General features: G+C 68.7%; 91 protein-coding genes and 2 tRNA genes (2 of these 93 only partly in view). 41 read left to right on the forward strand and 52 right to left on the reverse strand.

Features of this window, described 5'->3' with window-relative positions; translation table 11 throughout:
* Window positions 1–279: the final stretch of an AmpG family muropeptide MFS transporter gene (locus ACSVDD_RS21220; RefSeq protein WP_448191387.1), read on the forward strand. It extends 1,086 nt beyond the left edge of the window; only the last 279 of its 1,365 coding nucleotides appear in the window; the start codon falls outside the window, past its left edge; its stop codon occupies window positions 277–279.
* 3 nt (window positions 280–282) lie between these two features.
* On the opposite strand, the gene ACSVDD_RS21225 is transcribed toward ACSVDD_RS21220, so the two are convergent.
* The 10 genes from ACSVDD_RS21225 to ACSVDD_RS21270 all read right to left on the reverse strand — a co-directional run bounded on the left by ACSVDD_RS21225 (window position 283) and on the right by ACSVDD_RS21270 (window position 8,776).
* On the reverse strand, window positions 283–1,176 hold the full coding sequence (locus ACSVDD_RS21225; protein ID WP_448191388.1) for a manganese catalase family protein: 894 nt from the start codon (window positions 1,174–1,176) through the stop codon (window positions 283–285).
* Window positions 1,177–1,300: 124 nt separating this feature from the next.
* Window positions 1,301–2,668 (reverse strand): glutathione-disulfide reductase, encoded by a 1,368-nt coding sequence (gor, locus tag ACSVDD_RS21230; protein ID WP_448191389.1) that lies wholly within the window; start codon window positions 2,666–2,668, stop codon window positions 1,301–1,303.
* Between the two features lie 89 nt (window positions 2,669–2,757).
* Complete coding sequence (locus ACSVDD_RS21235) at window positions 2,758–3,222, reverse strand: flagellar basal body-associated FliL family protein (RefSeq protein WP_448191390.1); 465 nt, start codon at window positions 3,220–3,222, stop codon at window positions 2,758–2,760.
* A 221-nt stretch (window positions 3,223–3,443) separates the two neighbouring features.
* Window positions 3,444–3,908 (reverse strand): flagellar basal body-associated FliL family protein, encoded by a 465-nt coding sequence (locus ACSVDD_RS21240; protein ID WP_448191391.1) that lies wholly within the window; start codon window positions 3,906–3,908, stop codon window positions 3,444–3,446.
* Between the two features lie 111 nt (window positions 3,909–4,019).
* Window positions 4,020–5,516: an NADP-dependent succinate-semialdehyde dehydrogenase gene (gene gabD, locus ACSVDD_RS21245; RefSeq protein ID WP_448191392.1), complete on the reverse strand. Its 1,497-nt coding sequence runs from the start codon at window positions 5,514–5,516 to the stop codon at window positions 4,020–4,022.
* A gap of 75 nt (window positions 5,517–5,591) precedes the next feature.
* Window positions 5,592–6,446 (reverse strand): pantoate--beta-alanine ligase, encoded by an 855-nt coding sequence (panC, locus tag ACSVDD_RS21250; RefSeq protein ID WP_448191393.1) that lies wholly within the window; start codon window positions 6,444–6,446, stop codon window positions 5,592–5,594.
* 134 nt (window positions 6,447–6,580) lie between these two features.
* Complete coding sequence (locus tag ACSVDD_RS21255) at window positions 6,581–6,745, reverse strand: hypothetical protein (RefSeq protein ID WP_448191394.1); 165 nt, start codon at window positions 6,743–6,745, stop codon at window positions 6,581–6,583.
* Between the two features lie 168 nt (window positions 6,746–6,913).
* Window positions 6,914–6,988: transfer RNA gene (locus ACSVDD_RS21260), tRNA-Val, on the reverse strand.
* A 466-nt stretch (window positions 6,989–7,454) separates the two neighbouring features.
* The gene (locus ACSVDD_RS21265) at window positions 7,455–8,072 is read right to left on the reverse strand and encodes a hypothetical protein (RefSeq protein ID WP_448191395.1); all 618 of its coding nucleotides are present in this window, start codon (window positions 8,070–8,072) and stop codon (window positions 7,455–7,457) included.
* 26 nt (window positions 8,073–8,098) lie between these two features.
* Window positions 8,099–8,776 carry an HAD-IA family hydrolase gene (locus tag ACSVDD_RS21270; RefSeq protein WP_448191396.1) on the reverse strand — a complete coding sequence of 226 codons (678 nt, stop codon included), beginning with the start codon at window positions 8,774–8,776 and terminating at the stop codon, window positions 8,099–8,101.
* A gap of 248 nt (window positions 8,777–9,024) precedes the next feature.
* Between ACSVDD_RS21270 and glmU the strand changes: the two genes are divergently transcribed.
* From glmU to ACSVDD_RS21325, 11 genes are all read left to right on the forward strand, one after another.
* Window positions 9,025–10,377, forward strand: coding sequence for a bifunctional UDP-N-acetylglucosamine diphosphorylase/glucosamine-1-phosphate N-acetyltransferase GlmU (gene glmU / locus ACSVDD_RS21275; RefSeq protein WP_448191397.1), 1,353 nt, complete (start codon window positions 9,025–9,027; stop codon window positions 10,375–10,377).
* A 34-nt stretch (window positions 10,378–10,411) separates the two neighbouring features.
* On the forward strand, window positions 10,412–12,235 hold the full coding sequence (gene glmS / locus ACSVDD_RS21280) for a glutamine--fructose-6-phosphate transaminase (isomerizing) (protein WP_448191398.1): 1,824 nt from the start codon (window positions 10,412–10,414) through the stop codon (window positions 12,233–12,235).
* A 156-nt stretch (window positions 12,236–12,391) separates the two neighbouring features.
* Window positions 12,392–13,231: a TnsA endonuclease N-terminal domain-containing protein gene (locus ACSVDD_RS21285; protein WP_448191399.1), complete on the forward strand. Its 840-nt coding sequence runs from the start codon at window positions 12,392–12,394 to the stop codon at window positions 13,229–13,231.
* Window positions 13,228–14,013, forward strand: coding sequence for a hypothetical protein (locus ACSVDD_RS21290; protein ID WP_448191400.1), 786 nt, complete (start codon window positions 13,228–13,230; stop codon window positions 14,011–14,013). The genes ACSVDD_RS21285 and ACSVDD_RS21290 overlap by 4 nt, the downstream gene beginning before the upstream one ends.
* Window positions 14,014–14,208: 195 nt before the next feature.
* Window positions 14,209–14,901, forward strand: coding sequence for a response regulator (locus ACSVDD_RS21295; protein WP_448191401.1), 693 nt, complete (start codon window positions 14,209–14,211; stop codon window positions 14,899–14,901).
* A gap of 21 nt (window positions 14,902–14,922) precedes the next feature.
* The gene (locus ACSVDD_RS21300; RefSeq protein ID WP_448191402.1) at window positions 14,923–16,803 is read left to right on the forward strand and encodes a sensor histidine kinase; all 1,881 of its coding nucleotides are present in this window, start codon (window positions 14,923–14,925) and stop codon (window positions 16,801–16,803) included.
* Between the two features lie 158 nt (window positions 16,804–16,961).
* Window positions 16,962–23,267 (forward strand): beta strand repeat-containing protein, encoded by a 6,306-nt coding sequence (locus ACSVDD_RS21305; RefSeq protein ID WP_448191403.1) that lies wholly within the window; start codon window positions 16,962–16,964, stop codon window positions 23,265–23,267.
* An 86-nt stretch (window positions 23,268–23,353) separates the two neighbouring features.
* Complete coding sequence (locus ACSVDD_RS21310) at window positions 23,354–25,273, forward strand: SPOR domain-containing protein (RefSeq protein WP_448191404.1); 1,920 nt, start codon at window positions 23,354–23,356, stop codon at window positions 25,271–25,273.
* A complete protein-coding gene (locus tag ACSVDD_RS21315) occupies window positions 25,270–26,052 on the forward strand; it encodes an efflux RND transporter periplasmic adaptor subunit (protein WP_448191405.1) in 783 nt (260 codons plus the stop codon). Before ACSVDD_RS21310 ends, ACSVDD_RS21315 begins: the two co-directional genes overlap by 4 nt.
* Window positions 26,049–27,419, forward strand: coding sequence for an efflux RND transporter periplasmic adaptor subunit (locus tag ACSVDD_RS21320; protein ID WP_448191406.1), 1,371 nt, complete (start codon window positions 26,049–26,051; stop codon window positions 27,417–27,419). Before ACSVDD_RS21315 ends, ACSVDD_RS21320 begins: the two co-directional genes overlap by 4 nt.
* A gap of 29 nt (window positions 27,420–27,448) precedes the next feature.
* Window positions 27,449–29,629, forward strand: a complete 2,181-nt coding sequence (locus tag ACSVDD_RS21325) for a site-2 protease family protein (protein ID WP_448191407.1) — start codon at window positions 27,449–27,451, stop codon at window positions 29,627–29,629.
* 550 nt (window positions 29,630–30,179) lie between these two features.
* Here the strand turns inward: ACSVDD_RS21325 and ACSVDD_RS21330 are convergent.
* On the reverse strand, window positions 30,180–31,070 hold the full coding sequence (locus ACSVDD_RS21330; RefSeq protein ID WP_448191408.1) for a LysR family transcriptional regulator: 891 nt from the start codon (window positions 31,068–31,070) through the stop codon (window positions 30,180–30,182).
* A 236-nt stretch (window positions 31,071–31,306) separates the two neighbouring features.
* Here ACSVDD_RS21330 and ACSVDD_RS21335 point away from each other — a divergent pair, with 236 nt between their 5' ends.
* Genes ACSVDD_RS21335 through amaB form a run of 3 tightly spaced genes read left to right on the forward strand, consistent with a single transcriptional unit; the run spans window position 31,307 to window position 35,740 of the window.
* On the forward strand, window positions 31,307–32,503 hold the full coding sequence (locus ACSVDD_RS21335) for an NAD(P)/FAD-dependent oxidoreductase (RefSeq protein ID WP_448191409.1): 1,197 nt from the start codon (window positions 31,307–31,309) through the stop codon (window positions 32,501–32,503).
* 49 nt (window positions 32,504–32,552) lie between these two features.
* The gene (locus ACSVDD_RS21340) at window positions 32,553–34,214 is read left to right on the forward strand and encodes a thiamine pyrophosphate-binding protein (RefSeq protein ID WP_448191410.1); all 1,662 of its coding nucleotides are present in this window, start codon (window positions 32,553–32,555) and stop codon (window positions 34,212–34,214) included.
* Between the two features lie 29 nt (window positions 34,215–34,243).
* Window positions 34,244–35,740, forward strand: a complete 1,497-nt coding sequence (gene amaB / locus ACSVDD_RS21345; RefSeq protein WP_448191411.1) for an L-piperidine-6-carboxylate dehydrogenase — start codon at window positions 34,244–34,246, stop codon at window positions 35,738–35,740.
* A gap of 69 nt (window positions 35,741–35,809) precedes the next feature.
* Here the strand turns inward: amaB and ACSVDD_RS21350 are convergent, their stop codons facing one another.
* From ACSVDD_RS21350 to ACSVDD_RS21360, 3 genes are read right to left on the reverse strand one after another with little or no spacing between them, the layout of a single operon-like run.
* Window positions 35,810–35,998 carry a hypothetical protein gene (locus ACSVDD_RS21350; RefSeq protein WP_448191412.1) on the reverse strand — a complete coding sequence of 63 codons (189 nt, stop codon included), beginning with the start codon at window positions 35,996–35,998 and terminating at the stop codon, window positions 35,810–35,812.
* Window positions 35,995–36,597 carry an NAD(P)/FAD-dependent oxidoreductase gene (locus ACSVDD_RS21355; protein WP_448191413.1) on the reverse strand — a complete coding sequence of 201 codons (603 nt, stop codon included), beginning with the start codon at window positions 36,595–36,597 and terminating at the stop codon, window positions 35,995–35,997. Before ACSVDD_RS21355 ends, ACSVDD_RS21350 begins: the two co-directional genes overlap by 4 nt.
* Window positions 36,594–36,719: a hypothetical protein gene (locus ACSVDD_RS21360; RefSeq protein ID WP_448191414.1), complete on the reverse strand. Its 126-nt coding sequence runs from the start codon at window positions 36,717–36,719 to the stop codon at window positions 36,594–36,596. The genes ACSVDD_RS21355 and ACSVDD_RS21360 overlap by 4 nt, the downstream gene beginning before the upstream one ends.
* Before the next feature lie 218 nt (window positions 36,720–36,937).
* Between ACSVDD_RS21360 and ACSVDD_RS21365 the strand changes: the two genes are divergently transcribed.
* On the forward strand, window positions 36,938–39,607 hold the full coding sequence (locus tag ACSVDD_RS21365; RefSeq protein WP_448191415.1) for an ATP-binding protein: 2,670 nt from the start codon (window positions 36,938–36,940) through the stop codon (window positions 39,605–39,607).
* Complete coding sequence (locus ACSVDD_RS21370; protein WP_448191416.1) at window positions 39,585–39,953, forward strand: response regulator transcription factor; 369 nt, start codon at window positions 39,585–39,587, stop codon at window positions 39,951–39,953. The genes ACSVDD_RS21365 and ACSVDD_RS21370 overlap by 23 nt, the downstream gene beginning before the upstream one ends.
* A gap of 473 nt (window positions 39,954–40,426) precedes the next feature.
* Here ACSVDD_RS21370 and ppk2 read toward each other — a convergent pair whose 3' ends face one another.
* The 3 genes from ppk2 to ACSVDD_RS21390 all read right to left on the reverse strand — a co-directional run bounded on the left by ppk2 (window position 40,427) and on the right by ACSVDD_RS21390 (window position 42,686).
* Window positions 40,427–41,398 carry a polyphosphate kinase 2 gene (ppk2, locus tag ACSVDD_RS21380; protein WP_448191418.1) on the reverse strand — a complete coding sequence of 324 codons (972 nt, stop codon included), beginning with the start codon at window positions 41,396–41,398 and terminating at the stop codon, window positions 40,427–40,429.
* 133 nt (window positions 41,399–41,531) lie between these two features.
* Window positions 41,532–41,987 carry a hemerythrin domain-containing protein gene (locus ACSVDD_RS21385; RefSeq protein ID WP_448191419.1) on the reverse strand — a complete coding sequence of 152 codons (456 nt, stop codon included), beginning with the start codon at window positions 41,985–41,987 and terminating at the stop codon, window positions 41,532–41,534.
* A gap of 78 nt (window positions 41,988–42,065) precedes the next feature.
* The gene (locus ACSVDD_RS21390; protein WP_448191420.1) at window positions 42,066–42,686 is read right to left on the reverse strand and encodes a hypothetical protein; all 621 of its coding nucleotides are present in this window, start codon (window positions 42,684–42,686) and stop codon (window positions 42,066–42,068) included.
* Window positions 42,687–42,852: 166 nt separating this feature from the next.
* Here ACSVDD_RS21390 and ACSVDD_RS21395 point away from each other — a divergent pair, with 166 nt between their 5' ends.
* A complete protein-coding gene (locus ACSVDD_RS21395; protein WP_448191421.1) occupies window positions 42,853–44,982 on the forward strand; it encodes a hybrid sensor histidine kinase/response regulator in 2,130 nt (709 codons plus the stop codon).
* Window positions 44,983–44,991: 9 nt separating this feature from the next.
* On the opposite strand, the gene ACSVDD_RS21400 is transcribed toward ACSVDD_RS21395, so the two are convergent.
* Window positions 44,992–45,747 (reverse strand): class I SAM-dependent methyltransferase, encoded by a 756-nt coding sequence (locus ACSVDD_RS21400; protein ID WP_448191422.1) that lies wholly within the window; start codon window positions 45,745–45,747, stop codon window positions 44,992–44,994.
* 45 nt (window positions 45,748–45,792) lie between these two features.
* On the opposite strand from ACSVDD_RS21400, the gene gloB reads away from it, so the two are divergent.
* The 3 genes from gloB (at window position 45,793) to ACSVDD_RS21415 (ending at window position 47,657) form a co-directional block, all read left to right on the forward strand.
* Complete coding sequence (gene gloB / locus ACSVDD_RS21405) at window positions 45,793–46,548, forward strand: hydroxyacylglutathione hydrolase (protein WP_448191423.1); 756 nt, start codon at window positions 45,793–45,795, stop codon at window positions 46,546–46,548.
* Between the two features lie 64 nt (window positions 46,549–46,612).
* Window positions 46,613–47,221: a glutathione S-transferase N-terminal domain-containing protein gene (locus ACSVDD_RS21410; RefSeq protein ID WP_448191424.1), complete on the forward strand. Its 609-nt coding sequence runs from the start codon at window positions 46,613–46,615 to the stop codon at window positions 47,219–47,221.
* A gap of 4 nt (window positions 47,222–47,225) precedes the next feature.
* Window positions 47,226–47,657, forward strand: coding sequence for a cupin domain-containing protein (locus ACSVDD_RS21415; protein ID WP_448191425.1), 432 nt, complete (start codon window positions 47,226–47,228; stop codon window positions 47,655–47,657).
* Between the two features lie 190 nt (window positions 47,658–47,847).
* Here ACSVDD_RS21415 and yddG read toward each other — a convergent pair whose 3' ends face one another.
* The 5 genes from yddG to petA form a co-directional block, all read right to left on the reverse strand.
* A complete protein-coding gene (yddG, locus tag ACSVDD_RS21420; RefSeq protein ID WP_448191426.1) occupies window positions 47,848–48,759 on the reverse strand; it encodes an aromatic amino acid exporter YddG in 912 nt (303 codons plus the stop codon).
* On the reverse strand, window positions 48,759–49,313 hold the full coding sequence (locus ACSVDD_RS21425; protein WP_448191427.1) for a DUF924 family protein: 555 nt from the start codon (window positions 49,311–49,313) through the stop codon (window positions 48,759–48,761). Before ACSVDD_RS21425 ends, yddG begins: the two co-directional genes overlap by 1 nt.
* A gap of 85 nt (window positions 49,314–49,398) precedes the next feature.
* Window positions 49,399–50,160, reverse strand: coding sequence for a cytochrome c1 (locus tag ACSVDD_RS21430; RefSeq protein ID WP_448191428.1), 762 nt, complete (start codon window positions 50,158–50,160; stop codon window positions 49,399–49,401).
* Window positions 50,160–51,428: a cytochrome b gene (locus ACSVDD_RS21435; RefSeq protein ID WP_448191429.1), complete on the reverse strand. Its 1,269-nt coding sequence runs from the start codon at window positions 51,426–51,428 to the stop codon at window positions 50,160–50,162. The genes ACSVDD_RS21430 and ACSVDD_RS21435 overlap by 1 nt, the downstream gene beginning before the upstream one ends.
* A gap of 29 nt (window positions 51,429–51,457) precedes the next feature.
* On the reverse strand, window positions 51,458–52,027 hold the full coding sequence (gene petA, locus ACSVDD_RS21440) for a ubiquinol-cytochrome c reductase iron-sulfur subunit (RefSeq protein ID WP_448191430.1): 570 nt from the start codon (window positions 52,025–52,027) through the stop codon (window positions 51,458–51,460).
* Window positions 52,028–52,279: 252 nt separating this feature from the next.
* Here petA and ACSVDD_RS21445 point away from each other — a divergent pair, with 252 nt between their 5' ends.
* Complete coding sequence (locus ACSVDD_RS21445; protein ID WP_448191431.1) at window positions 52,280–52,738, forward strand: tRNA (cytidine(34)-2'-O)-methyltransferase; 459 nt, start codon at window positions 52,280–52,282, stop codon at window positions 52,736–52,738.
* Complete coding sequence (gene hemF, locus ACSVDD_RS21450) at window positions 52,735–53,625, forward strand: oxygen-dependent coproporphyrinogen oxidase (RefSeq protein WP_448191432.1); 891 nt, start codon at window positions 52,735–52,737, stop codon at window positions 53,623–53,625. The genes ACSVDD_RS21445 and hemF overlap by 4 nt, the downstream gene beginning before the upstream one ends.
* Before the next feature lie 34 nt (window positions 53,626–53,659).
* Here hemF and ACSVDD_RS21455 read toward each other — a convergent pair whose 3' ends face one another.
* The 3 genes from ACSVDD_RS21455 to ACSVDD_RS21465 all read right to left on the reverse strand — a co-directional run bounded on the left by ACSVDD_RS21455 (window position 53,660) and on the right by ACSVDD_RS21465 (window position 56,117).
* Window positions 53,660–54,871, reverse strand: coding sequence for a CCA tRNA nucleotidyltransferase (locus ACSVDD_RS21455; RefSeq protein WP_448191433.1), 1,212 nt, complete (start codon window positions 54,869–54,871; stop codon window positions 53,660–53,662).
* Window positions 54,872–54,954: 83 nt separating this feature from the next.
* A complete protein-coding gene (locus ACSVDD_RS21460; RefSeq protein ID WP_448191434.1) occupies window positions 54,955–55,569 on the reverse strand; it encodes a CoA pyrophosphatase in 615 nt (204 codons plus the stop codon).
* Entirely contained in the window at window positions 55,566–56,117 is a 552-nt protein-coding gene (locus tag ACSVDD_RS21465; protein WP_448191435.1) for a DUF1285 domain-containing protein, read from the reverse strand. The genes ACSVDD_RS21460 and ACSVDD_RS21465 overlap by 4 nt, the downstream gene beginning before the upstream one ends.
* A 132-nt stretch (window positions 56,118–56,249) precedes the next feature.
* On the opposite strand from ACSVDD_RS21465, the gene ACSVDD_RS21470 reads away from it, so the two are divergent.
* The 5 genes from ACSVDD_RS21470 to ACSVDD_RS21490 all read left to right on the forward strand — a co-directional run bounded on the left by ACSVDD_RS21470 (window position 56,250) and on the right by ACSVDD_RS21490 (window position 63,296).
* A complete protein-coding gene (locus ACSVDD_RS21470) occupies window positions 56,250–57,272 on the forward strand; it encodes an AAA family ATPase (RefSeq protein ID WP_448191436.1) in 1,023 nt (340 codons plus the stop codon).
* Complete coding sequence (locus tag ACSVDD_RS21475; RefSeq protein ID WP_448191437.1) at window positions 57,272–58,174, forward strand: DUF58 domain-containing protein; 903 nt, start codon at window positions 57,272–57,274, stop codon at window positions 58,172–58,174. Before ACSVDD_RS21470 ends, ACSVDD_RS21475 begins: the two co-directional genes overlap by 1 nt.
* Window positions 58,175–58,343: 169 nt before the next feature.
* On the forward strand, window positions 58,344–61,061 hold the full coding sequence (locus ACSVDD_RS21480) for a DUF4159 domain-containing protein (protein ID WP_448191438.1): 2,718 nt from the start codon (window positions 58,344–58,346) through the stop codon (window positions 61,059–61,061).
* Between the two features lie 13 nt (window positions 61,062–61,074).
* The gene (locus ACSVDD_RS21485) at window positions 61,075–63,162 is read left to right on the forward strand and encodes a hypothetical protein (protein WP_448191439.1); all 2,088 of its coding nucleotides are present in this window, start codon (window positions 61,075–61,077) and stop codon (window positions 63,160–63,162) included.
* Between the two features lie 59 nt (window positions 63,163–63,221).
* A tRNA-Gln gene (locus ACSVDD_RS21490) sits at window positions 63,222–63,296 on the forward strand.
* Window positions 63,297–63,475: 179 nt separating this feature from the next.
* On the opposite strand, the gene ACSVDD_RS21495 is transcribed toward ACSVDD_RS21490, so the two are convergent.
* From ACSVDD_RS21495 to ACSVDD_RS21510, 4 genes are read right to left on the reverse strand one after another with little or no spacing between them, the layout of a single operon-like run.
* Window positions 63,476–64,681 carry a LamG-like jellyroll fold domain-containing protein gene (locus ACSVDD_RS21495; protein ID WP_448191440.1) on the reverse strand — a complete coding sequence of 402 codons (1,206 nt, stop codon included), beginning with the start codon at window positions 64,679–64,681 and terminating at the stop codon, window positions 63,476–63,478.
* Between the two features lie 2 nt (window positions 64,682–64,683).
* Window positions 64,684–65,958, reverse strand: a complete 1,275-nt coding sequence (locus ACSVDD_RS21500; protein WP_448191441.1) for a phage head spike fiber domain-containing protein — start codon at window positions 65,956–65,958, stop codon at window positions 64,684–64,686.
* Window positions 65,959–65,960: 2 nt separating this feature from the next.
* Window positions 65,961–66,737: a LamG-like jellyroll fold domain-containing protein gene (locus ACSVDD_RS21505; protein WP_448191442.1), complete on the reverse strand. Its 777-nt coding sequence runs from the start codon at window positions 66,735–66,737 to the stop codon at window positions 65,961–65,963.
* A 1-nt stretch (window position 66,738) separates the two neighbouring features.
* The gene (locus ACSVDD_RS21510) at window positions 66,739–69,021 is read right to left on the reverse strand and encodes a hypothetical protein (RefSeq protein ID WP_448191443.1); all 2,283 of its coding nucleotides are present in this window, start codon (window positions 69,019–69,021) and stop codon (window positions 66,739–66,741) included.
* A 489-nt stretch (window positions 69,022–69,510) separates the two neighbouring features.
* Here ACSVDD_RS21510 and ACSVDD_RS21515 point away from each other — a divergent pair, with 489 nt between their 5' ends.
* Window positions 69,511–71,103, forward strand: coding sequence for an NAD(P)/FAD-dependent oxidoreductase (locus ACSVDD_RS21515; RefSeq protein WP_448191444.1), 1,593 nt, complete (start codon window positions 69,511–69,513; stop codon window positions 71,101–71,103).
* A gap of 1 nt (window position 71,104) precedes the next feature.
* On the opposite strand, the gene ACSVDD_RS21520 is transcribed toward ACSVDD_RS21515, so the two are convergent.
* The gene (locus tag ACSVDD_RS21520; protein WP_448191445.1) at window positions 71,105–72,919 is read right to left on the reverse strand and encodes a hypothetical protein; all 1,815 of its coding nucleotides are present in this window, start codon (window positions 72,917–72,919) and stop codon (window positions 71,105–71,107) included.
* A 208-nt stretch (window positions 72,920–73,127) separates the two neighbouring features.
* Here ACSVDD_RS21520 and ACSVDD_RS21525 point away from each other — a divergent pair, with 208 nt between their 5' ends.
* Window positions 73,128–74,942 carry a hypothetical protein gene (locus tag ACSVDD_RS21525; RefSeq protein ID WP_448191446.1) on the forward strand — a complete coding sequence of 605 codons (1,815 nt, stop codon included), beginning with the start codon at window positions 73,128–73,130 and terminating at the stop codon, window positions 74,940–74,942.
* Here the strand turns inward: ACSVDD_RS21525 and ACSVDD_RS21530 are convergent.
* The 3 genes from ACSVDD_RS21530 to ACSVDD_RS21540 all read right to left on the reverse strand — a co-directional run bounded on the left by ACSVDD_RS21530 (window position 74,917) and on the right by ACSVDD_RS21540 (window position 82,156).
* Entirely contained in the window at window positions 74,917–78,660 is a 3,744-nt protein-coding gene (locus ACSVDD_RS21530) for a PAS domain S-box protein (RefSeq protein WP_448191447.1), read from the reverse strand. The two genes, ACSVDD_RS21525 and ACSVDD_RS21530, sit on opposite strands and share 26 nt — an antisense overlap.
* 2 nt (window positions 78,661–78,662) lie before the next feature.
* The gene (locus ACSVDD_RS21535) at window positions 78,663–79,916 is read right to left on the reverse strand and encodes an ABC transporter substrate-binding protein (protein WP_448191448.1); all 1,254 of its coding nucleotides are present in this window, start codon (window positions 79,914–79,916) and stop codon (window positions 78,663–78,665) included.
* Window positions 79,917–80,044: 128 nt separating this feature from the next.
* Window positions 80,045–82,156: a sensor histidine kinase gene (locus tag ACSVDD_RS21540; RefSeq protein ID WP_448191449.1), complete on the reverse strand. Its 2,112-nt coding sequence runs from the start codon at window positions 82,154–82,156 to the stop codon at window positions 80,045–80,047.
* 182 nt (window positions 82,157–82,338) lie between these two features.
* Here ACSVDD_RS21540 and ACSVDD_RS21545 point away from each other — a divergent pair, with 182 nt between their 5' ends.
* A complete protein-coding gene (locus ACSVDD_RS21545; protein WP_448191450.1) occupies window positions 82,339–83,055 on the forward strand; it encodes a substrate-binding periplasmic protein in 717 nt (238 codons plus the stop codon).
* A gap of 47 nt (window positions 83,056–83,102) precedes the next feature.
* On the opposite strand, the gene ACSVDD_RS21550 is transcribed toward ACSVDD_RS21545, so the two are convergent.
* A complete protein-coding gene (locus ACSVDD_RS21550) occupies window positions 83,103–83,549 on the reverse strand; it encodes a response regulator (RefSeq protein WP_448191451.1) in 447 nt (148 codons plus the stop codon).
* On the opposite strand from ACSVDD_RS21550, the gene ACSVDD_RS21555 reads away from it, so the two are divergent.
* The 3 genes from ACSVDD_RS21555 (at window position 83,442) to ACSVDD_RS21565 (ending at window position 87,057) form a co-directional block, all read left to right on the forward strand.
* Window positions 83,442–83,825 (forward strand): hypothetical protein, encoded by a 384-nt coding sequence (locus tag ACSVDD_RS21555; RefSeq protein WP_448191501.1) that lies wholly within the window; start codon window positions 83,442–83,444, stop codon window positions 83,823–83,825. The two genes, ACSVDD_RS21550 and ACSVDD_RS21555, sit on opposite strands and share 108 nt — an antisense overlap.
* A gap of 108 nt (window positions 83,826–83,933) precedes the next feature.
* The gene (locus tag ACSVDD_RS21560; RefSeq protein ID WP_448191452.1) at window positions 83,934–85,511 is read left to right on the forward strand and encodes an ABC transporter substrate-binding protein; all 1,578 of its coding nucleotides are present in this window, start codon (window positions 83,934–83,936) and stop codon (window positions 85,509–85,511) included.
* Between the two features lie 4 nt (window positions 85,512–85,515).
* The gene (locus ACSVDD_RS21565; RefSeq protein WP_448191453.1) at window positions 85,516–87,057 is read left to right on the forward strand and encodes a sensor histidine kinase; all 1,542 of its coding nucleotides are present in this window, start codon (window positions 85,516–85,518) and stop codon (window positions 87,055–87,057) included.
* A 24-nt stretch (window positions 87,058–87,081) separates the two neighbouring features.
* Here the strand turns inward: ACSVDD_RS21565 and ccoG are convergent, their stop codons facing one another.
* Both ccoG and ACSVDD_RS21575 read right to left on the reverse strand, forming a co-directional pair.
* Window positions 87,082–88,572, reverse strand: a complete 1,491-nt coding sequence (ccoG, locus tag ACSVDD_RS21570; RefSeq protein ID WP_448191454.1) for a cytochrome c oxidase accessory protein CcoG — start codon at window positions 88,570–88,572, stop codon at window positions 87,082–87,084.
* Window positions 88,573–88,892: 320 nt separating this feature from the next.
* Window positions 88,893–90,299, reverse strand: a complete 1,407-nt coding sequence (locus tag ACSVDD_RS21575) for an aminotransferase-like domain-containing protein (RefSeq protein ID WP_448191455.1) — start codon at window positions 90,297–90,299, stop codon at window positions 88,893–88,895.
* A 192-nt stretch (window positions 90,300–90,491) separates the two neighbouring features.
* Between ACSVDD_RS21575 and ACSVDD_RS21580 the strand changes: the two genes are divergently transcribed.
* Window positions 90,492–91,052, forward strand: a complete 561-nt coding sequence (locus ACSVDD_RS21580; RefSeq protein ID WP_448191456.1) for an NADPH-dependent FMN reductase — start codon at window positions 90,492–90,494, stop codon at window positions 91,050–91,052.
* 28 nt (window positions 91,053–91,080) lie between these two features.
* Here the strand turns inward: ACSVDD_RS21580 and ACSVDD_RS21585 are convergent, their stop codons facing one another.
* The 7 genes from ACSVDD_RS21585 to ACSVDD_RS21615 are packed head-to-tail and all read right to left on the reverse strand — an operon-like array spanning window position 91,081 to window position 99,829.
* Window positions 91,081–92,055: an FAD:protein FMN transferase gene (locus ACSVDD_RS21585; protein ID WP_448191457.1), complete on the reverse strand. Its 975-nt coding sequence runs from the start codon at window positions 92,053–92,055 to the stop codon at window positions 91,081–91,083.
* A 3-nt stretch (window positions 92,056–92,058) separates the two neighbouring features.
* A complete protein-coding gene (locus tag ACSVDD_RS21590) occupies window positions 92,059–92,580 on the reverse strand; it encodes a nitrous oxide reductase accessory protein NosL (protein ID WP_448191458.1) in 522 nt (173 codons plus the stop codon).
* Complete coding sequence (locus ACSVDD_RS21595; protein ID WP_448191459.1) at window positions 92,580–93,413, reverse strand: ABC transporter permease; 834 nt, start codon at window positions 93,411–93,413, stop codon at window positions 92,580–92,582. Before ACSVDD_RS21595 ends, ACSVDD_RS21590 begins: the two co-directional genes overlap by 1 nt.
* Window positions 93,410–94,354 (reverse strand): ABC transporter ATP-binding protein, encoded by a 945-nt coding sequence (locus ACSVDD_RS21600; RefSeq protein WP_448191460.1) that lies wholly within the window; start codon window positions 94,352–94,354, stop codon window positions 93,410–93,412. Before ACSVDD_RS21600 ends, ACSVDD_RS21595 begins: the two co-directional genes overlap by 4 nt.
* Window positions 94,341–95,621: a nitrous oxide reductase family maturation protein NosD gene (locus ACSVDD_RS21605; RefSeq protein ID WP_448191461.1), complete on the reverse strand. Its 1,281-nt coding sequence runs from the start codon at window positions 95,619–95,621 to the stop codon at window positions 94,341–94,343. The genes ACSVDD_RS21600 and ACSVDD_RS21605 overlap by 14 nt, the downstream gene beginning before the upstream one ends.
* Before the next feature lie 3 nt (window positions 95,622–95,624).
* Entirely contained in the window at window positions 95,625–97,577 is a 1,953-nt protein-coding gene (gene nosZ, locus ACSVDD_RS21610; protein ID WP_448191462.1) for a TAT-dependent nitrous-oxide reductase, read from the reverse strand.
* Window positions 97,578–97,579: 2 nt separating this feature from the next.
* The gene (locus ACSVDD_RS21615; protein WP_448191463.1) at window positions 97,580–99,829 is read right to left on the reverse strand and encodes a 4Fe-4S binding protein; all 2,250 of its coding nucleotides are present in this window, start codon (window positions 99,827–99,829) and stop codon (window positions 97,580–97,582) included.
* A gap of 184 nt (window positions 99,830–100,013) precedes the next feature.
* Here ACSVDD_RS21615 and ACSVDD_RS21620 point away from each other — a divergent pair, with 184 nt between their 5' ends.
* Window positions 100,014–100,967, forward strand: coding sequence for a ferritin family protein (locus tag ACSVDD_RS21620; RefSeq protein ID WP_448191464.1), 954 nt, complete (start codon window positions 100,014–100,016; stop codon window positions 100,965–100,967).
* A gap of 93 nt (window positions 100,968–101,060) precedes the next feature.
* On the opposite strand, the gene oxlT is transcribed toward ACSVDD_RS21620, so the two are convergent.
* Complete coding sequence (gene oxlT, locus ACSVDD_RS21625) at window positions 101,061–102,362, reverse strand: oxalate/formate MFS antiporter (RefSeq protein ID WP_448191465.1); 1,302 nt, start codon at window positions 102,360–102,362, stop codon at window positions 101,061–101,063.
* A 466-nt stretch (window positions 102,363–102,828) separates the two neighbouring features.
* Here oxlT and ACSVDD_RS21630 point away from each other — a divergent pair, with 466 nt between their 5' ends.
* Entirely contained in the window at window positions 102,829–103,269 is a 441-nt protein-coding gene (locus ACSVDD_RS21630; RefSeq protein ID WP_448191466.1) for a GNAT family N-acetyltransferase, read from the forward strand.
* A gap of 80 nt (window positions 103,270–103,349) precedes the next feature.
* Here ACSVDD_RS21630 and ACSVDD_RS21635 read toward each other — a convergent pair whose 3' ends face one another.
* Entirely contained in the window at window positions 103,350–103,556 is a 207-nt protein-coding gene (locus ACSVDD_RS21635) for a hypothetical protein (protein WP_448191467.1), read from the reverse strand.
* A 360-nt stretch (window positions 103,557–103,916) separates the two neighbouring features.
* On the opposite strand from ACSVDD_RS21635, the gene ACSVDD_RS21640 reads away from it, so the two are divergent.
* Window positions 103,917–104,366, forward strand: coding sequence for a CBS domain-containing protein (locus tag ACSVDD_RS21640; protein WP_448191468.1), 450 nt, complete (start codon window positions 103,917–103,919; stop codon window positions 104,364–104,366).
* An 86-nt stretch (window positions 104,367–104,452) separates the two neighbouring features.
* A complete protein-coding gene (locus ACSVDD_RS21645) occupies window positions 104,453–105,382 on the forward strand; it encodes a histone deacetylase family protein (RefSeq protein ID WP_448191469.1) in 930 nt (309 codons plus the stop codon).
* Window positions 105,383–105,415: 33 nt separating this feature from the next.
* Here ACSVDD_RS21645 and glxR read toward each other — a convergent pair whose 3' ends face one another.
* The 3 genes from glxR to ACSVDD_RS21660 form a co-directional block, all read right to left on the reverse strand.
* A complete protein-coding gene (gene glxR, locus ACSVDD_RS21650; protein WP_448191470.1) occupies window positions 105,416–106,423 on the reverse strand; it encodes a 2-hydroxy-3-oxopropionate reductase in 1,008 nt (335 codons plus the stop codon).
* Window positions 106,424–106,542: 119 nt separating this feature from the next.
* Window positions 106,543–107,292 carry an NUDIX hydrolase gene (locus ACSVDD_RS21655; RefSeq protein WP_448191471.1) on the reverse strand — a complete coding sequence of 250 codons (750 nt, stop codon included), beginning with the start codon at window positions 107,290–107,292 and terminating at the stop codon, window positions 106,543–106,545.
* 167 nt (window positions 107,293–107,459) lie between these two features.
* Window positions 107,460–108,149, reverse strand: a complete 690-nt coding sequence (locus tag ACSVDD_RS21660; protein ID WP_448191472.1) for a GntR family transcriptional regulator — start codon at window positions 108,147–108,149, stop codon at window positions 107,460–107,462.
* A gap of 317 nt (window positions 108,150–108,466) precedes the next feature.
* Here ACSVDD_RS21660 and gcl point away from each other — a divergent pair, with 317 nt between their 5' ends.
* Complete coding sequence (gcl, locus tag ACSVDD_RS21665) at window positions 108,467–110,236, forward strand: glyoxylate carboligase (protein ID WP_448191473.1); 1,770 nt, start codon at window positions 108,467–108,469, stop codon at window positions 110,234–110,236.
* A gap of 29 nt (window positions 110,237–110,265) precedes the next feature.
* The gene (gene hyi / locus ACSVDD_RS21670) at window positions 110,266–111,063 is read left to right on the forward strand and encodes a hydroxypyruvate isomerase (RefSeq protein WP_448191474.1); all 798 of its coding nucleotides are present in this window, start codon (window positions 110,266–110,268) and stop codon (window positions 111,061–111,063) included.
* Between the two features lie 76 nt (window positions 111,064–111,139).
* Here the strand turns inward: hyi and ACSVDD_RS21675 are convergent, their stop codons facing one another.
* The 3 genes in view from ACSVDD_RS21675 to ACSVDD_RS21685 are tightly spaced (at most 22 nt apart) and all read right to left on the reverse strand, a layout consistent with a single transcriptional unit that may run on beyond the window.
* Window positions 111,140–111,955 carry an IclR family transcriptional regulator gene (locus ACSVDD_RS21675; protein WP_448191475.1) on the reverse strand — a complete coding sequence of 272 codons (816 nt, stop codon included), beginning with the start codon at window positions 111,953–111,955 and terminating at the stop codon, window positions 111,140–111,142.
* A gap of 22 nt (window positions 111,956–111,977) precedes the next feature.
* Complete coding sequence (gene fdhF, locus ACSVDD_RS21680; protein WP_448191476.1) at window positions 111,978–114,728, reverse strand: formate dehydrogenase subunit alpha; 2,751 nt, start codon at window positions 114,726–114,728, stop codon at window positions 111,978–111,980.
* Window positions 114,728–115,343, reverse strand: the end of a protein-coding gene (locus ACSVDD_RS21685) for an NAD(P)H-dependent oxidoreductase subunit E (protein ID WP_448191477.1). Its footprint extends 1,115 nt past the window's final position; the window shows 616 of its 1,731 coding nt (coding positions 1,116–1,731); its start codon lies beyond the right edge, outside the window; the stop codon is at window positions 114,728–114,730. The genes fdhF and ACSVDD_RS21685 overlap by 1 nt, the downstream gene beginning before the upstream one ends.

A 115,343-nucleotide genomic window follows, 5' to 3' on the forward strand; every position in this document is an offset into this window, starting at 1 on the left:
GGCATCGCCACCGCGGCCTTCGTCGCCTACCTGTCCAGCCTGTGCAACGTCGCCTACACGGCGACGCAATACGCGCTGCTCACCAGCTTCACCAAGGTGGGCGGCGACCTGTTCGGAGCGAGCAGCGGCTATTTCGCCGCGCACATGGGCTGGATCGGCTTCTTCCTAGTGGCGACGGCGGCGTGTGCGCCGGCACTGATCGTACTGGTGCTGTACCAAACGCGCGCCGGAGGTTCCGATCCGGTGGCGGAGCCGGCGGCGGCCGGCTCCGCGGAGTAAGGCTCAGACCTTCTTGGTCTTGCCGGCACCCGGCCCGGCGCCCAGATCGGCGCCCGTGACCGGGTCGAGGTCGGTGCGCGATTTGGTGCGCGCCGCCACCTTCTCGATGGCTTTCATCTCCTCGGCGGCGAGGCGGACCGTCGGGTTGCCGTCGCCGCCGTTGACCGGCTTCTGGTCGGCGCGCATCTCGACGAATTCCCACTGGTCGCCCTGGTTCCAGGGGCCGCGCATGTCGCCGGTGCCCGTGCTCATGTTGTAGTACTTGTCGGTGTACTCCGGTTTGCCCGGCAGCTTGCCCGGCGGGAAGTTGTTCTCGATGGAGTACAGCGCCTTCTCGAACATCTTCTGGTGCGCGACCTCGCGCGTCATCAGGAAGCCCAGGGCGTCCTTGACGCCGGGGTCGTCGGTGACGTTGATCAGGCGTTCGTAGATGATCTTGGCACGCGATTCGGCGGCGATGTTCGAGCGCAGATCGGCGGTCGGCTCGCCGATGGAGTCGATGTAGCCGGCGTTCCACAGCTGCCCGGCCGAGTTGGTCAGCGCCGGCCCGCCGCCGTAGAGGATCGACAGCGTGTGACTGCCATTGCCCTGGGTGATGTTGGCGTAGAGGTCGGCGGTCGCCTCCGATCCTTCAGCCAGCTTGCCCTTGGTGCCCTTGGTCAGCATCGCGACGATGGAGCCGATCACCTCCAGGTGGCTCAGCTCCTCGGTGGCGATGTCGATGAGCATGTCCTTGCGGCCCGGATCCTCGTCGGCGATGCCTTGCGTAAAATAGCGCATGGCCGCCGCCAGCTCGCCCTGCGGACCGCCGAACTGCTCCAGCATCAGGCTGGCGAGCTTCGGGTTGGGCTCGGAAACGCGCACCGTGTACATCAGGTTCTTGTTGTGCATGAACATGAGGGGGAAGTCCTTCCGCCGTGCGGTGAGGGGGTTCCCCGACAACAGAACCCTGTTTAGAAGCGTTCCAATTATACCATTCGGACAGGGCCGGGAGGGGAATAATCCTCCCGGCCCTGTTGGTTCATAGCTTTTGCGGCTCCTGCACCTTCTCGCGCATCAGCACGAACTCTTCCGCGGTGGAGGGGTGCAGCGCGATGGTGCGGTCGAAGTCGGCCTTGGTGGCGCCCATGTTCAGCGCGATGGCCAGCCCCTGGACGATCTCCGGCGCGTCCATGCCCATCATGTGGCAGCCCAGCACCCGCTGCGTCTCGCCGTCCACCACCAGCTTCATCATCACCCGCTCGTCGCGCCCCGACAGCGTGTGCTTCATCGGCCGGAAGCCGGTGCGGTAGATGTCCACCTTGGCGTGCTTCGCCCGCGCCTCGGCCTCGGTCAGGCCGACCGTGCCCAGCGGCGGCAGCGAGAAGACGCCGGTCGCCACGTTGTCGTAGCCGATGCGCATGGGGTTGTCATTGTACAGCGTCTCGGCCAGCGCGCGGCCCTCGGCGATGGCGATGGGGGTCAGCGCCATGCGGTCGGTGACGTCGCCAACGGCGTAGATGTTGTCCACGCTGGTCCGCGACCACTCGTCCACCTTGACCGCCCCGCCCTCGTCCAGCGCGACGCCGACCTCCTCCAGGCCGAGGCCGGCGGTGTTCGGCTTGCGCCCGGTCGCCGCCATGACGAGACCGGCGGAATGCTCGCGGCCCAGGTGGTCGGTGATGGTGAAGCCGCCCGGCCCCTGCTCCACCTTGACGGGCTTGGTGCGGGCGATGATCTCGATGCCGCGCTTGCGCATCTCCTGCGCCAGCGCCACGCGGATGTCGTCGTCGAAGCCGTTCAGCAGCTCCTCGCCGCGGATCATCAGCGTCACCTCGGCGCCCAGGCCGCGAAAGATGCTGGCGAACTCCACCGCGATGTAGCCGCCGCCGAGGATGATCACCTTGTGCGGCAGGCACTCCAGGTGCAGCGCCTCGTTCGAGGTGGCGGCGTGCTCGATGCCGGGGATGTTGGGAAGCGACGGCCAGCCGCCGGTGGCGATCAGGATGGTCTTGGCGGTGTAGCGCGCGCCGCCGACCTCGACGGTGTGGCGGTCGACCAGCCGGCCGAAGTTCTCGAACAGTTTGACGCCCGAGGACTCCAGCATCTTGATGTAGACGCCGTTGAGCCGGTCGATCTCCTTGTCCTTGTTGGCGATCAGCGTCGGCCAGTCGAAGGCCGGCACGTGGCTGTCCCAACCAAAGCCGCAGGAATCGGTGAAGGCGTCGCGGAACTGGCTGGCGTAGACCAGCAGCTTCTTGGGCACGCAGCCGCGGATGACGCAGGTGCCGCCGACCCGGCTGCCCTCGCAGATCGCCACGCGCGCGCCAAAGCTTGCGGCCCGCCGGCTGGCGGCCACGCCGCCCGATCCGGCACCGATCACGAACAGGTCAAAATCGAAATCCGCCACGGCGGTCTCCTTGCCTTCCTTGCTTGGCAGGGATGGTGGGGGTTTCCGAGGCGGCTGTCGAGTGGGCAACGTGAGGAACAGCGCTGGGGTCAGCGCATGACCAGCTTCTGGAGCAGCACCTGCTGCACGCGCATGGGCCGCAGCTCGCGGTTGGCGGCGGCGCTGACCACGTCCTTGACCCGCTGCGTACCGGACGGCCCGCGCAGCTCGTCGGCCTCCACCTCGACCATGCGGGCGTTCAGCGCGTTGGCGATGTGCAGGACGTGCGCGTCCAACTCCTTCTTTTCCATGGCGCGCGGCAGTTCCAGCACGATGTTGAGGTCCACCTGGCGGACGAACCGGCCGTCGGTCAGCGCGAACTCCAACGGCGGCAAGGGGGCGTAGACCGGCCCCGCCATCTTGCCGGCGTGCGCCGTCTTGACGCCCACCAGCATGAAACCGCCGAACCCGGTAACCGCCAGCCCGGCCATGATCACCGCGAGGATCAGGAGACCACGGGGAAACGAACGCTCGGAAGAAGGCGCTTCCAACCTCAGGTTCGCGGTCCGGGCCATGGTCTCTGTCCCCTTCTCATCCCTCGTCCGCAGCGGATCGCCGGGCGGGGTTGACAGTGACTTTATTGAGACCTGATGGAACCGTCAAATAAAGGTATTTTATACTGTTGGATGCTAAGAATTCTTGCTTTGTAAAGACGTATCACTTCATTTTGTCTTTGCACCGGAACTGGTTCGATTTTCGTAGCTGATTTGAATAAAATGCCGAAGCATCGCAGAGGTCAGCGAATGACCATGCGCTCCAGCAGCACGTCGCGCACTTTGATCGTGCGGATCTCGCGATCGACGACCGAGGTGATGGTGTTCTTCATCAACTGGGCGCCATCGGCGCCGGTGAGGCGTTCCGGTTCGACCTCGCGCATGCGGTCGCTCAGCCGGTCGGCGATGCGCGCGGTGTAGGGGGCGGTGACCTTGGGGTCCACCGTGGGGTCCAGCTCGATGCGGACCCGCAGATCCATGGTGCGACCGCCACCGCCCAGCGCCACCGACATCTCCGGCAGGACCGCGTAATTCTTCTTCGCCCCCATGCGCGCCGTCACGTCGCGCTCGTCGGAGTGCTGCGACGCCCTGACCACGACGACGCTGACGCCGCCCAGGCTCGCCAGCAGGAGCAGAAGGAGCGTGATGATGACCGGGAAGCTGAGGGCGATGGCCTCACCGTTCCCTCGCCGAAAAACGATCCGCACAGCGCCTCGCCCGCCCCGCATGGGGTCCGATATCCCAACATGGTCACTATGGGACGAATCGGGGGGCGGGTCAAACGCCGAGGTTGCGAATGGTCCGCCCCGCGTTCAGGGTCATGCGCGGCCGAGGCCGCCCATGCACAGGTACTTGATCTCCAGATACTCCTCGATCCCGTATTTGGAGCCTTCGCGGCCGATGCCGCTCTCCTTCATGCCACCGAAGGGGGCGACCTCGGTGGAGATGATGCCTTCGTTGATGCCGACGATGCCGTACTCCAGCGCCTCGGCCACCCGCCAGACGCGGCCGATGTCGCGGCTGAAGAAGTACGCGGCCAGCCCGAACTCGGTGTTGTTGGCCATGCGCACCGCCTCATCCTCGGTCTTGAAGCGGAACAGCGGCGCCACCGGGCCGAACGTCTCCTCGCGGGCCACCTTCATGGCCGGCGTCACGTCGGCGAGGATGGTCGGCTCGAAGAAGCTGCCGCCCAACTGATGCCGCTTGCCGCCCAGCACGATCCGCGCCCCCTTGGACAGCGCGTCGTCGATGTGGTCCTCCACCTTCTCCACCGCCGCCATGTCGATGAGCGGCCCCTGCTGCGCCCCCTCGGTGGTCAGGCCGGGGCCGACCTTCAGGGCCTGCACCGCCTCGGCCAGCTTGGCGGCGAAGGCGTCGTAGACGCCGTCCTGCACCAGCAGCCGGTTGGCGCAGACGCAGGTCTGCCCGGTGTTGCGGTACTTCGACGCGATGGCGCCGGCCACCGCCTGATCGAGGTCAGCGTCGTCGAAGACGATGAACGGCGCGTTGCCGCCCAGCTCCAGAGACACCTTCTTCACCGAGCCGGCGCACTGCGCCATCAACTGCTTGCCGATGTCCGTGGAGCCGGTGAAGGACAGTTTGCGGACCGTCGGGTTGGCGGTCATCTCGCCGCCGATCTCGCGGGCCGAGCCGGTGACCACACCCAGAATGCCGGCCGGGATGCCGGCGCGCTCCGCCAGCACGCACATGGCCAGCGCCGAGAGGGGAGTCGCGGTGGCCGGCTTGATCACCATCGGGCAGCCGGCGGCCAGCGCCGGCCCGGCCTTGCGGGTGATCATGGCGGCCGGGAAGTTCCACGGCGTGATGGCGACGGTGACGCCCACCGGCTCCTTGATCACCACCAGCCGGCGGTCCGGCAGATGGTTGGGGATGGTATCGCCGTAGACGCGCTTGCCCTCCTCGGCGAACCACTCGATGAAGGAGGCGGCGTAGACCACCTCGCCGCGCGCCTCGGCCAGCGGCTTGCCCTGCTCCGCCGTCATGATGCGGGCGAGGTCTTCCTTGTTCGCGATCATCAGATCGTGCCAGGCGCGCAGCACCCCGGCGCGTTCCTTGGCGGTCTTCGCCCGCCATGCCGGCCAGGCGCGCTCGGCCGCCTCGATGGCGCGGCGCGTCTCGGCCGCGCCCATCAGCGGCACGGTGGCGAGCGGCGTGTTGTCGGCGGGGTTGCGCACCTCGACGGTGCGGCCGCTGTCGGCGTCCACCCAGCGGCCGTCGATCCAGCATTGAAAGCGCAGCAGCTCCGGGTCCTTGAGCCCGAGGCGGGCGGCGGTGTCGGCAGCGTCGTAGGGCATGGCGTCCCTCCCATGGGTGCGGTTCCTGGGAAGGACATGGGGCCGCCGGCCGGCTTGGAAACCAGGCGGGGGAAACTAGGCCGGCAACACCGGCACGTTGTCGATGAGGCGCGCCTTGCCCATCCAGGCGGCGGCGATGAGGCGCGCCGGGCGCTCGACACGGTCCACCGGCACCAGCGTGTCGGCGTCACGCAGTTCCACATAGTCGATCTTGCCGAAGCCGGCTTCGGCGATGCCGGCGGCGACGGCCTCCAGCGCCAGACCGGCCGGCGCGCCGCCGGCCAGCGCTTCGGCCGCCGCGGTCAGCGCGCGGTAAAGCGCCGGGGCGCGGGCGCGCTCGTCGGCGCTGAGGTAGGCGTTGCGCGACGACAGGGCCAGCCCGTCGGCCTCGCGCACGGTCGGCGCCCCCTCGACCCGCACGGGGATGTCGAGGTCGCGGGTAAAGCGGCGGATCACCTGAAGCTGCTGGTAATCCTTCTCGCCGAACACGGCGACGTCCGGCAGCGCCTGCAGGAACAGCTTGGTCACCACCAGCGCCACGCCGCCGAACATCTGCGGGCGGAAGGTGCCGCACAGCCCTTCGGCTGGGCCGCCCACGGTGACCGTGGTGCAGGCGCCCCCGGCGTACATCTCCGCCACCGATGGCGCGTACAGCAGATGGCAGCCGGCCGCTGCCAGCTTGGCCGCGTCACCAGCCTCGTCGCGCGGGTAGCGGTCGAAGTCCTCGTGCGGGGCGAATTGCGTGGGGTTCACGAAGACGCTGGCGACCACATGGTCGGCAAAGCCGCGGGCACGCTCGACCAAGGCCATGTGGCCGGCGTGCAGCGCTCCCATGGTCGGCACCAGCGCCACGGTTTGGCCCCGGCTGCGCCATGCGGCGACCTGGGCACGCAGGTCGGCCACCGTGCGCACGATGGGAAGGGTGTCCATGGCGGCCTCCTGTCGATCCGGAAAAACGGGTGCGCTCCAATAGTCCGCCGCACCCCCTGTTGTCCAGCTCAAGGCAGGACCGGCCAGTCCGCGAGACGGGAACGCCTGCCCCGCCCGCGCGGACGAAACGGGGATCAGCCCCGAACGGTCATGATCACCATGCCGGCGATGTAGCTCAGCGCCGCGACGGTGGCCACCAGCACGAGGATGTGCGGCGCGAACACCACGGCGGCGCCGATGAGGCCGAGCGCGATCACCAGGGCGACAACGGCGAGCAGGGAGGTGCTGAGGTTTTCCATCCGACGAATCCAGGCATGGGGAAAGATGGGCGCCCTTGTAAAGCAAGCGCGCCAAATTGTCGCGCATCTTTTTGCCGCGATGCAGCAAAATGGCGCAAAGGTTTCAGGGCCCGCCGGGGATGAAAAAAGGGCCGGAAGATCGCTCTTCCGGCCCTTTTCGAATTGGGATGGTGGGCGCAGTAGGGATTGAACCTACGACCCCACCCGTGTGAAGGGTGTGCTCTCCCGCTGAGCTATGCGCCCATCCCGCCGAGCGTGCCTTGGCACCCCCGGAAACCGCATCCCGCCTTGGAGCGAAGCGCCCCGCCGCGGTGGACGCCTATCTAAAGGGCCGCCCCGAGGATGTCAAACCGATTTTCGCGAGCTCCGCCATCGCCCTGCCCCGAAAAGAAAACGGGCCGCCCGATGGGCGGCCCGAGGTGCAGGGAGGAAACAAACGGAACCAAGATGGAGGTCAGTCATTCCGTACTCCCGTTATGCCTCCATCATGGTTAACAACAGGTTAATTTATCGCCTGTACCGGCGGTATACCCCTTGCGGATCATGGGTGCGCCACCACAAGCCCGATACACTCCGTCACGCAGCAGCCACAGTTGCAGGTTCATTAAGCCAAAAGCGGCGGATTCGCTTAATGGATCATTAACCACGTCTTCAGGGAAATTTAACCTTCCGCCCCCATCCGCTGCGTGACGCACCGTATCGCCCTGCCCTACTCCGTGTGCCACGGGCCACCCGGTTGGACAAAGCCCTCCACTTGATCGCGCAGCTTCTGCACCTGCGGCGGCGTCAACGTCAGGCCGAAATGCCCGCGCAACGCCTCGGCCAGCGCGCCGCGTGTCGGCCGCGCTCCGCTGGCGGACAGCAGACGGTAGATCGTGAAGCCGGCGACGTAGCGCTGAACCAGATCCGGCCGGCCGCGCAACTGACGAGTCTGCGGCGTGTCGGTGTCGCGGAGATGCGCGGCCAAACGGCGCGCCGCCTCGCGCGGGGTGATCTCCGGCAGCGCTGCCGCCGGTTCCGGTGGGGCGGCAGGCGCACCGGCGCGCCGGCGCCGCTGGCGGTCGCGCTCGCCGGTGCGCAGGTGATCGGCATAGGCCGCGTCGGCGTGGCGGCGGGCGGTGCGCTGCGCGTTGCTGCGGGCGTTGCGCTCGGTGCGCAGCCAGCGCTCGCGCTGGTCCTCGGAGGGCTCCGGCGCCCTGCCGAGCAGGAACGCGATCTCCTCCGGCGACAGCCGGGCGAGGTCGGTCAGATCCGGCGATTCCTCGTCGAACGGAGGGGGATCGGCCGGGCCGGTGTTGGGCGGGTCGGCGCGGTGCTGCTTGGCCATGCCAGCGTCAACACCGCGGACGGGGGTCAGGTTGCCAGACGCTCCAGCGCCGCCGGCAGTTCGGCGAAGCGGTCGATGACCAGATCGGCCCCCAGCCCGTGCACGTCGCCGCGCGGGTAGCCGAAACTGACCAGCACCACTGGAATGCCGGCGGCGCGTGCCGACAGCACGTCGTTGATGCCGTCGCCGACCATGGCGGCACGGTCGGAGCCCAGCGCCTCCATGACGAAGCTGACCGGGCGGCCATTCGGCTTGCGCTCCGGCAGCGTATCGCCGCCGGCCACTGCGCCGAACAGCGGCGCCAGCCCGACCAGTTCCAGCACCTTGCGGGTGATGCGTTCGGGCTTGTTGGTGCACAGGCCCAGCTTGACGCCGGCCCCGGCCAGCGCGTGCAGCGTCTCCGCCACGCCGGGATAGAGGCAGGACGGGTCGGCGGAGCGCTCGAAATAGATGTCGCCGTAGCGCTTCAGCGCCTCCGGCAGCGCCGCCTCGTCAACGCCGCCGGTGGCCTGGAAGGCGAAGCGCAGCAGGCTGGCCGCGCCGTCGCCGACCATGCCGCGCACCTGCTCCACGCTCAGCCGGTCGCGCCCGTAGATGGCGAGCGTGTCGTTCAACGCCTCGGTGATCTCGGGGGCGCTGTCGATCAACGTGCCGTCGAAATCGAAGACCAGCGCGGGAAACGGGGGCGTGGAAGAAACGGACATCGGCTGACGTTCCTTTGAACGGAAAGAAGAGGATTCGATAACACCGCACGGCCGGCAAGCTCAAGGCCGCGTCCATCGCCTTGTGGGCATCACTGGTCGTTGATGGACGCCCACCGATGCTCTAGACAGTCAGGCTCCCGGACGGGTCCGCGCCTATTGCAGCTTGACACAAAAGTTGACTTGGGCGCCGCGCGCCGTTTGTGGCAGTGAAGGAACGCGCGCACGCGCCAAGACCAACAGGGAAAAGCATGAGCCGACGTCCGCTCGCCTGTGTGATCCTCGCCGCCGGCAAGGGCACGCGCATGAAGTCCGACCTGCCGAAGGTGCTGCACCGCGTCGCCGGGCGCTCGATGATCGGCCACGTCCTGGCGGCGGTCGGCGCGCTCGATCCCGACCGCGTCGTCGTCGTCGTCGGGCCGGGCATGGAGGATGTCGCGGCGGCCGTCGCCCCCGCCCCCACCGCCGTGCAGGAGAGCCAACTCGGCACCGCCGACGCGGTGCGCGCGGCGTTCGGCCTGCTGGAGGGCTTTTCCGGCGACGTGCTGGTGCTGTACGGCGACACGCCGCTGGTCACCCCGGCCACGCTGCGCGCCATGGTGGACGCGCGCGCCCAGGCCAGCGACCCGGCGGTGGTGGTTCTGGGCATGCGCCCCGACGACCCCGGCGCCTATGGGCGCCTGATCCTCGACGCCGCGGGCGGGCTGGAGAAGATCGTCGAATACCTGGACGCCAGCGCCGAGGAACGCGCGGTCACCCTGTGCAACGCCGGCCTGATGGCCTTCGACGGCGCCCGCATGGCCGATCTGATCGGCCGCATCGGCAACGACAACAAGAAGGGCGAGTTCTACCTGACCGACGTGGTGCAGATCGCCCGCGCCGAGGGCCTCGCCTGCGCCGTGGTCGAGGGCAGCGCGCAGGAGGTCATCGGCGTCAACTCCCGCGTCGAACTGGCCGAGGTCGAGGCCATCATGCAGCGCCGCCTGCGCCGGACCGCCATGGAGAACGGCGCCACGCTGGCCGACCCGGACACCGTCTACTTCAGCTTCGACACGCACCTCGGGCGCGACGTGGTGGTGGGCCAGAACGTGGTGTTCGCCCCCGGCGTCCGCGTCGGCGACGGCGTCGAGATCAAGCCGTTCTGCCATCTGGAGCAGGTGACGGTGGACCAGGGCGCCATCCTCGGCCCCTACGCCCGCCTGCGCCCCGGCGCGGTGATCGGCGCCGACGCGCACATCGGCAACTTCGTCGAGATCAAGAACGCCACGGTCGAGCCCGGCGCCAAGGTCAACCACCTGACCTACATCGGCGACGCGCGGGTGGGTGCGAAGGCCAACATCGGCGCCGGCACCATCACCTGCAACTACGACGGCTTCGGCAAGTACCACACGGACATCGGCGAGGGCGCCTTCATCGGGTCGAACTCGTCGCTGGTCGCCCCGGTCAGCATCGGGGCGGGCGCCATCGTCGGCGCCGGCAGCGTCGTCACCCAGGACGTGGCGGCGGAGTCTTTGGCGGTGGCGCGCGGGCGTCAGCAGACCTACCCCGGCTGGGCCGCCGACTTCCGCGACCGGAAGCGTCGCGAGAAGGCGAAAAAGAGCTAAGGTAAAGCGTTTTTTCTGTCAGGAGACGGGTTTCATGTGCGGCATCATCGGCATCCTCGGCACCCACGAAGCGGCCCCGCGTCTGGTCGAAGGCCTGCGGCGGCTGGAATACCGCGGCTATGACAGCGCCGGCGTCGCCACCCTGGTCAACGGCCACATCCAGCGCCGCCGCGCCGAGGGCAAGCTCGTCAACCTCGACATGAAGCTGCGCGACGACCCGCTGTCCGGCATCGTCGGCATCGGCCACACGCGCTGGGCCACCCACGGCGGCCCGACCGAGAACAACGCCCACCCGCACGCCACCAAGCGCGTCGCCGTCGTCCACAACGGCATCATCGAGAACTACGCCGAGCTGAAGGCCGAGTTGCAGGGCCACGGCCACGTGTTCGAGAGCGCCACCGACACCGAGATCATCGTCCATCTGGTGACACACTACCTGGACCAGGGCATGACGCCGGTGGACGCGTCCTCGGCGGCGCTGAAGCGATTCGAGGGGGCGTTCTCGCTGGCGCTGATCTTCGCGGGCGAGCACGAGCTGATGATCGGCGCCCGCCGCGGCACGCCGCTGGCCGTCGGCTACGGCGAGGGCGAGATGTACCTGGCCTCCGACGCCTTCGCGCTGGCGCCGCTGACCAACCGGCTGACCTATCTGGAGGACGGCGACTGGGTGGTGCTGAGCCGCTCCGGCGCCGTCATTCGCGACGCCACCGACGCGGTGGTCGAGCGCCCCGTCAAGACCTCGTCGGTGTCCGGCGCGCTGATCGGCAAGGACGGCTACCGCCATTACATGCTCAAGGAGATCTATGAGCAGCCGCAGGTCATCGGCGACACGCTGAACGCCTACATCAACCCCGAGACTCACTACATCAGCCTGCCCGAGTTCCCGTTCGACATTTCCAAGGCGACGCGGCTGACCATCGTCGCCTGCGGCACGGCCTACTATGCCGGTCTGGTGGCGAAGTACTGGTTCGAGACGCTGGCGCGCATCCCGGTCGAGATCGACATCGCCTCGGAGTTCCGCTACCGCGAGGCGCCGATGCCCGAGGGTGGTGTCGCGCTGTTCATCTCGCAGTCCGGCGAGACCTTGGACACGCTGGAGGCGCTGCGCTACTGCAAGCGCCAGGGCCAGCACATCCTGTCCATCGTCAACGTGCCGGAGAGCACCATCGCCCGCGAGAGCCACGCGGTGCTGATGACCATGGCCGGCCCGGAGATCGGCGTCGCCTCCACCAAGGCCTTCACCACGCAGCTCACCACGCTGGCCTGTCTGGCCGCGGTGGTCGGCCGTGCGCGCGGCACCATCGCGCCGGAACGCATGAGGGAGATCGCCAAGGCGCTGCGCGAGGTCCCCGCCCGCGCCGCCGAGGTGCTGGCCCACAACGAGCGCCTGAACGAGCTGGCGCAGGAGGTCTCCGAGGCGCGCGACGTGCTGTACCTCGGCCGCGGCGCCATGTTCCCGCTGGCGATGGAAGGCGCGCTGAAGCTGAAGGAAATCAGCTACATCCACGCCGAAGGCTACGCCGCGGGCGAACTGAAGCACGGCCCGATCGCGCTGATCGACGAGGCGGTTCCGGTGATCGTGCTGGTGCCCTCGGACGGGTTGTTCGACAAGGTGGTGTCGAACGTGCAGGAGGTCTGCGCGCGGTCCGGCAAGGTGCTGCTGATCGCCGACAAGCGCGGCATCGACCGCCTGGGCGACCGCGTGCGCTGGTCGGTCGAACTACCGGCCTGCGACCCGCTGGTGGCACCGATCCTCTACGCCATTCCGGTGCAGTTGCTGGCCTACCACACCGCCGTGCTGAAGGGCACGGACGTCGACCAGCCGCGCAACTTGGCGAAGAGCGTTACGGTGGAGTAAGGATGGAGAGGGTCAGGGGCACGCTGTCTGCGGACGCCAATGTTTCATCCTGGACCCGAATGTGTCATCGTGACGCATAAAGTTTCATCCTGAACCAGCTTGTGCTCTGCCGGGAGCGACGTACCCTCGAAAGAGGTAGCCGCCCCCGGAGGCACCATGGCTCGCAAGCGCTACGCGTTCGACGAGGACAAGATCGCCCGCTTCCAGAAGGAAGGGCGCGGCGAAGGCTCCGGTGCATCCTACAAACCATGGCTCACCATCCAGGACGTCCCGTCGACAGGACGCTCTCACCGGCTGCGGGGATGGAAGACGGGACGCATCCATCATCTCCTGTCGGACATCGAGTGCGGCCTGTTCTACCTGTTCGACTGGTCGGAGGCCGTGCGTGACATTCGGGAGCAGTTCCCGATCGACCGGCAGACTACCCAGCGGATCGCCACTCAGCTTGGGATCAAACACCCGGCGGACACCGCGACCAAGACACCGTTGGTGATGACGACCGACATCGTGGTCGATGTCGTCCGTGACGGGCGGTTCGTCACGCTGGCGCGCGCCGTCAAGCCCGCCGATCAACTGGACACGCCGCGGATCATCGAGAAACTGGAGATCGAGCGCCGCTACTGGTCAGAACGGGGCGTGGATTGGGGCATCGTCACGGAGCGGGACATTCCAACGACCGTCGTCCGCAACATCGCCTGGGTTCACAGCTTCATCTCGCTGGACGACCTCAGCCAACCCTACCCCGGCTATCTCGCCGAAAAGGCGGCACTGGTCCAGCAGGAGATCGGTGGTTGGATTACAGACCAACCGTTGCGACACTTTTGCGGTGCCATGGACGCCCACTTGGCCATGCCTGCCGGAACGTGCCTGATGTTGGTCCGGCACCTGCTGGCCACAAAGGTGATTACCTGCGACATGTCGGATCCCTTGGACGACACCGCGTCGGTGCGGCGCTTCCGGGCAGTTTCGGCTGGAGTGGGGAGGGCCGCCGGATGACATCGCTCCTGGTCAACCAGTTGCTCACCTTCACCGCCGACCAGCGAACCGAACGTGTTCTGTGGATCGCCCCCATGGGCCGCGGCCTGTTCGCCATCGAGATCAAATCCGCGACCGCTTTGCCGACCTTCCATGAGATGAGCGACGTTCAGGCGCTCATCGACGAGAATGCGCTTCTGATCCGCGAGGACGATCCCTGGCTCGCTCCCGTGTCGGAGGTGGGCATTCCGGCCGACCACAAGGCGAAACGCGATGCCGCCTGGGCGCTGATCGAGCCATTGGTGAAAGACCAGCCCGCCATTTTCGTCACACAGTCGCGCGGCCGCGCGATTCGCCGCGTCATGGCGGCCAACAGGGTGACCAATCAAACCCTGTATCGCCTTCTCCGGCGGTACTGGCAGCGCGGGATGACACCGAACGCCCTGCTTCCCGACTACGCGAAGTGCGGAGCACCTGGAAAAGACAGAGCGATCACCGAACAAACAAAGCTCAATCTGGTCTCCAACGGATACGGCAACATCGTTATCGACGCCAATGTGCGAAGCCTCTTCCGGGCGGTCATCACCCGCCGTTTTGTCACCAACAAGGAACTCGACCTCAGCGGCGCTTACGAAGACCTCATCCGGCTTCATTACTCGGATTCGGCGATCAACGAGGAAACCGGCCGGAAGATGCTTGTTCCGCGAAGCCGCGTTCCCAGCCCCCGTCAGTTCCGCTACTGGTACGACAAGGACAACGACGAGGTGGACCCGATCGGCGAGAGAGCCGAGGTGGCAGGTTAAGCGAGAGTCTCGCAGGGTCGTGGCGCCGGGCCGACGTACGACATCGACAAGAGCGCGGGCTTCGCCTACGTGGCCTTGCGCCAACGCCACACTCCCGCACATCCCATATTCTGGGTATTGCGCCACGTCCCCGGCGATTTAATCTGGCCGGCACCTGACCGGAATCAGTCCCGGTCCGGAGAAGGGACGCCGAACGTGACGACCGACAAGCGGGCGGAAGCCAGAGCCGCCGATCACCGCATCCGCGTGATGCTGGTGGAAGATGACGCCCCGATCCGCGAACGCATGGCCGCCATTCTCGGGAACGCGGAGCCTCTCGAACTGGTCGCCGTGGCAGGCAATTGCGCGGACGCACGGACCCTGCGCGCCGCCCAGCTTCCGGCCGTGCTCGTCACCGACATCAAGCTGCCCGACGGCAGCGGCCTCGACCTCATCCGCGAAACCCGCCGGCTGTTCCCGGCCATGGAAATCATGGTCGTCTCCGTGCTGGGAGACGAGCGCAGCGTGCTGGCCGCAATCGAGGCCGGCGCCGCCGGCTATATCCTCAAGGATTCGGCGTCCGTCGATCTCGTGGGCGCCGTTCTCGATCTCGTGGCCGGGCGTTCGCCGATTTCGACCTCCATCGCCCGGACGATCATCCGGCGGGTCCAGGCGGCTCCCGCCGCCCAGGACGAAACCCCGCTGCCGGCCCTGACCGAGCGGGAGATCGACATCCTCTGGGGCATTGCCAAGGGCTTCACCTACGGCGACATCGCCGAGCGGTTGGGCATCTCGCGCAACACCGTCATGACCCACATCAAGAACATCTATCGGAAGCTGGAGGTGAATTCCCGCGGCGAGGCCGTCTTCACCGCCATCCATCGCCGGATCATCAGCATGGGGCCGTAACCGGTGGGCGATCGTTCGTTCATGACGGAGCCCCCTCCCGTCCTCCCTCCCCGCCCCCTGCGACGATGGCTGGTCGTCGTCCTTCTCACCCTGGGCATCCCGCTGGCGGTCACCCTGATCGCCCTGCGCATTCATGCGTGGCCACCCGAGGTCGAGGCGCTGTTCATCCGGGAGGCCGCGGTTGCGGTCGCCGGGCCGGACGGGACGGACTGGCAGGCGGTGTCGCTGCCCTATCGCTGCCCGACCACCTGGAACCCGGATGCCGAGCCGGACGGCTGCACCCGGACGTTCCGCGTGGGCCTGCGCCACGAACCGGCCGGCGACGGGCTGTGGTCGCTCTATATCCCGGGGTTCCAGGGAAGCGTCGAGGTGTCGCTGAACGGCACGTTCCTGGAGTCGAGCGTCTGGCAGCAATCGGCCTCCGAGGTGTCCGCCGTCATTCCGATGCTGGTCGTCCTGCCATCGGCGCTGCTGCGCCCCGGCGGCAACGAGGTTGAGATCACCCTCACCAAAAAGGGGATCATCAGCGGCTTTCTGGACAAGATCGCGATCGGTCCCGACGCGCGGCTGCGCCCCGACCACGACCGGCGCGTCTTCCTGTTCTCGACGCTGCCGCGGATGATCGACGGCTGGCAGATCGCCATGGGGCTGGCGATGTTCATCATGTGGCTGTCGCGGCCGGGGGAGCAGATCTTCCTCGTGTTCAGCATCCTGCTCCTGTCGCATGCGACGCAATCCCTGCCGGGCATCGTCGGCGACGCCCTGGACGAGCGGATTCTCCGGCTGTCCAGCCAGGCCCGCTTCCTGTCGGGAAGCCTCGTCCTGCCGCTGGCGTACCTGTTCGTCGGCCGCCGGCCGCCGGCCCCCGTCTGGGTCTTCCTGCTGCCGCCGGCAGCGGTTGCGCTCAGCCATTTCGCGCTGCCCATGCAGGCGCACGCCTGGGTGGTCGGCAAGATCGCCTCCCCGGTCGTGCTGGCGATCATGGTGTGGGCGACCGTGGTCGTCGCCCGGGAGGCGGTCGTCAACCGGAACAGCGCAGCGGCGCTCCTGACCGGAACCTTCCTGGTCACCGTCGCGCTGGCGTTCCACGACTGGCTCATCCTGCGGGGCGCCCTGGGGGAACGCAGCGTGATGCTGGGCCGGTTCGGGGCGCCCATTTTCATGGCGGCGATCGGCGGCGTGCTGATCTGGCGCTTCGGGCAGGCGATGAGCCGGCTGGACCGGCTCAGCGCCCGCCTTCAGGACGAGGTGGCGGCGGCCGAGGACGCCCTGCGCCACAGCTTCACCCGCGAGAAGGCGCAGGAACGCAAGGCCGTCCTGGAGCAGGAGCGCGTCCGCCTGATGAGCGATCTGCACGACGGCATCGCCGGACAGCTCGTGTCGATCCTGGCGCTGTGCGAGCTGCGGGGGACGGGGTCGGACGAGGTGGCCGAGGCGGTTCGCAGCGCGCTCGCCGACCTGCGGCTGGTCGTTGCCTCGCTGGAGGAGGCCGGCGACGACCTGGGCGTCATGCTGGCCCTGTTCCGCGAACGGATCGAGCCGCAACTGGCGGCTCACGGCCTGGCCCTCGAATGGCGGACGGCGGAGCTGCCGGAGGTGGCCGGCCTGCACCCCGGTGCGACGCTGGCGATTTTCCGCATCCTCCAGGAGGCCACCATCAACGCCGCCCGCCATAGCGGCTCCCCGATCCTGAAGGTGGAGGCGGGGCCGTCGCCGCTGCCGGATCACGGGGCGCGCCTGTCGGTGAGCGACCGGGGCCGCGGCGGCGTCGCGGAACGCCAGGGCGGCCGCGGGCTGGGCAACCTGCGCCGCCGCGCCGAGGCGCTGGGGGCCGAGCTGACGATCGCGTCCGGCCCCGACGGCACGACGGTGACGCTGGATCTGCTCCGGCACCTGCCCTGACGGGGGCGGCGGCTCCCGGACTCCATGCATCACATATTCATGGGATGGGCAGCCGGACCGGCCACGCTTAGGCTTCGAACCGCCCCCGATCGCGGGCTCTGTCGCGGAATCGCCGAAGCGACGGAGATGCTCGGCACCCAACCGAAAGCACGTGAAGAATGAGCCTTCTCAGCCGTGTGTTCGGCCGCCGCGAGTCTCCCGTTCCGCCCCCCCGCAAGACCGGGGGGCATCCGGTCGCGATCATGGCGCTGGAGCCGCGCATGATGTTCGATGGCGCCGCTGCCGCCACCATCGCCTCGGCCGCTTACGACGCCTCGACCAACGTCCTGACGGTGACCGGAACCGATCTGGCTGCCGGCGGGGCGGTCGACGCCACCAAGCTGACGATGACCGGACAGGGCGGCAACAGCTACACGCTGACCGGAACCGGAGCCGTCAGCGCCTCCAGCGCCACCCAGTTCAGCGTGACCCTCAACGACACCGACGCGATCAACGTCGAAGGGCTGCTGAACAAGAACGGGAGCAGCGCGGCAGGCGGGACGGCCTACACCATCGCCGCCGCCGCGGGGTGGCACGACTCCGCCGCCGCCGACACCACCGGCAACGCGGTCACCGTCTCCAACACCCAGAAGCCGACCATCAGCTCGACGACCTACGACGCCTCCACCGGCGTGCTGACGGTGACCGGCACCAACATGGTCAAGCAGCCGGGCGCGGACAACGACATCAATATCGGCAAGTTCTCCGTCCTGGGCGAAGACGGGAGCTATTGGCTGGCGCTGAGCGGCACGGCCGAGATCACCAGTTCCACCGGCTTTTCCGCCACCCTCGACAGCACCACGAAGTCCAACCTCGGGTACGTTCTGAACGCCAACGGCACCCACTCCTCGGCTGACAGCGGCGGCGCGACGTACGAACTCAAGGCGGCGGACGATTGGAACGGGCCGATCACCGGCGGCGACATCAGCATCTCGGGCGGCGTTCCAATCACCGTGACGGGCGTGCCGTCCGCCCCCTCAGTCGGCCACTTCGGGGACAACGTGGCCTGGGCGGGCGTCGGGAACACCGTGCGGCTCGATACCGGGTTCGACGCCACCATCAGCCATTGGGCAAACAACGCGAAGAACGGCGGCCAGGGGGATTGGTCCGACACGTCGATCCTCTTCACCCGCTCGAACGTCCCGACCGATGTAACGGCCGACGTGTTCGGCTTCGACACCGCGACCATCAACGGCAGCGACGCCCTGTTCACCGTCGGCGGCAGCACCCTGCAGGCCGGCGGCCTGACCTTCGCGACCGTTACCGGCTCCAGCGGCCGGATGACGATCAGCTTCGACGGCACCGGAACCGGCGGCACCGCCGTGCCGACCACCGCGCTCGTCGAGGACGTGCTGCGGCGCATCACCTTTCGCAACGACACGCCCACCGGCGACATGGAGATCGTCTATCAACTCGCGGGGGAAGGGAAAACGAGCAACTCTCTGCTCTCCGTCACGTCGGACCGCATCTATGTGGACACCGCGGCGGAAGACCTTGGCAGCGACCTCAACGGGGTGTCGTTGAACGAAGCCGTGTACATCGCCGGCACGTCCTCGAAGACGCTGGTTCTGACGAGCGCCCTGGCCGGCCAGACCACCACGCTGTCGTACGACATCACCATCGCAGGGGCGCTGACCATCGACGCCGACGCGGCGAGCGGCTACACGCTCACCGCGAAACAGGTGACGTTCGGAAGCGGCGGGTCGCTGACGGTGACCAACGGCGCCAGCGACACCATCACGATCAACAGCAGGCTGAACGGGGGCGCCACGGCGGGCCTGACCAAGGCGGGGGCGGGCACGCTGACGCTGGGTTACACCAGCTCCGGCGGCAACGAGGCGATCTGGTCCGGGGCCATGACCGTCAACGCCGGCACGCTGGCGGTGGCCAGCGACGACGCGCTGAGCAGCGGAACGCTGTCGCTCAACGGCGGGACGCTGTCGCTCACCGCGGCGACGACGATCGACAACGCCGTCGCCGTGGACAGCGACGGCGGCACGGTTGCCAACAGCGCCGCCGTGACGCTGTCCGGCATCCTCTCCGGCACCGGCGCGCTGACCAAATCGGGAACCGGCACCCTCACGCTGTCGAGAGCCAACACCCGCTCCGGCGGGACGACGGTGTCGGAGGGCACGCTGACGCTGTCGGGGGGCAGCGCGCTCAGCGACAGCGGCAGCGTCGCGGTGGCTTCCGGCGCCACCTTGGCCCTGTCGACGGACGAGACCATCGGCTCGCTGTCGGGCGCCGGCGCGGTGACGCTGGGGGTGAGGGCCCTGACCGTCGTGCAATCGGCCGACGGCACCCTGTCGGGGGTGATCTCCGGCACCGGCGCCCTGACCAAGTCGGGCAGCGGCACGCTGACCCTGTCGGGCAGCAACACCTACACCGGCCTGACCGGCGTGTCGGCCGGCACGCTGTCGATCGGGGCCAGTTCCAACATCGGCACGGGCGCCATCGTGCTGAACGGCGGCACGCTGGACATCACCGGCGCCACCACGCTCAGCCAATCCATCTTGCTCGGCGCCAGCCACGGCACCGTCAGCAACTCGGCTGCCGTGACGCTGTCGGGGGTGATCTCCGGCACCGGCTACAACCTGACCAAGACGGGAACCGGCACGCTGACCCTGTCGGGCACCAACACCTACACCGGCACCACCACGATCAATGCCGGCTCGGTGTCCATTTCCGCCGGCAACAAGATCGGCTCGGGCGCCATCACGCTGAACGGCGGCACGCTGGACATCACCGGGGGCATCATATTCAACCGGAGCATCGTGCTGGGCGCCAGCCACGGCACCATCAGCAATTCGCAATCGGTGACGCTGTCGGGGGTGATCTCCGGCACCGGCAACCTGACCAAGACGGGCGCCGGCCAGCTGGCCCTGACGGGTACCAACACCTACACCGGCACCACCACGATCAGTTCCGGCTGGGTGTCCATTTCCGCCGCCAACAAGATCGGCACGGGCGCCATTACGGTGAACGGCGGCTCCACCCTGGACATCACCGGCGCCACCACGCTCAACCGGAACATCGTGCTGGGCGGCGGCACCGGCACCATCAGAATTACGGCGGCCGTAACGCTGTCGGGGGTGATCTCCGGCACCGGCAACCTGACCAAGACGGGAGGCAGCACGCTGACCCTGTCGGGCAGCAACACCTACACCGGCACCACCACCGTGTCGGCCGGCACGCTGTCGATCGGGGGCAGTTCCAACATCGGCACGGCCGCCATCACGCTGGACGGCGGCACGCTGGCCATCACCGACGCCACCTCGCTCAGCCGGAACATCGTGCTGGCCGGCGGCAACGGCACCGTCAACGCTTCGGCGGCCGCAACGCTGTCGGGGGTGATCTCCGGCGCCGGCAACCTGACCAAGTCGGGCGCCAGCACGCTGACCCTGTCGGGCACCAACACCTACACCGGCACCACCACGGTGTCGGCCGGCACGCTGTCGATCGGGACCAGTTCCAACATCGGCACGGGCGCCATCACGCTGAACGGCGGCACGCTGGACATCACCGGCGCCACCTCGCTCAGCCAGAACATCGTGCTGGGCGCCAACCACGGCACCATCAGCAACTCGGCCGCCGTGACCCTGTCGGGGATAATCTCCGGCACCAACAACAACCTGACCAAGTCGGGTGCCGGCACGCTGACGCTGTCGGGCACCTACACCTACACCGGCTTCACCTCGGTGTCCGCCGGCACGCTGGCGGTCACCAGTGCGCTGACCGGCACCAACGGGGTCTCGGTGGCGTCGGGGGCGACGCTGGGGGGAACCGGCAGCATCTTCACCCCCGGCTCGTCCAGCGTGCTGACGGTCTATGCCGGCGCCACCCTGGCGCCGGGCGTGGCGGGGACCAACAACGGCATCGGCAAGCTGACGGTAAACGGCAGCCTGCAGCTGAGCGGCGGGCTGGACATCGACATCGGCGGCGGCGGCGGGGTGGGCGGCACCGACTTCGATCAGGTGGCGGTCAAGGGCACCGTCACTTTGAACGGCGGCTCCCTCACCATCAGCCGGGTCGGCGGCTACACGGCGACCAACGGCGCCACCTACCAAGTGATCGACAACGACAGCACCGACGCGGTCACCGGCACGCCCGGCATCTTCGGCACCACCGCCGAAGGCACCGACCTGATCAGCAACGGCTACACCTGCACGGTCCGTTACGCCAGCGGCACCGGCAACGACGTGGTTCTCACGGCGGTGGCCAGTTCGGCGGTGACGGGCGTCTCAGCCTCGACCGCCGACGGCTCGTACAAGACGGGCGACACCATCTCGATCACCGTGACCTTCGACCAGGCGGTGACGGTGACGGGCACGCCGCTGCTGTCGCTCGGCCACGACGGCCGGACGGCGAGCTACGCCAGCGGATCGGGCGGGACGACGCTGACCTTCACCTACACGGTGCAGGCGGGCGATACCGCGGCCGATCTGGATTATCTCTCGACCGCGGCGCTCGCGTTGAACGGCGGCACCATCCTCGACAGCTCGGCCGGTCGGGCCGCCGTCCTGACGCTGGCGGCGCCGGGCGCCACCAACTCGCTGGGCGCCAACACGAACATCGTCATCGACACGACGGCGCCGGGTGCGCCCGGCTCGCCGGCCCTGGCGACGTCCAGCGTCACCGGCACGCCGACCCCGACCGTCACCGGCACCGCCGAGGCCAGCGCGATGGTGACGCTGTACGACACCGACGGCACGACGGTGCTGGGCACCGCCACCGCCGATGGCGGCGGCACGTGGTCGATCACCTCCTCCACCCTGGCGGCGGGCGCCCACACCCTGACCGCCAAGGCGACCGACAGCGCGGGCAACGTCTCCGCCGCCTCGTCGGGCCTGTCGATCACCGTCGCCGACACCAGTGCGCCGACGACGGTGACGGTGACGGTGACAGGCGTGACCTCCAGCACCACCGACGGCACCTACAAGGTCGGCGACAGCATCACGATCAGCGTCAGCTTCTCCGAGGCGGTGGCGGTGACCGGGTCGCCGACGCTGGCGCTGAACACCGGACGCACCGCGACCTATGCCGGCGGTGCGGGAACCAGCGCCCTGACCTTCACCTACACGGTGCAGAATGGCGACACCACGGCGGATCTCGACTATTCCTCGACCGCGGCGCTGTCGGGGACGATCGCCAACACGGCGGGCACCGCAGCGTCGCTGACGCTGGCGGCGCCGGGCGCCGCCACCTCGCTGGGCGCCAACAAGAACCTCGTCATCGACACCCTGGCGCCGACGATCGTGAACGTCACCGGGCCGGCCGACGGGACGTACGGGGCCGGCTGGACGCTGAGCGTCTTCGTGCAGGTGAGCGAGGCGGTCACGATCACCAACGGAACGCCGTCGATCCAGCTCGACATCGGCGGCACGGCGCGCCAGGCGGTCTACACCGCGACGGGAAGCACCCCCACGATTCTGCGCTTCGACTATGTCGTGCAGGCGGGGGATGCCGATCCCGACGGCATCGTGATCGGCGCAATGTCGCTCAACGGCGCGACCGTCACCGACGCGGCCAGCCAGCCGCTGGCGGCGACGCTGAGCGGCGTGCCGGGCACGCAGGGCGTTCTGATCGACGCGGTGGCCCCGACGATTGCTGTCACGGCCACCACCTCCACCACGACCGCCACCACGACTGCCACCACGGCCGCCACCACGGCCGACGTCGGCAACGGGCCGTCGACCAACAGCCCCTCGTCCCGTTCGACGAGCGTCACCACCGGGTTCTCCTCCGTTCCCAACCTCGGGTCGTTCTCGGCGCCGTCCTTGCCGAGCGGCGGCCCGACCGGGTCCTCCTCGGGCACCGACGCCGGACGGCTGGTGACACTGAGCAGCCTCGGCGACGGATCGTCGAGCAGCGACGAGGGGCGTTCGATCACGCTGAACAGCCTCGGCGGGCAAAACTCCGGAGGCGGCATCTCCAGCTTCAACGGCCTGTCGGACGGCACCGGACGCTCCGGCTCCAGCGGCGGCAGCGCGCTGGGCGGCGGACTCGGTGGTGGATTGGACGGCAGCGGATTCGGGACGGGTCGTGGAACCGGTACGGCGACCGGCAACCGCCTCGGCACCCCGGCCGGCACCACCCAAGGCCAGGAGACCGACAGGGGGACCGGCACCGGCCAAGGCGCCCAGTCCGGCAATCGGGGCACCGCGCCGGACGGTGAAAACCAGGACCAGCCGAGCCAACCCCCGCAAGGGCAAGACCAGAGCGGCGCCGACGCCGCGGATGGCACCGTCCCACGGAAAGCCGGGCAAGACGAACGGGCCGATACGACGCCGGTCGGCCGCGTGGCCGGCCGGGTGGCGCCGGGCTTCGCCCATCAGGTCGCCCGCGCCCATGGCGGCCCGGCCGGGGCTTCCGCCCTGCTCGCCGCCCTCGCCAACCACGTCCTGCGGGGAAGCCGGGCCGCGTGATGGCGGCCCCGCGCGCCATGGCGCTTCCATCCCGCCGGTCCTTCGTCCGCCTTGCCTCCTTCACGCCAAATGGATCAAGCCTCCCCATGACGACTCCGACCGCCCGTCTTCGCCGCCCCTTGCTGTCTTCGACGGTTCCGGTCGTTGCGCTCTGCGCGTCTCTTCTGGCCACCGGCTGCACGGTGGCGCCGACCCCGCTGTCCGCCGCCGACAACTTGGCCCGCGTGCGCACGGATCTGAGCGTCGTGTTCGCGCCGCAAGAGCCGGTGATCAAGGCGGTCTCGATGCACGAGGCGATGGCGCGGGCCATCAAATACAACCTCGACGAACGCGTGAAGATCATGGAGACGGCGATCGCCAGCCAGCAGCTCGACCTGTCGCACTACGACATGCTGCCCCGCGTGGTGGCCGCCGCCGGCTATGCCGGGCGCAACAACGAAGCCGGCTCGGAAAGCCTCAATCTGGCCACCGGGCGACGGACCGGTGAAAGCACCACGGCGATGGACCGCAATCGGCGCATCGGCGATCTCGGCTTCACTTGGAACGTGCTGGATTTCGGCGTCAGCTATCTGCGGGCGCGGCAGAACGCCAACCTGGTGCTGATCAGCGACGAGCGCCGCCGCCGCGTGGTGCAGGGCATCCTGCAGGACGTGCGCACCGCCTATTGGCGCGCCGTTGCCGCCGAACGCCTGCTGGAGCGCATCGCCCCGCTGGAGCGCCGCGTCGACGGCGCGCGCCGCGACGCCCGCACCCTGGAGGCGCTGCGCGTCCAGGCACCGTTGCAGGCCCTGGGCTATACCCGCACGCTGGTCGAGACGCTGCGCCAGTTGCAGTCGCTGCGGCGCGAGCTGGTGGCGTCGAAGGCGCAGCTGGGAGCCCTGATGGGCCTGCCGCCGGGCGAGCCCTTCGCGGTGGAGTTGCCGCCGCTCGCCACGATGACGGCGCCGCCCAAGCTCGACATCCCGGTCGAGGCGTTGGAGACCCACGCGCTGCTGAACCGCCCGGAACTGCTGGAGGAAAGCTACAACCAGCGTATCTCCGCCGACGAGACGTGGCGCTCGATGCTGAAGCTGCTGCCGGGCATCGACGTGAACGCCGCCCTGCGCTACGACAGCAACAGCTTCCTGCTGAACCAGCGCTGGGCCGATTACGGCGCGCGGATCAGCTGGAACCTGATCAACCTGATCGCGGCCCCCGACACCCTGTCCCACGCCAACGCGCAGGAGGAACTGGTCGCTTTCCGCCGGCAGGCGCTGAGCATGGCGGTGCTGAGCCAGGTGCGCGTGGCGATGCTGCAATTTCGCGAGCTGCACCAGGAGTTCGGCTTGACCGCCGAACAGGCCGACCTGGACAGCCGCATCCGCACCCAATACGTCAACGTCGGCGACGCCGGCCAGATCGGTGAGCTGGGGGTGATCCAGGCCGAGGTCACGACTCTGCTGTCCGATCTGCGGCGCGATCTGGTCTTCGCCGACCTGCACAACGCCTATGCCCGCGTGATGGTGTCGGCCGGCGTCGATCCGCTGCCCGAGACGATGCCTGCCAATGATCTGGCAACCCTCACCCAAGCGGTCCGCTCCGGTCTGGCATCGTGGCAGGAGCGTGCCAACAGCGCATTGCGCGTGAGCGATCTGGCCAGACCGACGCCGGCCCCAGACTCCCCGATGCCGAAGGCCGAGGTGGCGGCGATCCCCGCCGCTGCACCGGCTCCGGCCGCGGCGGGTGGCGTTGCTGCGGCGGTCATCCAGGCCGATCTCGGGGCGTACGCCAGCCAGAGGTTGGCGCAAGACACCTGGGGCGATCTGGCCCGGCGTCTGGGCACAACGGCGGCCGGCACGGAGGCCCGGTATGTGACCAGCCGGCGCAGCACCGACGGCAAGACGATCGTGCAGTTGCGCGTGGGTGGTTTTGCCGATCACGCCGCAGCGGAACGCTTTTGCCGGGCAGCGAAGGGCAAGCGGCAGGAATGCACCGTCCGCTCGACCGCTCTCGTGGTGGCCTCGTGACACGCCGCGCCACGCTGGCCGCCGCCCTGCTGCTGGGGGTTGGAACGCCGGCCTTCGCCCAGGATCCGGGCCAAGGGCAGGTCCGCGCCTTGATCGAAGCGCGGCGGCACGCCGTGCTGTCCGCCGAGATCCCCGGCCGCATCGCCCGTTTGGCCGTGGAGGCCGGCGAACGCTTCAAAGCCGGCGACGTGCTGGTCGCCGTCGACTGCTCCAGCTATCAGGCGGAACTGGACGCCGCGCGCGCCCAGCTCAACGCCGCGGAGGTCACGGCACGGGTCAATCGCCGGCTCGCCAGCCTGCGCTCGATCGGCGAGGCGGAGGTCCAACTGGCCGACGCCAAGGCCCAGGTCGCTCGTGCCGACGTCCGCAAATCCGAGCTCCAGACCCGCCGCTGCGAGATCAAGGCGCCCTTCGACGGGCGGATCGTCGAACGGCGCATCCAGGAACATGAATCGGTCCCCGCCGGCGCACCGCTGCTGGAGATCCTGTCCGACCGCGACCTGAAGGTGGAGCTGATCGTGCCGTCCGCGTGGCTGGTCTGGATGAAGCCGGGGCAGCGGTTCGAGCTGCGGGTGGACGAGACCGGCGCCACCCTGCCCGGCGAGGTCGTGCAGCCCGGCGCCAAAGTCGATCCGGCCAGCCAGTCGGTGAAGGTCACCGCCTGGCTGCTCTGCGAGAGCGGCCCCGGCAACGGCCTGATCGCCGGGATGAGCGGCACGGCGGTCTTCCCGCCGCAAGCCCTGGCGGTTCTGCCCGCCACGCCCGCCGCCAAGCCATGAGCGGTTCGACGGCCGGCGCGCCACCCCAGGCGGCAAACCCGCTCACCAGCCTGCTAATGTTGCTGGAATTGCAGCGGCAGGCGTGGAGGTTCGCGGCGGTGCCCGAGCTGCGCTATCACATCGTCAACCAGACCCGCCGGCTGATCGCCTACCGGCAGGCGGCGTTCCTCACCCTGCCAGACGGCCGCCCGGCTCTGGAGGCGGTGTCGAACATTGCGGTTCTCGACCCCAACGCCCCCTTCGCCCGCTGGCTGGAGGACGCCGTCCGCGCCGTGGCCTCTGGGCCGGACGCCCGGACCATCCACGCCGTCGATCCCACCGCCCAGGCCCCGGCCCTGCGCGCCGCCTGGGCCGAATGGGGTCCGGCGCAGGTTCTATGGTGTCCGTTGTCCGGACCGGACGGGGTTCCGCGCGCCGGGCTGTGGCTGAGCCGCGATGAGCCCTGGACCGAAGGCGACATCCATCTGCTCCAGCCTCTGACCGAGGGCTACGGCCACGCCTGGTGGGCGCTCGCCGGAAAACGCACGCGGCCGCGCGGTCTGCGGCGGTCGATGCTGCGGCTGCTGGCACTCGGGCTGATCGGCGGTGTGCTGGCGCTGCCGGTGCCGATGTCCACCCTGGCCCCGGCCGAAATCCGCGCCAGCGACCCGGTGATCGTCGCCGCCCCGCTGGACGGCGTGATCGAACGCTTCCGCGTCCAGCCCAACGAGACTGTTACCACCGGGCAGCCCTTGTTCCACTTCGACACCACGGTTCTGCGAAGCCGCCACGAGGTCGCGGCCAAGGGACTGACCCAGGCCGAGGCCGAGCTGCTGAGCGCCTCCCAAGCGGCCTTTGCCGATCCCCAGACCAAGGCCCGTGTCGCCCAGCTGCGCGCCCAGGTCGAGCTGCGCCGCGCCGAGCTGAGCCTCGCCCGCGACCTGCTGGATCGGGCGACGGTACGGGCCGAACGGGCCGGCATCGCCGTCTTCACCGACGTCAACGACTGGCTGGGCAAACCGGTGGCGGTGGGCGAACGGGTGCTGACCCTGGCCGACCCGCAAGCGCCGGAGATCGACATCCAGGTCCCGGTCGGTGACGCTCTGGTGCTGGAGGAAGGCTCGACGGTCGAGCTGTTCCTCAACGTCGATCCGCTGCGCCCGCTCCGCGCCCGGTTGATTCACGCCAGCTACGAAGCGGGGCTGTCGGCGTCGGGCGTCCTGTCCTACCGGGTGAAGGCGGCGCTGGAGCCGGCCCAGGATTCGGGACAGCCGCCGCCCCGCATCGGGCTGCGCGGCACCGCGAAAATCCTGGGCGAGCGGGTGCCGCTGGCCCTCTACCTGTTCCGCCGCCCGCTGGCCCTGCTGCGCCAGACGATCGGCGTCTGACGGCTTTTTTCCGCACGAAAGGGCGCCCCTTGTCCGTTGCGTTCGCTCCGCCCGCCGGTTTCCAGGCGGTTTCCCCGCCGGCGGATCTGGCGCCGCTTCCGGCCCTGCGCGACGATCTGGCGCTGCTGCCGGCACCCGCCGGGTTGGACGGGGCGCCGGGTTGGACCATCCACGATCCGGTGCGCAACCGCTATTTCCGCATCGGCCCGGAGGCCTTCGCGCTGATCGCCCAATGGCATCTGACCAAGCCGCGCGCCATCGCGGCGGCGGTCGCGGCGGAAAGCCTGTTCGAACCCAGCGTCGATGATGTGATGGGCTTCTACCGGTTCCTGGCGGTCAACAATCTGACCGAGACCACCGACACCGCCCATCTGGCCCGTCAGGCCGCCGCGCGCAAGACCGGCTGGTTTTGGTGGCTGATCCACAACTACCTGTTCTTTCGCATCCCGCTGGTCCGCCCCGACCGCTTCCTGGCGACGACGGCGAGCTGGGTGGCGCCCTTCTACAGCCGGGCGTGGCTGGTTTTCGTCCTGCTGGCCGGGGCCGCCGGGGCGCTGCTGGTGGCGCGGCAGTGGGACGCCTTCCGGCACACCTTCCAGCATTTCTTCAGCCCGGAGGGGCTGGCGCTCTACGGCGTCACCCTGGCGGGGACCAAGATCCTGCACGAGCTGGGGCACGCCTACACCGCCAAACGCTACGGCTGCCGGGTGCCGACCATGGGGGTGGCCTTCCTGGTGATGTGGCCGGTGCTCTACACCGACACCACCGACGCCTGGCGGCTGGTGTCGCGGCGCCAGCGGCTGGCGGTCGCGGCCGCCGGCATGCTGACCGAGTTGACGCTGGCCGTCTTCGCCACGCTGGCCTGGAGTTTTCTGCCCGACGGCCCGCTGCGCAGCGCCGCCTTCTTCCTGGCGACGGTCAGCTGGCTGACGACGCTGGCGGTCAATCTCTCCCCCTTCATGCGCTTCGACGGCTATTACCTGCTGTCCGACGCGCTGGACGTACCGAATTTGCAGGACCGCGCGTTTGCTCTGGCCCGCTGGAGGCTGCGGGAGTGGCTGTTCGGGCTGGGCATGGCACCGCCGGAGCACATGACGCCGCGCCTGCGCCGCACGCTGCTGGTCTATGCCTATGCGACATGGGCGTACCGGCTGGTGGTGTTCCTTGGCATCGCGCTGCTGGTCTACCACGTCGCTATCAAGGTTCTGGGGATTGTGTTGTTCGCCATCGAGATCGGCTGGTTCGTCGCCCGCCCCGTCCTGACCGAGGCCAAGGCGTGGTGGCACTTGCGCGAGGGGTTCCGGCTGAACGGCCGCGTTCTGCTGACGCTGTTAGGGCTATCCGGGGCCATCGGGCTGGCCATGCTGCCGGTGGCCGGCACGGTGTCCGTGCCCGTGGTGTGGCGGTCCACTGGCTTCGCCACCCTCTACGCCTCCTTGCCTGCCAAGCTCGAGGCGATTCTGGTCAAGCCCGGTCAGACGGTGGCCGCGGGCGACCTGCTGTTCCGCCTGTCCGCTCCCGATCTGGAGGGCAAGCTGGGGCAGGTGAACCTGCGCATCAATTGGATGCAGGACCAACTCGCCCGCCTGTCGTCGAGCCGCGAGCAGTTGGACCGGCTGCGGGCCATGGAGGAGGATCTGGCGGCCGCGCTTGCCGAGCGGCAGGGGCTGCTGGAGAGCCGCACCCGGCTGGAGGTCCGCGCGCCGCTGACCGGCACGGTGACCGATTTAGAAGATGCGCTGTTGCCCGGCCGCTGGGTCGGGCCGAAGCTGCCGCTGGGCATCATCGTGTCACCGGGGCCGGGCGAGCTGGTCGGCTATGTCAGCGAGGGCGATTTCGACCGGCTCCGTCCGGGGGCGGCGGCGCGCTTCCACCCCGACGACCCGCTGCGCGGGCGGCAGGACGCGCGGGTGCGCAGCATCGATGCGGTCGCCGTGAGGGTATTGGACGTGCCGGCGCTCGCCTCGCTGCATGGCGGGCCAGTGGCGGTCGAAGGGCAGAACGACCCGGCGGGACCGAGCCGAGCGCTTGGCCGGTCGGCGCTTGGTCCAGTCGAAGCGGTCTACCGCATCGCCTTCGACGTGGATGCGGTTCAGGGGCCGGCGCACATCACCCGAGGCGTTGCCCGCGTCGAGGGCGAGGCGCGCAGCCTCGTCCAGCGCTTCTGGCGGGTTGCCGCCGCCGCGCTGATCCGCGAAACGGGGTTCTGATACCGACGGCGCCTGAAGGCTTCCATTGAGGTTGTTGGGTTCCACCTGTCTGAGGATGGGCAGCAAGGTGATGTGGCACGACCGGCGGTGCAGTGGGGTGTCGGTGAAGTTCATAGGGCTCAGCAACGAGCCGCCACCAAGTTGACGGTGCCTTTCAAAATTGATCCAGAGGTGGAGGGCCTGCGCTATGACGGAGTCCGCCAGAGAGTAGAATGATACTTTGGCGTCAGGCCTGCTCGATGACGATGGCCTTTTGACCATATCAGGATGATACCTTGAGAAAGGTGTCGAACCTGTCAGGACGGGATATCAGCGCGTTAAGCGGATTTTGGGATGCCACATTAGCGTCCACTTACACACGCTTGTCTGCGGACGCCAATGCCTCATCCTGAACAAGCTCGTGCTCTGCCGGGAGCGGCGTGCCCTCGAAAGAGGTAGCCGCCCCCGGTGCACCATGGCTCGCAAGCGCTACGCATTCGACGAGGACAAGATCGCCCGCTTCCAGAAGGAAGGCTCAGCGCTCGGGCGAAAGCAGGAAGAACGCGGGACGTTACGGATTCATGACGCGGTGTATCCAACCGCGAAACGCCTGGAGCGGGGGGTAGGACTCACGTTTGCTTGGCCATGCCAGATAATAGCGCCCCGCGCTTTCCACCGGACCGTCGAAAGCCTCCATTAGATCTCCTCGCGCCAGTTCGGCTTCGATCAGGAACTTCGGCAGGAGCGCCACACCCATGCCGGCCGAGGCCGCCTGAGCGGCGGTGGCGAACTGGTCGATCAGCATGCCGCGCACGCCTTGCGCCGGCACGTTCATGGCCTCGAACCAGCGCTCCCAGGCATCGGGCCGGGACACCAGATGCAGCAGGGGAGCGTCGAGCAGGTCCCTGGGGGCCGAGAACCGATGTTTTGCAAGAAGCTCCGGACTGCAGGCGGGCACCACCATCTCACCCATGAGGAAGTCGAGTTCCGCACCGGTCCAGTCCGGCGCACCGAAGTGGATGGCGGCATCCAGTTGGTCGAATTGGAAGTCGAAAGGCGCCAGCCGGGTGGTCAGATTGACCGTGATCCCGGGGTGGTCCGCCACGAAGGCGGGAAGCCGGGGCGCCAGCCAGCGCGTGCCGAACGTCGGCAGGATCGCAAGGTTGAGGGTGCCTCCGCGAGGATTGGCGCGGAAGCTCAGCGTCGCCGTCGAGATGTGCCGCAAGGCTTCGCGGACCTGCTCGGCATAGGTCTCGCCCGCGAAGGTCAGGCGCACCGTTTGCCGCTCGCGCAGGAACAGCTCGGATCCGAGCATCTCCTCGAGCGCCCGGATCTGCCGGCTGACGGCGCTCTGCGTCAGGTTCAATTCGGCTGCCGCCGCCGTGAAGCTCTGGTGGCGGGCGGCCGCCTCGAACGCGGTCAGCAGGGACATGGACGGCAGGAACCGGCGCACGATCGCCATCTCAGGCACCCCCTCCGCTTTCGGCACCGGCAGATCATTCCAATCTGGAATGATGTTACAAGCCATTGTCGGTTGAAGCAACGCGTGTGGCCGGTCACTATGATGCAGCCCGCTCATGACGTGAGTGCGTTTGTACGGGGTGCCGCCGCATGAAGAATGATCCACGGACGCATGGATTGTGGGAGTGCTCCGCTCCGCCTGCTCCGGCCACGGCGCCCCTCGGGGGCGATCTGGCCGTGGACGTCGCCGTCATCGGCGCGGGCTACACCGGGCTGTCGGCGGCGCTTCATCTGGCCGAAGCTGGCGCCTCGGTCGCGGTGCTGGAAGGCGCCGGGATCGGCTACGGCGGCTCCGGCCGCAACGTCGGCCTGGTCAACGCCGGCCTGTGGGTGATGCCGGACGAGCTTCCTGCCGTGCTCGGCGCCACGCATGGGCAGCGCCTCCTCGACCTGCTGGGCAACGCGCCGAGCGTGGTCTTCGATCTGGTCGAGCGGCACGGCATCGACTGCGAGGCGGAGCGGCGCGGAACGCTGCACTGCGCGGTCGGGGCCGGCGGGTTCAAGGAGCTTCAGGAGCGCACGCGCCAATGGCAGGCGCGCGGCGCGCCGGTCCACCTGCTGGGCGCGGACGAGACGGCCCGCAAAGTGGGCACCGCCGCTTACGCCGGTTCCCTGCTCGACCTGCGCGCCGGCACCATCCAGCCGCTCGCCTACGCCCGCGGGCTGGCCGCCGCGGCCATCGCCGCCGGAGCGGTCATCCACACGGACAGCCCGGTCACGGCGGTCGGCGACGAGGGCTCCGCGTGGCGCCTGCACACGCCGGGCGGCACGGTCCGCGCTGCGTGGGTCGTCGTGGCGACCAACGCCTATACGAGCGCGGTCTGGCCGGAGGTGCGGAGCGAACTCGTGCACTTGCCGTACTTCAACCTGGCCACGCCGCCGCTCGGGGAGGAACTGGCCCACTCTATTCTGCCGGAGCGGCAGGGGGCCTGGGACACCCGCGAGGTGCTGAGTTCCTTCCGCTTCGACCGGCTGGGCCGGCTCGTGTTCGGCAGCGTCGGCGCGCTGCGCGGGCCGGGCCGGGCGATCCACCGGGATTGGGGCCGGCGCGCCCTGGCGAAGCTGTTCCCGCAGCTCCGCGGCATCGGGTTCGAGACGGAATGGTACGGCCAGATCGGGATGACCGTGGACAATTTGCCGCGCTTCCACCGTCTGGGCCGGCAGGTCGTCTCCTTCAGCGGTTACAACGGCCGCGGCATCGCGCCGGGAACGGTGTTCGGCCGGTGTCTGGCGCAATTGGTGGCCGGTTCCCTTTCGGAAGACGAACTGCCGCTGCCGGTGAGCGATCCGGTGCCCGCACGGCACCGCGTCGCGCAGGAAGTCTACTACGAGGTCGGCGCGCAACTGGCCCATCTGGCCGGCGCGCGCTTCTGACCGGATCATGGCACCTAAGGATGAGCAACGGATCATGGGGAAACAGGCGATGGGCGTGAAAACGGGCGGCCAGCTGGTGGTCGCGGCGTTGGAGGCGCAGGGCGTCGAGCGCGTGTTCTGCGTTCCCGGCGAAAGCTATCTCGCGGTGCTTGATGCGCTGCACGATTCCCCGATCCGCACCGTGGTGTGCCGGCACGAGAGCGGCGCCGCCATGATGGCCGAGGCGGCGGGCAAGCTGACCGGCCGGCCGGGCGTCTGCATGGTGACCCGAGGGCCGGGCGCTACCAACGCCGCGGCCGGCATCCACATCGCCCAGCAGGATTCCTCGCCGCTCGTGGTGCTGGTCGGCCAGATCGAGCGTGGCATGCGCGGCCGCGACGCCTTCCAGGAGGTGGACTACCGCCAGATGTTCGGCGGCATGGCGAAATGGGCGGCCGAGATCGACAGCGCCGACCGCGTGCCCGAGATGATCAGCCGCGCCTTCCACACCGCCATGTCCGGCCGTCCCGGCCCGGTGGTCCTGGCGCTGCCAGAGGACGTGCTGGTGGAGGCCGCCGACGCCGTCCCCGCCGCCCCGGCGCTTGCGGTGGACACCTCCCCCACTCCCGCCCAGATGGCGGAGTTGGTGCACCTGCTGAACAAGGCGGAGCGCCCGCTGGTGCTGGCCGGCGGCTCGCGCTGGACTGCGGGGGCGGTGGAACGCCTGCACCGCTTCGCCGAGCGTCTGGAACTGCCGGTGGGCGTCACCTTCCGCCGGCAGATGCTGTTCGACCACACGCACCGCTGCTACGCCGGCGATGTCGGGCTGGGCATCAACCCGAAGCTGGCGGCCCGCGTGCGCGAGGCCGACCTGCTGCTCCTGCTCGGTGGCCGCTTCTCCGAGGTGCCGTCGCAGAGCTATGAGCTGCTGGGGATCCCCGAGCCGGCCGCGGCCCTCGTGCACGTCCACCCCGGCCCCGAGGAGTTGGGCCGCGTCTACCGTCCCACGCTGGCGATCAATGCGACGCCCGCCGGGTTCCTGGAGGCCGCCGAATCCCTGCCGGACGTCCAGCCGCGCTGGGCCGGGCGGGCCGCCGCGGCCAACGCCGACTACCGCGCCTGGAGCGACGTGCCGCCCGTCACCCCGGGTGCGGTGCGCATGGGCGAGGTGATAGTCTGGCTGCGCGAGCATCTGCCGGACGACGCCATCATGACCAACGGCGCCGGCAACTACGCGACGTGGCTGCACCGCTTCTGGCGCTTCCGCCGCTTCGGCACGCAACTGGCGCCGGTGTGCGGCTCGATGGGCTACGGACTGCCGGCGGCGATCTCCGCCAAGCTGGCGCACCCGGAGCGCGACGTGGTGTGCTTTGCCGGTGACGGCTGCTTCCAAATGACCGGGCTGGAGTTCGGCACTGCGGTGCAGGAGGGGGCGGCGGTCATCGTGCTGGTGATCGACAACGCCATGTACGGCACCATTCGCATGCACCAGGAGCGCGAGTACCCCGGCCGCGTCTCCGGCACGGCGCTGCGCAACCCCGACTTCGCCGCTTTCGCCCGCGCGTACGGCGGGCATGGCGAGACGGTGGAGCGCGGCGAGGAGTTTGGCCCGGCCTTCGAGCGCGCCCGCGCCTCCGGCCTGCCGGCGATCCTGCACGTCAAGATCGACCCCGAGGCGCTGACGCCGAACCGCACCCTGACCGACATCCGAGCGGCCGGACGGCCGCGCTGATCCCCCGTTTTCCCACGCAGGAGCCCCCCGTGCCCCACCGCGAGATCCTGACCCGCTTCGGCCTCCAGTCGGCCGCGGCGGCCGACGCCGTCGCCGTCCGCTCGCCCATCGACGGATCCATCATCGGCCATGTGGCCCAGACGCATCCGTCGGCGGTGCCGGACATCGCCGCCAACGCGCAGCGCGCCTTCGCCGCGTGGCGCTCCGTCCCGGCGCCGAAGCGCGGCGAGCTGGTCCGCCTGCTGGGCGAGGAGTTGCGCGCCGCCAAGGAGGACCTCGGCCGGCTGGTGACGCTGGAGGCCGGGAAGATCCTCCAGGAAGGGCTGGGCGAGGTGCAGGAGATGATCGACATCTGCGACTTCGCGGTCGGCCTGTCCCGCCAGCTCTACGGCCTGACCATCGCCTCCGAGCGGCCCGGCCACGCCATGCGCGAGACCTGGCACCCGATGGGCCCCTGCCTGGTCATCAGCGCCTTCAACTTCCCGGTCGCCGTTTGGGCGTGGAACGCGGCGCTGGCGCTGGTGTGCGGCGATCCGGTCATCTGGAAGCCGTCGGAGAAGACGCCGCTGACCGCGCTCGCCTGCCAGCGCATCTTCGAGCGCGCCGTGGCGCGCTTCGGCGATGCGCCGGAGCACCTGTTGCAGGTCGCCGTCGGCGAACGCGAGCTGGGCGAGGCGCTGGTCGCCCGCCCGGATCTGCCCATCGTCTCCGCCACCGGCTCGACCCGGATGGGACGGGAGGTCGCGGTGGCGGTGGCCGGGCGCTTCGGCCGCGCCATCCTGGAGCTGGGCGGCAACAACGCGATGATCGTGGCCCCCAGCGCCGACCTGGACATGGCGGTGCGCGCCATCCTCTTCGCGGCGGTCGGCACTTGCGGCCAGCGCTGCACCACGTTGCGCCGCCTGATCGTGCACAAGGACGTGCGCGACCGTCTGTTGCCGCGCCTGAAGGCGGCCTACGCCTCGGTGCCGATCGGCGATCCGCTCCAGCCCGGCACGCTGGTCGGGCCGCTGGTGGATTCCGGGGCGTTTGAGGCCATGCAGAGCGCCCTGAAGGCCGCCCGCGCCGACGGCGGCTCCGTCACCGGCGGTGAGCGTGTGCAGGCCGAACGCGGAGCGGATGCCTGGTACGTCCGCCCGGCCATCGTCGAGATGCCGGCGCAGACCGACATCGTCCGGCACGAGACCTTCGCGCCGATCCTCTACGTGCTGTCCTACGACACGCTGGACGAGGCTATCACGTTGCAGAACGCCGTTCCGCAGGGCCTGTCGTCCTGCATCTTCTCCACCGACGTGCGGGAGACCGAGCGGTTCCTGTCCGCCACCGGTTCCGACTGCGGCATCGCCAACGTGAACATCGGTCCGAGCGGTGCGGAGATCGGTGGTGCGTTCGGCGGCGAGAAGGAGACTGGCGGAGGACGGGAGTCCGGTTCGGACTCCTGGAAGGCCTACATGCGCCGGCAGACCGCGACGGTGAACTACTCCGACGCCTTGCCCTTGGCGCAGGGAATCCGGTTCGAACTCTGAGCGCCGGTGGCGCGGCGGTCATGCGTTCGGCCGCCGCGCGCCCCGATGGCGATGAGCGCGGTCCAGCGCTCAATCTCCTTGTTGCAGCGCTGGTTCCATTCCGGGCGCTTCTCGTTGATGGCGTCCCAATCCACCATCACCGCGGTCTTTCAGCGCGGCCTCCTGCGCTTCGGTGGACAGCAGGAAGGACGCCAGCTGCTGCGCCGGCTCCGGATCGGGGGTGTTGGCAACGACGCACTGCGCCACCATCAGGATCACCGAGCCCTCCTTGGGCTGCGCGTACTCGGCCGGGATGGCCCCTCTCCTTCAGCGCGCCGACGCCGGTCGGAGTGAGCGGGAACACCGCCGCCTCGCCGGTCTGCACCATCTCCGAGATCTTGGCGGAGTTCGGGATGTACTCCAGCACGTTGGGGCCGATGCTGGTCTTCCAGCCATTGCGAGCCGCCGAGCGCCCGCTCGCCCAGGGCCGGCCAGCGATCACGAAATTCTTGCCCGGCGATGATCTCCAGGCCCAGCCCGAAGCCTTCGGCGCGGTCGCGGTAGGCGATCAGCGACTCCAGGTCGGCCTCGCTGCGCGCCAGCTTGAGATGGCCGGAGCGGAGGTACTCGCCGTCGCTGCCGACCAGCTCGGGCAGGCGGCCCCACAGCGCATGCGCCCGCTGCGCCAGCGGCAGCTGCTCCAGCGGCCGGCCCTGGCGGCGCACGCCGCCGAAATTGACGCCGCTCGCCTTGGCGCCGCACCAGTCGCGCTCCAGCAGCACCGTGGCGAAGCCCATGCGGCGCAGGAACAGCGCGGCGGAGCCGCCGACGATGCCGCCGCCGATCACGGCGATGTCGGTGTCGAGATGCTCGATCATGCCGCGGCCTCGTCCTGGCTGGCGCCGGCCGCCACCGGCAGCGGCTTCACCGGCGGAAGCGACAGCCGGCGAGGTAATCCGGGCCGCACGTCATGATGGTGGGCGCAGGAGATCCGCGACATCTAAGGCAAACGCGGGGCACCAGGAGTTCCTGTGACAATGTTGCACCCAACGCTTCAAGGAAGGATCAGTCAGCGCATTAGTGCCTTTGGCAAATTGATAGGGCGCAGTACAATCATCGGCGCGGAGCGAACAGCCCCCTGTGAGGGGCGCAACTCCACTCCTTTCAGCGCAAGCGGATTGTCAATTAATGGATGTGCAACACAGTCTCGGAGATTTGGTGGATTTGGAGCGCATCCGTGCCCTCCTGCAACTCTTCTCCGAAATGACTGGATTGGCGTCGGCGGTGGTCGACGTCTCTGGGGACATTCTGCGGACCCGGGACGGAGCCATGGTGGGCGCGGGGTGGAAGCGGGTCTGCCTCGACTTCCACCGCGCCCATCCCGGCACTGCGAAGGGTTGCACCGAAAGTGACGTGGTGATCTCGCAAACCGTCAACGCCGGTGGCGCGGCCTGCTACACCTGCCTGAACGGGCTGGTGGATGCCGCATCGCCCGTGGTGGTGGGCGGACACCATGTGGCGAATCTTTTCCTTGGTCAGTTCTTCCACGAGCCTCCGGACCTGGACCTCTTCCGAACGCGCGCAAAACAGTTCGGCTTTGACGAAGGGAAGTATCTCAAGGCCGTCGCCGAGGTGCCGGTCTATTCCCGGGAGCATGTGGGACAGGCCCTGGCCTTCCTCGACATGCTCGCGGGGATCCTCGCCGAGATGGGCATGAAGCGTCAGGAACTCCTCGGCCTGAACCAAAAGATTGAGGGTAAGGTGCGCGAACGCACCGCCGCGCTGACGGAGGCCAACGCACAACTCGCACGACGGGAGGCCGAGTTGGCGCGCGTCAACGAGCGCCTGACCGTCATCGACCGCGCGAAGACCGAGTTGTTCTCGAACGTTTCGCATGAATTCCGCACACCGCTGACGCTCGTCGTCGGTCCGGTCAACCGCATCCTGGCGACGGGCCCCAACCTTTCCGGCGAGCAGCGCCGGGATCTTGAGGTGGTCCGCAAGAATGCCTACACGCTGCTGAAGCATGTCAACGACCTGCTCGACGCAACCAAACTCGACGCCGGCCGGGTCGAGCTTGTCTACAGCGCGTGCGACCTCGTCGAGATCATCCAGCAAGCCGCCGGGAACTTCGAGGTGCTCGCCGCCGATCTGGACGTGAAGTTCACGGTGCAGTCGCCGGAGCGCCTGGCTGCGCAGGTCGATGTCGACAAGGTCGAGCGCATCGTCCTCAATCTTCTGTCCAATGCGTTCAAGTTCACGCCGCGCGGCGGGCGAGTGCTGTGCACGATCGAGCAACAAGGCGACGGCCACGCGCTCATCCGGGTCGAGGACAACGGGCCCGGTATCCCGCCCGAGCAGCGGGAGCGGGTGTTCGAGCGTTTCCGGCAGGGGCAGGCCGACAGCGTGCAGAGGTTCGGCGGCACCGGCCTCGGCCTTGCCATTGCCAGGGATTTCGCCATGCTGCATGGCGGCATCGTCCGCGTCGTGGACGGGGACGGCGGCGCCACCTTCGAGGTGGTCCTCCCCCTCGTGGCGCCCGACGGCGTCCGGGTCGGCTTGGCGGCCACATCGCGGCCGGAGCCGCTCGTTCCGGGCGGCGGGCTCGCCGATCCTCCGGCTCCGCTGGAACCAGCAAGCCAGGATGCCGAAGCCTGCCCCGGTGGGGATCGGCCGGTGGCGCTGGTGGTTGAGGACAATGCGGAACTTCGGCGGTTCATCGTCCGCACCTTGTGCGGCGACTTCGACATCGTCACCGCCGGCGACGGCGAGGAGGGCTACGGCAAGGCCGTCGCGCTGCGGCCCGACATCATCGTGACCGACTTGATGATGCCGCGCATGAGCGGGGATCGGATGATCGCCGCGATCCGGGCCGCGGAGGGGCTGGAGGACACCCCCATCCTGGTGCTGTCCGCCAAGGCCGACGACCAGTTGCGGATCAACCTGCTCACGACCGGGGCGCAGGACTACATCACAAAGCCATTCCTGGAGGGCGAACTGCGCGCCCGCGCGACCAACCTGTACGCCGTGAAGCGGGCCGGCGACATCCTGCGCGCCGAACTCCAGTCGCGGGAGCGCAGTCTCGACACGCTTGCCCAGGCGATGACCCAACAGAACCGGGCCTTGAAGACCCTATCCGCCGAACTGTCGGTCGCGCGCGATCAGGCCGAGCAGGCGAGCCGCGCCAAGAGCCGGTTCCTCGCCATGGTGTCGCATGAATTGCGCTCGCCCCTGCAGAACTTCGAACTGTACATCGCGCTTCTCAAGGGCGCGGAGGGCGCCGCGTCGAACGGGCATCTGATCGGCAGTCTGGAAGCGGCCTCGGCACGGATGACCCAGATCGTCACCACGATCCTTCAGCACAGTTCGATCGAGGAGGGTAAAGTCGCGATCACCCCCAGTCCCGTGGATATCGATGTGATGATTGCCGAGGTCGCCGCAGAGGTGGAGGTGCGGGCCCGTTCAAAGGGGCTGTCGTTTGTGGCCGAGCACCGAGCGTTGAGGCGGCCACCGCTGGTCACCGATCCGAACCTGCTGCGCCTGATCCTGGTCAACCTCTTGGACAACGCCGTCAAATACACGGAGCGCGGGTGGGTCAGCATCGCTTCGGATGCCGGTCCCGGCGGGTACCGCTTCATCGTGGCGGACACCGGCATCGGCATTCCAGCCGAAGATCAAGAGCGTATCTTCGAGCCGTTCCAGCAACTGGAACCGGTCGCCCACAAGCACAGGCCCGGCGTCGGGCTCGGCCTTGCGCTGGTGCGGAAGGTCGTCGGAACGTTGGGCGGTCGCATCGATCTCAGGTCGGCTCCGGAATCGGGCAGCACCTTCACCGTGATGATCCCGTCCAGCGTGGAGGAGGTTCATGCGACGCCTCTTGATCGTTGAGGATGACGATCTGATGCGGCAGGGCATTGCCATGCTGCTAGAGGCCAGCGGCTTCGAAACCCGGCAGGCTGCGGACGGTGTGGAAGCGCTGGCCCTGCTGTCCGACAGAGAGTGGCGGGCAGACCTGATCCTGCTGGACTTGATGATGCCGGGTATGAACGGCTGGCAATTCCGCGTGGCGCAGCGTGGCAATTCCCGCATCGCCGACATTCCTGTGCTCGTCCTGTCGGGCTCCCCCGATCTCGCCAAGCAGGTCGAAGGCTTGGAACCTCATGGCTTTCTGGTGAAGCCCTTCTCTGTTTCAGATCTACTCGCCACCATTCGCAGCACGTTGACCGACGCATGACAGTTTGGCGACGTTGATGGGATAGATGCCTCTGAGTGCCTGTCCTGAAAGTTTATTTCCGCCAGCGCCACGATGGTCAGCGTCGGGTTGGCGTGGCCGGAGGTGGAGAACACCGCGCTGCTGGGGACGAACAGGCCCGGCGCATCGAACACCTCGCATTCCCATCCACGACGCCGTCGCGCGGTGAGGCCGCCATCCGCACAGTGCCCACATGGTGCCCGCCGATGTGCGCCGAAAAGCATGGCTTAGCCACCAAGCGAAGGGGATCGTGGGATACACAACGTTCCCCGACACGGCGTGGACCTCGCCGCCGTCTTCGCTTGGACCATCGTTTACCGGGGCGCAGCCCCCCGTTCCCGTGAGGGCCTTGCCCAACGTCTATGCGAAACCGCGCTCGGCCGCAAAGCGGCGTTGGCGGTATCGCCTTTGCTCCCCGGCGACGACGGATGTAACGCGGCCCGCCTGCGACCGTATCAGTATTTCTCGGGCACCCAGTTCTGCTTGGACTTCTTTGGCCGCTTGTAGCCGTCGTCGCTCTGCCGCGGCGGCAATTCCAGCTCCACAGGCGCGATGTCCTTGTAGTGGATCTGCTGGAGCAGATGGTGGATGCAGTTCAGCCGCGCCCGCTTCTTGTTGTCGGCGTCGACGATGTACCACGGCGTCAGCTTGCAGTCGGTGTGCTCCAACATGGCGTCCTTGGCCTTGGAGTACTCGACCCAGTGCTTGCGGGACTCCAGGTCCATCGGGCTCAGTTTCCAGCGCTTGATCGGGTTGCGCATGCGCTCGGAGAAGCGCTTCTCCTGCTCTTCGTCGCTGACCGAGAACCAGTACTTGATCAGGATGATGCCCGAGCGAACCAACATTTCCTCGAACAGCGGGCAGGCGCGCAGGAATTCCTCGTACTCATCGATGGTGCAAAAGCCCATCACGCGCTCGACACCGGCGCGGTTGTACCAGCTGCGGTCGAACAGCACGATCTCCCCCTTGGCGGGGAGCTGCGGGACATAGCGCTGGAAGTACCACTGCCCGCGCTCCTTCTCGGTCGGCGTGCCGAGCGCCACAACGCGGCAGACGCGGGGGTTCAGGCTCTCGGTGATGCGCTTGATGACGCCGCCCTTGCCGGCCGCGTCGCGCCCCTCGAACAGAACGCAGACCTTCAGGCCGTTCAGGCGCACCCATTCCTGAAGCTTGATCAGCTCGAATTGCAGGCGCGCCAGTTCGTCCACGTAGTTGAGCTTCTTGGCCGGCTTGCCGCCCTTGCCCTTCTGCTTGGCGCCGCCGACGGCGCTCCAGTGGGACTCGATGGCCGCCACCTCCTTGGCGTCGCGCAGCACCTCGCCCTTGAGCTTCGGCGCGTCGAGCCCGAGATCCTTCGCCTTCGGCGCCTTGTTCTTCTTCGGCTTGCCGTTCGCCCCGGTGTTGGCGACCGTCTTCACGTTGTCCATCGCAGATTTCCCCCCGCGCGTTCGTTTCCCCCACAACAAACGCTAGGGTAAGGCGGCCCGCCAGGCAACCGCTTGTAGGGGCCGCGACGATGTGCGCGGGGGGCCGGGGCGTCCACGGCAGGCCAAAGGCGGATCAACCACGCGGCAGCGGCGCCAGGGCGGCCATTGCGTGCTGTTTGCGCTCGTCATAGAGGCGGCCCAACTCGTCCGCGCGCTCGTCCTTCAGCGCGTCGCGGGCCTCGTCGAACAGTTCGTCCTCCTCCTCGTCCAGATGGTGGCGCAGCAGTTCGCCCAGCACCTGCATCTTGGCGGTCCAGGCGCCGCTGTCGGCCGGCATGGCGCTCAGTTCCTCGGCCAGACCGTTGATCATGTGGTGCTCGTTCAGGCCTTCCATGGTCTCGGCCTTGGCGTCCTTGTGCTTGGTCAGTGCGGCGTAGAACACCGCCTCCTCGACCTTGCCGTGCGCCCACAGCTCGCGGGCGAACTGCTCGAACACGGTGCGGCGGTTCTCCTTGTCGGGGTCCTCGATGCGTTCCAGCAGGTCGCGCAGCGTGTCGTGGTCGTGCTTGATGCGGTCGAAGATGTCCATGGCCGGTCCTGTTCCTGGTGTTGCGACACACCCCCGTCTGAACTCGCGGGCAGCGCGGATGTTCCGGTTGCGGCCGGGCTATTGCGGCGAGGCCGAGCCCTCCACGGCACCGCTGGAGCCGCTCAAGGCCGGCGCGCCCAGCCGCTCCGCCAGGGCCAGCTCCTCGCGCAACGGCGGCAAAAGCGCCTCGGCCACGGCGTGCTCGGGGCCTTCAGCCCAGCCCTCCAGCGCCCGCAGCATGCCCGGATAGCTCTGCCGGACCAGGGCGGCGAGGACCCCGGCGAACGCGCCCGGCGGCTGGGTGCGCAACGTCTCCACCCGCTGTTTCGCCTCCGGCGACGGACCGCCCGGCAGCGCGATGCCCTGCGAGCGGGCCAGCTGGTCGAGGCGGCGGGCGAAGTCGGCCTGGGTCAGCGCCACCCGGTCGCCGAGCCGCACGGCGACACCGTCCACCGGCCTCTCGGTGGACAGGATGGCGACGCGCCACACATCGTCCGCGTCGCGGGCCAGCTGGCGCAGAACGTCCACCGAAACAGTGGACGGGGCCGGCAGCGGTGCCGGGGGTTCCACCGGGGCGGGCAGCGCCTCGGCCGGCTGGTCGGCGGGCGGCATCTCGGCGGGCTCCTGCGCACCGGCCGCGAACGCTGCCAGCATCAGCCCGGCGGCAAACGCCGCCACGGTGCGTTTCGGGAATGCCATGCCCCCTCAACCGCGCTGCGGCGGGATGCTCTCGCGCCCGGAGCGAGCTGCGTTCCATGACTTTCGGTGGGGGTACCTCTATCCACTTTGGCTAGGCTGCCGCGGCACTGCATCCGAGAGTAGCGTCAAGACCGCGTTTTGCTTGCGTGAGGAAGGTTCGGACAGCGTGCGGACATTGTGGGCGACCGAACGGCTTCTGGCGTGGACGCTGGCTTTCAGCCTCGTCTGCGGCGTCGGCCTGTTTGGAGCGCTGGCCTATCTGGACCGGCTGAACACCCTCGACGAGGCGCGCGAGAGTCTGCGCCGGACGGCAACGCTGATGGAGGGGCACGCCCGCGTCGCCATCCAGGCGGAGGGCGTCGTGCTGTCCGACGTGGCGGCCCTGCTGAACGGGGTGGAAACCGACGCGTTGCCCCGCACGCCGGAGGCGTGGGAGCGGCTGCTGCGGCTGACGGCCGAGATGCCGTCGATCCAGTCGCTGTGGATTCTCGATCCCAAGGGCGACGTGGCCCTGACCAGCATCCAGCGCGACCCGCCAAAGGCCAACTCCGCCGACCGCGCGTATTTTTCGGTGCACACCGGGCCGGTGGACATCGGCACCTTCATCAGCCCGATGATCTGGGGCCGTCTCACCGGCGGCTTCCTGTTCGCGGTGAGCCGGGCGGTGCGGGCGCCGGACGGGACGTTGCGGGCGGTCGTCGAATCCTCCATCGACGCCAACCACTTCACCAGCTTCTACGAGAGCCTGAATCCGGTCCCCGGCACCTCCTTCACGCTGTTCCGCGACGACGGCGACGTGGTGCTCCGCTTCCCGCTGCCGAAGACGGAGAGCACGATCAACTCGTCCGGCTCGGTGCTGTTCGCCAAGCTGCTCAAGGAGGCGCCGGAGGGCACCTTCTTCAGCCGCTCGACCATCGATGGGATCGAGCGGCTCGGCGCCTACAAGCGCATGGACGGCTGGCCGCTGGTGGTGTTCACCGGCGTGCCGGTCGACACGGTGCTCGATGCCTGGGCGGCGCGCACGCAGAGAAACGCCCTGCTGACCGGCGGCGTGCTGACCGCGCTGTGCGGCATGATCGGCTTCGGCATCCGCAACGTGCGGCGCGAACGGCAGGCCGAGGCCGCGTTGCTGACGGCCAAGGACCACGCGTTGCGGGCCAAGGCGGAGGCCGAGCGCGCCAACCTCGCCAAGTCGAAGTTTCTCGCCGCCGCCAGCCATGATCTGCGCCAGCCCGTGCAGTCGCTGGTGCTGCTGCTGGCCTCGGTGGAGCCGCACGCGCGCGAGCGGCCGGCGCTCGCCAAGTCGGTAGCGATGATGGAGCGCGCGCTGGGGGCGTTGAACCGCCTGCTGTCCAGCCTGCTGGACGTGTCGCGCCTGGATGCCGGCGTGGTGACGCCGACGCTGGACGACGTCGCCGTCGGCGACCTGCTGGACAAGCTGGGCGGCGAATACCGCCTGCGCGCCGAGCAGAAGGGCCTGCGCCTGCGCACCGTGGCGGCGCAGGCCTGGGTGCGCTCCGACGCGGTGCTGCTGGAGCGCGTGCTGCGCAACCTGATCGAGAACGCGTTCCAGTACACCTGCGAGGGCGGCATCCTGCTGGGCTGCAGGCGCCGCGGCGGCAAGGTGCTTCTGCAAGTCTTCGACAGCGGCGCCGGCATCCCCGAGGACCAGCAGGAGACGGTCTTCGAGGAGTTCTTCCAAATGCACAATCCCGGCCGCGACCAGTCCAAGGGGCTGGGGCTGGGGCTGGCCATCGTCAAGCGCATCGCCCGCCTGCTCGGCATCACGGTGGATTTGCGCTCCACGCCGGGCCGCGGCTCCTGCTTCACCGTGACGATGGACGAGGTTGCCGCCCCGCAGAGCAACGCGCACCCCACCGGGCACCCGGCGGCACCGGCCGGAGGGTCCATCCTGATCATCGAGGACGACGGTATCGTTTGCATCGGCTTGCAGATGATGGCGGAAACCTGGGGCTACCGGAACGTCGCCGCCGCGTCGGGCGAGGAAGCGGTGGAACTGGTGACCGGGCGGGGCTTCGTCCCCGACGCGGTGGTCGCCGATTATCGGCTCGGCGAGGGGATGACCGGGGTGGAGGCGGTGCTGGCGATCCGCCGCGTGCTCGGCCGGGCCGTGCCGGCGGTGATCGTGACCGGCGACACCGCGCCCGAACGCATCCAAGAGGTGCACGCCAGCGGCATCAGCATCCTGCACAAGCCCTATGGCGCCGAAGAACTGCGCCAGCGCCTCTCCGACCTGCTGAAGGACCGGGCCGGGGCGGACGTGGGGATAGCGTAAGGACGCCCTTTACGCCCCGTCCGGCCACAGCCGCCGCGCGGCAGGCGCCGCACCGCCCGGCAAGGGCACGATCAGCCGGCGCTTGACCGGCTGCGCGCGGCGGGCCACGCCGGCGAAGATCTGTTTGGACGCCTCGATCATGGTGACGCCGGCGAACGCCTTGAACCAGCGCTCGCCGACCTCTTCCCACGCCGGGGCGGAGCGCAGCAGGAAGCGCGAGCGCACCGGCGGGATGAACAGCGCGTGCCCCGTCCGCTCCGGCACGAACATGGTGTCGCGCAGCACCTGCTTGAGCTGCGACGGCGAATACGGGAAGCCGTGGCCGAACGGCGTCCAGTCGGCACGCGCCCACAGCCCCCGCCGGTTCGGCACCACCGCCAGCACCCGCCCGCCGCCGGCCAGCACCCGCCAGATCTCGCGCATCATCGGCCGCAGCTGCTCGGTGCCCTCCAGGCCATGTACCAGCAGCACGCGGTCCACGGACATGTCGCCGAAGGGCAGCTCCGCCTCGTCGCTCAGGCACACCAGCCCCGGCCCCTCGGGCGGCCAGAAGCTGATCCCCTGCGAGGCGGGCATCACCGCCAGCACGCGCTCCGCCTCGTCGCGGAACGGGCGCAGGAAGGGCGTGGTGTAGCCGACGCCCAGCACGATCTGCCCCTTGAGATCCGGCCACATCTGGCGGATGCGCCGACGCACCATGCGCCGCGCCACCTGTCCCAGGCTGGACTCGTAGAACTCCCGGAGATCGACAATATCGGTGTACATGACGGTCACAGCCTATCACAAACCGAAGGGGAGGACGCACAGACCATGGAAATCCACCTCGTACCGGCGTTCAACGACAATTACATCTACCTCCTGCGCGAGGGTGACGCGGTCGGCGTGGTCGATCCCGGCGACGCCCAGCCGGTGCTGGCGGCGCTGGAGCAGCGCGGCTGGCGCCTCACGCACATCCTCAACACCCACCACCACCCGGACCACGTCGGCGGCAACCACACGCTGAAGCAGCGATTCGGCTGCCCCGTCATCGGCGCCGCCGCCGATGCCCACCGTATCCAGGATATGGACATCGCCCTGGCCGAAGGCGAGACCGCGTCGTTCGGTCCGCACGCGGCGCGGGTCATCGCCGTGCCCGGCCACACGTCGGGGCACATCGCCTTCCACTTCGCGGAGGCGCAAGCGCTATTCTGCGGCGACACGCTGTTCGCGCTGGGTTGCGGCCGGCTGTTCGAGGGCACGCCGGCGCAGATGTGGGACTCGCTGTGCAAACTGCGCGCGCTGCCCGACGACACGCGCATCTATTGCGGGCACGAGTACACGCTGTCGAATGCCCGCTTCGCCGTGACGGTCGACCCGGACAATCGCGAGCTGGCCGCCCGCGCCGAAGAGATCAAGGCCCTGCGCGAGCGCGGCGAGCCGACCATTCCCACGACCCTGGGGCTGGAAAAGCGCACCAACCCGTTCCTGCGCGCCGATGATCCGGGCGTGCAGGCGGCGGTGGGGATGGCCGGCGCCGACCCGGTGGCGGTGTTCGCCGAGATCCGCGGGCGCAAGGACCGGTTCTGAAGGGTTCCCGCCCCAGCATCTCTGCATTAAGATCCCAGCCAACCAACGGGAAGGGACCGATCTTATGAAGTTGCGCTACAGCGCCACCTCGCCCTACGTGCGCAAGGTGATGATGGTCGCCATCGAATGCGGCCTCGACGGCTCGATCGAACTGCTGAAGACCGACGCGTGGTCGCCGGAAACCGACCTGCCCCAGGACAACCCGCTGGGCAAGGTGCCGGCGCTGGTCCTGCCCGGTGGCCCGACGCTCTACGACAGCCCGGTGATCTGCGAATATTTGGACACGCTGCACGACGGCGCGCGCCTGTTCCCCTCGCCCGGCCCGGCGCGCTGGACGGCGCTGCGCCAGCAGGCGCTGGCCGATGGCATCTGCGACGCCGCCATCCTGCGCCGCCTGGAAGGCAATCGCCCGGACGGCGAAAAGTCCGCCTCGTGGGCCGAGCGGCAGCGCGTGGCGATGGCCCGCGCCTGCGACGTGCTGGAGGCCGAGGCCGGCGCGCTGGCGCTGGAGCAGCCGACCATCGGCACGCTGGCGATCCTATCGACGCTCGGCTACCTGGACTTCCGCTGGGGGCACGAGGACTGGCGTCAGGGCCGCCCGGCTCTCAAGGCGTGGTTCGACAAGGCGTCGGCCCGCGACAGCTTCCGCCGCACCGCACCGCCGGCCGCCTGATCCCATGCCGGAGTCGCTGACGCCGGAGCGCATCATCGCCACCCTCGGGATGCAGCCGCACCCCGAGGGCGGTCACTATGTGGAGACCTACCGCCACACGGCGGAGGGCGGCGGGCGCGGCGTCAAGACCGGCATCTACTTCCTGCTGCGCGCCGGTGAACACTCGCATTGGCACCGGGTCGACGCGGTGGAAATGTGGCACTGGCACGCCGGCGGCCCGCTGGAGCTGTCCATCAGCGAGGACGGGCTGGCGGTGACGCGGCACGTGCTGGGCATGGACCTGATGGGCGGTCAGCGCCCGCAGGCCGTGGTGCCGCCGCACGCATGGCAGGCGGCAAGGCCGCTGGAGGGCTGGGTGCTGGTCGGCTGCACCGTCTCTCCGGCCTTCGAGTTCGCCGGCTTCGAGATGGCGCCGGAGGGATGGGAGCCGGGGTAACGGAGGTTCGAACGCCGTGCCTTTCTCGGCCCGGCGGCGCTGGATGCAACGCTATGTAACGCTATGCAACGCGATACCGGTGAGTGTTGCATCCGTTCGGCGGCGGATGAGACACAATGAGACGCATTTTGCGGAGCGTCTCATCCGCGCGGCGGCGTGCGGACACACCTCGCCAACGGCGACTTTGATCCTATCCCCGCCCACGCAGCATGTCCAGGCTTGCCAGCACCGCCCCCCCGACGATCAGCGCGCAGGCCGCCCACACGGTCCAGCCGGCCTCGGCGCGGCCGAACAGGATCAGCAGGAAGGTGGACAGCAAGGGCGTGGCGTAGGACAGCGCGCCCAGCGCCCGGATGTCGCCGCGCTTCACCCCGTGGTCCCAGACGAAGAACGCCGCCCCCACCGGACCGGTGCCGAGCAGCAGCACCGCCAGCCACTCCATGGCGCCGGGCGCCACCGTCGCCTCGAACGCCAGATGGCAAAGTCCCGCCAGCACCGCCGTCGCCAGACAGAAGCCGCCCACCGCCTCGGTCGGCACATGGCCGAAGCGGCGCGACAGCACCGAATAGCCGCCCCACACCACCGCGCAGGTCGCCGCCGACAGATAGCCGGGCAGATAGGCCGCCTCGATGTTCAGCCCCTTCCCCTTGCCGGTCACCAGCAGCGCTGTCCCGGCCAGCCCCAGCAACCCGCCCAGCACGTGGCCGGCCTTCAGCCGGTGGCCCGGCAGCAGCGCCGAGAACAGCACGATCAGCAGCGGCCAGAGGTAGTTCAGCAGGTTCACCTCGACCGCCGCCTGCGGCGCCAGCCGGAAGGCCAGGAAGTAGAAGAAATGGTAGCCGAACAGCCCGCCCACACCCAGCAGCCACACCGGCCAGGGCTGGCGCAGCGGCGCCAGCACGCCGCGCCCGCGCACCACCGCAGCCGCCGTGCCCACCAGGAAGGCCAGCGCAAAGGACATGGCGACGAGCTGGAACGGCGGAATGTCCCCGGACAGGGTTGTCAGCAGCGCCAGCGTGGACCACAGCAGGATTGCCGTGCCGCCGATGGCGGTGGCGCGGCGGACATGGGCGCGATCAACCGGCAGGGAGTCGGCGGTCATCAGAACGACGATCCCGGCTGTTTCAGGAATTCCAGCTCCTCCGGCGTGCTCTCGCGCCCGAGGATGGCGTTGCGGTGCGGGAAGCGGCCGAAGCGCTCGATGATCGCCCGGTGCCGCTCGGCGAACTCGATGGGCTCGGTCACACCGACGCGTTCGTGGAACAGCTGCACCGACAGATTCTGGCTGTTCAAATCCTCGTGGTGCTCGAAGGGCAGGTAGAGGAACATCCGCTCCTCCGGCTCGCACTCCACATCGAAGTCGTTCTGGATGACGTGGCGGGCGACGGCGCGGGCCTGCTCGTCGGTGGCGTAGGCGCGCGGCGTGCCGCGGAAGACGTTGCGCGGCACCTGATCCAGCAGGATGCACAGCGCCAGACAGCCGTCCACGTCGTCCATCCAATGGTCGAACCGTCCGGCCGCCGCCCGTTCGTGCGGCTCCAGCAGCATGTCGCGGACCTGCCGGTCGAAGCTCTCCGACTCCGTGAACCAGTAGAGCTTCGGCCCCTCGCCGAACCAGTACTCGACGATCTCGTCGATCAACGCCTCGTCACTCATCCCCGCCTCCCGTTGCGCCAGCCCATAACAGAACAGGGCGCCCGAGGGCGCCCTGTCCAGCAGTTTCGTCACTCGCACGCGTCGATCAGTGGAGCTTGGCCCACATCTGGCGCTTGGTCGCGTACATCAGCCCGGCGAAGACGAGCAGGAACAGGATGACCTTCACGCCCATCTGCTTGCGCTCGTCCATCTTCGGCTCGGCGACGAAGGTCAGGAAGGTGGCGACGTCCTTCGCCTCCTGCTCGACCGTCGCCTTGGTGCCGTCGGCGTACTGCACGCCGTCCGGCATCAGGATGTTCGGCATGCCGACCTGATGACCGGGGAACACCTTGTTGTAGTTCATGCCCGGCATCAGGTTGACGCCCTCGGGCGCTTCCTCGAAGCCGGTCAGGAACGCGTAGACGTAGTTCTCGCCGCCCTTGCGGGCCTTGGCGATCAGCGACAGGTCGGGCGGCAGCGCGCCGTTGTTGGACGCACGGGCCGCGTTGTCGTTGGGGAACGGCGACGGGAAGCGGTCGGCCGGGATGCCCGGACGCTGGAACATCTCGCCGTTGTCGTTCGGGCCGGCCTGGACCTCGTAGGTCGCGGCCAGCGCCTTCAGCTCGTCTTCCTTGAAGCCGATGCCCGCCAGCGTGCGGATCGGGACCAGCCGCATGGAATGGCAGGCCGCGCAGATTTCCTTATAGATCTGGAAACCACGCTGCGCCGCCGCCTTGTCGATGGTGCCGAACACACCGGAGTGCGACCAGCTCTGCTGCGGGATGTGCGCGCCTTCCGACGCGAGGGCCGGAGCGCTGAGCCCGAGAGCCAGCGCGGCCGAGAGGATAGCAGTCTTCAAGGCGCGCATTAGGCCTTCTCCATCGGCTTGGCATGGGCGCCGGCGGAAACGCGGCCACCGCCCTTGAGAACGGGTTCGCTGATGCTGGCCGGCAGCGGCAGCGGACGCTCCAGCTTGCCGAGCACCGGCAGCAGGATCAGGAAGTGGAAGAAGTAGTAGGCCGTGCCGATGCGGCCGACCAGCAGCCAGTTGCCCTCAGCCGGCATGGCGCCGGCGTAGCCCAGCACCAGCGCGTCGAGCGCCAGCACCCAGAAGAACTGGCGGTAGATCGGACGGAACTTGCAGCTGCGCACCTTGGAGGTGTCGAGCCACGGCAGGATGACCAGCACCGCGATGGCGCCGAACATGCACAGCACGCCGCCCAGCTTGTCCGGAATGGCGCGCAGGATGGCGTAGAACGGCAGGAAGTACCACTCCGGCACGATGTGCGCCGGCGTCACCAGCGGGTTGGCCGGAATGTAGTTGTCCGGGTCGCCCAGGTAGTTCGGCATGAAGAACACGAACGCGAAGAAGAAGATCAGGAAGACCACCGCCGCGAACAGGTCCTTCACCGTGACGTACGGGTTGAACGGCACGGTGTCCTGCGGGCCCTTCGGGTCGATGCCCAGCGGGTTGTTCGAGCCGCAGATGTGCAGCGCCGCGGTGTGCAGGATGACGACACCCAGGATCACGAACGGCAGCAGGAAGTGCAGCGCGAAGAAGCGGTTCAGCGTCGGGTTGTCGACCGAGAAGCCGCCCCACAGCCAGGTGACGATCGGGTCGCCGACGATGGGCAGCGCCGAGAACAGGTTGGTGATGACGGTGGCGCCCCAGAAGCTCATCTGGCCCCACGGCAGCACGTAGCCCATGAAGGCGGTCGCCATCATCAGCAGGAAGATCACCACGCCGATGATCCACAGGATCTCGCGCGGCGCCTTGTAGGAACCGTAGTAGAGACCGCGGAACATGTGGATGTAGACGGCGATGAAGAAGAACGACGCGCCGTTGGCGTGCACGTAGCGCAGCAGCCAGCCGTAGTTCACGTCGCGCATGATGCGCTCGACCGAGTCGAAAGCGATGGTCGTGTTGGCGGCGTACTGCATGGCCAGCACGACGCCGGTCGCGATCATGATCACCAGCATGATGCCGGCAATCGCCCCGAACGCCCACAGATAGTTGACGTTCTTGGGCATCGGGTATTCGTTGTACTCGTGATGCAGCATCGTGAAGATCGGCAGGCGACTGTCGATCCACTTCACCACGGGGTTCTTGAAACTGGAGGCGTGAGCCTGAGCCATAATGGGAGTCTCCCGAAACCTAGGGCCGCTTAGCCGAGCCGGACGCGGTTGTCGCTGAGGAAGGCGTACTGCGGCACCACGAGGTTGGCCGGAGCCGGGCCCTTGCGGATGCGGCCAGCCGTGTCGTAGTGCGAGCCGTGGCACGGGCAGAACCAGCCGTCGTAGTCGCCGCGCGGATCGGTCGGCTTCTGCCCCAGCGGCACGCAGCCGAGGTGCGTGCACACGCCGACGAGGATCAGCCACTCGGGCTTCTGGACGCGCTTGTCGTCCGGCGCGGGGTCGCGCAGTTCGGCCAGATTGACCTTCTTGGCCTCTTCGATCTCCTTCGCCGTGCGGTGGCGAACGAAGACCGGCTTGCCGCGCCAGGTCACGGTGATCGACTGGCCCTCGGCGACCGGGGCGAGATCGACCTCGATGGAGGCCAGCGCCAGCGTGTCGGCAGCGGGGTTCATGCTGTCGACGAACGGCCAGGCGGCCGCAGCGACGCCGACGGCACCCACGGCACCGGTGGCAAGATACAGGAAATCACGGCGGGAAGTCCCCTCGCCGCCGGGGCCCGCATGGGCACCCGTGCCGGACGGATGCGTGGTCTCAGCCATTAGCGTCATTCTCCTCAAGACTGCGCAGCGCGACGGCGCCGGGTGAATTCGCGGAGCGTTCTAGCACGACTCGGGCCACCTGTCCGCACGTCGCTCATACCTCTGGCATGCATCGACGAACGGAAGAGCTACCCTGCCTTTTGGGGTGCGGTATACCGTCGCGGCGCGCCGTTGAAAAGCCCTAGTCTGCGGACATTGTGTCGCGCGTTGCGATGCAGCATCAGAGAAATCTAATCCATTTTCGGGAATCCCATGCGCCTCGTGCTCTTCGAACCCGACATCCCGCAGAACACCGGCACCTTGATGCGCTTGGCCGCCGGGCTCGGCGTGGCCATGGATCTGGTCGAGCCGTGCGGCTTCATCCTCGATGACCGGCGCCTGCGCCGGGCCGGTATGGATTATCTGGAGCACCTGGACCTGATTCGCCATACCTCGTGGTCGGCGTACCGCCGCGACCGCGCGCCGGGCCGACTCGTGCTGCTCACGACACGGGCGGCGGTGCCTTACACGGCGTTTGCTTTCCGGCCCGACGACCAGCTTCTGCTCGGCCGCGAAAGCGCCGGAGTGCCGGACGAGGTGCACGACGCCGCCGACGCGCGGGTGGTGATTCCGCTGCGCCCGCCGGCGCGCTCGTTGAATGTGGCGCTCGCCGCCGCCATGGTTCTGGGTGAAGCCCTGCGCCAGACCGGCGCCTTTCCGGAGTCCGCATGACCACCCCAACCGTCCCCACCGAGGAGCAGAAGGCCCGCGCCCGCGCATGGTTCGAGGATTTGCGCGACCGGATCTGCGCCGAATTCGAACGGATCGAGGACGAGCTGACGGGCACGCACGCGGACCTGCCCGCCGGCCGCTTCGTGCGCAAGGAATGGGCACGCCCTGATCCATTTGGAGAAGATGGGGGCGGAGGCGAAGGCGGCGGCGGCGTGATGTCGATCCTGCATGGCCGGGTGTTCGAGAAGGTGGGGGTCAACGTCTCCACCGTGCACGGCACGTTCAGCCCGGAATTCCGCGCCAGCATCCCCGGCGCCGCCGAGGACGGCCGGTTTTGGGCCTCGGGCATCAGTCTGGTGGCGCACATGCGTTCGCCGCTGGTGCCGGCGACTCACATGAACACGCGCCACATCGCGACACGGGTGGGCTGGTTCGGCGGCGGGGCGGACCTGACGCCGACATTCCCGGACGAGACGGACACCGAGGAGTTTCATGGCGCGCTGCGCGAGGCTTGCGACCGCCACGACCCGGCGTGTCATGAAAAGTACAAGGAATGGTGCGATCGCTACTTCTTCCTGCCGCACCGAGGCGAGGCGCGCGGGGTGGGCGGAATCTTCTTCGACAATGTGGACAATGGGGACTGGGAGAGGGACTTCGCCTTCACGCGGGATGTGGGACTGGCGTTCCTGGACGCCTACCCGAAGATCGTGCGGCGCTGGATGAACGAGCCGTGGACGGCCGAGCAGCGCGACGCGCTGCTGGTCAAGCGCGGGCGGTACGTGGAGTTCAACCTGCTCTACGACCGCGGGACGACGTTCGGGCTGAAGACCGGGGGGAACACGGAGGCGATCTTGATGAGTCTGCCGCCGGAGGTGAAATGGCCGTGACAGGCACCGCGCCCGACGTTGGCACACGCGCAGCTCAGGCAACCGCACTCAACCGCCGCTTCAACTCTTCCAAACACTCGTCCCGCCCCGGCCGGAAGTCCTGACCGCTCCACCACGCCTCCACGTCGCGCAGCGCCTCGCCGACGTGCCTGCCCGGCTTGGCGCCCAGCGCCAGCGCGTCCCGCCCAGCCAGCGGAAAGCGCAGGCTGTCCAGCGCCTCCGCGGTCGCCAGAACCTCGCGCACATGGTCGAGCGACACCGGCCCCGGCGCCGAGGCCGCGGCCAGACGCACCACGTCCCGGTACAGCCCGGCATCGCCCAGCCGGTACAGCGCCCGCCGCCGGGCCGGTGGATCGTCGTGCAGCGACACCGCCACCCTGGGCTCGACGATGCTCACCAGCCGGTCGCGCTCGGCGTTGGACAGGCGCAGCGTCTCCGCGGCCCTGAACGCCCCGGCCCGATCGGCGTCCAGCGCCGCGGCCAAGCGCAGCAGCGGGTCCGGCGCCTCGCCCAGATCGTGCTGAAGCTCCACCATGCGCGACAGCCGCGCCACGTCGGTCGCCGCCGGCAGCAGGTGCGCCATCACGCCCTGCCCGATCATCAGGCACCAGACGTCGGCGGCGGACGCAGCGGTCAGCAGGCGCATGATCTCGCCCTGCAAGCGCTCGCCCGACAGCGTCGGCAGCCGGTCGGCCATCTCCCGGCAGGCGGCCAGCGCCTCCGGGTCCGGGGCGCCGCGCCCGTAGTGCGCGTGGAAACGGAAGAAGCGCAGCAGGCGCAGCACGTCCTCCTGCAACCGCTGGCGTGCGTCGCCGACGAAACGCACCCGCCCGGCCGCCATGTCCTTCAGCCCGCCGAACGGGTCGTAGACGGTGCCGTCCGGCGTGCAGGACAGCGCGTTCATGGTGAAGTCGCGGCGGGCCGCGTCTTCCTTCCAGTCGTCGGTGAACTCGACGCGGGCGTGCCGGCCGAAGGTCTCCACGTCGCGGCGCAGCGTGGTGATCTCGTAATGCTCGCGCCCGATCACGGCGGTCACCGTGCCGTGCGCGATTCCCGTTGGGATGGCGCGGATGCCCGCCGCCTCCAGGATGCCCATGACGGCTTCCGGCGCCGCGTGGGTGGCGATGTCGATGTCCTTGACCGGGCGCTTCAGCCACGTGTCGCGCACGCAGCCGCCGACGAAGCGCGCGTCGGCGCCTCCGGCGCGCAACGCCTCGATCACCGCGCGGGTTTCCGGTGCGGTCATCCAGGGCTGCGGTTCGAGACGGCCGGCGGGCTGCATCCGGCCAACCTAGCCCGCCCGAAAGCCACTTACCAGCGCAGCCGGCGTCACGGCGTCTCGGCCAGCACGTCGCGCAGGTTCACCAGCATGCCGGCGGTGGCGCCCCAGATGTACCGCTGCTCGTAGGGGAAAGCGTAGAACCAGCGCTGCTGCCCGAAGACCTCGCGGCTGTGGCGCTGCGGGTTGGCGGGGTCGAGGATGACGGTCAGCGGCACCTCGAACACCTCGTCCACCTCGGTGGGGTCTGGGGCGACGGTGAAGGGCGGGCGCACCAGCCCGACCACCGGCGTCACCCGGAACCCCGTCCGCGTCAGGTAGGTGTCGAGCCGGCCGATGACCTCGATGACATCGCGCGACAGGCCGATTTCCTCCTCGGTCTCGCGCAGCGCGGTGTCCTCGGGCGAGTGGTCGTACGTCTCGCGCCGGCCGCCGGGGAAGCTGATCTGCCCGGCGTGCGCGCTCAAATGGGCGGTGCGCTGGGTGAACAGCACGGTCAGCCCCTCCGGCCGCTCGACCAGCGGCACCAGCACGGCGGCCTCGCGCAGCGTGTCCGACGGCAACTGGAAGCCGGGGTTCAGGTCATGGTCGCCGCGCACCTTCGCGGGGTGCGGCAACGCGGTGGCGCCTCCGGGGAAGCGCTTGCGGATTTCGTCGTGGGTCACTCGCCAAGCAGCCTGCCCAGCACGAAAAATCGTTTGTTGCTCCATACGCCGATCTCAGCCTCCTCCCCATCGGGGCCGGTCGTCGCGCAACGGTTGACCATCTCATAGTAGACGGACCGTGCGATACGCGCCTCCAGTCCCTTTCTTATGTCGATGTAGGGGGTTGGCTCACCAGTTTCCGAGTTGTGCGAAACTCTGATGGGGTGATCCGATCCCGCTTCTACCCATTCGTCTAAATTTGTACGGAACGAAAGAACCTGATCCTCGCCAATTCCGCTTGCCGTCATTTCGACAGCGACGAACGGAACATCATCGACAACTATGCGCCCGCGCTCGACAGGCGTAATCAGCCAATAATCACCTGCGTCATCCCGCCGCAACACCGTGGAGAACAGCTTGGCCAATTCGATCCGCTTGATCGGATCGCCATTGTGGAACCACGTGCCGTCACGCGCAATGCGTATGCCGGTGTCCTGTTCCACGGGAAAATGAGGTAGGCCGACCGGCCTGGGCGCCTCCCGGCCCACATCCGGCTTGTCATCCTGCATCACACCCCCGACTTTGTTCCTGACGCGCCGGCCGGACCGGCGCGGTTGAGCAACGTAATTTCGCCATACTCGTCACATAGGTCGGCGAGGCTGGATTTTGAACCGGTATTCAAGACTGGGGAGTTTAGGCCCTTGAGCGCCACCGACGCGATCCTCCCGACGCCGACGCCCGAAAGTCCGCAGCAGCTTCTGGCCGAAGTCGAGACCCTGGGCCTCCGGCTCCAGCTCGTGCGCGAGCGCATCGGCCGCATCATCTTCGGCCAGCAGGACGTCATCGATCTCACGCTTGTCACACTGCTGGCCGGCGGGCACGTGCTGCTGATCGGCGTGCCGGGCCTCGCCAAGACGCGGCTGGTGGAGACGCTGGGCACCGTGCTCGGCCTCGCCGAAAAGCGCATCCAGTGCACGCCCGACCTGATGCCGGCCGACATCCTCGGTTCCGAGGTGCTGGAGGAGGCGGAGACCGGCCGGCGGTCCTTCCGCTTCCTGCCCGGCCCGGTGTTCAGCCAGCTGCTGATGGCCGACGAGATCAACCGCGCCAGCCCGCGCACCCAGTCGGCGCTGTTGCAGGCCATGCAGGAGGGCCGGGTGTCGGTGGCCGGCCACTACCACCCGCTGCCGCAGCCTTTCCACGTGCTGGCGACGCAGAACCCACTGGAGCAGGAGGGCACCTACCCGCTGCCCGAGGCTCAGTTGGACCGCTTCCTCATGCAGATCGACGTCGAGTACCCCGACCGCGACGCCGAGCGGCGCATGATGATCGCCACCACCGGCGTCGATGCCGAGAAGGCGGTCACCGTGCTGACCCCCGCCGATCTCCAGGCGGCGCAGCGCCTCGTGCGCCGTGTCCCCATCGGCGAGAGCGTGGTGGAGGGCATCCTCGACCTCGTGCGCGCCGGCCGGCCGGAAACGTCGGACATTCCCGAGGTGCGCAGCCATGTCGCCTGGGGACCGGGGCCGCGTGCCTCGCAGTCGCTGATGCTGGCGGCCCGCGCGCGGGCGGTGCTGGACGGCCGGCTGTCGCCGTCGCTGGACGACGTGGTGGCGCTCGCCAAGCCGATCCTGCGCCACCGCATGGCGCTGAACTTCGCCGCGCGGGCGGACGGCGTCACCATGGAGGACGTCATCGACCGCCTCTGCGCGCCGTTGCTGTGATGGCGCTCCGCCCCTCGCCCCGTGTGGAGGCCCTGCGCGCCCAGCAGCGTGCCGAGGGGCTGGCCGCGCGCCTGCCGCCGCTGCTGGTCGCCGCCGAGCGCGTGGCGTCCACGGTGGCGCAGGGCGTGCACGGCCGCCGCCGCGTCGGCCTGGGCGAGACGTTCTGGCAATTCCGCCGCTATCAGCCCGGCGACGCGCCGCAGATGATCGACTGGCGCCAGTCGGCCAAGACGCAGCCGGTCTTCGTCCGCGAGAACGAATGGGAGGCGGCGCAGAGCGTCTGGCTGTGGCGCGACCGTTCCGGCTCCATGGAGTACCGCTCCTCCCCCGAGCTGCCGAGCAAGCGCGAGCGCGCCGATCTGCTGCTGCTGGCGGCGTCGGTTCTGCTGATCCGCGGCGGCGAGCGGGTGGCGCTGCTGAACTCCGGCGTGCGGCCGGACCACGGCAAGCACACGCTGAACCGCCTCGCCAATCTGCTGAGCGACCCCAGTGCGACGCCGCGGGCGGACGGGTTGCCGCGCATCGAGCCGCTGCCGCGGCATGCCCAGGTGGTGCTGTTCGGCGATCTGCTGTCGCCGCTGCCGGAGATCCAGGCGACGGTGGCCGGCCTGTCCGGGCGGGGCCTACGCGGGCATTTGATGCAGGTGCTCGACCCCGCCGAGGAGACCCTGCCCTTCGACGGCCGTGTCGAGTTCACCGGCTTCGAGGGCGAGGACGAGATTCTGGTGCCCCGCGTCGAGGCGGTGCGCACCGCGTATCTGGAACGGCTGCGAGCGCACCAGGAGGGCTTGGCGGCCCTGGCGCGCGCCGCCGGCTGGAGCTTCGCCATCCACCGCACCGACCGACCGCCGCAGACGGCGCTGCTGGCGCTGTGGGGGGCGTTGGCGCAGGAGGCGGTTTAACAGTTTGCTTTGCCCCCCTCTCCCCCAGCCCCTCTCCCGCGAGGGGAGAGGGGAGCAGGTCCCGCACTGAAAAGCCCCTCTCCCCTTGCGGGAGAGGGGTTGGGGAGAGGGGGAACAGGGCGCACATTAGGTCCTTCGCGCAAGGTTCACGCGCAGAGTTTGGAAACGCATGCTGGGTCTCGGCTCCTTCGCCTTCGCCACGCCGTGGGTGCTGGCCGCACTGGTGGTGCTGCCGGTGCTGTGGTGGCTGCTGCGCGTCACCCCGCCGGCGCCGCGCCTCGTGCGGTTCCCGGCGATCCGCCTGCTGCGCGACCTCGTAGCGCGCGAGGAGACGCCCGCCCGCACGCCGTGGTGGCTGTTGCTGCTGCGCCTGATCATCGCGGCGCTGGTCATCTTCGCCCTGTCCGGGCCGCTGTTGAACCCGCGCGCGGCGCTGCCCGGCGGCGGGCCGCTGATGCTGGTGGTGGACAATGGCTGGGCGTCGGCACGCGACTGGCCGAGCCGCCGCCGCGCCATGGAGGAGGTGGTCGGCCAAGCCGACCGCCAGTCCCGCCCGGTCATCGTCCTCGCCACCGCTCCGCCGGCCGCGGGCGACAAGATCGCCGCCAGCGCCGCCCTGCCCCCGGTCGAGGCGCGCCGCCTGATCCAGGCTCTGGAGCCGAACCCCTGGCCGACCGACCGCGCCGCGGCGCTGGAGGCGGTGAAGGGGTTGCGCGTCACCGGCTCGCTGCACAGCGTCTGGCTGGCGGACGGCGTCGGCGACCCGAACGCCCGAAACCTCGCCGCCGCCCTGCAACGCCTGGGTTCGGTGGAGGTGCTGGACGATTCCGTCGCCCGCCCGCCGCACCTGCTGCTGCCCCCGGCGCCGGAGGGGACCGCGCTGGTCACCCGCATCGTGCGCGCCGACGCCAGCCGGCCGGAGCCGGTCACCGTGCGCCTGGGGGCCGGCGACGGCCGCCTGCTGACCCGCGAGACAGTCGCCTTCGAGGCCGGCCAGAAGACCCGCGATCTGCGCCTGGAGGTGCCGGTGGAACTGCGCAACGAGGCCGCGTCCTTGCGCATCGAGAATGAGACCACGGCCGGCGCCACCGTTCTGCTGGACGAGCGCTGGCGCCGCCGGCCGGTGGGCCTGGTCTCCGGCCGGCCGGACGGCGAGAACCAGCCGCTGCTGTCCGACCTGCACTATCTGAACCGCGCGCTGGAGCCCTACAACGAAGTGCGCCGCGGCGAGATCCGAGACCTCCTGAAGCGCGAGCTGGCGATCCTCATCCTGTCGGACGTCGGCGCCTTGTCCGGCGAGGAGGCGCAGGCGGTCGAGGCCTGGGTCAAGAAGGGCGGCCTGCTGGTGCGCTTCGCCGGCCCGCGGCTGGCGCAGAACGCCGACCAGCTCGTGCCCGTGCGCCTGCGCCTGGGCGACCGTACGCTGGGCGGGGCGCTGTCCTGGTCGGAACCGGCGCGTTTGCAGCCCTTCGGCGAGAAAAGCCCGTTCTTCGGCCTGAAGATCCCCGACGACGTGCTGGTGCAGCGTCAGGTGCTGGCCGAGCCCTCCGTGGACCTCGCCGACCGCACTTGGGCGCGGCTGGCCGATGGCACGCCGCTGGTGACCGCCGAGCGGCGCGGGGCCGGCTGGGTCGTGCTGGTGCACACCACCGCCAGCCCGGACTGGTCCAACCTGTCGCTGTCCGGCCTGTTCGTCGAGATGTTGCGCCGGATGGCGGGCCTCAGCGAGGGGGTCGCCGGGACCAATCAGGCCGGCACGCTGGAGCCGCTGGCGGTGCTGGACGGGTATGGCCGCCTGACGGCGCCGCCGCCGACCGCCTTCCCCATGCCCGGCGACGCCTTCAAGCCCGACGCCATCGGCCCGCGCCACCCGCCGGGCTTCTACGGCACCGAGGAGGCTCGGCGCGCGCTGAACCTCACCGCCGGGCTGACGCGCATCGAGCCGTTCGGGGCGATGCCTCTGGGCGTCGGTGTCGGCAGTTATGCCGAACGCGGCGAGGTCGCGCTGAAGCCGGCGCTGCTCGCCGTGGCGATGGCGCTGACCATCCTCGATCTGCTGATCGCGCTGGCCCTGCGCGGCCTGCTCGGCCGCTGGGCACGCCCGCGGGGGGCCGCGGCTGCGGCGCTGCTGCTCACCCTCCTCCTGCCCTACGCGCCGGCCCGCGCCGACGACGCGCACGCCACCAAGGTCACCGCCGAGACGTTCCTGGCCCACGTGCGCACCGGCGATTCCAGCGTGGACGACGTGGCCCACGCCGGCCTGGACGGCTTGGTCGAGGTGCTGAACCGCCGCACCGCCGTTGAGGCCGCCGGCACCATGTCGGTGGATGTGGAGGCGGACGAGCTGGCCTTCTACCCGTTGCTCTACTGGCCGGTGACGCCGAACGCCGGGGCGTTGTCCGACCGCGCCCGCTCGCGCGTCAACGAGTACCTGAAGAACGGCGGCACCATCCTGTTCGACACCCGCGATCAGGCCGCCTCGCTCGGCCCCGGCGCCGGGCCGGGCAGTCTGGCGCTGCAACGGATCGCGCAAGGGCTGGACATCCCGCCGCTGGCGCCGGTGCCGCCCGACCATGTGCTGACCAAGGCGTTCTACCTGATGCAGGACTTCCCCGGCCGCTACGCCGGTGGCGACCTCTGGGTCGAGGCGCGCGAGGGCCGCGCCAACGACGGCGTGTCGCCGGTGCTGATCGGCTCCAACGACTGGGCCGCCGCCTGGGCGGTGGATGGCCGCGGCCAGCCGCGCTTCGCCGTGGCGCCCGGCGGCGAGCGCCAGCGCGAGATGGCCTTCCGCTTCGGCGTCAACCTCGTGATGTACGCGCTGACCGGCAACTACAAGGCCGATCAGGTGCACGTCCCCGCCATCCTGGAGAGACTTGGACAATGAAAGGTTGGGGCCAATGACCGACCTCCTGTCCGGCGGCAACTCCATCGCCTTCAACCCGCTGCTGCCGTGGGAATGGCTGCTGCCGCTGTTCGCGGCGGCGGCGCTGGTCGTGCTGCTCGGCCTGTTCCGGCGCGCGCGCGGGGCGCTGTGGCGGTTCCTGGCGCTGGCGGTGCTGGCGATTGCGTTGATCAACCCCTCGCTGGTGCACGAGAAGCGCGACCCCATCAAGGACGTGGCGGTGGTCGTGGTGGACCAGTCGCCCAGCCAGAACATCGGCGAGCGCCGGGGCCGCGCCGAGCGCGCGCTGTCGGACCTGACCGACAAGCTGAAGCGCTTCGACGATCTGGAGGTGCGCGTGGTGCGCGCCGGGGATGGCGCCTCGGGTGCGGCGGCGATCAACGAGACGCGGCTGTTCGACGCGCTGAACCGCGCCATGGCCGACGTGCCGCGCCGCCGCATGGCCGGCGCGGTGCTGATCACCGATGGGCAGATCCACGACGTGCCGGAGAACGTCGCCAAGCTGGCCGAGGGCGGGCCGGTGCACACGCTGCTGACCGGCAACCGCGACGAGGGCGACCGCCGCCTCGCCATCGTGCAGGCGCCGACCTACGGCTTGGTCGGCAAGCCGGTGGAACTGGTCATCCGCGTCGACGACATGCCGCAGCGCCAGACGCCCAACGCGCTGGTCACGCTGCGCCAGGACGGCGGCACACCGCGCCAGTTCCAGGTGCCGGTGGGCCAGGACTACCACATCGACTTCCAGGTCACGCACGGCGGCCAGAACGTGCTGGAAATGGAGGTCGAGGCCGGCAAACAGGAACTGACCCTCGCCAACAACCGCACCGCCGTGGTGGTGAACGGCGTGCGCGACCGGCTGCGCGTGCTGCTGGTCTCGGGCGAGCCGCACGCGGGCGAGCGCACGTGGCGCAACCTGCTGAAGGTCGATCCAGCGGTGGACCTCGTCCACTTCACCATCCTGCGCCCGCCGGAGAAGCAGGACGGCACGCCGATCCGCGAGCTGTCGCTGATCGCCTTCCCGATCCGCGAGCTGTTCGAGATCAAGCTCGACGAGTTCGACCTGATCATCTTCGACCGCTACCGCCGTCGCGGCGTGCTGCCGCAGATGTACCTGGAGAACATCGCCCGCTACGTGGAGAAGGGCGGCGCCCTGCTGGAGGCTTCCGGCCAGGGCTTCGCCACCGCGCTGTCGCTGGCCCGCACGCCGCTGGGCCAGGTGTTGCCGGGCGAGCCGACCGGGCAGACGCTCGACCTGCCGTTCCGCCCGAAAGTCACCGAGCTGGGCCGCCGCCACCCCGTCACGACCGGTCTGCCCGGCGACAAGGCCGACGGCGAGCCCACCTGGGGCCGCTGGTTCCATCAGGTGGAGGTGGTGCCGAAGGGCGGCTCGGTGGTGATGAACGGCGCGCAGGGCTTGCCGCTGCTGGTGCTGAACCGTGTCGGCGAGGGCCGCGTGGCGCAGCTGGCGTCCGACCAGATGTGGCTGTGGAGTCGTGGTTACGAGGGCGGCGGCCCGCAGGCCGAGTTGCTGCGCCGCCTCGCGCACTGGCTGATGAAGGAGCCGGAGCTTGAGGAGAACGACCTTCGCGCCCGCGTGGACGGCAACAAGATCACCGTCGAGCGCCGCTCGCTGGAGCCCGATCCGCGCTCGGTCACGCTGAGCACGCCGTCCGACGAGACTCGCACGCTGGAGATGAACGAGGACAAGACCGGCCACGCCGCCGCCACGGTGATCGCCGGCGAGCCGGGCATCTACCGAATCACCGATGGCGACCGCACGGCCTTGGCGGTGGTGGGCGCCGTCAACCCGCCGGAACTGGCCGACGTGCGCTCGACCGGCGACAAGATCAAGCCGGTGGCGCAGGCAACGGGGGGCGGCGTGCAGTGGATCGCCGATGGCGCCCCGGATGTGCGCCGCACCAAGGCCGACCGCGCGCAGAGCGGGTCCGGGTGGATCGGCTTGCGGGCGAATGGTGATTTCGTGGTGACGGGGGTGTCCGACGTGCCGCTGTTGCCGGTGGCGGCGGTGCTGCTGCTGGCTTTGGGGGCGATGATCGTGGCGTGGAGGCGCGAAGGGCGATAGGCGCGTTCCAGCGGTTGCACGCGGCGAAATTTGCGTTTATGGTCCCGCTCCTTCCCGATTGGGGCGTCGCCAAGCGGTAAGGCAGCGGTTTTTGGTACCGCCATTCGCAGGTTCGATCCCTGCCGCCCCAGCCATACGGCCCCCTTGGAAACCTTGAGTTTCCAAGGGGGCCGGCTCCTCCAGAACGTGTTCCGTTGGACAGTATGGCCAGCCTAGCCGATCAGCACGGCGGCATGGAGAAGATCATTTCGGGCAACGGGGCGGGCGGACCGCTGCGGTGGCTGTAGAGATCGAGCATGACGAAGCCTTTCGCTCAGCGGCCGAAGAACTGGACTTCGGCGAACTTAGTGGAGTTGGTGCCGTTGCCAACGGCGTTGAGCCGCACTTGGCTGACCGGACCAGCCGTCAGATCGATACCGTCGGCGATGAACATCGCTGACGCCACCCCGGCGGGGTAAGTCCCGGTCCACAGCGTCACCCAAGCGCTGCCGTTCCAGCCTTCCAGCTTCAGGCCGTTGCTCGTGTTGTTTCCAAGGAAGTAGTCGTCGTTCGGTGCCCATGCCTTGAAGGCGGTGATCAACTTGGACGACGCCAGGGAAAGCCCGATGAGGTTACCGTACCCGCTGACACCGGGGGCGGTCTGGGCACAGGCGAGGACGGTCTGACTGGTAACGCCGTCAAACGCTGCGGCGAGACCACCTTGCGCCGTGTGGTTGCCGATGGGTGTTCCCGTCAGCAGGGGGGCAAGACTGCGGCCTTGGATCGGGAAGGGCCGTTTGGGCACGGGGATAGTGGAGCCGATGTACCCCCGCGACGTTCCCTTGGTGACACGCGCCGCCGCGATGTATCCCGTGAAGGGAGCGGTCATAGCATGGCCGATGCGGAACCCCGTGGCGGCGTTGATGTTGGACGTGTCCGTCGCGGTCAGCACCAACATTCCGTTGAGATACATCCGCACGACATTTCCAACTCGAGCCATCACGCAGTACATCCAGCCGTTCTGGTAGATCTTCGCCCCCAACGAACTGTTTGGTGCGCCAGTTCCGCCTGAGTAAGTATTATAAGGAAGCAGGTTTGAATAAGTGGAATAGGCAAGGTACATCGTGAGTTCGGTGCCGATCTGCCCCATGAGCATCTGAGTGGGGGCAGTGGTGTTGCAATAGACCCAAGCCTCGTAGACGAAGTCTCCGGTGCCGAAGTCCCAATCCGCGCTGTCGGCCAGGGTCAGGTAGTCCGTCCCGGCAGAGCTGCTCGCCATGCTGGCCCCGCCTACGAACGGGCTGAACGCCGTCAGCGCGGGACTGCCAGCGGGGATGATGGTCTTGGCCGAGGCGCTGCGGTCCAGGAACGTCGTGTCGCCGAACTTGGGCTGGAACAGCAGCACGGTGTTTGCCCAGTACGGATCAGTCCCCGCGTCCCATTGCTCCATCACCTGCTGGGTCAGAATGTCGTTGAAGCCGAACGCGCCGGGGGCCGAGAAGGCGTTGACGGCGGGGGCGGTGCCGAGATAGCGGCTCATGGTCAAATACTCCAGCGGCCCCGGAGGGCGTCAAAGGCTTGATCGAGTTCGGTCTTGGTGAGAGCCCGGTTCCACATGGCCTGCACAAACCGGGACTGCCCGGCATCATCCGGGGAAACGGTGGATTGTCTGCCGATCTGGAGAGGAAGCAGCGCGGCGGACGCTGTTGACGCCGCATACGTACCCGTCCAGGTGTTTGCCCCGCCTACAGAGACACACCCTCCGTCGAAGTAGAAGAAGGAGGAGGCGCCATCGAAAAACGACAGGCCAAGCGCATGAATGCCAGCCGACAGCGACAGCGGAGTGCTTTTGTTCATCGTGTTGACGGAACCGTTTGACACGTAGTACCGCAGCGTCCCTGACAGATAATCAAACAGCACGCCAGTATCCGTCGAGGACCCCGGCCCCGTGTTGACAAGGCTGAACCGGCCAGCGTTCATGTAGCCGAAGCACAACACCGAAAAGGCGGCACCACTCTTGTGGAGCGTGTTGGCGAAAGGCGTGTTGGCGGGAAGTTGAGCATACCCGCTTCCGGCGGTCTGCAAACACTCGCCCGCACTGCGGCGCCCCGCCGTGCCATTGAAGGTCAGCCCGCTGATCGTAAGGTCATAATCCGACGCGACGGTCGCGCCAGATATGTCGTTGGCAAGATTGATCCACTGAGACGAGCCGCCCCGCGTCACGGCGGCAGAGGTTGTGCGAAGATAACGAGATGCCGCTGAACCGGCCACCAGTTGCGCGCCCCATGCGTAGATTGCCTCACCGGACGCAAATGTACTCTCCGCGCCGATGCGTATGCTGTGACTGGAGGCGGTGGAGGTGGTGAACGTCATCGTGACGCGTCGCCAATCGGCCGTCGCCGTGATGGCCTGCCTCGCCAAAACGCCGGGGCCGGCGTAGTCGGCAGCGAGCAACTGGAGCGCTACATCAGCGCCACCCGCCCGCTTGATCCAGAGTGAATAAGTATAGGTCACACCACTCAGGAGCGTGATGTTGCGGTCGACAATGCCGTCACCTGAGGAGGTCAGGAGATCGGCCGTCAGCGTGCCATCCGGCGCAGCCGAAGCATCCGCTGTCACAGCGACGAAGTATTTCGTCCACGCCGCGTTGTCGAACTGCTCGCTGTAGGTCAGCAGATTTGTAACGCTCGGGGCTGGATAGCTCGCACCCAACCCGGCGTCCCACAGCGCTACCAGCCCGTTCTGCGGAATGCCAGCCACGAACCCCGGCGTGGGGGAGGCGACCGGCTCGCGCAGCATGTCTGAGTATTTGCCCATGATTATGCTCCGATGAAGCCGGGGGCGAAGCGCCGAGCCTTTGTGAGGTAGCCACGCTGGGGCGGGGTGAAGTTTGATGCGAAAGGCGCCACATCAAAATAGTAAACAGCATCCTGCAAGTAGCCATTGAAGGAGTTGCTGCCGTCCCACGAGGCGCCAAGAGTATGGGCTTTGGCGTTGTTGACCAGCGATGCCGAAGATGTTGCGATGAGCGCCACAACGCCATTGAGGCCGGCGTAGAAGCTTGTTCCGGAGCGGCACACGGAAAGATAATACCACGTGCCGGCCGTCAAGGTGCCAAGCACGTACGCATTGACGATGTCGTATGACGAGCCGGTGGAACTCGCATCAACTTCGATTGTGCCCGTGGAGCGAATTAAAGCCCCGATGCTGTCATAAAAGCTTGCGGTGCCTCCTTTGGTGAAGATCTGCATATTCCGATTGATAACGTCCGGGCGGAACCACATGCCAATCCCGAAATCGCGGGCGCCGAACTCCAATGTTGCGTCGTCCGCAATGGCTAGGTAGTCACCAGCCCCACCGAAGTACCCTGACACACCGTAGAATTTGGACTGTGTGCTTGACAGCACCACGTTGCCGTTGACCGTCACTGTCTTCGGCGTCTTCGAGCAGTCGATGAACGAGGTGCTGCCGTTCACCAGTCCCGGACCGCCCATTGGCAGCCCCAGCACGAGGTTGTCGTGGAACGGGTCGTACAGCTCCGTCTTCGGGACGCCGTGGTAGCCGTTGTTGTCGCGTATCTGCTTGTTGCCTCGCATGTTACACCACCTTCGCCACGGTCACGGCGACCAGGGAGTTCACGTCGCTGGAGCGCAGCCGGAACTCGTCGGACAGGATCATCTTCGGCCCCAGGCCATCGACGACCGCCGAGTAGGCCGAACCAGGGGTGACCGGCACCGCCGGGCGCAGGTCCCAGGCCGTCGCAACGGCGTTCTGGTAGTGCTGGGCGCTGGCATAGGCCGTCTGCGTGCCGACACAGTTGCCGATCAGGCACGACACCACCCGCTTGGTGGTCGCCCCGCTGATCGCGCCGAACTGGCTGACGTAGCTGGTGGTCAGCGTCTTGACCGCCTGCTCGTACTTGCCGCTCACCGCCTGGAGCACGCCGTACATCACGAACGTACCGGTGCCGGCCGTGAGCGCCACGCGGATCTCGTCACCGGCGCTCAGCACGAACATCGGCTCCAGGTTGCCCGCATCGAGCGGACCGCCGTAGGGCACCGGCATGCCGGCGTAGAGCTTGGACTCGGTGGTGTTCGACGCGGTGTAGACATAGAGGTCGTGCGAGATCGGCGTGCTGGCCGTCGTGTCGGCCAAGCCGATGCCATAGACCAGCAACTCGTAGCCGGAGGCGACCGTGGGCGACGCCTTGGTCTTGGCGGTCGTCGCCGCGAGGTAGTAGGGCAACAAGGTATCGGGCACACCGCCGCCACCGCTGACCGTGGCCGAGAGCGTGCCGCCGCTCAGCGCCAGGCCGGTGCCCAGCGTGATCTGCTCGACCGCACCCGTGCCGGCCGTCGAGCGCCCCAGCAGCTTGCCGGTTGCCATGCTGGTGCCGATGGTGGGGGAGCCCGCCACCCCGTCGCCGTTGGTGACGGCGATGATGTCGGAGCCGGCCGCCGCGACGGTGCGCGCCGCGTAGGCGCCGGCGCCGGTGCGCGCCACCATGCCGGCAGCGGACAGCGCGGAAAGGCCGCTCAGTTCCGCCGACGACGCTTGATACGCGCCGGTTCCCATGAACTGCGAGAAGCCGATCGCCGTGCTGTCCAGCGTGCCGCCGGCGTCGGCCGTGCAAACCCAGGCGCGATCGCCGTTGGCCGAGCCCTGGTTGACGAAGACGAACGCGCCGGGGATCTCGGCCCAAAGGTTGAAGTCGGACGCACGGCTCCAAGCCCCCGAGGCCACCACGTAGACGCCGTTCTCGGCGGGGGCTGTCTGGCTCTTGACCAGCACGCGGTCGCCGGCCACCGCCGCGACACCGTCGATGGTCTGGGCACCGGACAGGGTGATGTTGGCCGTCGTCGCGAGCTTCACCGGCTGCTTGGCGAACCACCCCGCCAACGCGTTGTCCACGTATTGCTTGGACGCCGGGTGCAGCGCGTTGGTCGGGTCGCCGCTCAGAGTCAGCGCGCCCGTCAGCGTGCCGCCGGCCAGCGGAACGTAGCTGGCGAGGTTCGCCAGCGGCGCATAGTAGCTGCCGTGCTGGCCGTCCAGCAGATCGGCGTTGAGGTTCGCCACCGCGGTCGTGCTGGCGACCGTCAGCGGGGCGGTGCCGGTGGCGACGGTGGAGACGAAATAGGGGGCGGTGGCCTTGGTGCCGAAGGTCGGGTTCGACAGCGGCGCCGTCTGGCTGCTCAGATCGGTCACCGCCGTCTGCACCGCCTGCACCGAGGTATCGACGTAGCTCTTGGTAGCGGCCTGCTGCGGGGCGACGGGAGCGCCGCTCAGCGTCAGCGCGCCCGTCAGCGTGCCGCCGGTCAATTGCAGGTAACGGCCATCAGCGTCGGCGCGGGTGGGCACGCTGTCCGCCGTCGCCACGCCAAGGGCATGCTTGACGAAGGCAGCGGCGCCGGTCTGCTCGACCAGCCCCGGCGTGGCGTCGAGCGCGCCCAGCGCGGTCAGCGTCGCGTTGAGCGAACCGGACGACGACAAATCGCTCAGCACGCGCTCGTCGAACAGCATCTCGTTGGCGATCTCGACGGTGGCACCGCCCAGCACGACCCGAGTCACCGGCAGCGTGCCGGCCGGAATGGCGGGCGGCACCAGCGAACCCTCGGTACCGGCGACGATGGACGCGCCCCCCGTGGTGCGGTCGATGACGATGCGGTCGACGCGCCGGTCGGCGGGCGCGGTGAACGGCCCAACGGTCTGCGGATTGACCTCGGTCAGCGTGGTGCCGTTGAGCAGCCAGCCCTTGTCGAGAGCGACCGTCATGTCGAGGGTGGCCTGGGCGTGCGGGGCGAAGGCGCCGACGAGGCGCTGGGCCACCGCCCAATTACCGGCGGACACCGCATCGGCGGGGTTGAAGGTCTGAACAGGCATGGAGGATTCTCCGCATGTGGGATGGCGCCGGTCGCGTCTATGGGGCAGGAAACAGAACCTGACGCCCGACTGGTTGCAGGATTATCATCCTTGAATTGGTCGGTCAACGGCGTTTATACCTATTTAATAGGCGTCAAGACCCATTGTATGGGCGAGATACGACGCCCCAGCCATACGCCCCCCTTGAAAACTCTGCGTTTTCAGGCGGCCCCGCTCCTCCGGTGAATTTTTGGGTGGGCGCCTCAGGTCGTGGCGACGCCGGTTTCCTTGTAGAACGCCTGGATCAGATCCTTGCCGACACGGGAGGCCATCTCCTCGTGTACGGGCAGCATGGCCTTGCGCCACGCCGCGCGCTCCTGATCGGTCAGGGTGTCTTCATGGCGGCCAGCGCGTCGTCGTTGTCCTTCTGGGCCGGGCGATCACTGGCGCGAATCTGGCGTAGGAATTGCTTCGTCCCCATGCCGGCAACCGCCGGATCAAGGGGAAACCATGACGGCACAAGGCAAGACGCAGCACGCCGGCGTGAGCGACGGAGGCCCCGCCTCCCGCACGTTTCCCCCTTTTGGGAAAACCGAAGGGCGCCGGGTAGCGGTCATCATCGGCGGCGGCCCGGCCGGGCTCACCGCCGCTCTGGAACTGGCGCGCCGCACCGACGTGCTGCCCGTGGTGCTGGAGGCCGGTGACGATGTCGGCGGCATCTCGCGCACGGTCGTCCACAACGGCAATCGCATGGACATCGGCGGCCACCGGTTCTTCTCCAAGTCCACTTGGGTGATGAACTGGTGGAAGGAGATCCTGCCCGCCGACGCGCACGCCGAGGACGCCCTGCTGGTGCGCCGGCGGCAGTCGCGCATCTATTACCTGAAGCGGTTCTTCGACTACCCCGTGCGGCTGTCGGCGGGGACGCTGCGCGCCCTGGGGCTGGCGCGGGTGGCGCGCATCGGCGCCGGCTACCTGCGCGCCCGGCTGTTCCCGCGCAATCCGGAAACCTCGCTGGAGGACTTCCTGATCAACCGCTTCGGGCGGGCGCTGTATCTGACCTTCTTCAAGGATTACACGGAGAAGGTCTGGGGCATGCCGTGCGAGCGCATCAGCGCCGAATGGGGCGCCCAGCGCATCAAGGGCCTGTCGATCACCGGCGCCATCGCCCACGCGCTGCGCAAGCTCGCGGGCGGCGGCGGGGCGACGCGCACCAGCCTGATCGAACGCTTTCTTTACCCGAGGCTCGGCCCCGGCCAGCTCTGGCAGCGGGTAGCCGAGCGCGTGCGGGCGCATGACGGCCAGGTGCTGCTGAACCGCACGGTCATCGGCATCGAGATGCGTGACGGCCGCGCCGCCGCCGTGCTGGTGCGCGACGGGCGTGATGGCGGCACGCAACGGCTGGAGGCCGACTGGGTCATTTCGACCATGCCCGTGTGCGATCTGGTGCGCGCCATGGAGCCGCCGCCGCCGCCGGAGGTGGTCGAGGTGGCGGCTGCCCTGCCCTACCGCGACTTCATCACGGTCGGCCTGCTGCTGGACGGCATGAAGGGCGGCACGCCGCCGGACAACTGGATCTACGTGCAGGAGCCGGACGTGCAACTCGGCCGCGTGCAGGTGTTCAACAACTGGAGCCCCGACCTCGTCGCCGACCGTTCCAAGGTGTGGCTGGGGCTGGAGTACTTCTGCCGCGAGGGCGACGCGCTGTGGAGCCTGCCGGACGCCGACATGGTGGCCCTGGCCGCGGCGGAACTGGTGAAGATCGGCCTGATCGAGACGGCCGAGGTGCGCGATGCCAAGGTGGTGCGGGTGCCGAAGGCCTATCCGGCGTATTTCGGGGCCTACCAGGACTTCGCCGTGGTGCGCCACTGGCTGGACAGCGTGCCGAACCTGTTCCCGGTGGGGCGCAACGGCATGCACCGCTACAACAACCAGGACCACTCCATGCTGACCGCCAAGCTGGCGGTGGACGCCATCGCCGAGGGGCGCACCGACAAGGCGGCGATCTGGGCGGTCAACATCGACGACGAGTACCACGAGGAAGACTCGGCCCCGGCCAAAGCCGCACCGATCCCGACCCCCTGCGCGGCGGCAGCGGGCTGACCTACCCGGCCGGCGGCGCCACGACGAACACCCGGTACTTCTGCGCCAGCTCGGGCGGAAGCTGAACGCGGCGCAGCCAGGGCGGCAACTCGCGGCGCATCATGGCCACCATCACCGCGTCCCTGTGCTGGGCAAGGCCGGACATCGGCATCACCTCGCGCGAACACAGCACGAGCGCCGTGACTCCAAGGCGTTGAGCGACCTCGGCGGCCCGGTTCGGGTCCTCGAAGAAGAAGGTGTGGTAGTCGCGCAGCGCCGCCTCGGCGCGATGATAGGGGCCGGCGATCACCGGGCGCCCGGTCTCGAACGCGAACTGCGGTCCCGCGTGCATGGAGGTCGCCACCACGCCGCTCCGGTCGGGCAGCAGCCGGTCGAGCCCCTCTGCCAGCTCCTCGAACCGGCACAGCCGGTCGGTGTTGGGCTTGGCCGGAAAGGCAAGCTTGCCGATGCCGTACTGCGCGGCGGCCAGCGGATAGGGCCAGACCAGCAGCGCCACCGCGAGCGCGGTGGCGGCGACCGGCGCCGGACGCAGCGGCGACCGCCCGACCGCCGCCCACACGTCGCGCACCATCAGCATCCACGGCACCGCACACGCGATTTGCAGATAGGGCGACAGGCGGCTGGTCAGGAAGCATCCCGCCAGCATCGCCGCAATGGGCGCGGCGTGAGCGAACGCCCAGGTCCGCCTTTGCGGGTCGCGGAGCAGAACTAGCAGGTAGAGCAGCGGCGGCAGGCTCTCGCCCGGCCCCACGGTGAACTGGACGCGCTCGTTCGGCGTGGCGAGCGAATAGGCGTACTCGTTGGGAACCACGAGCATCCGCGCGTAGGGTCCGGTGTCGGCAAGCGGCTGCCACGCCGGCAAGGCGAGGACGCCCGCCACCGCGGCGAGGCCGAAGACCAGCGCCGCGGCGCCGAACCGGGCCGACACGCTTCGCGGCCCGAACCGCCCCTCGGCCAGCATCAGCCCGCGCAACGCCAGCGCGATCACCAGTATGGCGCCGACATGGATGACCGACAGGCGATCGTTCTCCACACTGAGCCAGTCCGCCGGCACCCGCTCCACCGCCAGAGCCACGGCCGCAGTCACCAGCGCCGCGTCGGCGAAACGGCGTGCGGCGCGCAGATCCGCGCCTCCGATGATCCAGGCGGACAGCAGCACGCCGAGGCCGAGCGCCAGCACGACCCCGCCCTCGGGCGCCGCCGCCCAGAGCGCCAGACCGGCGGCGAGGCCCGCCCATCCCGGCCGCGCTCCCGGCGCACCGGTCAGCGAGCGGAAAACGGCGGCGTACGCCACGGCAAATCCGCCCAGAATCAGCAGATTGTGATCCAGGATGCCGAGGCGGAAGCTCGCCAGCCACTCCCAGGACATGATCAGCACCGGCACGATCAGCATCGACGCGGCGCGCGAGACGAAGGGTCGGGAATGGCGGCGCAGCCCGATGGCGACCGCCACCATCACGGCGGGCGGCAGATAGAGCCCGACCGCAAGCAGGACCTCACGCGCCTCCCAGCCGGTCAACGCCTTGAGCGGCACCGCAACCGCCAGCACCGACAGGTCGAAGGCCCGCGTCCAGTGCAGGGGCAGCCCCTCCGGCGGGTGAATGACGTGCAGCGCCGTGTCGAACCATGGCCCGCCGCCCCACAGCTCCAGCACGCGCAGGGCGTGGGTGTAGGCGTCCGGGTCGCTGAGCAGGCGGATGGCACCGCCCTGCAACCCCGGAACCATGCCGGTCATGACCAGGAAGACCTGCACGGCAAGGACAACGCCGGCAACGATCAGGTCACAGGAAAGTTCCAGGGCGCCATCGCGGCTCATCACGGTCACCTGCCAAATCGATGCGGCAATATACACGGCCGCTTCCGGGCGCCAATATGCCGCGCGACGGCGCTCCCTGCTGTCCCGCAAAATCCACTCCGCCCGCGGGATCTTTCCCGGAATTGGGAACGATGGGACGGAGACCAGCCGCGGCGACGGTGGCTTGGAACTTGCTCTATGATCGGCTGGGTTTTTTGGCGGAGGTTCCGTGCGCGCGCACTCCTGGTGGCCATTGGCAGCAGCGTCCGGGGCGCTCCTGTTCTGGATGGGTGTCCATTACCTTGCCGGTGTGCAGCCGCTGTCCGAAGGCGGGCTGTGGGATGCCGACGCCTACCTGTGGCTTCTCAAGGTGCGGCAATTCCTGGACCGGGGCGACTGGTACGCAGCACCATTGACCGCGCTGAACGCCCCGTCCGGCCTGGATCTGCATTGGACGCGCCCGTTCGAACTGATCCTCGCCGCCGGAACCTGGGTCGGCAGCCGGCTGACCGGCGACACGCAGGGGGCATTGTGGGCCTGGGGGGTTCTGGTCAGCCCGGCGCTTGGACTGGTGGCGGTGGCGGTGCTCCATTGGGGGACGCGGCCGGTGCTGCCGGGCTGGGCCTTTGCCCTCGGCGCGTTGCCGTGGACCTTCCACCGCGGCGTAATCGCCGCCTTCTCCCCCGGCCGGCCGGACCATCACGGACTGCAATTCCTGCTGACCGCGACGGTGCTCGCCCTTTTGCTGCGCCACGCCGTGGCACGTCGTCCTGCGACCGCCTGGGGCGCCGGAGCGGTGGCTGCCCTGGCCGTCTGGGTCAGCCCGGAGGGATTGCTGACGTTCGGCTTCGGCAGTCTGGTGCTGGCGGTGATGGCGCTCCGGGGCGGCGCGCCGTTCGGCGATCTCACCCGCTCTCTCAGCGGATTCGCCGCGACGATCCTCCTGGCCCTCGCCGTCGAGCGGCCTCCGGCAGACTGGTTGCTGGCGGAGCAGGATCGCCTGTCCGTGGTCCACGCCGCCCTGGCGGTGATTGCCTGGACGACCGGCTTGGCCCTGGCCGCCGTCGACCGGCGGCTGGCGCCGCGTCTGACCGGGCGGCTCGCCCTGATGGTCGCCGCGGGGTTGGCCGCCGCCGGTGCGATGGTCCTGGTGTTCCCGGACTTCTTCCGCGGCCCCCTCGCCGGCATGTCGGACCTGATGCGCGAGGTGCAGTTCGACCGGGTCGCGGAGAACCGCTCGCTGATCCCCCGCGATGCCCAAAGCCTGTTCGGCTTCCTGACTGAACTGGGGCAAATCGCTCTGGCGGCGGCGGTGACGCTGTGGCGCCTGCGGACCGCCGGGGGACCGCTGCGCGACGCCCACATGGTCAACGGCGTGGGCCTGCTGATTTTCGCCCCCTACGGCGCGCTGATGCTGCGCAACGCCATCTTCGCGCAGATCTTCTTTCTGCTGCCGCTCTGCGATGTCGCCGTGCTCGCCACGGCGGCCGTCCTCCGGCGCCGGGAGCAAGGATTGCGGCCGTTCTGGCCCGCGGCTGCGGCCGGCGTCGCGGTGCTCGCCCCCATTCTGGGTGCGGCGGTCATTCTGGCCGGGCGGATTGGCGGCGTTCACATCGCGGCGTACGACCGCTGCCCCTATGAGCGCCTGATGCCGACCATCGCCGCGTTGCGCCCGAGCCTGCCTGCGGGCGCAACGGTGATGACTTCGCTCGACGACGGGCCGGAGATCGCGTGGTGGACCGGGCTGCCGACCATCGCCGGCAATTTCCATCGCAACGAGGCGGGCGTCCTCGACGCCCTGCTGTTCATGGGCTCCGAGGCGCCCGACCTTCAGGCCCTCGGCGTGGCGGAACAGCGGCGGGTCGGGCTGGCGCTGTACTGCCTCCGGCCGGACGAATCGAACGGCCCCGGCTTCCTGATCAGCCGCCTGCGCCGACGGGCGCCGCCGCCCTGGCTGGCTCCGGTGGCGCTGCCGCCGGACTTGGCCGGACGCTTCATCCTGTACCGGAAGCTCCCGGTCAGGCGAGCGCCGGTTCCGGGGTGACGGCAAGGACCTTCGGCAGCGCCACCAGCAGAACGCTCCCCTCGTCGACGACGGACTCGATCCAGATGCGGCCGCCGTGGCGCTCCACGATCTTGCGGCAGACCGCCAAGCCGATCCCCGTACCCTCGTACTGTTCCCGCGTGACCAGCCGCTGGAACACGCCGAAGGCGCGGTCGAAGTCCTTGGCCGCGATCCCGATGCCGTTGTCGCGCACCCAGACCACCCACTCGCCCCCGTCGTCGCGCCATCCGACCTCGATGTGCGGGGCGCGGCCCGGCGCGCGGTACTTCACCCCGTTGCCGATCAGGTTCTGGAACAGCCGCGTCAGTTCGATGCGGTCGCCCCGCACCGTCGGCAAGCCCTCGGCGACGACCACGCTCGCGCCGGACTCCGTGATCGCCACCTCAAGGTCGAGCAGGCAGTCGGCGACGGCCGCGGCCAGCGGCACCTCCTCCAGCGGATGCTCCTTGCGGCCGATGCGCGAGTATTCCAGCAGGTCGCGGATCAGCGCGTCCATGCGCTTGGCACCGCCCATGGCGAAGCCCATGAACTCCCGGACATCCTCATCGAGCGACGCGCCCAGCGCCCGCTCGATGAGCGTGAGGTAATTGGTGACCGCGCGCAGCGGCTGGCGCAAATCGTGCGAGGCGACATAGGCGAACTGCTCCAACTCCTCGTTCGAGCGCCGGAGCTGGATGGCCTGCTGGTTCAGCAGTTCGTTCACCTCGGAGATGCGCGCCTCGGCCTCCTTGCGGTAGGTGACGTCCTCCTTGATGCCGGCGTAGCGCACCACCTCGCCGTCTTCGCCCAGGACCGGGGAGATGGCGACCGATTCCCAATAGAGCGTGCCGTCCTTCTTGCGGTTCTTCAGCTCGCCGACCCAGCTCCGGCCGGAGGTGATGGCCTCCCACAGCTCCGCATAGGTCTCCGCCGGCGTCTCGCCCGAGGCGAACACCCGGCAATGCCGGCCGATCAGTTCCTCCTTCGACCAGCCCGTCACCTGGGGGACGCGTTCGTTGACGTACTCGATGCACCCGTTGGTGTCGCTGATGACGACGGACACCGGGCTCTGCTCGACGACCTGGGCCAGCATCCGCAGGCGCACCGACGTCGCCGCCCGCTCCGTGATGTCGGAGCCGGTCCCGCGGTAGCCGAGGAAAGTCCCGTCGTCGCTGAACCGCGGCGAGCCGCTGATGCTGATCCACAGGGCCCTCCCATCGGCGGAGCCCAGCCAGTAGCGGAAGTCGCGGAACGGCCGGTGCGCCCGCAGATCGGCAAAATGCCGGAGCCACGCGGTGGAGACGATTTCGTGCCCGTCCGCGATCAGTTCCTCGCGCCGCTTGCCCAGCAGTTTGAAGGCGGCCGGGCCGAGCACCGCCTTGAGCGACGGCGAGAACCAGCGGAAGCGGTGCTCGGAATCGGTCTCCCAGACCCAGTCCGTCGTCGATTCCACCAGACTGCGGAAGCGCTCCTCGCTCTCCTTCAGCGCCTCTTCGGCGCGCTTGCGCTCGGTGATGTCCTGCGCGACGCCGAGATAGCCGGTCACCTCGCCGCTTTCCGAGCGCACCGGCGTCACCGCCAGCGACACCGCCAGACGGCTGCCGTCCTTGCGCACATAGGTCCATTCGCGCCGCTCGTGTCCGTCGCGTTCCGCCACCGCGACCAGGGTGTGGAACGGCCTCATGGGCGTCGCGTCGGGCGCGTCCAACTGGTCGTTCCGCACCGACATCTCGCCGTGGTCATGGAACAGGTCGGGCGTGTGCTTGCCCACCACCTCCTCCTCGCCATAGCCGAGCATGTGTTGCGCCCCGGTGTTGAACAGCGTGATCACGCCGTCCCGGTCGGTCGCCACGATGGCCACTTCCGAGGCCGCCGACAGCACGTCCTGGAGGCGGCGCGACAGGTCGCGGATCGCGTCCTCCGCCCGCCGGCGCTCGGTGATGTCCTGCTTGATGGCGACGTAGTGGGTGATGCACCCCGCCGCGTCGGTGACCGGCGAAATGCTGGCCTGCTCCCAGAACAGGCTGCCGTCCGCGCGCTTGTTGTGGAAGACGCCGAACCAGGTGCGGCCGGCGGTCAACTCGTCCCACATGGCGCGGTATTCCGCGTCGGTGGTGTGGCCCGATTTCAGGATGCGCGGGTTCTGGCTGCGCACCGCGTCGAAATTGTAGCCGGTCGCCTTGGTGAAGGCCGGGTTGACGTAATCGATGTCGCCGTCCCGGTCGGTGATGACGATGGAAACCGTGCATTGCTCGATGGCCGTGAACAGGCGGCGGCGTTCGTCTTCCAGGCGGCGGCGGTCGGTGATGTCGTGGACGATGGAGAACAGCAGCTGGCGTCCGGCCAGATCGATGGGGCCGGAATGCACCTCGACGTCGCGGACCTCGCCGTTGGCCAGACGGTGGTGCGCGAAGAAATGGGGGCGGCGCTCCTCCTGCGCGTGGCGCATGGCGTGGGCGAGGTCCTCGGGCGTCAGCGTGTTGATCTCGCTGATCGGCATCCCCGTCAGCCGGGCGGCGTCGTAGCCGTAATAGGCGATCGCCGCCTTGTTGGCGTCGACGATGGTCCCGTCGGCGGGATCGACCAGCAGCATGGCCGCCTGCGCCCCGGAGAACAGGGCGCGGTAGCGGCGCTCGCTCGTCTCCACGTCGGCCAGGGCGGCTTCCAGCGCCCCGGTCCGCTCGGCGACCTGCTCCTCCAGCCCCTCCTGCGCCCGCCGCACCGCCACGAGCATGCGGTTGAAGGCAAGCGCGAGCTGCCCGACCTCGTCGCGCCCGACCACCTCGGCCGGGCACGAGGCGGGGCCGTCCGCGGCGATGCCCGCGGCGGTCCGGCTCAGCGCCTCCAGCGGCGCCGCCAGCCCGGTCGCCATCCGCCGCGCGAGCACCAGTGCCAGCACCACCGCCACCAGCACGCCGCCCAGATAGGCCGCCAGCACCGGCAGCAGTTCCTCCGGCATGGACAGGCGCCTCTCCAGGCCGAGCCGCAGCGTCGGGCCGCCGTCCAGCGCCACAGGCATGGTCAGGCTGATGGCGGACCCGTCCGGCGGCGTGCCGGCACGCAGGTCGAGGGCGATCCCGTCCGAGGTCAGGCGCAGATAAGTGTCGCGTCCCTCGCGCACGATGCTCTCCAGCACGCTCGCCAGATCCATGGAGGTGACGGTGTAGCCCTCGGCGCGGCCGGTGCCGGGGTAGAGCACCGGCATGACGACGATCACCCGCGGCCGGTCGCCCCCCGCCGTCTGGCCCACTGTCTGGATAACCAGCTGCGGCCGCTCCGTGCGGAAGACCTCCGCCACCATCGGGTGGCCGCGCAGGCATTCCGGCGCACCGCTCTTGCGGCTGGCCAGCGGCTGGCCTTCGAAGTCGCACAGCGTAATCCCGTGCGGCTCGATCAGCGGCAGGCTGTAGTTGCCGAGGAAGGGCTTGAGGTAGGTATCGCGCCCGCGCGAATCGAGCAGCGCCGTGCCCATCACGGGGTTCGCCGCCAGATCCGCGGTGTTGCGAGTGAGGACGGACACCTTGTTGGACAACCGCTCGGCCGCCAGTTCCAACTCGTGGCGCATCTCCCTGCCCTGCTCCTGCCGCAGCAGCCAGACGCTGCCGGCCAAGCCCAGGCCGGCGAACAGCAGGCTCGCCGCCAGGATGCTGGCGACGGCCTGCACGGCGATGCGCCGGCCCAGCTTTTCTCCGGTCCAGTCGGTCCAGCGGCGCCACATGGTCAGGGTCCCCGCGCCGGGCTGGGCATCCGTTCGATGGCGCCGTCGCTCGCATAGCGCGCCAGGAACACCTCGTCGGCCGAAAGGGCGTCGTGCCGCCCCGGTGCGAAGGGACGCTCCAGATGCTTCACCAGCCCATTGTAGTTCCGCACGGACTCGAGCGCGTCGCGCACCGCCGCCCGGTCGGTCGATCCGGCCGCGTCGATGGCCTTTGCCAGGATGCGCACGAGGTCGTAGGCGTGGGCGACGCCGACCGGCGAGACGATGCGCCGCTCATCGGCCACGCCGCGCCGGACGGCGGCGTCGATGACCCGGCGGGCGACGGGATCGGTCGCACCGATGAAGGAATAGGTCTGCACCACCGCGAAGTCGATGTCCCGCAGGGCCGCGCCGACGCTGTCGAAGAAGGCCCCACCGGTCAGACCCCAGTGCGACAGCATGGGCAGGCGCTGCTCCCTGGGCAGGGCGGCGACTTCCTTCACCAGCAGCGAGCCCTCGCGTTCGTTCGCCACCACGATCAGCAGTTCGGCGTCGGCCGCGAGGATGCTCTTGTAATGATCGAGCATCGACGGTTCGCCCCAGTTGTACCATGCCTCGGCGACGATCCGCGGCGCCTGCCCGTCGTTCTCCAGGCGACGTATCGCGCGCTCGCTGCTGCGCCCCCATTCGGTGTTGGGCAGCAGCAGGCCTATCCGCGCCACGCCGCGCGCGCGGGCGTGCGCCATCATCGCCTGCACCGCCCAGGAGTCCCGTAGCGACAGGCGGAAGATGTAGTCGGGAACGAAGCCGTGCTCGGTGATCGGGTCGGCCGCCGCCCAGGGATCGAGCAGCGGCAGGCCCAGCCGGTGCACTTCGGGCACCGCCTCGACCACCACGGGGCTGTACTTGCCGCACAGCACCGCGACGACTGTGGGATCAGCCGCGAAGTCCTGCAAATTCCTGATCGCCCGCGCCGGGACCGAGCGGTCGTCCTTGATGACGACCTCGATCCGCCGGCCGCCGAGCACGCCGCCCGCCGCGTTGATCTCATCGGCGGCGATCTGCGCGCCGAGGTGAACGGCCTGCGCCGAGGTGCTGCCGACGACGCCGAATTCAGCGGAAATGCCGACCCGGACCGGCGGATCGTCCGCGCGCGCCGGGGCCGCCATGGCCAGCGCAAGCACGAGGCAGGCCCCAAGGACCGTTTCCAGTTTGCCGAACATCGACGTTACTCCCTCGCCCACGACGGCCAGGGCCGCCGCCGGGAAGACCGGCACAGGCAATTTCCCGAACCAGCCCGCGCAGACCAACATTTATGCTAATAGTATTACCTCTTTGGTCTTGGTTCCAAGGGGCTGGCTGGCGGCATCCGGGCTCGTGCGGCGGTTTGCCGCGAACGCGGGGCTTACGACCCGGCTACCGGACCGGGCCGCGCGCACTGCTCCGCGGGCAGATCGAGGACGACGGTCGTGCCGCCGCCGGGCGTTTCCTCGATGGTCGCCACGCCACCGGCGCTCTCGACGATCCGGCGGACGATGGCGAGGCCGATGCCCGTGCCGCCGTCGCCGGGCGTCGCATGCAGGCGCTCGAACACACGGAACACACGGTCGCGGTATTGCTCGGGAATGCCCGGACCGTTGTCGGCGACCCGGTAGCGGACGCGGTCTTCCGTCCGCTCGCCGGTCACGTGGATCGTCAGTGGCCGCTCGCCGAGCCAATGCCGCACGGCGTTGCCGATGACGATGGCGAACACCTCCTGCAAGCGCGGCGGGTCGGCGACGACGGGCGGAAGGTCTCCCAGCGTCACCTCCGCACCGGTTTCGCCGATGCGGTCCGCCATCCGCTCCAGAACCGCGCGGAGCACGCCCGCCACATCCGTGAGCCGCGCCGCGCCAAGCGGCTGGTCAGCGGCGAGATAAAGTTGGATGTCCCGCAACAAGTCCCGCATCCGGCCGGCTTGATCCGCGATGACGGTGAGGGAAAAGGCCACGTCCCCGTCGTCCGGCTGGCCGGCCAGCCGGGCTTGCAGGCGCTTGGCAAAGCTGACCAGCCGTCGCGCCGGCTCCTGCAAGTGGTGGGCGGACACCTCGGCGAAGCGCTGCAAATCACCGTGCGCCCGGTCGAGCTGCATCAGCAGCGACTCGCGCTCCATCTCGACCCGCTTGGCCTCGGTGATGTCCGCCATCATGCCGACGAAGTGCGTGGTGGCGCCCGCAGCGTCCCGCATGGCGGACACCGTCGACGAGACGTTGACGACGGCCCCGGCCTTGGTCTTGTTGAGGAATTCGCCCCGCCACGCCTTCCCGGCGCCAATGGTCGCCCACAGTTCGGTGTAGGTCTCGCTCGGCGTCCGGTCGCTCTTGAGCATCCGGGGGTTCTGGCCGGCCACCTCGTCCGGCGCATAGCCCAGCAGGGCCGTGAACGCCGGGTTGACGTAGCGGATGGAGCCCGCGGCGTTGGTGATCAGAACGGCCGTGGGCGACTGCTCGATCGCATGGAACAGCAGCCGCACCTGGCCTTGCAGCCGCGTGCGGCGGATGGTGCCCCGCAGCAGAACGCCGACCGCCACCGCCACCGTGGCCGTCGCGGCGATCAGCACCAGCAGCATCACCTCGTTGCTCTCGGCCCAGCCCTGCAACGTGTCCCGGTGCGACACTCGCAGTATGACGGCCATCGGATAGCGCGAGGACAGGCGGACGTTGGTGGCGGAGTCGGGCCACCACCGGGGTCCCTCCCCGGAGAAGCGCTCGTCGGCGCCCGACTCGACCACCGTCCCGAGCAGGCCCGCCCACCCCTGCGCGCCGGGCGTTCCGATCAACGGCACGCCGTCGAGCCGGGCCAGCGCGTAGGCTCCGCCGGCACCCAGGCCGACATCGGTGAAGAAGCTCTCCAGATGGGCGCTGTTGAGCGCGGCGATGAGCGTGATCGGATCGCTCCCCTCCGGCCCGCCGACTGTAACGCCCACGGTCACGAACGAACGGCCGCCCACCGCGCCGGCTGCCGCGACCGGGGGTGCGTTCCTTGCCGGAAGGAAGCGGCCCTCCAGGCGGATGCCGATGCGCAGTCCCTGACTCAGCCCGCCGTCCTTCTTCACGAAAAGCCCGATCCGCTCCAGATCGAGGGACTCGCCGCCGGCTTCGTTGCTGTCGGCGAGGACCGTCGATCCTTGGAGGACGATGATCTGCCGGAGGTGAGGCGCGAAGCGCAGGGCTCCCCGGATGCGGTTGCGGGCGATGGCGACGTTGACGTCGCCGTCGCGCAGTCCGGAAAGCGAATCCTCCGCGATGGAGGTCAGCGTCGTTTCGACGGACTCGAGCGTCTGCGTCAGAGCGCGTTCGACCATCCGGGCCGACACCGCGGCGCGCGCGTTGCGCTCCTGCACCGCCTGATCGAAGCTCGCCCAGACCGCCAGCACCAGCAGCAGGATCGAGGCGGCGGTGACCGCCATCGCCTGCACCACGACGGCCCGCGGCATTTCGCCGCCATCGGAAGCGAACGAGTCGGGAATGGCGGTCACGATCGGCTCTTCCGCGCGCCGCCGATCTCGACGATCATGCCCGCGTTTCGCGAACGGACGAGAGAGCGAGGGCCATGATGAAGAGCGCCAGTCCGGCTTTGTGGCCGGCTTTGTGCGTTGCCGCTTGTCTTGCCGCGGGGGCCCCCGCACTGGCGGCCCCCACACTGGCGACTGGCGACCGGTTGGCGGCGGTTCGCGCCCGCGGGGCCGTGCGCGTCTGCATCTGGCCGGACTATTTCGCGATCACCTACCGCAACCCGCGCACCGGGGAGTTGGAGGGGATCGACATCGACATGGCGCGCGCCTTCGCCAAAAGCCTGAACGTGACGGTCACCTTCGTGGACAGCTCGTTCGCCAAGCTGGCCGAGAACATGACCAACGACGCCTGCGACATCGCCATGCACGCGGTCGGCATCCGTCCCGACCGCGCCCAGACCATGGATTTCACCAAGCCGCACCTGATCAGCGGCATCTACGCCGTCACCATGAAGAGCAACACCGGCATCACGGCCTGGGCGGACATCGACAAGCCAGGCAACGTGGTGGCGGTGCAGAAGGGAACCGTCATGGAACCGGTCATGCGCGAACGGCTCAAGGCCGCCCAGCTCAAGGTCGTCGACGACGTCAAGGCGCGCGAGCAGGAGGTGCAGAGCGGCCGTGCCGACGTGTTCATGACCGACTATCCCTATGGACGGCGGGTCGCCGCGCTGACCGATTGGGCGCGGCTGGTGGAACCGCCACAGCCGGTGGCACCGACGCCCTACGCCTACGCTGTGCCGAAGGGCGACGCCGAATGGCTGCGCACCGTCGACGCGTTCGTCGCTGAGGTGAAGGCCGACGGGCGCCTGAAGGAGGCCGCGAAACGGCACGGGCTGCTGCCGATCGTTGCCGGCGATTGAGCGGGGCGCGCCGCCGCGCGCCGTCCCCCCCTGTGCCGGCACGACGGCTAGTTCCTGGACGCCGGCAGGCGGACGAGCGAGAACCAATAATCCTCCAGCCGCCGTATCTCGGCGAAGAACTGGTCCATGTCCATGGGCTTCACGACGTACCCCGCCGCCCCCAGGCGGTAGGAAGCGACGGCGTCGCGCTCGACGTCCGAGGTCGTGAGGACGACGACGGGAATGCCGCACAGCGCGTCGTCCTTCTTGATGGCGGCGAGGAACTCCCGGCCGTCCATCCGCGGCATGTTGAGATCCAGCAGGATCAGGTCCGGAGTCGGGGCGTTGCGGAATTGCTCGCTCTGGCGGCGCAGGAATTCGAACGCCTCGACGCCGTCCGAGACGCGATGGAGATCCACGGCTATGCGATTCTCGTTGAAGGCCTCCTTTACGAGAAAGGCATCCGCCGGATCATCTTCCGCCAGAAGGATCGTGAATTGGCTCTTCGCGCTCATACCCCACCCTTCAACATCGACACCACATTCAATACAGCAAAATCCGCAGTCGGCATGGCGATTTCGGCGTCATGCCGGTGCGACAGGAAAAGGCCGCGCACGGGCGAGCGGGCGTTGATCTGGAATGCCCATATTTCTCGCCGGACGTGCAACGATATCCGACGCCGGTGCCCCATCCAAGGACCTTCGTGCCGTTTCAAGCGCGCGGGCCGCGACGTGAAGCCTTACCCGTTGCACGGCGGCAGGCGCTGCGTACCAGCAGCGGCGGAAAGCTGAAAGTTGCAACCTCCATCATCGCAAATCCTTCGACAACGAGTATACTAACAGAATACGCAACCTGATTGCAGGAGCGGGATGTCCTCGCCGGAATTCACGAATACCCTGATGGGGGCGCTCGCCCTGGTCCTTGCGGCCATATCGGGCGGACCGGGGCAGGCTCGGGCACAGGAGTTGCGCATCGCCCTGTCGGAGGAGGTCAGCTCGGCCGATCCCCATCGCGACAACCTTCGCTCCAACAACACCTTCGCCCGCCACGCGTTCGAGCCGCTGGTCGACCGCGACCGGAGCCTCCAGCCGGTGCCCCGTCTGGCCATCGGCTGGCGCATGCTCGACGACCGGCGCTGGGAGTTCTCGCTGCGCCCGAACGTCGTGTTCCATGACGGGGCGCCGTTCACCGGCCGCGACGTGATTTACAGCCTGTGCCGCGTGCACAGCCTCGACGGCGGCGCGGTTCCCTTCAAGGGCCTCCTGCGCGGCGTGGAAGAGGTCACGGCGCCGGAGCCGGACAAGCTCGTCGTCACCACCCGAAGCGCCGATCCGGGCGTTCCCTTGGGGCTGGGGCAGATCGCCATCGTCCGCGCACCGGCCGGGGCGCAACCGGTGTACGGCCCCGACGGCTGCACCGGCGCCTCCTGGACGGCGCAGGAGCGCTTCGACGACGGGACGGAGGCTGTCGGGACCGGCCCGTTCCGTCTGGTCTCGTACCAGCGGACCGGGGTCAGCCGATTCGTCCGCAACGATGCCTACTGGGGCGCCAAACCGGACTGGGCGAGCGTCACGATTCGCATCATTCCCGACGAGGTCGCCCGCATCCGCTCGGTAATCGCCGGCGAGTCCGACATCGTCGACCGTGTCGCCGTCGAAACCCTGGAGTTCCTGAAATCCTGGCCGAGCGTGCGCGTCGTCCAGGCGGCATCGGCGCTGCTGTGGTACATGCAGGTCGATCACGAACGCGAACCGGCGCCGCACGTCGGCGGGACCGGAGGGCGCAACCCGTTCAAGGACCGCCGCGTGCGCGAAGCGCTGTCGCTGGCGATCAGCCGGACGGCGCTGGCCGAACGGGTCCTGGGGGGCTTCGGCGCGTCGGCCGGACAGATCGTGCCACCGGGCCTCGTCGGCCACGACCCGACCATCGACGCGCCCGCCCATGACCCGGACAAGGCCCGGCGCCTGCTCGCCGAGGCCGGCTATGCCGACGGCTTCGACGTCACCTTCCTGGGGCTGGGCTCACGGCGCGCGCTGGTCGAGGCGCTGGAGCAGATGCTCACCGCGGTCGGGCTGCGCGTGAAGGTCGACAACCCGGTCGGCAAGCAATACGCGGAACGGCGGGCAAATCGGGAGTTCGGCATCCTCATCTCGGGCTGGGCGACGACCTCCGGCGAATTGGGGCAGCCGCTGCGCGACCTGCTGATGACCCACGACCGGGCCGGCGGGACCGGCACGGTCAATTTCGGCCGCTATTCCAATCCCGTTCTGGACGCGCTGGCCACGGCGGCGCTCAGCACGGTGGAGCGCGCCGGGCGGGAGGAACGGCTGCGGCAGGCGGCGCGCCTCGTCGCCGCCGACGCCGCCATCATCCCGCTGTTCTTCGACCCGTTGCTGTGGGCGATGCGCTACGACCTGGACATCACGCCGCGCATGGATTTCTTCACGGTCGCCACCGACGTGCGGCAGCGCCACTGATGCCATGACCGTCCCGTTCCACAGACATCTCTGGATCAAGTTCCTCCTGCTGGCGATCCCTCCCGTCCTGCTGACCATCCTGGCGTTCTCGGCCGTCTCGACGGTGCTTTTGCGCGACGAGTTGCAGACGGCCATGGTGCGGGAAATGCGCGAGTTCGTGGATGCCAGCGCCTCAGCTCTGCGCGAACCGATCTGGTCGTTCAACAAGGCCAGCATCGAAGGGGTGTTGACCGGCATGCTGTCGCATGCCGACGTGGTCTGCGCACGCCAGACGGACAAGCTCACCGGGCGCGTGCTCGCGGTCCCGCGGGCGGACTGCCTGGAAGGGGCGGCGGCCGGCCGCATCATGTCCGTGGACATCGACAAGGACGGCACGCCCATCGGCAGCCTGGACGTCGCCTACTCCACGGACAGCGTCAGCGAGCGGCTGGCCGAGCGCTTCTGGCAGGGCGTGCTGAGCGTGCTGCCGCTCACCGCGACGCTGGGCGTCGTCGCGCTCGTCGTGTTTCGCCTGCTCATCAGCGCGCCGCTGACGCGTCTTCTGTCGGGAATCCGCAGCCACGAGCGCGAGCCCGGCGCCGTCACGGTCGAATGGTCCTCGCGCGACGAGCTGGGCGAAGTGATCGTCGCCTTCAACCGCATGACGGCGCAGGCCGAGGAGCGCCGCATCGCCCTCGAACAGGCGCGAACCGAGGCCCAGTGGGCGTTGCGCGACCTTCAGGAAGCGCAGCAGTCCCTGATCCTCGTGGAGCGCATGGCCTCCCTCGGCCAGATGGTGGCGGGCGTGGCGCACGAGATCAACACGCCCATCGGCGTCCTGTTGACCGCGTCGTCGCACATGGCCGAGCAGATCGAGCAGATCCGGGAAAAGAGTGCTCAGGGCCGCATGACCCGCTCCGACTTCACCGGCTTCCTGGACGACGCCGCCGAGACGGCGGCGGTGGCCGTCGCCAGCAGCCAACGCGCCGCGACCCTGGTCCAGAGCTTCAAGCGCGTCGCCGTCGACCGGTCGGACAGCGGCCGGCACCGCTTCCGCCTGAAGGATCACCTCGATGACGTCGTTATCAGCCTGGAGAGCCACTTCCGCGACCAAGGCTGCGGCATCGAGGTCTCCGGCCCGGCCGATCTCGACATCGAATGCAGCCCCGGCGTCATCGACCAGATCCTGATGAACCTGGCGATGAACGCGCTCGACCACGCCTTCGCCGCCGGGGAGATTGGCCGCGTGCGCGTGGAGTTCCGGCTGGACGGGTACGACACCGTCGAACTTCGCTGCTCCGACAATGGCCGCGGCATTCCGCCGGAGGACATTGGACGCGTCTTCGATCCGTTCTTCACGACGCGGCGGGCGGACGGCAAGATCGGGCTTGGGCTCAACGCGGTCTACAATCTGGCGACGCTGGCGCTCTGCGGGTCCATCGCCGTGACCAGCCGCGACGGCGAGGGAACCACCTTCGTGATTCGCTTCCCCCGCGTCGCGTCCGGCGACGCCGGCTGCGCCGGAGCGGAACCGGACGCCGCGCGCCTCGCACCGCAGGGCGTATGAGCGTCCCCCACCGCGCCGAACCGATCACCGTGCGATGAACACCGTGCCGGCGTCGAGCGTGGCGCCTTCCCGCGTCGGGGTCAGGGTGAACGTCACCTTGGTGGATGCGGCGGCGAGCGCATCGGGGCGGACGCGGACATGCACGCGCACGCTCTCCACCGCGTCGGGCTGCGCGGTGAGCAGAAGGCGCCCGCCATCCAGCGCCTCGACGCCGGCACCGGTCACCACCGCTCCCGGAATGCCGGACAGGCTCAAGCGGTAGCTCTGCGGCTGGCGCGTCATGTTGGAGACCTTCAGCGTGTAGCTGTTCCGCACATCGCCATCGGCCAGCGTGACGAACAGCGGCGCGCGGTCGCGCAGGACGGCGACATCGGCGGCAGGCTTCAGCAGCAGCCCGGCCGCCATCATGCCGGTGACCGTCACCAGGATCAGGGCGTAGACGATGGTGCGCGAGCGCACCAGCCGGTACGGTGCCGGGACCTGGCCGGCGGCCTTCGCGGCCTGGGCCGCCTGGGTGTCGTAGCGGATCAGGTCTTGCGGGCGGCCGATCCGGGTCATCACGTCGTTGCAGGCGTCGATGCACAGGCCGCAGCTGATGCAGTCCATCTGAATGCCGTCGCGGATGTCGATGCCGGTGGGACAGACGTGGACGCAGGCGTTGCAGTCGATGCAGTCGCCCTTGCCCCTGGCCTTGCGCGCATCCCAGCCCTGGTCCTTGCGAACGGGCGCCCTGCCCTCGCCGCGCCAGTCCTGATAGGTGACGACCAGACTCTCTTCGTCGAGCATGGCCGCCTGGAAGCGCGGCCAGGGGCAGACGTAGACGCACATCTGCTCGCGCATGAAACCGGCCATGGCGTAGGTGGACAGCGTGAAGAACAGGATCCACCCCACGGCGAGCGCCGACGCCTCAACCCGCAGCAGTTCCCCCAGCAGCGTCGGCGCGTCGACGAAGTAGAAGATCGCCACCCCGCCGGTCGCCAGCCCGATCAGCAACCACGCGCCGTGCTTGACCGCCTTCTTCAGCAACCACCCGGTGTCGCGCGGGCCGTTGTCGAGCCGGATGCGGGCACCGCGGTCGCCCTCGACCCATTGCTCGACCAGGACGAACAGGTCGGTCCACACCGTCTGCGGGCAGGCGTAGCCGCACCACACCCGCCCGGCCAGCGCCGTCGCCAGGAACAGCCCGACCGCGCCGAGGATCATCGCCCCGGTGAAATAGTAGATCTGCTGCGGCCACAGTTCGACCGCGAACAGGTAGAAGCGCTGGTTCTCGAGGTCGAACAACACCGCCTGATCCGGCACGCCGGGCCCGCGGTCCCAGCGGATCCACGGCAGCACGTAATAGAGCGCCAGCAGCACGACGAGCGCCGCCCACTTGATCCGCCGGTAACGGCCATTCACCGCCTTGGGGTGGATCGTCTTGCGGGAGGCGTAGAGCGGCGGGGCGGACTCCATGGGGCGGACATCCGCAACAGGTGCGGCGCCGTCGGTCGAGGTGCGGGCGAGCTTCTGCATGGTGTGCCTTCGTTGCGCTGTGCAGGGTTCCAAGCGCCGACACCGGCCACAGGCCGGCCTGTCGGAGCCGCCTCATGTTTGTATGGAAAGCAGACCAGGAACGCCACATTACCTCCATACATTTTGCAATTGTATGTCGACACGCGGCCTCTGGCAAGCGCCATTGAGTGGATTGCACAAGCACCACCGCGACGGAACGACGCGCGAAAACGCCGCCCGGCAGCGCCCGGCGACGGATCAGGTCGGCACACTTGTCTGGATTGGCGCTGCGGCGCGACGGCAACGGACCGCGGTGGCGTCCGGCGTCCGCTATGGCACGCTCAGATGATCACCGCCGCGGAGGCGGGAAACTGGTCGAGCGCCTCGGCGAGGATGTCGAGGATGCGGCGGGTCTCCTCCCGGTCGGCCGGCGCGCCCAGGCAGATCCTCAGGGCTTCCGGCGGGGCGGCGTGCGTGACCGCGAAAGTGTCGCTGACCACGGCGGCGATGCCGCGCGTGCGCAGGTGGGTGGCGAACTCGCCACGCGTCCAGGTGTCCGGAAGGCTCAGCCAGAGGTGGAACGCCTCGCGCTTCGTCTGGAAGCTTCCGGCGGGAAGGATGGACTCCGCCAGGGCGCGGCGCGCCATGGCCTCGGCGCGGACGCCGTCCTGGACCGCCTCGGCCGTGCCGTCGATGATCCATTGCCGGGCGATGGCGGCGGTCAAGGGCGAAGCCATGAGCGTGGTGGCCCGCTGCGCCGCCACCAGCCGCATGGCGTGCCGGGCGTCCGGAGCCACGACGTAGGCGATGCGCACCGTCGGCGACACGCATTTCGCAAGTCCGGCGATGCAATAGGTGATCTCCGGAGCGAGTGCCGCCAGCGGCGGCGGCGCGCCCTCGGGCAGGGTTCCGTAGATGTCGTCCTCGATGATGGGAACGCCGCTGTCGCGCGCCGCCGCCACGACCGCCTGCCGCCGCTCCAGCGGCATGATCGCGGTGGTCGGGTTGTGGAGCGTCGGCATGCAGTAGAACGCCTTCGGCCGATGCTCCGCGAAGGCTTTCCGCAGCGCGCCGGCATCGACCCCATCGGCATCCATGGGCACGCCGACGACCTTGAGGCCGAGTTGCGCGGCGACCGCCTTGAAGCCGGGATAGGTCAGGGCCTCCGCGCAGACCGCATCGCCGGGCCGGGCCAGCGCGCTCAGCAGCGCCAGCAGGGAGCCCTGCGTTCCCGGCGAGACCACGATGCGCTCGACCGGCGTGTTCGGCAGCCGTCGGCGCAGCCAGTGGGCTCCGGCCGCGCGATCCTCCGCCGTGTCGCCCGCTTCGGGGTAGCGCAGGATGTCGTTCATGCCGAGGGCTGAGACGACGGCCTCCATGCCCCGCCGCAGCCGCTCCAGCAACTCGGGCGCCTCGGGCAACGGCGGCTGGTTCATCGTCATGTCGACGAACCCCGCCCCAGCCAGCGCGGTCCGCGGCACCGGTGCGGATGCGGACGGGCGCACGAAGGTCCCCTGCCCGACATGCGCGTCCAGCAGCCCGCGCCGGCGCGCCTCGCCGTACGCCCGGCTCACCGTGGTGAAATCGAGCCCGATCCACTCCGCTAATTGGCGTTGCGGCGGCAGGCGCTGGCCCGGCGCCAGACGGCCGGAGCGGACATCCTCGGCGATGGCGTCGGCAATGGCGAGGTAGACAGGCTTCCTGCGATCCGCGATCTCGGGGACCCAGGCGACTTGCTCCGACTGCATGTTCTTCCCTGCCAGCGGCCACGGGCAACCAACTCAGGAAGAATGGCACATCCTTTGTATGGACCGCAATGCCTGCAATCCAACCCGGCGCGGGCGCACCCGCCGCGGCAGGTTTGAAGAACGCTTGAGCGAACCATATTGCCGAGGGCGACAGGATTCCCAGGGACGACCGCATAAGGATAGGAGGGCCACATGACCACGCTGATCGGATTGTCAGGCAGTCTGCGCCGGGGCTCGTTCAACACGGCCCTGCTCAAAGCCGCCGCCGGATCGATGCCGGACGGCGCGACGCTGACGGTCGGCAGCATTCGCGGCATCCCGCTCTACGACGGCGACCTGGAAGCCGCCGAGGGGATTCCAAAGCCGGTGACGGACCTGAAGGACGCCATCGCCGCCGCCGATGGGCTGCTGCTCGTCACGCCGGAATACAACAACTCGATCCCCGGCGTGTTCAAGAACGCCATCGACTGGCTGTCCCGCCCGCCCGCCGACATCAAGCGGGTCTTCGGCGGAAAGCCCGTCGCGTTGATGGGTGCCTCGCCCGGCGGCTTCGGCACCATCCTCAGCCAGAACGCCTGGCTCCCGGTCCTGCGCACGCTGGGAGCCGAACTGTGGAGCGAAGGCCGCCTGCTGGTCTCACGGGCGAACACGATCCTCGGCGAGGATGGCAGCATTTCCGATCCGAAGATCGCCGAGCAACTGCGGGGCTTCCTCCAGGGATTCGCGGCGTTCGTCAGTTCCAAAGGCAAGTAAAGGCCCGGCCTTTGGCTGCATCGGTGCATCACATGCCGAAGGAGCGCACCCCATCCCGTGCCAGCAGCAGCGCCCGCGCTCCTCCGCTTACGGCGAGCAGGGCCGGGGCTTCACTCGGGCGCAGCACCGCCAACGCCGTGGACAGCGCGTCCGCAGCCGTCGCGGTCGGCGCCATGACGGTGACGGCCTCCACATGGTTGGCACTGCGGCCAGTCGCCGGATCGAACAGGTGATGGCAGTGCGCGCTGAAGCGCGTCCCGTACCCGCCCGAGGTGGCGATCGCCCCATCCACCAGATCGATGGATCGGAAGAGGGCCCGCTTGGGGGCTGCCGGATCGGCGATGCCGACGCGCCAGGGCCGGCCATCCTCCGCCGGACCCAGCGCCCGCGTTTCGCCCAGATGGACCAACACATGCTCCAGGCCGGCGGAGCGCAGGCGCTCGGCGATGCGGTCGGTGATGTAACCCTGGGCGATGCCGTTCAGCGTCACCGCCATGCCCGGCCGGTCGAAGGCGACGCGGTCGGGGGCGACGTTGATGCGATGGTGGTCCACGAGCGCACGGACCGCGGCGACCGCGGCCTCCGGCGGTCCGTCGGGATCGGCGTTCGGGGCGGCGAAGTGGCGGGCGTGGAGGTCCCACAACGGCTGCACGGTGACGTCGAAGGCGCCGCGGGTCAGCTCACCGTACCGCTTGGCCTCGGTCAGCAGGATCACGAGGTCCAGTGGCGGCGCCTCCAGGGCGCCATCGCGGTTCAGCCGGGACAGCGCCGAGTCCGGCCGATACAGGCTGAAGATTCCCTCCAGCCGCTCCACCTCGGCCAAGCAGTCGGCGATCAGCCGCCATGCCAGCGCCGTGTCCGGGTGGTGCAGGCGCAGCAAGGCCTCGGCACCGAGCGCCGTGCCGCGCCACTCGACCGGCGACGCGGCGGCGCGGGCTTGGGGAACGGCCGCGAAGCCGGCCGCGGCGGCGGTGACGGTGAGGAAGCGGCGGCGGGTCAGCATGGCTCACTGTCCTTGCGAATGCCCGGAATGCCCCTGCGGCGCGTCTCCGAGGATGTAGTCGCGCGGGATGTCCGCGAAGGCGACGATCTGGCCGCCGTTGTCTCGGGTGAACGCCTCGGCGGCGTCGCGGGCGGAAAACGGCACGGCCTCCGGCTGCCCCATGCCGCCCATGCGCCGGCTGCCGACGACGTAGAGCGCGGTGCGCGCGTCGGTCCAGCTCTGCGGGCCGGGATCCTGCCAGCTCTGCGCACGGCCGATGTCCTGCACGTAGATGGCGCGGATGTCCTTCGGCTCCTCCGGCAGCAGCGTGAAGGCGATGGTGTCGCGCACCGAGGAGAACCAGAACGGCTTGTCGCGGCCCTTGACGAAGATCTGCCCCTTCGGCCCGGCGTGGTCGAGCACCGCCATCTGGTCGTAATGCCCGATGGCGTCGCGGGTCATCTCCGCCGGGGGCGGCGGCGCGCCGGTCTTCTCCTCGCCGCAGGCCGCGAGCGCCAGGACGAGCAACAACGCGAGCACGCGCATCAGAGTTGCCTCCGGTGGAAGACGAGTTGGGCGAGCACCAGCGGCACCAGGATCCAGGCCAAGAGCGCGCCCATCAGCGCCGCCGGGCCGACCGCCGCCTGCCGGCTCACGCCGGCCATGCCGGAGAACTGCCGGACCTCCTCCACGCCGGTCAGGTTGAACAGGCGGAACGCGTCGGCCGGGTTGAGCAGCAGCAGCCAGCCGAACTGCTCGGCCGACAGGCCCTTGCCCTCGGTGGCGGCGAGGTAGCCGAGCAGGCCGAGGTCGTACAGCAGCACGAAGACCAGCCACACCGCGATGGCGAGCCCGGCCGCCGTCGCGCGCTCGCGCACAAGGCTGCTCAGCAGATAGCCTATGGACAGGAACACCGCGCCCAGCAGGATGGAGGAGGCTATGAGCGCCCCCATGGCCTTCCAGTCCTCCGTTCCCGACCCCGGCGTGGCGTAGCCGACGGCCACCGCAGCCACGCCGTAGCCGATGGTGGTGGCGATGGCGATCAGCGCGGTGTGGCCGAGGAACTTGCCGGCGACGATCTCCCACCGGGCCACGGGATAGGACAGCAGAAGCAGCATGGTGCCGCGTTCGATCTCGCCGACCAGCGCGTCGAAGGACAGCAGCAGCGCGATCAGCGGCACCAGGAAGATCGTCAGGCTGGCGAGGCTGACCACGGTGACCGCAAGACGCGACGCGGCGACGTTGCTTCCCGTGGGCGCCGCGCCCAGGAAGGCGAGGCCCAGCGCCAGCGCCGCCATCAGCAGCGTGGTCGCCAGGACCCAGCGGTTGCGCAGGCCGTCGCGCACCTCCTTGCCCGCGATGGTCAGGACGGTGCTCATGCCGTGGCCTCCCCGGCGAGATCGTCAGCGAGATGGCGGCCGGTGAAGCTGGCGTAGACGTCGTCGAGGCTGGGCGGCACCACCTCCACGTCGTCCACCAGGGTGCCGAGCCCGGCGATGGCGCGCAGCACGTCCATCTTGTCGCGCGGCGGGCAGGCGAGGCCCAACTCGCCGGGAACGCGCTCCAACACCAGCGCGCCGAAGCGCTCGGCCACCACCGAGGCGTTGCCGTTGACCACTCTCAGGCGGAAGCGGATCGGCAGGCCGGCCTGTTCGCGCAGCTCGCCCAGCGTGCCCAGCCCGACCAGCCGGCCCATGTTCATGATGGCGATGCGGTCGGTGCGCTCCTCCAGTTCGGTCAGCAGGTGCGAGGACAGCAGCACCGCCGTGCCCTGCGCCTTCAGCTCGGCGATGATCGTGTAGACGCTCTGCCGCAGTTCGGGGTCGAGGCCGGTGGTCGGCTCGTCGAGCAGCAACAGGCGGGGCGAGCCCAGCAGCGCCTGCGCCAGCCCGAGGCGCTGGCGCATGCCCTTGGAATAGGTGCCGACGCGCCGCTTGGCCGCCTCCTCCAGCCCGACGCGGGCGAGGAGCGCGCGGCACTCCCCGGCCGGGCGCCGCTTCAGCCGGGCGTAGAAGCGCAGCGTCTCCCAACCGGTCATCGCCTCGTGGAAGGCGACGTTCTCCGGCAGGAAGCCGAGGGAAAGGCGCACGTCGGCGGCGGCTTCGGCGGGGTCGCGGCCGAGCACGCGCACCCGGCCGCCGTCCGGTCGCACGAGGCCCAACATCATCTTCATGATGGTCGTCTTGCCGGCCCCGTTGTGGCCGAGCAGCGCCAGCCGCTCGCCAGCCGCGAGGCCGAAGCTCACCGCTCGCACCACGGTGCGGTCGCCGTAGCGCTTGGTCAGCCCGTCGAGAACGACCGCGGCGTCAGCTTCCCTCACGGACAAGGTCCTCCTTGCGCCAGCCGGGCCGCAGCTCGGGCGGGCGCATCAGCGGGGCGGAGTCCACCACCCCACCGGGGGTGATGGCGGGGAACTGCGACTGCGCCCAGCGCACCACCTGCACGGCCGGGCTGTTCAGCAGCAGCTTGGCCAGCGGCACCGACCACACCACGCGGTCCACCACGTCGTTCGGCCGGTAGGCGACGTCGGCCAAGCCGTCGCCGTTCAGGTCGAAGGCCGGGTTGTCGCTCCAGTAGTTGCCGCGCCCGCCCTCCGACCAGTCGAGGTCGCGGGTGCCGACGTACTTCACCTGCGTGCGGTTCTGGACGAAGGCGTTGCCGGTGATGCGGTTGCGCTCCGAACCGGCGGTGAAGTGGACGCCGATCTCGCAGCCCTCGAACCAGTTGTCGGCGATGCGGTTCTTGTTGGCGTTGTAGATGAAGACGCACTTGTCGCCGCCCCGGCGGACGACGTTGCGCTCGACCACGGACTCGTTGGCGTAGTTGAACATGAGCCCGTGGTGATGGTCGCCTTCCGACAAGTTGTCGCGCACCACCAGACGCGACGAGTACATCAGCGCATAGCCCACGTCGTTGCCGTAGGAGGCGTTGCGGCTGATCTCGCTGTCGTTGGTGTACATGTAGTGGATGGCGAAGCGCACATCGGTGAAGCGGTTGCCGGAGAAGACGTTGCGCTTGCTCGACGTGGTGAAGATGCCGTCGCGGCCGAAGCTGATGTCGTTGTCGATGATCTTGGCGCCGGGGGCGTTCCACACCTGCACGCCGTTGCCGCGCTGGTTCACGCGGATGTCCTTGCGCCCGACGATGGTGTTGCGCCGGACCGCGGAATTGGCGGCCCCCCAGACGTAGACGCCGATCAGATTGTCCTCGACCCGGTTGAGTTCGACCACGGCCCCGGTCGCCGTCTTGTCGAGGAAGATTCCGGAATTCTGCGCCTCCAGGTCCAGGCCGGAGTTGCGGATCTCCAGCCTGCGGACGGTGACGTCGGGGGCCGTCACCTTGATGGTGCTCCCCTGCCCCCGGCCGTCCACCACCGCGCCCGGCAGCCCCTCGATGATGAGCGGTTTATCCACCACCACGGGGCCGGGATGGGTGCCGGGCTTCAGGCGCAGCACGTCGCCGGGGGCGGCGGCGGCGATGGCCTGCGCCAGCCCCTCGCCGGGCTCGACCTCGATGGTTCCCGCCGCCGCCCCCGATGAAAGGACAGCGGCGAGCCCCATGGCCGCGGCAAAGCCCAGCCTCCGCATCGCCTACACCGAGCGCGGTTCGACCAGCATGCGCCCGCGCATCTCCATGTGCAGGGCGTGGCAGAACCACGTGCAATAGAACCAGTGCACACCCGGCCGGTCGGCGACGAACGTCACCGATGCGGTCGCCTGCGGCCCGATCTCGAAGCTGACGCCGTAGTTCGAAATGCAGAAGCCGTGGCTCAGATCCTCCACGTCGTCGAGGTTGGTGATGATGACCGTCACCTCCTCCCCCTGCTTCACCTGGAACTTCTCCAGGCTGAAGTTGGGCGCCATCGTGTACATGTAGACGCGCACCTTGCCGCCCTTGCGGTAGATGCCGGACGCCTCCTCCAGCTTGACCCCGTCCTCCGCCGCCCAGCGCCGGGCGTCCTCCCACAGCGGGTCGTTGCGGTCCCAGACCTGCCTGGGGTTGATCTTCGAACGATGGATGATGGTGGCGTCGTGCGGTTCGGCGAAGGACGGGCTGTCGTGCACCAGCTTCATCTCGTCGCCCGAGATGTCGATGAGCTGGTCGTTCTCCGGCTTCAGCGGCCCCGCGTTGAGGAAGCGGTCCTTGGAGAACTTGTTCAGCGACAGCAGCCACTTGCCGTCCGCTTCCTTGGTCTGGCCCATGGAGGTGTGGTTGTGACCGGGCTGGTAGTGGACATCGAGCTTCTGGATGATGGGATCGACCTTCTCGCCCTTATAGGCGCGGATCGCCTTGTCGATGTTCCACTTCACCACCTGGCTGTCGATGAACAGCGTGGTGTAGGCGTTGCCTCGCCCGTCAAACGCAGTGTGCAGCGGGCCAAGGCCGAGCTGCGGCTCGGCGACGATGACGTCGCGCGGCTGGATCTTGTCATCGAACAGGGCATCCAGCTTGGTCACGTCCATCACCGACACGGTCGGCGACAGCTTGCCGTTGATGACGACGTGGCGCTGGTCGGGCGCGGTGTTGATGCCGTGCGGGCTGTTCGAGATCGGGATGTAGCGCGTGAAGGGCGAGCCGTGCCGGCCCATGACCACCGGCACGCCGTTCATCATCTGCGCCTGACCGGCCTTCACCGCGTCTTCGATGCGCTTGATGTTGAAGACGACGACCCAGTCCTGCTCCTTCGACGTCATCTCCGCCGAGGTCACGCCCATCTCGGAGTTGTAGCAGGTCGAGAAGCAGTATTTGCCCTGGTAGTCGGCATCCACGTTGTCGAGGTTGCCGTCGACGATGACCTGCCACGCCACCTTCATGGTGTCGACGTCGATGGCGGAGAACAGGGCGAGGTACTTCGACGGATCGTCGAGGATTTTGCCGTCGTTGGGCAGCGGCGCCTCGTGCTCGCCGTTGGCGAAGATGTAGCCGGTCTTCGGGTACTTTTGCAGGCGCAGGCCGTGGATGTCGTGGGCGTTCGGCACCTCGATGATCTTGTCGCACTTCATGATGTCGGTGCGGATGCGGCAGACCCGCGTGTTGGCCTTGTCGTTGGCGATGATGTAGCGGCCATCGTAGGTGCCGTCGGTGAAGGTCATGTGCGGGTGGTGCAGGTCGCCGTTCTGGTAGGTGCCGCCGCGGCTCTTCAGGAACTCTTTGGTGTCGGGCAACAGGTCCTGGGTCAGCACGCGCAGGCTTTCGTTGGTTTGGCCCCAGCCGGTGGCGCTGTCGCGGTTGAACACCGGAATGCGCATGATCTCGCGCATGGACGGCAGGCCGTACAGGCGCAGCTCGCCACACTGGCCGCTGGAGAACAGCACGTAGTACTCGTCGAGCTGGCCGGGTTGAATGTCGGCGCTCAGGCCGCCCCGCGCGCCGCCGGCCGGTGCGACGGTCGCCGCCTGCGCCTCGGGAGCCCCCTTGTGCAGCGCCAAGCCGCCGCCGGCCACGCCGGCTCCGGCCAGCCCCGCCAGCGTCGCCAGCTTCGCCGACCCGCCGAGCAGCTCGCGGCGCGTGACGCGTCCGTTGGTGTTGTCGGGCTTCGACATGGCTATGCTCCTCCTGTGCTTGTTGGTGGCGGCTGGGCGAGGCGTGGCGGCAACGTCGGCTTCATGGCCAGGGCGCGTTCACGCTTGAGGCGCCGCTGGATCATGTGCGGGCAGCGGTGCTCGTCCCAATAGAGGGTCTGGCAGTGCATGCAGGTGATGCACTCGTTGGGGTTGATGTTGCCCTCGGGGTGGATGCACTGGACCGGGCACTCGACGGCGCAGCGCTGGCAGGGCGAGCCGCACTCCTTGTGCCGCTTTAGCCACTCGAACATGCGGATGCGCGCGGGGATCGCCAGCGCCGCGCCCAGCGGGCACAGGTAGCGGCAATAGAAGCGCTCGACGAACAGCCCGGCGAACAGCAACACGCCGACGTACAACAGGAACGGCCAGTCGCGGTCGAACTTCAGGATGATGGCGGTCTTGAACGGCTCCTCCTCGGACAGCATCTCGGCCTGCGCCAGCGAGTGCAGCGAGACGCCGAACAGCCCCAGGAAAACCATGTACTTGATGGGCCACAGCCGCTCGTTGAGGCCCCAGGGCAGGTTCAGCTGCGGGACCTTGAGTTTGCGGGCCGCCATGTTGGCGAATTCCTGCAAGGCGCCGAACGGGCACAGCCAGCCGCAGAAGGCGCCGCGCCCCCAGAACAGCAGCGCCGCCGCCACCGCCGCCCACAGGACGAACAGCATCGGGTCCATCAGGAAGTAGGACCAGCTGAAGTTGGTCACCAGCGCGTTGGCCACGGTCAGGATGTTGACGACCGAGAGCTGCGCGTTCGCCCACCAGCCGAGCCACAAGAGCGTCCACGCCAAGAACAGCGTGCGCACCCACCACGTCAGGCGCGGCCGTTGGGTGAGCTGGTTCTGGAAGAAGAAGATCCCCGTCAGCACCGTCAGCCCCACGCACAGGATGGCGATGTCGACGCCGCGGTCCCGCCAGATGCGCTGCCACAGCGCGTCCTGCCCGGACTCCTCGGCCTCCGCCTCCAGGTCGGCGGCGGTCGCGGCCGGCGGAGCGGCGGCGGTCACGGGTACCGGCGGCGGCGGGGGTGGCGGCGGCGGTGCCGTCAGGTGCTGTTCGGGAAGCTGGTAGGGCAACTCGACGGTGACGAAGGCCCGGTCCAGGGCACCCACCTGCCGCTGCACGAGCAGTTGCAGGCGCCACGGCGCGACGGGCGTGAAATCGGCGCCCTTGGGAATGACGAACAGGCCGATCTCGGCGAAGCGCGGCGCATCCGGCGGCGCCAGATCGCCGATGCGCTCGTAGTCGTGGTCGCGGAAGCGGACGGAATTCGCCTCCTGCAACAGCTCGATCCGATCGAAGATGCCGCCGCGCACGAAGCCCGAGCCGCGGAAGGAATAACGCCCGTTCGCCATCACCAGGATGGCGCCCTGCCCCTCCTCCAGCCGGCCGCGCAGTTGCGCGTAACCCTGCTCGCCCAGCAGCGAACGGCCGATCACCGGCACGCTGGCCTGGGTGGTGTAGAGGTCGATGAAGGTGTCGTCCGGGGCTCCCCGCTCCGGCCGCTCGATGGCGCGCTGGTCGCCGGTGCGCTCGAACGCCGCGTTCACGTCGCCGACCGTCATGTGCAGCCGCCGCACTGAGCCGTCCCCGAGCAGCTCCTCCCACGTCCGGGTGCCCGCACGGTCCATGGCGATGGTGCGTTGCGCGGCCACCGGCGCCGTCGCGCCGGGTGTCGTGGCGTAGGGGCCGAGGCCGCGGGCGCGGGCCAGCTTGACAACGCCGCGCACCATCGTGTCGCCGATCACCAGCACGCTGACGGTAGCGCCGCTGACGATGTCCACCTGCGGCCGGTCACGGGTCGAGGCGGCCCGCAGCGGATTGAACCCGACATAGCCCTTGATGAAGTCCGCCACCCGCTTCTCGGGGATGCCGATCAGCACGATGGGCTCGGAGTGTTTCACCAGTTTGGCCCCGACGATGGTGCCGGTGCTGTCCATCCCGACAGCCACGTGGATCGGCTTGCCCGAATAGCCGGTGGCGTTGACCACGTCGGAGTTCATGAAGACGTAGCCCAGCAAACGGTTCTGCGCGTCGTAGGCGCCGGCCGCCGGCGGGGTGCCCTCCACCGGGCCGAGGCGTGCGGCGTTCGGAAACACGTCGCCGACGTTCAACTGCCCCAGGAATTGGGCAAGGTTGCTGCGATCCTGCGCTCGCGCCTCATAATTGATAAATATCAAACATAAGCACAGCGTTGCCGTGAGGACGAACAATGCGGCAACACGATCGCGCATAATCCCCCTCCGGTGTTGATGATTATTAATTCAAGTGCTTAGGTAACTGGGTTGCGGCTCCAAACAGAACATGGGTACCCCCGCCCTTGCCAAGGCACCTTCGGGATTACCTCCAATGGTCGTGTGAAATGCTTCCCCGCGGCGCATAAGACTCAGCAGTGCGAGCGCTGGGAAAGGACGCCCGATGAACGAGACGATCAACCCGGACTTCCCCATCGGTCCGATCCGCACGGTGGACGAGCTGATGGACCTCGCCACCGGGATGGAACACGACGCCGCGCTTCGTTATGAGCAGCTGGCAGCCGCCATGGAGCGGCGGGACGAGCCGGCGCTCGCCACGCTTTTTCGCGACCTGGCCACCCTGGAGCACGAGCACGAGGAGGGCATCGCCCGCTGGGCGGCGCGCGACGGGCTGCGGCGGCCGGAGCCCGCGCGCTTCGCTTGGCGGCTGCCGGAAACCTTCGGCGACGATGCCGATGGCGCCGCCGCCCATGTTCTGAGCCCGTTCGAGGCGCTGGCCATCGCCGTGCGCAACGAGGAGCGGGCCTTCGCCTTCTACACCTACGTCTCCGCCATGGCGGACAGTGGCGAGGTCCGGCGCCGGGCGGAGTCCCTGGCGCGGGAAGAGCTGAACCATGTGGCGCTGCTGCGCGACTGGCGCCGTCGCGCCTACCACGCCGCCCGGCCGGCGCGGCAGCGCGGCGTTCCGGGCTCGCCAGAGGAGCTGCGGGCGCTGGCCTTCGGACTGGAGCGTGTGTCGGCGGAGGTGGACGAGGCGGTGGCGGCGACGCTGGAGGCCGGCGGCTACCCCGAGGCGGCCGGTCTCGTACGGCACGCCGCGGCGGAGGCGCACCGCCGCGCCGCGGGAGATGGACCGCCCACCGGCGAAGCCCTGCCCGGCAGCGCCGCCGCCGAGGGTGCGCGCGCCGCCGGGCTGCTGCACGCCGGCGCGCTGACCACCGGGGGGGCGTTGCGTCTGTCGCTGCGCAACGCCGAGGAGGTGGTGAACACCTATCTGGAAACCGCGGATCGCGCGACCGACCCGCGGGTGCTGGACGAGGCGCAGCGTCTCGCCGAACAGGCCATGGGCCGGCTGGCCCTTGTCCGCTCGCTGATGCCCGAGCCCGATGAGGGCTGATCGGGCGCGTGCGACCGCACGCACACGCAAGAATGCCGGATCGGAGGGCGTCCGGCCCGACATCCGTGTGGCTCATCCGTGCGGCTTTGCGGCTCAGTTGGCGGGTTCGGCCGCGAATTTGGGGGGCTGTTCCGTGGTGACCATCTGCTTGGCCCGCATCGGCTTGAGCACGAACAGCGCGAGAATGGCGGCGATGGCGTTGACCGCGGCGGCGAAGAAGAAGACGGCTTGCCAGCTTCCCGTCGAGGCCACTGCCACGTTGGCGAACGGAACCACCAGCGATGCCGTGCCCTTGGCCGTGTACAGCAGGCCGGCGTTGGTAGTGGCGAACTTGGAGCCGAACGTGTCGCCGCAGCAGGCGGGGAACAGGCTGTAGATCTCGCCCCAGGCGAAGAAGACCACGCCGGTAAGAATGACGAACGCCACCGGGTTGTGGCCCCAATGATTGAGCGCCAGGATGCCCGCCGCTTCCAGGCCGAAGGCGATGAACATGGTGTTCTCGCGGCCGATGTGATCGGAGACCCAGCCGAAGAACGGGCGGGTGAGGCCGTTGAGCACGCGGTCGATGGACAGCGCGAAGGTGAGCGCCGGCAGGGTCAGGCCCATGATGCTGACCGGCACGCCATCGAGATGGAAGTCCTTGGCAATGGGGCCAAGCTGGGCAGTGGCCATCAGGCCCCCGGCGGCGACCATGACGAACATCACGTACATCACCCAGAACACCGGCGTCTTGACCATCTGCACCGGGGTGAGGTTCTCGCGGCTCTGAGCGACCAGCGGCGCTTTCACCGCCGGCACCTGCCCGGCTTTGGGCTGGGCGAGGAACCACGCCAGCAGGAAGACGATCAGCCCCTGGCCGAGGCCGAAGGTGAAGAACGTCGCCTGATAGCCGGACGCCTTGATCATGTTGGCAATCGGCACGACGGTGAGCGCCGAGCCGGCGCCGAAGCCGGCGGCGGTCAGGCCGGCGGCAAGGCCGCGGCGATCGGGGAACCACTTCAGCGCGTTGCCAACGCAGGTGCCGTACACGCCGCCAGCGCCGATGCCGCCCAGCGCCGCGCCGAGATACAGCAGCGCCAGCGAATCCGCCATTGAGTTGATGACCCAGGCGAGGGCGCACAGCACGCCGCCGACGAGTACGACGATGCGCGGCCCGAACTTGTCGACGAACCAGCCCTCGACCGGCACCAGCCAGGTTTCGGTGACCACGAAGATGGTAAAGGCGACCTGAATGGCCGCACGGCCCCAATGGTACTTTGCGTCGATTGGGGTAACGAACAGAGTCCAGCCATATTGCAGGTTGGCGATCATCGACATGCATATGATGCCAATGACCAACTGCATCCAACGTCCGCCGAGTGGTCCTCGGTTTCCTCCCGCTTGCACCTCGTGCATTTCTCTCTTCCTCCTCTGGAGCGAGCTTTCTGGCGAGTCAGTTGTCGCTTTTGGCTTTTTGCTGCTGAGGTCGGTCACACCCGTGTGCCGTTGCCTGCGCAGTTGGGGCCGCTTCCCGGCCTGTCCACGGATCGTGCGGCGGCACGTCGGGCGCCGCCGAATTGATGATTTAAAATAAGGTATACCAGATGCCAAACGCCACGCAACTGGTTATTTGTTGTGCAGATTGTTGATGGGGCCATCTATTTAGGGTTAGGACCCGGTTGAAGAACCGCTGTCCTCACGGCCAACAACCTCTTATCGAGCCTGAGCCGCAGCCCGCGACGAGCCGCCGAACCCAGCCCGACCCGCACCAGCGCCCTCCTTCAGATCGCTTGCGCAGAGCGCCCGCGTGGCATACGGAATACCACCACGCATCACCGACAAATCCGGCTTGGCGTTATCTTTGGAAGGAGGGAAACCGGGAATGGACGAGAAAACGATCGAAATCACGCTGGCGCGCACCGACGCCGACATCGCGGCGAGCTTTTCCATCGTTCGGGAACTCCGCACGCACTTGACCGACTTGGCGGGCTATCGCGACCAGGTCCGCCGGCAGATGGACGACGGCTATCAGCTGGCCGTCCTGAGAATCGACGGCGAGGTCGCCGGCTGTGGCGGCTTCCGCGTTCATGAGACGCTGTCGCGCGGCCGCTATATGTATGTCGAGGATCTGGTCACCTCGGCAAAGCACCGCTCGTACGGCCTCGGCGACAGGCTTTTCGACTGGCTGGCGGCGGAAGCAGGCGCGCGCGGCTGCGCCCAGATGGAGATCATCTGCGGCGTGCAGCGCGGCGACGCCCACCGCTTCTACCATCGCAAGCGGATGACGATCAAAGCGTTCCAGCTCGTGCTGCCGCTCGGTTGAACGTATGAGCACCAACGAAAAGGCCCGGCGGAATCGCACTCCGCCGGGCCTTTGTCGTTGAAAGCAAGCGCCGCAGGATATCAGAACGCGCGCGGGAAGCTGGCCCAGGTCGGTCCCGGAACATTGTCCTCGGCGACGACGTGGATGCGGCGCAGCCGGTTGGCCGGCGTCCAAGTGGCGGACAGGCCGGCGGTCGTGCCCATGGCGCCGAACTGCTGCGCCAGGATGTGGCTGACGACACCGCCGAACACCGACAGCACAAGGGCGAGAGCCAGGATTTCCAACATGACGTTCTCCGTATCGAGTGGGTTGCTGCTTGCTGCTGGGATCTTTATGCCCGACGTAAGACAAAAATGCAAGGTGTTTTGTATACCAGATGCCAGCCATGTACGGGATGCATGCTGCACCGCCGACAAGACCGACAATGTGACATAGCGGTGATATGGCGCCGCAGGGCGAAGCGTCCGGGCGTACGCTACCCCCAATGCGTAAATCATCCGTTTATGAAACTGTTTGACCGCCATACGGTATTTGGTATACCAGTAGACCTGCGTAGCCGTGGAGGCGTGCGGGGCGCGGCGGGGATGCTGGATCGCCCGAGTTGGAGCGCCGACCAAACGGCCGCTGTTTCCGAAGGAGGGCAGGTCATGAGGGTCGAGCACATTCTGCGCAACAAGGAGTCCCGGGTCGTCACGGTCCGGTCGGTGTCGACGATCGAGGAGGCGATCCGGCTGATGAAGTCGGAGAACATCAGCTCCCTGGTGGTCAAGGACGTCTGCCGCACGGAAGGCAACGCGCTGGCCGGCGTGCTCTCGGAACGGGACATCGTCTACGCGCTGCTCGACAAGGGGACGGCAATCCTGCGCCAGCCGGTGTCGATGCTGATGAGCCGCAACCCGGTGACCTGTGCGCCGACGGACGGCCTCGGCCATGTCCTCCAGCTCATGGAGCAGCATCACATCCGGCACCTTCCGGTGCTCGACGACGGTACGCTCATCGGCGTGGTCAGCGCCCGCGACTTCACCCGCCTGCAACGCGACGAGTTCGTGGCGCTCGAACGGCCGGGTGAGGTGGCGGCTCCCCTCTACGCCCATTGAATTCCCATCGCCGATTCCTTGGGGGGCACGCGTCCGGCGTGCCTCCCGGATTGGGCCCGCCGGATTGGATCCGGATGGGAGATGCCATGACGACGCTGATCTTCACCCACCCCGATTTCCTGAATCACGACGCGGGCCCCGGACACCCGGAAGGCCCGGAGCGGATCGCCGTCGTCTGGCGAGTGCTCGACCACGAGGCGTTCCGCCCCCTCGAACGCCGTGAAGCGCCGGAGGCGACCGTCGAGCAACTCGCCCGCGTGCACGACCGCGCCTATGTGGAGGCGGTGCTGGCGGCAATCCCGGCCACGGGGTACGTGCGCCTCGACGCCGACACGGTGGTTTCACCTGGATCGCGCGACGCGGTGCTGCGCGCAGCGGGCGCCGTCTGCGCCGCCGCCGACGCCGTGCTCGGCGGCGAAGCGGCGAACGCGTTCTGCGCGGTCCGCCCCTGCGGCCACCACGCCGAGCCGGCCCGCGCCATGGGCTTCTGCGTTTTCAACAACATCGCCGTCGGCGCCGCGCACGCCCGCGCCGCGCACGGCCTGACGCGCGTGGCGGTGGTGGATTTCGACGTGCACCATGGCAACGGCACGCAGGCGATGTTCGCCGGCGATCCGGACCTGTTCTTCGCCTCGACGCACCAGTCGCCGCTTTACCCCGGCACCGGCCGGCGGGACGAGCATGGCGTCGCCGGCAACATAGTCAACGCCCCCCTGCCCCCGTTCGCCGGCTCGGCCGAATTCCGCCGGGCCATGGAAGTCGAGGTGCTGCCGGCGGTCGACGCCTTCGCGCCGGAGCTTCTGCTGATCTCGGCGGGGTTCGACGCGCACGCGCGCGACCCGCTGGCGCAACTCCAGCTGACCGGCGCCGACTTCGAGTGGGCGACGCGCCGGCTCGCCCGGCTCGCCGACCGGCATTGCGGCGGACGGATGGTCTCGGTGCTGGAGGGTGGCTACGATCCCACCGGGCTCGCCGAAGGCTGCGCCCTCCACCTCCGCGCCCTCATGCAGGCGTGAAGAGCCGCCGCCTCCGGCGGCTCCGCTCGAACCTCATTCCTTCTCGGACGCTCCCTCCATCAGGCGCATCACATAGCCCAGGCTCTTGATGTCCTCCTGCGGTTGTGCCGCCGGCTCCGCCTTCACCGGCGCCGACCGCCCTTCGTGCCGCCCTTCGTACCCTTGGCCGATCCGGTGGTTGGCCATGAGTTCCAGCGCGCAGACCATGGCGGAATGGTCCCACGCCTTGCCGCCGTGGGCGGCGCAGGCGTTGAACAGCTCCTGGCAGGTCGCCGTGTTGGGCAGCGACAGGCCGAGCGCCCGCGCCCCCGACAGTGCCAGATTGAGGTCCTTCTGGTGCAGTTCGATGCGGAAGCCCGGATCGAAGGCGCGCTTGACCATGCGGTCGCCGTGCAGCTCCAGGATGCGCGAGGAGGCGAAGCCGCCCATCAGCGCCTGCCGCACCCTGGCCGGGTCCGCCCCGGCCTTGGAGGCGAACAGCAGCGCCTCGCCGACCGCCTCGATGGTGAGCGCGACGATGATCTGGTTGGCGACCTTGGTGGTCTGGCCGTCGCCGTTGCCGCCGACCAGCGTGATGTTCTTGCCCATCAGCTCGAACAGCGGCTTGACGGTCTCGAACGCCTTGTCCGGTCCGCCGGCCATGATGGTGAGCGAGGCGGCCTTGGCGCCGACCTCGCCGCCCGACACCGGCGCATCCAGGTAATCGCATCCCAGTTCGTTGATGCGGCGGGCGAAGTCCTTGGTCTCGATGGGCGAGATGGAGCTCATGTCCACCACGATCTTGCCGGCAGTCAGGCCCTCGGCGACGCCGTCCGGGCCGAACAGGGCGGCGGCGACGTGCGGGGTGTCGGGGACCATCGTGATGATCACCTCGGCCTTCTGGGCCACGGCGCGGCCGGAGCGGCACGGGGTGGCGCCCTTGTCGAGCAAATCGTCGGGGGCCGGGTGAAGGTCGTGCACATAGAGCGTGTGCCCGGCGTCGAGCAGGTGCCCGACCATCGGCCGGCCCATGATCCCCAGCCCAATGAATCCTACGTTCATGCATCCCTCCCTGACGGATCGGCTGCCGCGTGCTCCGGCTGCCGCGCCCAAGCGTGGTCGCCGTACACTCCGGCCGCAACACATCCGAAAACGCTTTCCGCATTGTGGAAAGCACCCCGTCAGCCCAGCCGCACCTGATCGGCGGCGAACTCCGTCGGGCTGTAGCCAACCCCCTCGGGAATGCGGAAAACCGGCCCGGCCGCGGTTTCCACCAGACGCGGCAGGATTGGCAGCCACGGTCGCCGGCCGGCCTCCGCCACCGCCTCCGCCACCGTCGCACAGGCGGCCAGACGCATCAGGTTGAGGCGCGTGGCGAATATCAGACGCAGCCGCCCGGCCTCCGCCGCCGCCAGCACCGCCCGGGGCGTGCTCCACAGCCCCGCCACCGCCTCGCCGCCGTCCACCGATGCCCGCTGCCCGGCGGGCGCCGGGGCGAGGAAGAACAGCGTGTCGAAGCGCCGCCGCACCAACTCCGGCGTCACCCAGCGGGCAAACGGCACCAGCGCGTCGGTCGCCAATTCCACTTTGGCGGCCCGGACCATGGTGGCGAAGTCGGCCGTCTCAGCCGTCGGGGCGTGGTCCAGCAGCGTCTGGCTTTCGGCACCGCGCGCCAGCAGGACTCCGCACTCCTCGAAGGTCTCGCGGATGGCAGCGATGCGGTGCGGCAGATCGGGGGGCGAGGCGCGGCACACACGCTCCCACTCGGCCGCGTGGTCGCCGGAATCGACGCAGCCGCCGGGAAACACCGTGGCCCCGGCGGCGAAGCGCAGGCCGGCGTTGCGCTCGATCATGAACAGCTCCAGCCCCTGCGCACCGTCGCGCAGCAGGATGACCGAAGCGGCGGGGCGTGGCTCGACGATGACCGTCATGCGGCAGCCGTGCAGAAAATCCCGAGATCCGCCACAGATGGCCTCACCCGCACCGCGCCGTCAAACCCGGGGCGGCACTTTTCCGCATGCCGGAACCGCCACCCCCCGGCAGGCGCGGTGGCGGCCCGCGACCCCATGCCAGGGAACGCCTGAGCCGCCGCCGACGATCACAGCAGGAAGTCGCAGTGCTTCTCGACGTGCGCGGCCAGACCCAGGGTGTGTTCGCGGACAAGGCGCTCGGCCAGATCGGCGTCGCGCCGCTCCAGCGCCTTGATGATTTCCTTGTGGTCGTGGATCGACCGTTCGGCGCGGTTGTCCTGCCCGATCGTCAGCTTGCGGATCGCCCGCATGTGGATGAAGAGGTTGTCGGTCATCTCCTGGATCAGCGTCGAGCCGCCCAGCGCGATGATGTTCTTGTGGAACGCGATGTTGGCGTCGGAATATTCGTTGACGTTCTCCATCGGGCTGCGCTGCTCGAATTTGCGGAACAGATCCCACAGCGTGCGGATGTCCTCGTCCTTGGCGTTCTCGGCGGCCAGCCGTGCCGCCATGCTCTCCAGCGCCGCCCAGACCTGGATCATCTCGATGATCTCGGCCTTGGTCTTGCGGACGACGAACACGCCCCGGCGCGGCTGAAGGCGGATGAAGCCCTCCTGTTCCAGCAGGGTCAGCGCCTCGCGGATCGGCGTGCGGCTGACGCCCAGCCGGTCGCTGAGCTGGCGCTCGTCCAGCCGGATCTCCTTGGCATGGTCGTAGATGTCCATCTCGGTGATGGCATGTTTCAGTGCGTGATAGACTTGGTTGCGGAACGTCGTGCCGGTGTCGAGCGGCTGCACGTTGAGCGATGGAAAGGTCATGGCGTCACTTCTCTCATCGGGCCGGGCGTCGGCAGGGCATAAGCCCTAGGTATGCCGCATACCAAGTGCATTCAATACGCGAAAAAGTCCAGGACGAACATGGGGAAGGGGGTGCTCCTGCGGCAACGCGCAGCACCCTGACCGGCATCCCCCTGCCCCTTCGAACGGCCGAAAGCGCCCCCCTCTTTCGGACCGCTTTCCACAGTGCGGAAAGCTTCCCGCATCCGTTTGCCGAACCGCTGCGACCGGGGTGAAGTTCCCCGGCAGGCCAAGGCAATCAATCGGCAAAGGCAATCAACAAGGGAGGAGACCGGGCCATGGCAAGGATGATGGCGATCGAGGCGGCGGTGCACGTGCTCGGGAAGGAAGGCGTCACCGTGTGCTTCGGCGTTCCCGGTGCGGCCATCAACCCGTTCTACGCTGCGCTGCAAAGGAATGGCCGCATCGGGCATGTGCTGGCCCGCCACGTCGAGGGCGCCTCGCACATGGCGGATGGCTACACCCGCGCCGCACCCGGCAACATCGGCGTGTGCGTCGGCACCTCCGGCCCGGCCGGCACCGACATGATCACCGGCCTGTACTCGGCGTCGGCGGACTCGGTCCCGATCCTCTGCCTCACCGGCCAGGCGCCGCGCGCGCGTCTGTACAAGGAGGATTTCCAGGCCGTGGACATCGAATCCATCGCCAAACCGGTGACCAAATGGGCGGTCACCGTGCGCGAGCCGGCGCAGGTCCCCTACACCGTCCAGCAGGCTTTCCACATCATGCGCTCCGGCCGGCCGGGGCCGGTGCTGATCGACCTGCCACTGGACGTCCAGATGGCCGAGATCGAGTTCGATCCCGACACCTACCAACCCCTGCCCGCCTACAAGCCGCGGGCGACCCGCGCCCAGGTGGAAAAGGCGCTGGCGATGCTGAACGCGGCCGTGCGGCCGTTGATCGTCGCCGGCGGCGGCATCATCAACGCCGACGCCAGCGACGCGCTGGTCGAATTCGCCGAACTAACGGGCGTGCCCGTCATCCCGACCCTGATGGGCTGGGGCACCATCCCCGACGACCACCCGCTGATGGCCGGCATGGTCGGGTTGCAGACGGCGCACCGCTACGGCAACGCGACGATGCTGGAATCCGACTTCGTGCTGGGTGTCGGCAACCGCTGGGCCAACCGGCACACCGGCTCGACGGATGTCTACACCAAGGGCCGCACATTCGTGCACGTGGACATCGAGCCCACCCAGATCGGACGCGTCTTCATGCCGGACTTCGGCATCGTCTCCGATGCCGGCGCGGCGCTGGAGCTGTTCACCACCGTGGCGCGGGAGTGGAAGGACGCCGGCAAGCTCAAGGACCGTAGCGCCTGGGTGCGGTCCTGCCAGGAGCGTAAGCGCTCCATGCTGCGCCGCTCCGACTTCGGGAACAAACCGATAAAGCCGCAGCGCGTGTACCAGGAGATGAACGCGGCCTTCGGCAAGGACGTCTGCTACGTCAGCACCATCGGCCTGTCGCAGATCGCCGGTGCGCAGTTCCTGCACGTCTACAAGCCGCGGCACTGGATCAACTGCGGCCAGGCCGGTCCGTTGGGCTGGACGTTGCCGGCCGCGCTGGGCGTGCGGGCGGCCGATCCCAAACGCAAGATCGTGGCGCTGTCGGGCGACTACGACTTCCAATTCCTCATCGAGGAGCTGGCGGTGGGTGCGCAGTTCAAACTGCCATACATCCATGTCCTGGTGAACAACTCCTATCTCGGCCTGATCCGGCAGGCGCAACGTGCCTTCCAGATGGATTTCCAGGTGCAGCTGAGCTTCGAGAACATCAACGCGCCGGGGCTGGGCACTTACGGCGTCGACCATGTGGCGGTGGCGGAAGGCCTGGGTTGCAAGGCGATCCGCGTTACCGAGCCGGACAATCTGGCCGCGGCCTTCTCCCAGGCGCAGGCGTGGATGGACGAGTTCCAGGTGCCGGTGGTCGTCGAGGTCATCCTGGAGCGCGTCACCAACATCGCCATGGGCACGGAAATCAACAACATCACCGAGTTCGAGGAAACCCTCGATCTCCCGGCCGAAGCGCCGCAACTGGTCAACGCCTGAGCGGCAACCAAGAAAAGGGAGGACGACACATGCCGAGGTTCGCCGCCAACCTGACGATGCTCTACACCGAGCGCAATTTCCTCGACCGTTTCGCGGCCGCCGCCAAGGACGGCTTCACCGGTGTCGAGTACCTGTTCCCCTACGCCTTCGAGAAGGAAGCCCTGGCCGATCGGCTGGAGCGCTACCGTCTGGTGCAGGTGCTGCACAACCTTCCGGCCGGCGATTGGGATGCCGGTGAGCGCGGTATCGCCTGCCTGCCCGACCGCGTCGGCGAGTTCCAGGACGGCGTCGGCAAGGCCATCGAATACGCCACCGCGCTGCAATGCCGGCAGGTCAACTGTCTGGTCGGCAAGACGCCGCAGGGTGTGCGGCCGGACACCGTGGAACGCACGCTGGTGGACAATCTGTCCTCCGCCGCGGCCAAGCTGAGGGAGGCCGGCATCCGCCTGCTGCTCGAGCCGGTCAACACACGCGACATCCCCGGCTTCCACCTGACCACATCAGCCCAGGCCGAGTGGCTGCTGGAGGCCGTCGGCTCCGACAACCTGTTCATCCAGTACGACGTCTACCACATGCAGATCATGGAGGGCGATCTGGTGCCGACGATCGAGCGGCTGCTGCCGACGATCGCCCACATCCAGGTCGCCGACAATCCCGGCCGCAACGAACCGGGCTCCGGCGAGATCAACTATCCGTTCGTCTTCGCGGCACTCGACCGGATCGGTTACCACGGCTGGGTCGGCTGCGAGTACAAGCCGGCGGGCGACACCAGCGAGGGCCTGTCCTGGCTGCACCCTTACCGGTCCGCGCTCTCCTCGGTCGCTTGAGCGAGGCGGCGCGCGTACCGCCAGCGGGCGCCATCCGCCGAGGTGGCGCCCGCCGCGCCAAAGCCGGCGCTCTCGATCAAACCGGAAGCCGGCCGCCGATCTCCATGGTAACGGCGCAAGCCGTGCGCTTGACCATTTCGCCAAGAGCACAGACCCGCCCGTCTTCGATCCGACGGGTGGTGCCCGACAGCGACAGGGCGCCGATTATCCGGCCGTTCTCGTCGTAGATCGGCGCCGCCACGCAGCGCATGCCGGACACCCGCTCCTCCTGGTCGATGGCATAGCCGCGGCTGCGGGTGCGGACCAGCTCCTCGCGCATCGCCGGCAGCGACGACACCGTGCTGCGGGTGAACTGCCGCATGCCGCGCTGCTGGAGGATGCTGTGGACCCGCCCCTCGGGCATCCCGGAGAGCAGCGCCTTGCCCACGGCCGAGCAATGCAGCAGCGTCCGTTCGGCCGGCGGCAGGACGGCGTGGGCCACCCGCGGCCCGCCGACGCGCGCGAGGTAGACGGCCTCGCCGTTTTCCTCGACGGCAAGGTTGACGGTCTCGCACGCCTCCTCCATCAGCCGGCGCATGCGCGGCCGGGCGACGTCGAGCAGGCTGCGGGTCCTCAGGAAGTTGACGCCGGTCATGTAGGCCTGCACCCCCACCGCCCAACCGCGCGCGCCCTGGTCGAAGCGGACGTAGTGCTCCTGCTGCAAGGTGGTGAGCAGGCGGTGCGTGGTGGACGGCGACAGAGATGCGGCCCCCGCCAGATGGGTCAGGCTCATCGGCGCGTCGGCGCCGCCGAGGATGGTCAGGAGGTTGAGCGCGCGGGTCAGCGACTGGACCACCTGCCCCTTGACCGCGCGGTCCGCCGGATCGGCGGACGCCATGGTGTGCTTTTGCATGTCCCTACTCTTGATGCGGACATTACGCGGCCGGCTCGATGCGGGCGGCGCTGAACTTGAACTCCGGAATCTTCCCGTAAGGATCGAGCTTGGGGTTGGTCAGCACGTTGGCCGCCGCTTCCGCGTAGCAGAACGGGATGAACACCAGCCCGGTCGGCACGCCATAGTCGGAGCGCGCCTTCAGCTCGATGCTGCCGCGCCTTGTGTGCACCCGCACCTTGTCGCCGCCCTTGACCCCCATCCGGCGCAGGTCGGCCGGCGACAGGTAGGCCACCGCCTCCGGCTCGATGTCGTCGAGCACCTGGGCGCGCCGGGTCATCGATCCGGTGTGCCAGTGCTCCAACTGGCGGCCGGTGGTGACCACCATCGGATACTCGGCGTCCGGCTCCTCGGCCGGCGGGATGATGTCGACCGGCACCAGACGCCCGCGGCCATCGGCCGTGGGGAAGCCGTCGCCGAAAACGATGTCCTGCCCCGGCTCGTCCTCGGACAGACAGGGATAGGTGACCGAGCCCTCGCGCTCCAACCGCTCCCAGGTGATGTTGTCGAGCGACGGCATCACCGTCTTCATCTCGGCGAACACATCGCGCGGGTGTCGATAGCGCCAGTCGAGGCCGAGGCCGCGCGCCATCTCCTGGACGATCCACAGATCCTGGCGTGCCTCGCCGGGGGTGGGCAGCGCCTGGCGGCCGAGCTGGACCTGCCGGTTGGTGTTGGTCACCGTGCCGGCCTTCTCCGGCCACGCCGAGGCGGGCAGCACCACGTCGGCGTACTTGGCCGTCTCGGTCAGGAAGATGTCCTGCACCACCAGACAGTCGAGCTTGGCGAGCGCGTCGCGGGCGTGCTCGACGTCGGGGTCGGACATCGCCGGGTTCTCGCCCATGACGTACATCCCCCGGACCGATCCGGCGTGGATGGCGTCCATGATCTCCACCACGGTCAGGCCGCGGTTCGGGCTGAGCGCCGTGCCCCACAGATCCTCGTAGAAGGCGCGCACCTGCGCGTCATCGACCGGCCGGTAGTCCGGGTACATCATCGGGATCAGCCCGGCATCGGAGGCGCCCTGCACGTTGTTCTGGCCGCGCAACGGGTGCAGACCCGAGCCGGGACGGCCGATCTGGCCGGTGACCAGTGCCAGTGCGATCAGACAGCGCACGTTGTCGGTGCCGTGCGTGTGCTGCGACACGCCCATGCCCCAGAAGATGATCGACGCCGCGGAGGTGGCGTAGAGCCGCGCCACGGTGCGCAGCGTCTCGGCGTCGATGCCGCAAATCGGCGCCATCTCCTCTGGCGTGAAGTCGGCGACATGCGCCTTCAGCCGCTCGAAATCCTTGGTGTGCGCGGCGATGTAGGCGGGATCCGTCAGCTCCTCGGTGATGATGACGTTGAGCAGCGCGTTGAGCATGGGCACGTCGCGGCCCGGCTTGAACTGCATCATGTGCGTGGCGTGGCGCTTCAGCGCCTGCCCGCGCGGGTCCATCACCACCAGCTTGGCGCCCTTCCTCACCGCGTTCTTGAAGAAGGTCGCGGCAACGGGATGGTTCTCGGTTGGGTTGGCGCCGATGACGACGATCACCTCGGCGTCCTTGGCCGCCATGAACGGCGCCGTCACCGCGCCCGAGCCGATGCCCTCGATCAGCGCCGCCACCGACGAGGCGTGGCACAGCCGCGTGCAATGATCGACGTTGTTGGTGCCGAAGCCGGTGCGCACCAGCTTCTGGAACAGGTACGCCTCTTCGTTCGAGCCCTTGGCCGAGCCGAAGCCGGCCAGCGCGTTGCCGCCGAACGCGTCGCGGATGCGCGCCAGACCGCCGGCCGCCACCGCCAGCGCCTCTTCCCAGCTCGCCTCGCGGAAATGAGTCAGCGGGTTGAGGGGATCGATGCCCACGTCGCCCTTCGCCACGCCGTCGCGGCGGATCAGCGGCACGGTCAGGCGGTGCGGGTGGTGGATGTAGTCGAAACCGAAACGGCCCTTGACGCACAGCCGGCTGTTGTTGGACGGCCCGTCGCGGCCGGTGACGGACAGCAGCTTGTCGTCCTTGATGTTGTAGGTAAGCTGGCAGCCCACACCGCAGTACGGGCAGACGCTGTCCACCGTGCGCTCGGGCCTGGCGGCGAACACGCCGGCCTCGTCGACCTGGGTCTTCGGCATCAGGGCACCGGTCGGGCAGGCTTGCACGCACTCGCCGCAGGCCACACAGGTGCTGTCGCCCATGGGGTCGGCGAAGTCGAAGACGATCTTTTCCTGATGGCCACGCAGCGCCATGCCGATGACGTCGTTGACCTGGACCTCGCGGCAGGCGCGGACGCACAGGTTGCACTGGATGCAGGCGTCGAGCTGCACCGCCATCGCTGGGTGGCTGAAGTCCTTGTCCAGCGGCGCGTCGCGGGTCGGGAAGCGGCTCTCCGTCACACCGACCTTGTCGGACCAGTTCCAGAAGCGCGAGTCCGGGTCGTGCGCCCTGGCGCGTTCCGGCTGGTCGCCGGCCAGCAGTTCGAACACCAGCTTGCGAGCCTGTTTGGCCTTGTCGCTGGCGGTGCGGACGTGCATGCCCGGCGTGGGGCGGCGGATGCAGGACGCGGCGAGGACGCGCTCGCCCTCGATCTCGACCATGCAGGCGCGGCAGTTGCCGTCGGCCCGGTAGCCGGGCTGGTTGGAGTGGCAGAGGTGCGGGATCTCGGTGCCAAGGCGGGTGGCGACCTGCCAGATGGTTTCCCCGGCGCGCGCCTCGACCTCCCGGCCGTCGAGGTGGAAGTGGATCCGGTCGCTCATCAGGCGTTCCCCCGGTTCTTCTCGTTGTTCAGGTCGTCGCGGAAATGCTTGAGCGCACTCTTCAGCGGGTTCATCGCCGCTTGGCCCAGTCCGCAGATCGACGCGCTGCCCATCACAGCCGCCAGCTCGTTCAGCAGCGGCTCGTCCCAGACCGGCTGCCTGATCAGCTTGACCGCCTTCTCGGTGCCGACGCGGCAGGGCGTGCACTGGCCGCAGCTCTCGTCCTCGAAGAAGGCCAGCAGGTTGAGCACGACCTGACGCAAATCGTCCTGATCCGACAGCACCACCACCGCGGCCGAGCCGATGAAGCAGCCGTGCGGCTCCAGCGCGCCGAAGTCGAGCGGGATGTCGTCCATGCTGGCAGGCAGAATACCGCCCGAGGCGCCGCCGGGCAGGTAGCCCTTGAAGCGGTGCCCATCGGCCATGCCGCCGCAGTGTTCGTCGATCAGCTGGCGGATGGTGATGCCGGCAGGGGCCAGCTTGACGCCCGGCGAGCGGACGCGCCCTGAGACCGAGAAGCTGCGCAGTCCCGAACATCCGTTGCTGCCGAAGCTGCCCCACCACTCGGCACCCTTCTCCAGGATGTCGCGGATCCAGTACAGCGTCTCGACGTTG

Source organism: Azospirillum terrae (assembly GCF_053470425.1).

Bases quoted from the DNA above. Each gene is read 5' to 3' on its own strand.
- ACSVDD_RS21225 (WP_448191388.1), bottom strand. From the start codon at position 1,176: ATGTTCATGCACAACAAGAACCTGATGTACACGGTGCGCGTTTCCGAG.
- ACSVDD_RS21235 (WP_448191390.1), bottom strand. From the start codon at position 3,222: ATGGCCCGGACCGCGAACCTGAGGTTGGAAGCGCCTTCTTCCGAGCGT.
- gabD (WP_448191392.1), bottom strand. From the start codon at position 5,516: ATGCCCTACGACGCTGCCGACACCGCCGCCCGCCTCGGGCTCAAGGAC.
- panC (WP_448191393.1), bottom strand. From the start codon at position 6,446: ATGGACACCCTTCCCATCGTGCGCACGGTGGCCGACCTGCGTGCCCAG.
- ACSVDD_RS21255 (WP_448191394.1), bottom strand. From the start codon at position 6,745: ATGGAAAACCTCAGCACCTCCCTGCTCGCCGTTGTCGCCCTGGTGATC.
- ACSVDD_RS21265 (WP_448191395.1), bottom strand. From the start codon at position 8,072: ATGGCCAAGCAGCACCGCGCCGACCCGCCCAACACCGGCCCGGCCGAT.
- ACSVDD_RS21270 (WP_448191396.1), bottom strand. From the start codon at position 8,776: ATGTCCGTTTCTTCCACGCCCCCGTTTCCCGCGCTGGTCTTCGATTTC.
- glmU (WP_448191397.1), top strand. From the start codon at position 9,025: ATGAGCCGACGTCCGCTCGCCTGTGTGATCCTCGCCGCCGGCAAGGGC.
- glmS (WP_448191398.1), top strand. From the start codon at position 10,412: ATGTGCGGCATCATCGGCATCCTCGGCACCCACGAAGCGGCCCCGCGT.
- ACSVDD_RS21285 (WP_448191399.1), top strand. From the start codon at position 12,392: ATGGCTCGCAAGCGCTACGCGTTCGACGAGGACAAGATCGCCCGCTTC.
- ACSVDD_RS21290 (WP_448191400.1), top strand. From the start codon at position 13,228: ATGACATCGCTCCTGGTCAACCAGTTGCTCACCTTCACCGCCGACCAG.
- ACSVDD_RS21300 (WP_448191402.1), top strand. From the start codon at position 14,923: ATGACGGAGCCCCCTCCCGTCCTCCCTCCCCGCCCCCTGCGACGATGG.
- ACSVDD_RS21305 (WP_448191403.1), top strand. From the start codon at position 16,962: ATGAGCCTTCTCAGCCGTGTGTTCGGCCGCCGCGAGTCTCCCGTTCCG.
- ACSVDD_RS21310 (WP_448191404.1), top strand. From the start codon at position 23,354: ATGACGACTCCGACCGCCCGTCTTCGCCGCCCCTTGCTGTCTTCGACG.
- ACSVDD_RS21320 (WP_448191406.1), top strand. From the start codon at position 26,049: ATGAGCGGTTCGACGGCCGGCGCGCCACCCCAGGCGGCAAACCCGCTC.
- ACSVDD_RS21330 (WP_448191408.1), bottom strand. From the start codon at position 31,070: ATGGCGATCGTGCGCCGGTTCCTGCCGTCCATGTCCCTGCTGACCGCG.
- ACSVDD_RS21340 (WP_448191410.1), top strand. From the start codon at position 32,553: ATGGGCGTGAAAACGGGCGGCCAGCTGGTGGTCGCGGCGTTGGAGGCG.
- ACSVDD_RS21355 (WP_448191413.1), bottom strand. From the start codon at position 36,597: ATGATCGAGCATCTCGACACCGACATCGCCGTGATCGGCGGCGGCATC.
- ACSVDD_RS21360 (WP_448191414.1), bottom strand. From the start codon at position 36,719: ATGTCGCGGATCTCCTGCGCCCACCATCATGACGTGCGGCCCGGATTA.
- ACSVDD_RS21370 (WP_448191416.1), top strand. From the start codon at position 39,585: ATGCGACGCCTCTTGATCGTTGAGGATGACGATCTGATGCGGCAGGGC.
- ppk2 (WP_448191418.1), bottom strand. From the start codon at position 41,398: ATGGACAACGTGAAGACGGTCGCCAACACCGGGGCGAACGGCAAGCCG.
- ACSVDD_RS21385 (WP_448191419.1), bottom strand. From the start codon at position 41,987: ATGGACATCTTCGACCGCATCAAGCACGACCACGACACGCTGCGCGAC.
- ACSVDD_RS21390 (WP_448191420.1), bottom strand. From the start codon at position 42,686: ATGGCATTCCCGAAACGCACCGTGGCGGCGTTTGCCGCCGGGCTGATG.
- ACSVDD_RS21400 (WP_448191422.1), bottom strand. From the start codon at position 45,747: ATGTACACCGATATTGTCGATCTCCGGGAGTTCTACGAGTCCAGCCTG.
- gloB (WP_448191423.1), top strand. From the start codon at position 45,793: ATGGAAATCCACCTCGTACCGGCGTTCAACGACAATTACATCTACCTC.
- ACSVDD_RS21410 (WP_448191424.1), top strand. From the start codon at position 46,613: ATGAAGTTGCGCTACAGCGCCACCTCGCCCTACGTGCGCAAGGTGATG.
- ACSVDD_RS21415 (WP_448191425.1), top strand. From the start codon at position 47,226: ATGCCGGAGTCGCTGACGCCGGAGCGCATCATCGCCACCCTCGGGATG.
- yddG (WP_448191426.1), bottom strand. From the start codon at position 48,759: ATGACCGCCGACTCCCTGCCGGTTGATCGCGCCCATGTCCGCCGCGCC.
- ACSVDD_RS21425 (WP_448191427.1), bottom strand. From the start codon at position 49,313: ATGAGTGACGAGGCGTTGATCGACGAGATCGTCGAGTACTGGTTCGGC.
- ACSVDD_RS21430 (WP_448191428.1), bottom strand. From the start codon at position 50,160: ATGCGCGCCTTGAAGACTGCTATCCTCTCGGCCGCGCTGGCTCTCGGG.
- ACSVDD_RS21435 (WP_448191429.1), bottom strand. From the start codon at position 51,428: ATGGCTCAGGCTCACGCCTCCAGTTTCAAGAACCCCGTGGTGAAGTGG.
- petA (WP_448191430.1), bottom strand. From the start codon at position 52,027: ATGGCTGAGACCACGCATCCGTCCGGCACGGGTGCCCATGCGGGCCCC.
- ACSVDD_RS21445 (WP_448191431.1), top strand. From the start codon at position 52,280: ATGCGCCTCGTGCTCTTCGAACCCGACATCCCGCAGAACACCGGCACC.
- hemF (WP_448191432.1), top strand. From the start codon at position 52,735: ATGACCACCCCAACCGTCCCCACCGAGGAGCAGAAGGCCCGCGCCCGC.
- ACSVDD_RS21455 (WP_448191433.1), bottom strand. From the start codon at position 54,871: ATGACCGCACCGGAAACCCGCGCGGTGATCGAGGCGTTGCGCGCCGGA.
- ACSVDD_RS21465 (WP_448191435.1), bottom strand. From the start codon at position 56,117: ATGCAGGATGACAAGCCGGATGTGGGCCGGGAGGCGCCCAGGCCGGTC.
- ACSVDD_RS21475 (WP_448191437.1), top strand. From the start codon at position 57,272: ATGGCGCTCCGCCCCTCGCCCCGTGTGGAGGCCCTGCGCGCCCAGCAG.
- ACSVDD_RS21480 (WP_448191438.1), top strand. From the start codon at position 58,344: ATGCTGGGTCTCGGCTCCTTCGCCTTCGCCACGCCGTGGGTGCTGGCC.
- ACSVDD_RS21485 (WP_448191439.1), top strand. From the start codon at position 61,075: ATGACCGACCTCCTGTCCGGCGGCAACTCCATCGCCTTCAACCCGCTG.
- ACSVDD_RS21495 (WP_448191440.1), bottom strand. From the start codon at position 64,681: ATGAGCCGCTATCTCGGCACCGCCCCCGCCGTCAACGCCTTCTCGGCC.
- ACSVDD_RS21500 (WP_448191441.1), bottom strand. From the start codon at position 65,958: ATGGGCAAATACTCAGACATGCTGCGCGAGCCGGTCGCCTCCCCCACG.
- ACSVDD_RS21505 (WP_448191442.1), bottom strand. From the start codon at position 66,737: ATGCGAGGCAACAAGCAGATACGCGACAACAACGGCTACCACGGCGTC.
- ACSVDD_RS21510 (WP_448191443.1), bottom strand. From the start codon at position 69,021: ATGCCTGTTCAGACCTTCAACCCCGCCGATGCGGTGTCCGCCGGTAAT.
- ACSVDD_RS21515 (WP_448191444.1), top strand. From the start codon at position 69,511: ATGACGGCACAAGGCAAGACGCAGCACGCCGGCGTGAGCGACGGAGGC.
- ACSVDD_RS21520 (WP_448191445.1), bottom strand. From the start codon at position 72,919: ATGAGCCGCGATGGCGCCCTGGAACTTTCCTGTGACCTGATCGTTGCC.
- ACSVDD_RS21530 (WP_448191447.1), bottom strand. From the start codon at position 78,660: ATGTGGCGCCGCTGGACCGACTGGACCGGAGAAAAGCTGGGCCGGCGC.
- ACSVDD_RS21555 (WP_448191501.1), top strand. From the start codon at position 83,442: ATGGAGATCCACGGCTATGCGATTCTCGTTGAAGGCCTCCTTTACGAG.
- ACSVDD_RS21550 (WP_448191451.1), bottom strand. From the start codon at position 83,549: ATGAGCGCGAAGAGCCAATTCACGATCCTTCTGGCGGAAGATGATCCG.
- ACSVDD_RS21560 (WP_448191452.1), top strand. From the start codon at position 83,934: ATGGGGGCGCTCGCCCTGGTCCTTGCGGCCATATCGGGCGGACCGGGG.
- ACSVDD_RS21565 (WP_448191453.1), top strand. From the start codon at position 85,516: ATGACCGTCCCGTTCCACAGACATCTCTGGATCAAGTTCCTCCTGCTG.
- ccoG (WP_448191454.1), bottom strand. From the start codon at position 88,572: ATGCAGAAGCTCGCCCGCACCTCGACCGACGGCGCCGCACCTGTTGCG.
- ACSVDD_RS21575 (WP_448191455.1), bottom strand. From the start codon at position 90,299: ATGCAGTCGGAGCAAGTCGCCTGGGTCCCCGAGATCGCGGATCGCAGG.
- ACSVDD_RS21580 (WP_448191456.1), top strand. From the start codon at position 90,492: ATGACCACGCTGATCGGATTGTCAGGCAGTCTGCGCCGGGGCTCGTTC.
- ACSVDD_RS21585 (WP_448191457.1), bottom strand. From the start codon at position 92,055: ATGCTGACCCGCCGCCGCTTCCTCACCGTCACCGCCGCCGCGGCCGGC.
- ACSVDD_RS21590 (WP_448191458.1), bottom strand. From the start codon at position 92,580: ATGCGCGTGCTCGCGTTGTTGCTCGTCCTGGCGCTCGCGGCCTGCGGC.
- ACSVDD_RS21595 (WP_448191459.1), bottom strand. From the start codon at position 93,413: ATGAGCACCGTCCTGACCATCGCGGGCAAGGAGGTGCGCGACGGCCTG.
- ACSVDD_RS21605 (WP_448191461.1), bottom strand. From the start codon at position 95,621: ATGCGGAGGCTGGGCTTTGCCGCGGCCATGGGGCTCGCCGCTGTCCTT.
- nosZ (WP_448191462.1), bottom strand. From the start codon at position 97,577: ATGTCGAAGCCCGACAACACCAACGGACGCGTCACGCGCCGCGAGCTG.
- ACSVDD_RS21615 (WP_448191463.1), bottom strand. From the start codon at position 99,829: ATGCGCGATCGTGTTGCCGCATTGTTCGTCCTCACGGCAACGCTGTGC.
- ACSVDD_RS21620 (WP_448191464.1), top strand. From the start codon at position 100,014: ATGAACGAGACGATCAACCCGGACTTCCCCATCGGTCCGATCCGCACG.
- oxlT (WP_448191465.1), bottom strand. From the start codon at position 102,362: ATGCACGAGGTGCAAGCGGGAGGAAACCGAGGACCACTCGGCGGACGT.
- ACSVDD_RS21630 (WP_448191466.1), top strand. From the start codon at position 102,829: ATGGACGAGAAAACGATCGAAATCACGCTGGCGCGCACCGACGCCGAC.
- ACSVDD_RS21635 (WP_448191467.1), bottom strand. From the start codon at position 103,556: ATGTTGGAAATCCTGGCTCTCGCCCTTGTGCTGTCGGTGTTCGGCGGT.
- ACSVDD_RS21640 (WP_448191468.1), top strand. From the start codon at position 103,917: ATGAGGGTCGAGCACATTCTGCGCAACAAGGAGTCCCGGGTCGTCACG.
- ACSVDD_RS21645 (WP_448191469.1), top strand. From the start codon at position 104,453: ATGACGACGCTGATCTTCACCCACCCCGATTTCCTGAATCACGACGCG.
- glxR (WP_448191470.1), bottom strand. From the start codon at position 106,423: ATGAACGTAGGATTCATTGGGCTGGGGATCATGGGCCGGCCGATGGTC.
- ACSVDD_RS21655 (WP_448191471.1), bottom strand. From the start codon at position 107,292: ATGACGGTCATCGTCGAGCCACGCCCCGCCGCTTCGGTCATCCTGCTG.
- ACSVDD_RS21660 (WP_448191472.1), bottom strand. From the start codon at position 108,149: ATGACCTTTCCATCGCTCAACGTGCAGCCGCTCGACACCGGCACGACG.
- gcl (WP_448191473.1), top strand. From the start codon at position 108,467: ATGGCAAGGATGATGGCGATCGAGGCGGCGGTGCACGTGCTCGGGAAG.
- hyi (WP_448191474.1), top strand. From the start codon at position 110,266: ATGCCGAGGTTCGCCGCCAACCTGACGATGCTCTACACCGAGCGCAAT.
- ACSVDD_RS21675 (WP_448191475.1), bottom strand. From the start codon at position 111,955: ATGCAAAAGCACACCATGGCGTCCGCCGATCCGGCGGACCGCGCGGTC.
- fdhF (WP_448191476.1), bottom strand. From the start codon at position 114,728: ATGAGCGACCGGATCCACTTCCACCTCGACGGCCGGGAGGTCGAGGCG.